At 69.6% G+C, this 113,142-nt stretch carries 100 protein-coding genes (2 of these 100 only partly in view); 65 read left to right on the forward strand and 35 right to left on the reverse strand.

What is annotated here, in order from left to right:
- The 16 genes from U4Y91_RS09860 to U4Y91_RS09935 all read left to right on the forward strand — a co-directional run.
- Positions 1–1,880 carry the final stretch of a cytochrome P450 gene (locus U4Y91_RS09860; RefSeq protein ID WP_321804904.1) on the forward strand. It extends 2,305 nt beyond the left edge of the window, so 1,880 of the gene's 4,185 nt are visible here — the last part of the coding sequence; the start codon falls outside the window, past its left edge; its stop codon occupies positions 1,878–1,880.
- A gap of 20 nt (positions 1,881–1,900) precedes the next feature.
- Positions 1,901–3,286 carry a flavin-containing monooxygenase gene (locus tag U4Y91_RS09865; protein ID WP_321804905.1) on the forward strand — a complete coding sequence of 462 codons (1,386 nt, stop codon included), beginning with the start codon at positions 1,901–1,903 and terminating at the stop codon, positions 3,284–3,286.
- Entirely contained in the window at positions 3,283–3,999 is a 717-nt protein-coding gene (locus U4Y91_RS09870) for an ABC transporter ATP-binding protein (protein ID WP_044844863.1), read from the forward strand. Before U4Y91_RS09865 ends, U4Y91_RS09870 begins: the two co-directional genes overlap by 4 nt.
- Positions 3,996–5,405 (forward strand): ABC transporter permease, encoded by a 1,410-nt coding sequence (locus U4Y91_RS09875; protein WP_321804906.1) that lies wholly within the window; start codon positions 3,996–3,998, stop codon positions 5,403–5,405. Before U4Y91_RS09870 ends, U4Y91_RS09875 begins: the two co-directional genes overlap by 4 nt.
- Before the next feature lie 51 nt (positions 5,406–5,456).
- Positions 5,457–6,236 (forward strand): outer membrane lipoprotein-sorting protein, encoded by a 780-nt coding sequence (locus U4Y91_RS09880; RefSeq protein WP_321804907.1) that lies wholly within the window; start codon positions 5,457–5,459, stop codon positions 6,234–6,236.
- Positions 6,233–7,552, forward strand: coding sequence for a hypothetical protein (locus U4Y91_RS09885; RefSeq protein ID WP_321804908.1), 1,320 nt, complete (start codon positions 6,233–6,235; stop codon positions 7,550–7,552). The genes U4Y91_RS09880 and U4Y91_RS09885 overlap by 4 nt, the downstream gene beginning before the upstream one ends.
- Positions 7,553–7,568: 16 nt before the next feature.
- Positions 7,569–7,985, forward strand: coding sequence for a DUF4345 domain-containing protein (locus U4Y91_RS09890; RefSeq protein WP_321804909.1), 417 nt, complete (start codon positions 7,569–7,571; stop codon positions 7,983–7,985).
- Positions 7,978–9,126: a triacylglycerol lipase gene (locus U4Y91_RS09895; RefSeq protein ID WP_321804910.1), complete on the forward strand. Its 1,149-nt coding sequence runs from the start codon at positions 7,978–7,980 to the stop codon at positions 9,124–9,126. Before U4Y91_RS09890 ends, U4Y91_RS09895 begins: the two co-directional genes overlap by 8 nt.
- Before the next feature lie 3 nt (positions 9,127–9,129).
- Positions 9,130–10,146: a lipase secretion chaperone gene (locus U4Y91_RS09900; RefSeq protein WP_321804911.1), complete on the forward strand. Its 1,017-nt coding sequence runs from the start codon at positions 9,130–9,132 to the stop codon at positions 10,144–10,146.
- A gap of 422 nt (positions 10,147–10,568) precedes the next feature.
- Positions 10,569–11,345: a Crp/Fnr family transcriptional regulator gene (locus U4Y91_RS09905; protein ID WP_321804912.1), complete on the forward strand. Its 777-nt coding sequence runs from the start codon at positions 10,569–10,571 to the stop codon at positions 11,343–11,345.
- Positions 11,346–11,485: 140 nt separating this feature from the next.
- Positions 11,486–13,885, forward strand: a complete 2,400-nt coding sequence (locus U4Y91_RS09910; protein ID WP_321804913.1) for a putative bifunctional diguanylate cyclase/phosphodiesterase — start codon at positions 11,486–11,488, stop codon at positions 13,883–13,885.
- Positions 13,886–13,905: 20 nt separating this feature from the next.
- Positions 13,906–14,643, forward strand: a complete 738-nt coding sequence (locus tag U4Y91_RS09915) for a TenA family transcriptional regulator (protein ID WP_321804914.1) — start codon at positions 13,906–13,908, stop codon at positions 14,641–14,643.
- A 117-nt stretch (positions 14,644–14,760) separates the two neighbouring features.
- On the forward strand, positions 14,761–15,507 hold the full coding sequence (locus tag U4Y91_RS09920; RefSeq protein WP_321804915.1) for a response regulator transcription factor: 747 nt from the start codon (positions 14,761–14,763) through the stop codon (positions 15,505–15,507).
- 340 nt (positions 15,508–15,847) lie between these two features.
- Positions 15,848–17,677 (forward strand): acyl-CoA dehydrogenase, encoded by a 1,830-nt coding sequence (locus tag U4Y91_RS09925; protein ID WP_321804916.1) that lies wholly within the window; start codon positions 15,848–15,850, stop codon positions 17,675–17,677.
- Between the two features lie 126 nt (positions 17,678–17,803).
- On the forward strand, positions 17,804–18,784 hold the full coding sequence (locus U4Y91_RS09930; protein WP_321804917.1) for an NADPH:quinone oxidoreductase family protein: 981 nt from the start codon (positions 17,804–17,806) through the stop codon (positions 18,782–18,784).
- 91 nt (positions 18,785–18,875) lie between these two features.
- On the forward strand, positions 18,876–19,313 hold the full coding sequence (locus tag U4Y91_RS09935; protein ID WP_415750454.1) for a nuclear transport factor 2 family protein: 438 nt from the start codon (positions 18,876–18,878) through the stop codon (positions 19,311–19,313).
- Positions 19,314–19,395: 82 nt separating this feature from the next.
- On the opposite strand, the gene U4Y91_RS09940 is transcribed toward U4Y91_RS09935, so the two are convergent.
- The 11 genes from U4Y91_RS09940 to U4Y91_RS09990 all read right to left on the reverse strand — a co-directional run bounded on the left by U4Y91_RS09940 (position 19,396) and on the right by U4Y91_RS09990 (position 29,652).
- Positions 19,396–19,596, reverse strand: a complete 201-nt coding sequence (locus tag U4Y91_RS09940) for a hypothetical protein (RefSeq protein WP_257775134.1) — start codon at positions 19,594–19,596, stop codon at positions 19,396–19,398.
- Between the two features lie 451 nt (positions 19,597–20,047).
- Positions 20,048–20,677: a DUF3331 domain-containing protein gene (locus U4Y91_RS09945; RefSeq protein ID WP_321804919.1), complete on the reverse strand. Its 630-nt coding sequence runs from the start codon at positions 20,675–20,677 to the stop codon at positions 20,048–20,050.
- A gap of 25 nt (positions 20,678–20,702) precedes the next feature.
- Positions 20,703–21,608, reverse strand: a complete 906-nt coding sequence (locus U4Y91_RS09950; RefSeq protein ID WP_321804920.1) for an HlyD family secretion protein — start codon at positions 21,606–21,608, stop codon at positions 20,703–20,705.
- 29 nt (positions 21,609–21,637) lie between these two features.
- Entirely contained in the window at positions 21,638–21,838 is a 201-nt protein-coding gene (locus U4Y91_RS09955) for a DUF1656 domain-containing protein (protein ID WP_321804921.1), read from the reverse strand.
- Positions 21,828–23,339: an efflux transporter outer membrane subunit gene (locus U4Y91_RS09960; RefSeq protein ID WP_415750455.1), complete on the reverse strand. Its 1,512-nt coding sequence runs from the start codon at positions 23,337–23,339 to the stop codon at positions 21,828–21,830. The genes U4Y91_RS09955 and U4Y91_RS09960 overlap by 11 nt, the downstream gene beginning before the upstream one ends.
- Complete coding sequence (locus tag U4Y91_RS09965) at positions 23,323–25,506, reverse strand: FUSC family protein (RefSeq protein WP_321804922.1); 2,184 nt, start codon at positions 25,504–25,506, stop codon at positions 23,323–23,325. Before U4Y91_RS09965 ends, U4Y91_RS09960 begins: the two co-directional genes overlap by 17 nt.
- Before the next feature lie 57 nt (positions 25,507–25,563).
- Entirely contained in the window at positions 25,564–26,517 is a 954-nt protein-coding gene (locus U4Y91_RS09970) for a LysR family transcriptional regulator (RefSeq protein WP_321805083.1), read from the reverse strand.
- Positions 26,518–26,980: 463 nt separating this feature from the next.
- Entirely contained in the window at positions 26,981–27,274 is a 294-nt protein-coding gene (locus U4Y91_RS09975) for a putative quinol monooxygenase (protein ID WP_321804923.1), read from the reverse strand.
- Between the two features lie 48 nt (positions 27,275–27,322).
- Positions 27,323–27,709, reverse strand: coding sequence for a DoxX family protein (locus U4Y91_RS09980; protein WP_321804924.1), 387 nt, complete (start codon positions 27,707–27,709; stop codon positions 27,323–27,325).
- Between the two features lie 131 nt (positions 27,710–27,840).
- Complete coding sequence (locus tag U4Y91_RS09985; RefSeq protein WP_044848412.1) at positions 27,841–28,479, reverse strand: hydrolase; 639 nt, start codon at positions 28,477–28,479, stop codon at positions 27,841–27,843.
- A gap of 435 nt (positions 28,480–28,914) precedes the next feature.
- The gene (locus tag U4Y91_RS09990) at positions 28,915–29,652 is read right to left on the reverse strand and encodes a GntR family transcriptional regulator (protein WP_321805084.1); all 738 of its coding nucleotides are present in this window, start codon (positions 29,650–29,652) and stop codon (positions 28,915–28,917) included.
- Positions 29,653–29,811: 159 nt separating this feature from the next.
- On the opposite strand from U4Y91_RS09990, the gene U4Y91_RS09995 reads away from it, so the two are divergent.
- The 5 genes from U4Y91_RS09995 to U4Y91_RS10015 all read left to right on the forward strand — a co-directional run bounded on the left by U4Y91_RS09995 (position 29,812) and on the right by U4Y91_RS10015 (position 35,989).
- Positions 29,812–30,663 (forward strand): fumarylacetoacetate hydrolase family protein, encoded by an 852-nt coding sequence (locus U4Y91_RS09995; protein WP_321804925.1) that lies wholly within the window; start codon positions 29,812–29,814, stop codon positions 30,661–30,663.
- Between the two features lie 43 nt (positions 30,664–30,706).
- The gene (locus U4Y91_RS10000) at positions 30,707–32,503 is read left to right on the forward strand and encodes an FAD-dependent monooxygenase (RefSeq protein WP_321804926.1); all 1,797 of its coding nucleotides are present in this window, start codon (positions 30,707–30,709) and stop codon (positions 32,501–32,503) included.
- A gap of 11 nt (positions 32,504–32,514) precedes the next feature.
- On the forward strand, positions 32,515–33,483 hold the full coding sequence (locus U4Y91_RS10005; RefSeq protein ID WP_321804927.1) for a VOC family protein: 969 nt from the start codon (positions 32,515–32,517) through the stop codon (positions 33,481–33,483).
- Positions 33,484–33,606: 123 nt separating this feature from the next.
- Positions 33,607–34,704, forward strand: coding sequence for a porin (locus U4Y91_RS10010; RefSeq protein WP_321805085.1), 1,098 nt, complete (start codon positions 33,607–33,609; stop codon positions 34,702–34,704).
- Positions 34,705–34,738: 34 nt separating this feature from the next.
- The gene (locus tag U4Y91_RS10015; protein WP_321804928.1) at positions 34,739–35,989 is read left to right on the forward strand and encodes an MFS transporter; all 1,251 of its coding nucleotides are present in this window, start codon (positions 34,739–34,741) and stop codon (positions 35,987–35,989) included.
- Between the two features lie 52 nt (positions 35,990–36,041).
- Here U4Y91_RS10015 and U4Y91_RS10020 read toward each other — a convergent pair whose 3' ends face one another.
- Together U4Y91_RS10020 and U4Y91_RS10025 are read right to left on the reverse strand one after the other, a co-directional pair.
- A complete protein-coding gene (locus U4Y91_RS10020; RefSeq protein ID WP_321804929.1) occupies positions 36,042–37,397 on the reverse strand; it encodes an ATP-binding protein in 1,356 nt (451 codons plus the stop codon).
- Complete coding sequence (locus U4Y91_RS10025) at positions 37,398–38,126, reverse strand: response regulator (protein WP_321804930.1); 729 nt, start codon at positions 38,124–38,126, stop codon at positions 37,398–37,400.
- 248 nt (positions 38,127–38,374) lie between these two features.
- Between U4Y91_RS10025 and U4Y91_RS10030 the strand changes: the two genes are divergently transcribed.
- Both U4Y91_RS10030 and U4Y91_RS10035 read left to right on the forward strand, forming a co-directional pair.
- Entirely contained in the window at positions 38,375–39,121 is a 747-nt protein-coding gene (locus U4Y91_RS10030) for a MipA/OmpV family protein (RefSeq protein ID WP_321805086.1), read from the forward strand.
- A gap of 301 nt (positions 39,122–39,422) precedes the next feature.
- Positions 39,423–39,758: a hypothetical protein gene (locus U4Y91_RS10035; RefSeq protein WP_321804931.1), complete on the forward strand. Its 336-nt coding sequence runs from the start codon at positions 39,423–39,425 to the stop codon at positions 39,756–39,758.
- A 15-nt stretch (positions 39,759–39,773) separates the two neighbouring features.
- On the opposite strand, the gene U4Y91_RS10040 is transcribed toward U4Y91_RS10035, so the two are convergent.
- Both U4Y91_RS10040 and U4Y91_RS10045 read right to left on the reverse strand, forming a co-directional pair.
- The gene (locus U4Y91_RS10040; RefSeq protein ID WP_321804932.1) at positions 39,774–41,021 is read right to left on the reverse strand and encodes a transglycosylase SLT domain-containing protein; all 1,248 of its coding nucleotides are present in this window, start codon (positions 41,019–41,021) and stop codon (positions 39,774–39,776) included.
- Positions 41,022–41,431: 410 nt separating this feature from the next.
- Positions 41,432–42,592: a porin gene (locus U4Y91_RS10045; protein ID WP_321804933.1), complete on the reverse strand. Its 1,161-nt coding sequence runs from the start codon at positions 42,590–42,592 to the stop codon at positions 41,432–41,434.
- Positions 42,593–43,053: 461 nt separating this feature from the next.
- Here U4Y91_RS10045 and U4Y91_RS10050 point away from each other — a divergent pair, with 461 nt between their 5' ends.
- Complete coding sequence (locus tag U4Y91_RS10050; protein ID WP_321804934.1) at positions 43,054–43,638, forward strand: flavin reductase family protein; 585 nt, start codon at positions 43,054–43,056, stop codon at positions 43,636–43,638.
- A gap of 39 nt (positions 43,639–43,677) precedes the next feature.
- On the opposite strand, the gene U4Y91_RS10055 is transcribed toward U4Y91_RS10050, so the two are convergent.
- Positions 43,678–44,574 carry a LysR family transcriptional regulator gene (locus U4Y91_RS10055; protein ID WP_321804935.1) on the reverse strand — a complete coding sequence of 299 codons (897 nt, stop codon included), beginning with the start codon at positions 44,572–44,574 and terminating at the stop codon, positions 43,678–43,680.
- A gap of 97 nt (positions 44,575–44,671) precedes the next feature.
- Between U4Y91_RS10055 and U4Y91_RS10060 the strand changes: the two genes are divergently transcribed.
- Genes U4Y91_RS10060 through U4Y91_RS10070 form a run of 3 tightly spaced genes read left to right on the forward strand, consistent with a single transcriptional unit; the run spans position 44,672 to position 47,683 of the window.
- Positions 44,672–45,970 (forward strand): citrate:proton symporter, encoded by a 1,299-nt coding sequence (locus U4Y91_RS10060; RefSeq protein WP_321804936.1) that lies wholly within the window; start codon positions 44,672–44,674, stop codon positions 45,968–45,970.
- Between the two features lie 40 nt (positions 45,971–46,010).
- Positions 46,011–47,372, forward strand: a complete 1,362-nt coding sequence (locus U4Y91_RS10065; RefSeq protein WP_321804937.1) for an acyclic terpene utilization AtuA family protein — start codon at positions 46,011–46,013, stop codon at positions 47,370–47,372.
- Complete coding sequence (locus U4Y91_RS10070; protein ID WP_321804938.1) at positions 47,372–47,683, forward strand: hypothetical protein; 312 nt, start codon at positions 47,372–47,374, stop codon at positions 47,681–47,683. The genes U4Y91_RS10065 and U4Y91_RS10070 overlap by 1 nt, the downstream gene beginning before the upstream one ends.
- Positions 47,684–47,735: 52 nt before the next feature.
- On the opposite strand, the gene U4Y91_RS10075 is transcribed toward U4Y91_RS10070, so the two are convergent.
- From U4Y91_RS10075 to U4Y91_RS10090, 4 genes are all read right to left on the reverse strand, one after another.
- Entirely contained in the window at positions 47,736–48,557 is an 822-nt protein-coding gene (locus U4Y91_RS10075; RefSeq protein ID WP_321804939.1) for a carbon-nitrogen hydrolase family protein, read from the reverse strand.
- Positions 48,558–48,797: 240 nt separating this feature from the next.
- The gene (locus U4Y91_RS10080) at positions 48,798–49,727 is read right to left on the reverse strand and encodes a phosphatidate cytidylyltransferase (protein ID WP_321804940.1); all 930 of its coding nucleotides are present in this window, start codon (positions 49,725–49,727) and stop codon (positions 48,798–48,800) included.
- Positions 49,728–49,763: 36 nt separating this feature from the next.
- Entirely contained in the window at positions 49,764–50,396 is a 633-nt protein-coding gene (locus U4Y91_RS10085) for a lysophospholipid acyltransferase family protein (RefSeq protein WP_321804941.1), read from the reverse strand.
- A 102-nt stretch (positions 50,397–50,498) separates the two neighbouring features.
- Entirely contained in the window at positions 50,499–50,855 is a 357-nt protein-coding gene (locus tag U4Y91_RS10090; RefSeq protein WP_321804942.1) for a hypothetical protein, read from the reverse strand.
- On the opposite strand from U4Y91_RS10090, the gene U4Y91_RS10095 reads away from it, so the two are divergent.
- The 4 genes from U4Y91_RS10095 (at position 50,840) to U4Y91_RS10110 (ending at position 55,145) form a co-directional block, all read left to right on the forward strand.
- The gene (locus U4Y91_RS10095) at positions 50,840–51,445 is read left to right on the forward strand and encodes a CDP-alcohol phosphatidyltransferase family protein (RefSeq protein WP_124489496.1); all 606 of its coding nucleotides are present in this window, start codon (positions 50,840–50,842) and stop codon (positions 51,443–51,445) included. The two genes, U4Y91_RS10090 and U4Y91_RS10095, sit on opposite strands and share 16 nt — an antisense overlap.
- Positions 51,446–51,523: 78 nt before the next feature.
- On the forward strand, positions 51,524–53,293 hold the full coding sequence (locus tag U4Y91_RS10100) for a bifunctional alpha/beta hydrolase/class I SAM-dependent methyltransferase (RefSeq protein WP_321804943.1): 1,770 nt from the start codon (positions 51,524–51,526) through the stop codon (positions 53,291–53,293).
- Positions 53,290–54,693 (forward strand): phosphatase PAP2/dual specificity phosphatase family protein, encoded by a 1,404-nt coding sequence (locus U4Y91_RS10105; RefSeq protein WP_321804944.1) that lies wholly within the window; start codon positions 53,290–53,292, stop codon positions 54,691–54,693. Before U4Y91_RS10100 ends, U4Y91_RS10105 begins: the two co-directional genes overlap by 4 nt.
- A complete protein-coding gene (locus tag U4Y91_RS10110) occupies positions 54,693–55,145 on the forward strand; it encodes a hypothetical protein (protein WP_321805087.1) in 453 nt (150 codons plus the stop codon). The genes U4Y91_RS10105 and U4Y91_RS10110 overlap by 1 nt, the downstream gene beginning before the upstream one ends.
- A 46-nt stretch (positions 55,146–55,191) precedes the next feature.
- Here the strand turns inward: U4Y91_RS10110 and U4Y91_RS10115 are convergent, their stop codons facing one another.
- On the reverse strand, positions 55,192–56,214 hold the full coding sequence (locus U4Y91_RS10115; protein ID WP_321804945.1) for a sensor domain-containing diguanylate cyclase: 1,023 nt from the start codon (positions 56,212–56,214) through the stop codon (positions 55,192–55,194).
- A 511-nt stretch (positions 56,215–56,725) separates the two neighbouring features.
- Here U4Y91_RS10115 and bcsB point away from each other — a divergent pair.
- From bcsB to U4Y91_RS10160, 9 genes are read left to right on the forward strand one after another with little or no spacing between them, the layout of a single operon-like run.
- Positions 56,726–59,074, forward strand: a complete 2,349-nt coding sequence (gene bcsB, locus U4Y91_RS10120; protein ID WP_321804946.1) for a cellulose biosynthesis cyclic di-GMP-binding regulatory protein BcsB — start codon at positions 56,726–56,728, stop codon at positions 59,072–59,074.
- 3 nt (positions 59,075–59,077) lie between these two features.
- On the forward strand, positions 59,078–60,307 hold the full coding sequence (bcsZ, locus tag U4Y91_RS10125) for a cellulose synthase complex periplasmic endoglucanase BcsZ (RefSeq protein ID WP_321804947.1): 1,230 nt from the start codon (positions 59,078–59,080) through the stop codon (positions 60,305–60,307).
- Entirely contained in the window at positions 60,292–64,224 is a 3,933-nt protein-coding gene (locus U4Y91_RS10130; protein WP_321804948.1) for a cellulose synthase subunit BcsC-related outer membrane protein, read from the forward strand. Before bcsZ ends, U4Y91_RS10130 begins: the two co-directional genes overlap by 16 nt.
- Positions 64,225–64,240: 16 nt before the next feature.
- Positions 64,241–66,241: a cellulose biosynthesis protein BcsE gene (bcsE, locus tag U4Y91_RS10135; protein WP_321804949.1), complete on the forward strand. Its 2,001-nt coding sequence runs from the start codon at positions 64,241–64,243 to the stop codon at positions 66,239–66,241.
- A complete protein-coding gene (locus U4Y91_RS10140) occupies positions 66,238–66,447 on the forward strand; it encodes a hypothetical protein (RefSeq protein ID WP_321804950.1) in 210 nt (69 codons plus the stop codon). Before bcsE ends, U4Y91_RS10140 begins: the two co-directional genes overlap by 4 nt.
- Positions 66,444–67,232, forward strand: a complete 789-nt coding sequence (gene bcsQ, locus U4Y91_RS10145) for a cellulose biosynthesis protein BcsQ (RefSeq protein ID WP_321804951.1) — start codon at positions 66,444–66,446, stop codon at positions 67,230–67,232. The genes U4Y91_RS10140 and bcsQ overlap by 4 nt, the downstream gene beginning before the upstream one ends.
- Complete coding sequence (gene bcsA / locus U4Y91_RS10150; RefSeq protein ID WP_321804952.1) at positions 67,229–69,766, forward strand: UDP-forming cellulose synthase catalytic subunit; 2,538 nt, start codon at positions 67,229–67,231, stop codon at positions 69,764–69,766. The genes bcsQ and bcsA overlap by 4 nt, the downstream gene beginning before the upstream one ends.
- 27 nt (positions 69,767–69,793) lie before the next feature.
- A complete protein-coding gene (gene bcsG, locus U4Y91_RS10155; protein ID WP_321804953.1) occupies positions 69,794–71,347 on the forward strand; it encodes a cellulose biosynthesis protein BcsG in 1,554 nt (517 codons plus the stop codon).
- Positions 71,329–71,523 carry a hypothetical protein gene (locus U4Y91_RS10160; protein WP_124489487.1) on the forward strand — a complete coding sequence of 65 codons (195 nt, stop codon included), beginning with the start codon at positions 71,329–71,331 and terminating at the stop codon, positions 71,521–71,523. Before bcsG ends, U4Y91_RS10160 begins: the two co-directional genes overlap by 19 nt.
- Positions 71,524–71,594: 71 nt before the next feature.
- Here U4Y91_RS10160 and U4Y91_RS10165 read toward each other — a convergent pair whose 3' ends face one another.
- From U4Y91_RS10165 to U4Y91_RS10180, 4 genes are all read right to left on the reverse strand, one after another.
- Positions 71,595–72,479, reverse strand: a complete 885-nt coding sequence (locus tag U4Y91_RS10165; protein ID WP_321804954.1) for a pirin family protein — start codon at positions 72,477–72,479, stop codon at positions 71,595–71,597.
- Positions 72,480–72,503: 24 nt separating this feature from the next.
- Entirely contained in the window at positions 72,504–72,896 is a 393-nt protein-coding gene (locus U4Y91_RS10170; protein WP_321804955.1) for an OsmC family protein, read from the reverse strand.
- Positions 72,897–72,957: 61 nt separating this feature from the next.
- On the reverse strand, positions 72,958–74,538 hold the full coding sequence (locus tag U4Y91_RS10175; protein ID WP_321804956.1) for a sodium:proton antiporter: 1,581 nt from the start codon (positions 74,536–74,538) through the stop codon (positions 72,958–72,960).
- 34 nt (positions 74,539–74,572) lie between these two features.
- Entirely contained in the window at positions 74,573–74,833 is a 261-nt protein-coding gene (locus U4Y91_RS10180; protein WP_321804957.1) for a XapX domain-containing protein, read from the reverse strand.
- 274 nt (positions 74,834–75,107) lie between these two features.
- Between U4Y91_RS10180 and U4Y91_RS10185 the strand changes: the two genes are divergently transcribed.
- Complete coding sequence (locus tag U4Y91_RS10185) at positions 75,108–75,794, forward strand: hydrolase (protein ID WP_321804958.1); 687 nt, start codon at positions 75,108–75,110, stop codon at positions 75,792–75,794.
- Positions 75,795–75,871: 77 nt separating this feature from the next.
- Here U4Y91_RS10185 and U4Y91_RS10190 read toward each other — a convergent pair whose 3' ends face one another.
- A complete protein-coding gene (locus U4Y91_RS10190; protein WP_321804959.1) occupies positions 75,872–76,795 on the reverse strand; it encodes a LysR family transcriptional regulator in 924 nt (307 codons plus the stop codon).
- A 100-nt stretch (positions 76,796–76,895) separates the two neighbouring features.
- On the opposite strand from U4Y91_RS10190, the gene U4Y91_RS10195 reads away from it, so the two are divergent.
- From U4Y91_RS10195 to U4Y91_RS10220, 6 genes are read left to right on the forward strand one after another with little or no spacing between them, the layout of a single operon-like run.
- Entirely contained in the window at positions 76,896–77,063 is a 168-nt protein-coding gene (locus tag U4Y91_RS10195; RefSeq protein WP_174925543.1) for a DUF1427 family protein, read from the forward strand.
- Between the two features lie 19 nt (positions 77,064–77,082).
- Positions 77,083–78,972 carry an amidohydrolase gene (locus U4Y91_RS10200; protein WP_321804960.1) on the forward strand — a complete coding sequence of 630 codons (1,890 nt, stop codon included), beginning with the start codon at positions 77,083–77,085 and terminating at the stop codon, positions 78,970–78,972.
- Between the two features lies 1 nt (position 78,973).
- A complete protein-coding gene (locus tag U4Y91_RS10205; protein WP_321804961.1) occupies positions 78,974–79,420 on the forward strand; it encodes a DoxX family protein in 447 nt (148 codons plus the stop codon).
- A gap of 53 nt (positions 79,421–79,473) precedes the next feature.
- Entirely contained in the window at positions 79,474–80,388 is a 915-nt protein-coding gene (locus tag U4Y91_RS10210; RefSeq protein WP_321804962.1) for a glyoxalase, read from the forward strand.
- A complete protein-coding gene (locus U4Y91_RS10215; protein ID WP_321804963.1) occupies positions 80,385–81,083 on the forward strand; it encodes a YoaK family protein in 699 nt (232 codons plus the stop codon). Before U4Y91_RS10210 ends, U4Y91_RS10215 begins: the two co-directional genes overlap by 4 nt.
- Positions 81,080–82,699, forward strand: a complete 1,620-nt coding sequence (locus U4Y91_RS10220; RefSeq protein WP_321804964.1) for an alginate export family protein — start codon at positions 81,080–81,082, stop codon at positions 82,697–82,699. Before U4Y91_RS10215 ends, U4Y91_RS10220 begins: the two co-directional genes overlap by 4 nt.
- A 141-nt stretch (positions 82,700–82,840) precedes the next feature.
- On the opposite strand, the gene U4Y91_RS10225 is transcribed toward U4Y91_RS10220, so the two are convergent.
- Positions 82,841–84,427 carry an acid phosphatase gene (locus U4Y91_RS10225; protein WP_321804965.1) on the reverse strand — a complete coding sequence of 529 codons (1,587 nt, stop codon included), beginning with the start codon at positions 84,425–84,427 and terminating at the stop codon, positions 82,841–82,843.
- A 221-nt stretch (positions 84,428–84,648) separates the two neighbouring features.
- On the opposite strand from U4Y91_RS10225, the gene U4Y91_RS10230 reads away from it, so the two are divergent.
- From U4Y91_RS10230 to U4Y91_RS10240, 3 genes are all read left to right on the forward strand, one after another.
- Positions 84,649–85,998 carry a cytochrome-c peroxidase gene (locus U4Y91_RS10230; RefSeq protein WP_321804966.1) on the forward strand — a complete coding sequence of 450 codons (1,350 nt, stop codon included), beginning with the start codon at positions 84,649–84,651 and terminating at the stop codon, positions 85,996–85,998.
- Positions 85,999–86,125: 127 nt separating this feature from the next.
- Positions 86,126–86,512, forward strand: a complete 387-nt coding sequence (locus U4Y91_RS10235) for a hypothetical protein (RefSeq protein WP_321804967.1) — start codon at positions 86,126–86,128, stop codon at positions 86,510–86,512.
- Between the two features lie 11 nt (positions 86,513–86,523).
- Positions 86,524–86,994, forward strand: coding sequence for an NUDIX hydrolase (locus tag U4Y91_RS10240; protein WP_321805088.1), 471 nt, complete (start codon positions 86,524–86,526; stop codon positions 86,992–86,994).
- Positions 86,995–87,114: 120 nt separating this feature from the next.
- Here the strand turns inward: U4Y91_RS10240 and U4Y91_RS10245 are convergent, their stop codons facing one another.
- Complete coding sequence (locus U4Y91_RS10245; protein WP_321804968.1) at positions 87,115–88,824, reverse strand: glutamine--tRNA ligase/YqeY domain fusion protein; 1,710 nt, start codon at positions 88,822–88,824, stop codon at positions 87,115–87,117.
- A 252-nt stretch (positions 88,825–89,076) separates the two neighbouring features.
- Between U4Y91_RS10245 and U4Y91_RS10250 the strand changes: the two genes are divergently transcribed.
- Together U4Y91_RS10250 and U4Y91_RS10255 are read left to right on the forward strand one after the other, a co-directional pair.
- Positions 89,077–89,286: an ornithine acetyltransferase gene (locus tag U4Y91_RS10250; RefSeq protein ID WP_006497729.1), complete on the forward strand. Its 210-nt coding sequence runs from the start codon at positions 89,077–89,079 to the stop codon at positions 89,284–89,286.
- Between the two features lie 171 nt (positions 89,287–89,457).
- The gene (locus U4Y91_RS10255) at positions 89,458–90,006 is read left to right on the forward strand and encodes an alpha/beta hydrolase (RefSeq protein WP_321804969.1); all 549 of its coding nucleotides are present in this window, start codon (positions 89,458–89,460) and stop codon (positions 90,004–90,006) included.
- A 115-nt stretch (positions 90,007–90,121) separates the two neighbouring features.
- On the opposite strand, the gene U4Y91_RS10260 is transcribed toward U4Y91_RS10255, so the two are convergent.
- A complete protein-coding gene (locus U4Y91_RS10260) occupies positions 90,122–91,342 on the reverse strand; it encodes a CaiB/BaiF CoA-transferase family protein (protein ID WP_321804970.1) in 1,221 nt (406 codons plus the stop codon).
- A gap of 240 nt (positions 91,343–91,582) precedes the next feature.
- On the opposite strand from U4Y91_RS10260, the gene alaS reads away from it, so the two are divergent.
- Complete coding sequence (gene alaS / locus U4Y91_RS10265; protein WP_321804971.1) at positions 91,583–94,207, forward strand: alanine--tRNA ligase; 2,625 nt, start codon at positions 91,583–91,585, stop codon at positions 94,205–94,207.
- A gap of 258 nt (positions 94,208–94,465) precedes the next feature.
- On the opposite strand, the gene U4Y91_RS10270 is transcribed toward alaS, so the two are convergent.
- Positions 94,466–95,386 carry a LysR family transcriptional regulator gene (locus tag U4Y91_RS10270; RefSeq protein ID WP_321804972.1) on the reverse strand — a complete coding sequence of 307 codons (921 nt, stop codon included), beginning with the start codon at positions 95,384–95,386 and terminating at the stop codon, positions 94,466–94,468.
- A gap of 124 nt (positions 95,387–95,510) precedes the next feature.
- On the opposite strand from U4Y91_RS10270, the gene U4Y91_RS10275 reads away from it, so the two are divergent.
- From U4Y91_RS10275 to U4Y91_RS10310, 8 genes are all read left to right on the forward strand, one after another.
- Positions 95,511–96,776 carry a YbfB/YjiJ family MFS transporter gene (locus U4Y91_RS10275; protein WP_321804973.1) on the forward strand — a complete coding sequence of 422 codons (1,266 nt, stop codon included), beginning with the start codon at positions 95,511–95,513 and terminating at the stop codon, positions 96,774–96,776.
- Between the two features lie 122 nt (positions 96,777–96,898).
- The gene (locus U4Y91_RS10280) at positions 96,899–97,435 is read left to right on the forward strand and encodes an NUDIX domain-containing protein (protein WP_257774073.1); all 537 of its coding nucleotides are present in this window, start codon (positions 96,899–96,901) and stop codon (positions 97,433–97,435) included.
- Positions 97,436–97,581: 146 nt separating this feature from the next.
- Positions 97,582–98,019: an acyl-CoA thioesterase gene (locus U4Y91_RS10285; protein ID WP_044846106.1), complete on the forward strand. Its 438-nt coding sequence runs from the start codon at positions 97,582–97,584 to the stop codon at positions 98,017–98,019.
- 13 nt (positions 98,020–98,032) lie between these two features.
- Complete coding sequence (locus U4Y91_RS10290) at positions 98,033–98,968, forward strand: branched-chain amino acid ABC transporter permease (protein ID WP_321804974.1); 936 nt, start codon at positions 98,033–98,035, stop codon at positions 98,966–98,968.
- Positions 98,961–100,187 carry a branched-chain amino acid ABC transporter permease gene (locus U4Y91_RS10295; RefSeq protein ID WP_321804975.1) on the forward strand — a complete coding sequence of 409 codons (1,227 nt, stop codon included), beginning with the start codon at positions 98,961–98,963 and terminating at the stop codon, positions 100,185–100,187. The genes U4Y91_RS10290 and U4Y91_RS10295 overlap by 8 nt, the downstream gene beginning before the upstream one ends.
- Positions 100,184–100,933, forward strand: a complete 750-nt coding sequence (locus tag U4Y91_RS10300) for an ABC transporter ATP-binding protein (RefSeq protein WP_321804976.1) — start codon at positions 100,184–100,186, stop codon at positions 100,931–100,933. The genes U4Y91_RS10295 and U4Y91_RS10300 overlap by 4 nt, the downstream gene beginning before the upstream one ends.
- A complete protein-coding gene (locus tag U4Y91_RS10305) occupies positions 100,930–101,634 on the forward strand; it encodes an ABC transporter ATP-binding protein (RefSeq protein ID WP_321804977.1) in 705 nt (234 codons plus the stop codon). Before U4Y91_RS10300 ends, U4Y91_RS10305 begins: the two co-directional genes overlap by 4 nt.
- 176 nt (positions 101,635–101,810) lie before the next feature.
- Entirely contained in the window at positions 101,811–102,557 is a 747-nt protein-coding gene (locus U4Y91_RS10310; protein ID WP_321804978.1) for a glucose 1-dehydrogenase, read from the forward strand.
- A gap of 22 nt (positions 102,558–102,579) precedes the next feature.
- Here the strand turns inward: U4Y91_RS10310 and U4Y91_RS10315 are convergent, their stop codons facing one another.
- From U4Y91_RS10315 to U4Y91_RS10335, 5 genes are all read right to left on the reverse strand, one after another.
- Complete coding sequence (locus U4Y91_RS10315) at positions 102,580–103,074, reverse strand: heme-degrading domain-containing protein (RefSeq protein WP_321804979.1); 495 nt, start codon at positions 103,072–103,074, stop codon at positions 102,580–102,582.
- A gap of 84 nt (positions 103,075–103,158) precedes the next feature.
- Entirely contained in the window at positions 103,159–103,977 is an 819-nt protein-coding gene (gene iolB / locus U4Y91_RS10320; RefSeq protein ID WP_321804980.1) for a 5-deoxy-glucuronate isomerase, read from the reverse strand.
- A gap of 31 nt (positions 103,978–104,008) precedes the next feature.
- On the reverse strand, positions 104,009–104,938 hold the full coding sequence (gene iolE / locus U4Y91_RS10325; protein WP_321804981.1) for a myo-inosose-2 dehydratase: 930 nt from the start codon (positions 104,936–104,938) through the stop codon (positions 104,009–104,011).
- Between the two features lie 62 nt (positions 104,939–105,000).
- Entirely contained in the window at positions 105,001–106,884 is a 1,884-nt protein-coding gene (gene iolD / locus U4Y91_RS10330; RefSeq protein WP_321804982.1) for a 3D-(3,5/4)-trihydroxycyclohexane-1,2-dione acylhydrolase (decyclizing), read from the reverse strand.
- A gap of 46 nt (positions 106,885–106,930) precedes the next feature.
- The gene (locus tag U4Y91_RS10335; protein ID WP_321804983.1) at positions 106,931–108,889 is read right to left on the reverse strand and encodes a bifunctional 5-dehydro-2-deoxygluconokinase/5-dehydro-2-deoxyphosphogluconate aldolase; all 1,959 of its coding nucleotides are present in this window, start codon (positions 108,887–108,889) and stop codon (positions 106,931–106,933) included.
- Between the two features lie 317 nt (positions 108,890–109,206).
- Between U4Y91_RS10335 and U4Y91_RS10340 the strand changes: the two genes are divergently transcribed.
- From U4Y91_RS10340 to U4Y91_RS10355, 4 genes are all read left to right on the forward strand, one after another.
- Positions 109,207–110,133 carry a sugar ABC transporter substrate-binding protein gene (locus tag U4Y91_RS10340; RefSeq protein WP_044846095.1) on the forward strand — a complete coding sequence of 309 codons (927 nt, stop codon included), beginning with the start codon at positions 109,207–109,209 and terminating at the stop codon, positions 110,131–110,133.
- A gap of 68 nt (positions 110,134–110,201) precedes the next feature.
- Entirely contained in the window at positions 110,202–111,776 is a 1,575-nt protein-coding gene (locus U4Y91_RS10345; RefSeq protein WP_321804984.1) for a sugar ABC transporter ATP-binding protein, read from the forward strand.
- A 27-nt stretch (positions 111,777–111,803) separates the two neighbouring features.
- On the forward strand, positions 111,804–112,829 hold the full coding sequence (locus tag U4Y91_RS10350; protein ID WP_321805089.1) for an ABC transporter permease: 1,026 nt from the start codon (positions 111,804–111,806) through the stop codon (positions 112,827–112,829).
- Positions 112,830–112,865: 36 nt separating this feature from the next.
- On the forward strand, positions 112,866–113,142 hold the beginning of the coding sequence (locus tag U4Y91_RS10355; RefSeq protein WP_321804985.1) for a sugar phosphate isomerase/epimerase. 638 nt of this gene lie beyond the right edge of the window; 277 of the gene's 915 nt are visible here — the first part of the coding sequence; its start codon is at positions 112,866–112,868; its stop codon lies beyond the right edge, outside the window.

Below are 113,142 nucleotides of genomic sequence, written 5' to 3' on the forward strand. Positions count from 1 at the left end.
CGCGCGAACTGTACCGCTGGGGACGCTTCGAGATCGGCCACCGCGGCGGACGCCGCCATACGCTCGTCGCGACCCGCGACGACCTGCCGGCCGACGCGGCGCCCGACTGGGCGCCCGACGACGTCGTGCTGTTCTCGGGCGGCGCGCGCGGCATCGGTTTCCTGGCCGCGTGCGCGCTGGCGAAACGCCATCGCTGCACGGTGATCGTCACCGGGCGCGATGCGTTGCCCGCCGGCGACGAGCCGTGGCTCGCGCTCGACGATGCGGGCTTCAAGCGCTACGGGCTCGAGCAACTGCGCCAGGCGACGCCCGAGCGATCGCCGAAGGCGATCCGGGATGCGCTGCGGCAGCTCGAACGCCGCCGCGACCTGAAGGCGTCGCTCGACGCGGCGGCCGCGCTCGGCCTGCCGGTGCACTACCGCGTATGCGACGTGACCGACGCGGAGGCCGTGCGCACGCTGTGCGACGCATTCGGCGACCGGCTGCGCGCCGTGATCCACAACGCGGGCATCGATCAGCCGGTGCGCTTGCCGCGCAAGCGCGCCGACGAGTTCATCGGCACCGCGCGCGTGAAGGTGCTCGGCTTCCTCAATCTCTACGCGGCGGTGCGCAACCGGCCGCGCGTCGACTGTTTCGTCAACGTCGGCTCGCTGACCGGCCGCTGGGGCGGAATGACGGGCGAGACCGACTATGCGGCCGCGAACGAGGCGCTGGCGCGGCTCGGCTGGGGGGCGCGGCGCGACGCCGGCGAGCGCGTCGTGAAGACGATCGCGTGGCCGACCTGGGACGGTGTCGGGATGATCACGAACCTCGCCGTCACGCGGCGCTACGTGACACCGATGCGGATCGACGACGGCGTGCGTCACTGGCTCGCGGAACTCGCGACGCCGGCGCATCCGGCGAATCCGGCGACATCCGGCAGCGGCGAGCCGATGTACATGGGCGCGGTCGGCCGCGCACTGACGCCGATCCAGCTGCGCGGGTTCGACGCGGTGGAAGGCTTGCCGAACCTCGGCGAACTCGCGACGCGCCGGCATCACGCAGGCGCGCCGCGCCGCTTCCGGCCGTTCACATGTTTTTCGACGCGCTATCGCGCGGCCGGCGCACCGTATACGCATGCCTTCCGCTTCGACGGCCGCGCGGCCGTGCCGGCGTCGCTGCTGCTCGAGCACGCACGCGTCGTGGCCGACTGGGTCGCGCCGCCCGGCGGCGAGCGGGCCTGCCTGCAGGAAGCCGTCGACATCACGATCGCGCTCGACGCGCTCGCCGAGGCGCTCGACGGCCACGGCGATCTCGCGCTCGACACCGACGTGAGCGGCCGCACGGTGGACGACGGCTGGCACGTGACGGTGCGCTGCGCGTCGCTTGCCGGCCGCGTGCTGCTCGATGCGACGTTCGTGTACCGCAGTCATCCACCCGGCGGCACGACCGTCGCGCTGCCGCGCGAGACGGAGGACGGCCCGGCCCGGCGGTCCGCGCGCGCGAGCTGGCGCGACGACCTGTTGCCCGAGGCGCGATGGAGCGGCGGCATCGCCCAGGCGAAGGTCGCCGACCCCGCCGCGCTGTGGGGTGTGCAGGGCGTGCAAGGTGACGTGGGGCGCGTGCCGTGTCCGCAGCTGTGGCTGCCGGTCAATCACCTGGAAAACGTGCTGCGCGTGCTGCTCGGCGCCTGGCCCGCCGACGGCGAGCCGCCGCGCGCATGGCGCATCGGCCGCATCGTGTTCGGCGCCGCGCAGGCGGGTGATGCCGACATGCTGCTGCGCTATCCGGACGGCCGCTTCGCGATCGCCGATCGCGCGGGCGCATCGATCGCCGACCTGTACGACGCACGGCTTGCCGGCGCGACCGACACGCAAGCCGTGACGGCGTCGGCTACTTGAACGGGAAGAGGAGGTTCACCATGACGGAGCGCAACGACGGCGCGCGGTACTGCATCATCGGCGCGGGCGCGGCGGGCATCACCGCCGCGAAGAACCTGCTCGCGGCCGGCATCGGCTTCGACGTGATCGAGCGCGAGGACGACGTCGGCGGCAACTGGTACTACGGCCGCCCGAGCGGCGCGGTGTATCGCTCGATCCACATGATCAGCTCGAAGCGGTTTTCCGAGTACACCGACTTTCCGATTCCCGACGACTATCCGACTTATGCACGCGGCGACCAGGCACTCGCGTATCTGCGCGCGTACGCGCGGCGCTTCGGCGTGTACGACCGGATCGAGTTCGGCCGCTCGGTGCTCGAGATCGCACCGGTGCAGGGCGGCACGCAGTGGCGCGTGGAACTGGATCGCGGCGAGGTGCGGACCTATCGCGGCGTGATCGTCTGCAACGGTCACCTGTCGCATCCGCAACTGCCCGACTATCCGGGGCGGTTCGACGGGCTGCAGCTGCATTCGTCGCAGTACCGCACACCGGAGATCTTCGACGGCAAGCGCGTGCTCGTGGTCGGCGCCGGCAATTCCGGCTGCGACATCGCGGTCGAGGCGTCGCATCGTGCGCGCGCGGTCTTCCACAGCACGCGCCGCGGTTACTACTACTGGCCGAAATTCCTGTTCGGGATGCCGGCGGACGAGTGGGCGGAGTGGCCGCTGCGGCTGCGCATGCCGCTGTGGGCGCGGCGCGTGTTCGGCGAGCGGCTGCTGCGCCTGACGACGGCCGGGCAGCCGGAACACTACGGGCTGCGCAAGCCGGACCACAAGCTGTTCGAATCGCATTTCATCATCAATTCGACGCTGTTCTATCACCTCGGCCATGGCGACCTCGCCGCACGGCCGGACGTGCGCGAACTGAAGGGCGATCGCGTCGTGTTCGTCGACGGCAGCGAGGAGGCGATCGACGTGATCGTGTACGCGACCGGCTACCAGCCGAGCTTTCCGTTCATCGACCAGGCGCACCTGCAATGGCGCAAGCCGCAGCCGTCGCTGTACCTGAACCTGTTCGACGCGCAGCATCGCGACCTGTTCTTCATCGGGCTGTTCCAGACCTCGACCGGCAACTGGCCGTTGATGGACTACCAGGCGCAGCTGCTCGCCCGCTACCTGCATGCGCGCGACGCGGCGCCGCGCAAGGCCGCGCGCATCGACCGGCTGATCCGGCGCGGCCGCTCGGACTGGAGCGGCGGCATCGCGTTCCATCGCACGCCGCGGCACGTGATCGAGGTCGAGCATTTCGCGTACCGGCTGCAGCTGCGGCGGCTGATACGCGGGTTGCCGGCCGTGCCCGGCGGTGCGGGCGCGGACGCATCGAAGGCGGCGCCGGTGCACGCGGTGCGCGCGGGAGGTGCGTCGTGAGCCTCGTGCATGTCGAACACCTGTCGAAGACCTACCTGCTCGACAGCGTGCGCGTGACCGGGCTCGCCGACGTGTCGGCGACGCTCGACGCGGGCCGCTTCACCGTGCTGAGCGGCCCGTCGGGCAGCGGCAAGACGACGCTGCTGAACCTGATCGGCTGCATCGACCGCCCCGACAGCGGGCGCGTGACGATCGCCGGTCACGACACGGCGTCGCTGTCGGACGATGCGCTGTCCGATTTTCGCGCGCGCCATGTCGGCCACGTGTTCCAGACCTTCAACCTGCTGCCGGTGCTGTCCGCGTACGAGAACGTCGAGTATCCGCTGCTGATGGCGGGCTGGGCACCGGCGCGGCGCGCGGCGCGGGTGCGCGACCTGCTCGACGCGGTCGGCCTGGCCGACAAGGCGCGGCACCGGCCGAGCCAGCTGTCGGGCGGCCAGCGCCAGCGCGTCGCGATCGCGCGCGCGCTCGCGGCCGAGCCCGCGATGGTCCTCGCGGACGAACCCACCGCGAACCTCGACAGCGCGACCGGGCACGCGATCATCGCGTTGATGCGCGCGATCCAGCGCGAGCGCGACGTGTCGTTCATCGTGTCGTCGCACGATCCGCAGGTGGTGAAGGTGGCCGACGCCGTGATCCGGATTCTCGACGGCCGCATCGTCGGCCACGAACGGGCCGGCGACGACACGGCGACGCAGGAGGTGTGCCGATGACCCATACGCTGATGCTCGCGCTGCGCAACCTGCAGCGCAACCGCCGGCGCTCGCTCACCACGCTGCTCGCGATGATCGTCGGTGTCAGCGCGATCCTGTTGTTCGGCGGCTTCAGCCGCGACATCACGCTCGGCCTGCAGACCGACTTCGTGCAGCGCAGCGGCCACCTGCAGATCCAGCGGCAGGGCTATTTCCTGTACGGCACGGGCGACCCGGCCGCGTACGGGATTCGCGGCTACCCGGCGCTGATCGAACAATTGCGGCACGACCCGCAGCTCGCGCCGCTGCTGCAGGTCGTCACGCCGACACTGCAGTTCGGCGGGATCGCCGGCAACTTCGCGGCGGGCGTGTCGCGCACCGTGATGGGCTTCGGCGCGATTCCGGACGACCAGTACCGGATGCAGCAATGGAACGCGTACGGGTTCCCGCTGCAGCCGCGCGCGTTCGCGTTGCGCGGCAGCGCCGGCGACGCGGCGATCGTCGGCCTCGGCGTCGCGCGCGTGCTGCACCTGTGCGGCCCGCTGCGCGTGCCGGATTGCCGCGATGCGCCGCCGGGCCCGGCCGAGCCGGCCGCCGACGGCCCGGCCGCGACCGCGCCGCCCGACGTGCTGGCGCTCGCGCAGGACGAGGCCGGCACGCGGCCGGCCGCCGACGGCGCGCCCCATGTCGAAGTGCTGACCGCGAGCGCGGGCGGTGCGCCGAACGTCGGCCGCTTCTCGGTCGTGACGGCGGACCAGCAGGGCGTGAAGGAACTCGACGACGTGTATCTCGCGGTGCACCTGCCGCAGGCGCAGCGGCTCGTCTACGGCGGCGCCGCGCCGCGCGCGACCGCGATCGAGATCCAGCTCGCGCGCACGGCCGACCTGCCGGCGGCGCGCGCGCGCATCGAACAGCTGCTGCACGGCGGCTTCGACGGCCAGGCGCTCGACGTCGTCGATTTCGCGACGCTGAACCCGTTCTACGACCAGACCAACCGGATGTTCTCGGTGATCTTCGGTTTCGTGTTCGTGCTGATCAGCGCGATCGTGCTGTTCGTGATCAGCAACACGATGAGCACCGCGATCATCGAGCGCACCGTCGAGATCGGCACGCTGCGCGCGATGGGCATGCGGCGCGGCGGCATCCAGGCGCTGTTCGTCTGCGAGGGCGCGCTGCTCGGCGTGGCCGGCGCGTCGCTCGGCGTGCTGGTCGCGCTCGCCATTGCCGCGATCGTCAATCACAGCGGGCTGACCTGGACGCCGCCCGCGCGGATCGACGCCGTCGCGCTGACGGTGCGCGTGTGGGGCGAGTGGCGCACCATCGCCGTCACGTTCGCCGGGCTCGCGTGCGTGGCCGGGCTGTCCGCGTGGCTGCCGTCGCGGCATGCGGCGCGGCTGTCGATCGTCGATGCGCTGCGGCATGTGTGAGGTCGCCCGATTGCCGCGTTTTTCGTTCACTTCACTTTCGGGAGAGCGCACGTGCGTCGCCTGTTCGTTTCATGCTGTCTGAGTCTTTCGTTCCTGGCCGGTGTCGCGTCTGCGCAGCCGGCGCCCGATCCGCAGAAGGTGCTCGCCGCGAGCGACGCGATCCGCACGCCGGAGAAATCGTTCGTGCTGACCGCGACGCTCGTCGAGTACCGGTCCGGCAAGCAGGTCGACGGCAATACGCTGTCGATCTATTCGAAGCCCGACGCGCCCGGCGGTGCGTTCCGCACGCTGGTGCGCTTCGTCGCGCCGGCGCGCGACACGGGCAAGCTGATGCTGAAGAACGGCAACGACCTGTGGTTCTACGATCCGGCGAACCAGGCCAGCGTGCGGATCTCGCCGGATCAGCGGCTGCTCGGCCAGGCCGCGAACGGCGACGTCGTGACGGTCAATCTCGCGCACGACTATACGGCCGCGCTGAAGGGCGTCGAGGAGATCGTCGACGGCGACCGGCAGACCCGTCGCGCGTACCGGCTCGCGCTCGCCGGCCACGGCGACGGGCTCACGTACCGCCGCATCGAGATCTGGATCGACGCGGCGAACAACCGGCCGCTGAAGGCGCGCTTCTATTCGGAAAGCGACCGGCTGCTGAAGACCGCGTTCTATCGCCGCTACACGATGCAACTGGGCGTCGAGCGGCCGACCGAGACCGTCATCGTCGACGGGCTCGACAGCAACTGGGTCACGGTCATGCGTTTCTCCGACTACGCATGGCGCGACATTCCCGATGCATGGCTGCAGCGCGACTACCTGTCCCGCTTCCAGGCGCAATGACGGCGCGGCGCCGAGGGCGGATCGCGGCGCTCGCGTTCGTGCTGCTGCCTGCGGTCGTGCGTGCAGCGGATGCGGGTGGGGCGGGTGCGGCGGACGGCAAGGCCGGCGTCGACGCGGCCGATGCCGCGGCGCTCGCGCTGGCCGACCAGCCGGCCGCGACGCCCGCCGACACCGCGAAGCCGTGGAAGCTGAACGTGCAGGACGCGCTGCGCACGAGCCGCTATCGCGACGGCGGCGAGGCCGGCCGCAACCAGCTGTCGATCGAGTTCGAATACGGCCAGTGGCTGACGCCGTCGTTCGCCGCGCATTTCTCGATGCGCTTCGACCGCTTCGATCCGCTCGGCACGTCGCGCACGTCGTCGCGCGACGTGACGCTCGTAAAGGAAGCGTATGCGAGCTGGCGCGCGTCGCCCGCGTTCGTCGTCGACGCGGGGCGCGTGAACGAGCGGCTCGGCGCGGCGATCGGCTACAACCCGACCGACTTCTTCCGGGCCGGGGCGGTGAGTCTCGACGTGCCGCCCGATCCGGACAGCCGGCATACGAACCGGCTCGGCACGGTCGGGCTGCGCGCACAACAGGTGTGGGACTCGGGCTCGCTCGCGGCGCTGCTGTCGCCGCGGCTCGAGCGCCGCAGCCTGCCGGGCGATCCGGCCGCGTCATCCGACCTGCAGCGCACCAACGGCGTCGACCGCTGGATGCTCGTCGCGAGCCAGCGGCTCAGCGCGGCGATCCAGCCGCAATGGATCGTCTACGGCGAAAGCGGGCAGGCGCCGCAGTTCGGCCAGAATCTGAGCGTGCTGCTCGGCAACTCGGTGGTCGCCTACCTCGAATGGACGGGCGGCTACCGGCGCTCGCTGATCGCACGTGCCACCGGCGCGGCCGACGATCGTGCGTTCCGCACCAGTTCATCGGTGGGCGCGACGTGGACGCTGCCGGTCGACCTGTCGCTGACCGCCGAATTCCAGAGCAACGGCGGCGGCGCAAACGCGGCGCAATGGCGGTCGTTGCAGCGCGCGAACCCGCTCGCTTGGGGCCGCGCGGTGCAGACCTCGATCGCCGCGCAGGAACTGCAAACCCGTCACGGCGTGTTCGTGATGGCGGCGTGGCGTAATGTCGGCGTGCGTCGCCTCGACCTGTCGGGCTTCGTGCAGGCCGATCTCGGCGGCGGCCGGCAATACTGGCTCGAGTTGCGGCGGCGATTCGACCGCTTCGACGTCGCGCTGCAATGGCTGCATCAGGGCGGGCCGTCGTGGAGTCGCTTCGGCGCGATGCCGGAGTCGACGAGCGTTCAGGTGCTGGGCATTTTTTATCGATGACGCAAGGAGAGTTCGAATGAGCAAACGCGCGCTTCAGGCGGCGACCGCCGTGCTTGCGCTGGTTCCGACGATCACCGGAGTGCTCGGCATGATGGGCATCCACGATCCGCTGTACGCGTCGCTCGGCATCGCGCTGCCGGCCGACGCGACGCTGGACGGCAACCTGCGTTTCTATGCGGGCGTCTGGCTCGGGCTCGGGCTCGCGGCGTTTTCGGTGATCCCGCGCATCGAGCATCAGGGGCGGCTGTTCGGGACGCTGTGGATGATGATCTTTCTCGGCGGTATCGGGCGGCTGATTTCGCTCGCGGCGCTCGGGCTGCCATGGCCGCCGTTCGTCGGCTTCACGGCGCTCGAAGTCGTCGGCGCGCCGCTGTTCATCGCGTGGCAGCGGCGCGTGGCCGTGCATGCCGCATGGGAGCACGCGAATGCATGACATCGACCAGCATATCGCGCCGCGTCGTCGCGCCGATGCGGCCGTGCGGGACATCGCGGCGGCGTTCCTGCACGCCGTGGCGGCACGACGCGTATCGCTCGGGTACGCACGGCTCATCGCCCGTATCGCGCTGCTCGCGTGGGTCCTGCTGGGCCCGGCGCAGGCCGGCGCGCAGACGGCCGTCGACGACTACGCGGCGACCCGCTATCCGATCATCCTCGTGCACGGGTTGACCGGGACCGACGACTATTTCGGCGTCGTGCCGTACTGGTACGGCATCCAGGCCGATCTTCAGCGGCATGGCGCGACCGTCTACGTCGCCGACCTGTCCGGCTTCCAGGGCGACCTCGGCCCGAACGGGCGCGGCGAGCAGTTGCTGGCCTACGTCAAGCAGGTGCTCGCGGTCACGGGCGCGGCCAAGGTGAACCTGATCGGCCACAGCCAGGGCGGGCTGACGTCGCGCTACGTGGCGTCGGTCGCGCCCGCGCTCGTCGCGTCGGTCACGACGATCGCGACGCCGCACCGCGGCTCGCAGTTCGCCGATTTCGTGCTAGGCGCGCTGAAGCTCGACCCGACCGGTCTGTCGACGCCAATATTCGGTGCGCTGCTGAACCTGTTCGGGATCCTCACCAGCGACACGCACAACACGAACCAGGATGCGATCGCCGCGCTCAACGCGCTGAGCACGCCCCATGCCGCGCAGTTCAACCAGCTGTTCCCGAGCCCGGGGCTCGGCGCCGGCGCTTGCGGCACCGGCGCACCGGTCGAGACGATCGGCGGCAACGTGCATCTGCTGTACTCGTGGAGCGGGGCCGCGTATCAGCCGGTGTCGCTGCTCGGCATCGTGACCGGCGCGGTCGACACCAGCGTGATTCCGGTCATCGATCCGGCGAACGTGCTGGATCCGTCGACGCTCGTGTTCCTGACGGCCGGCAACGTCATGGCGCTGGCCGGTGCCGGCCCGAACGACGGTTTCACGTCGACCTGCAGTGCGCGGTTCGGCACGGTGATCTCGACGCGCTATCGCTGGAATCACTTCGACGCGATCAACCAGCTGCTCGGCATTCGCGGCGCCTATGCGGAAGACCCGGTCGCCGCGCTGCGCGTGCAGGCAAACCGGCTGAAGCAGCAGGGCGTCTGAGCGATGAAGGTCCGGACCATGCTGTCCCGCGCGGTGTTGTACGGCGCGACCGGGGCGATCGCCGCGGCGGCCGTGTGGCACGCGTTCGGTCGTCAGGCTGCGTCGACCGCCGCCGCGGATGCGGCGCCGCCCGGCCACGCCGCACCGATCGGTGCGGCGGTGCCGCGGCCGGTGCTTGCCGTGTCCGATGTCGCGCTGCCGGCGTCGCTCGCGGGCGCGCGTGCGCCGCGCCTGCCGGTCGGGCCCGGCGGGCGCCTCGCGCACGTGCACGCGGTGCGGGAATTCTTCGATTACTTTTTGCTTGCGCAGCATGACCTGACGCCCGCGGCGCTCGATGCGCTGGTCGCGCACGAAATCGCTTCGCAGCCGATCGGCGAGCCGGCCCGCCGCGATGCGCTCGACCTGTGGCCGCGCTATCGCGCGTGCATCGCCGCGTTCGACACGCTGCCGGGCGCGCCGCCGGCAGGCGCCGGTCTCGATCCGGACGGCATCGCGGGCGAGCTCGAGCGGCGCGCGGCGCTCGCGCGCCGCTGGCTCGGCGACTGGGGCGCGCCGTTCTTCGACGCGGAATTCCGGCGGCAGCGCGGCGATCTCGACCGGATCAGGATCGCGCGCGATCCGACGCTCGGCGACGCGCAGAAGCGCGAACGCCTCGCCGCACTCGACCAGGCGTTGCCGCCGGACGAGCGCGACGCACGCGAGCGCGCGGCGCGCCAACGCGATGCGCTCGCAACGCTCGCGCGGCTCGACGGCCGGCGCGCGACGCCCGATGCGCTGCGTGCGCAGCTCGGCGCCGAGGTCGCCGCGCGCGTCGAGCGGATGCAGCAGGGCGACGATGCGTGGCGGGCACGCTATCGCGACTACGCGGCCGAACGCGACCGGCTCGACGCGCAGCCGCTTGCGCCCGACGCGCGCGACGCGCAGCTCGCGCAATTGCGGCAACGCGACTTCCCGGATCCGGCGGACGCATTGCGGGCCGCATCGCTCGACGCGGGCCGGGCCACGGCATCGGCGCACTAGCACCCGTCTCGGACGTGCGCGCCGTCACGGCGCTCACACCTGGCGCCGGAGAAGTGTGAGATAGCCCACACTTTCCGCATTCTTTTCGATTCTGGAATGATTTTAATTTCCGGTTTAAATCGCATTACCGCGCATTGACATTCAGTCGCCGTTTTCAATGATTCATTGCGTAATCCGTTTTATATGGGCGGATTTAAATCGCCAATTTTTGATTGACAATGCAAGTATCTTCAAATGGTGAGCCGAACTGTCAAATTACTTCATGTAACAAACGCGGAGTGTCGCGTACGGTTGGGCTGCGTGATACCTTTTTGCTCAATGTCACCGCGATGAAACGGCGGAGAAACCGTTAAACCGGCGCGGTGAAAACAGCAGGAAGGTCCGGTGGCCGAGGGGCAGGGATACAACGTACGAGGTGCGCCGTGATACATCAGGCCAACAACGTCATCGAGTTGCCGTATGCACTTGGTGCCAATCATTTCCTGGCCGCGCTCGACGGAATTAACCGTTCCGAATTGGCGCCTCATCTGATGCTTTCGAATCTCGAGACCGGCCAGGTGCTGTGCGATGCCGGCGAGAATCTGGAGGCCGTCTATTTTCCGGTGACGGCGGGCATTTCCCTGCAATACACGGCGGGCGGCAAGACGACACTCGGCGTGACGGAAATCGGCCGCGAAGGCATCGTGTGCGACGACGTCATCGGCAGCGCGATGCAGCGCCGCGTCGTCGTCTACCGCGGCGGGTTCGCGTACCGGCTGTATGCGCGCCGCTTCGCGGACGCATGCGACGTGTCGGCGGCGATCCGGCGGCAGGTCTTCGTGCGGATGCAGCTGGTGTTGTCCCAGGCGTCGCAGGTCATGTTCTGCAGCCGCCATCACGTGATGCGGCAGCAACTGGGCCGCTGGCTGCTGATCGCCTACGAGCGCGCGCGCAGCATCGAAATCCCGGTCACGCACGGCATGCTGGGGCAGATGCTGGGCGTGCGCCGCGAGACCGTCACCGATGCCACGCGGCAGCTTCACGAGCTCGGCCTGATCCATCAGCATCGCGGTGCCATCGTGCTGACGGATCTCGCCGGTCTCGAACGGCAGGGCTGCGATTGCCATCGGGTCGTGCGCGACGAAACACGCCGCATTCTCGCGACCGACGCCGGTACGGATGCCGGCGCCGAGTTGTCGCGCCGCGTCCGGACGACTTAGTCGCCGGCACCGCGTCGTGCCGCGATGGCATGCACGGCGGCGCGGCGCGCGAAGGGAACGGGGAGATGCCTGGCGCAGATGGTGCGGCGACGCGTCAGGCAGGCGGCATCGAGAAGAATCAGAAAAACAGTCATTCAGGTATGGAAAACATTTCGAAGCTCCAGAGTCAGCGCAGCTCGTTTCACGTGTGGCCATGGAGTCCGGCGCTCGGCATCCTGCCGATCGTTGTCGTGGTCGTCGCGCTGGCCGGGTTCGTCGCCGTCAGCCTGATCGTGATCATGTCGTTGCGCGTATACGTCGGCGGCGAAAGCAGCTGGTCGAAGGCGCAGAAGGACGAGATCCTCCTGCTGAGCCGCTACGGGCAGACCGGCGACGAAAAGCTGTTCGACGATTACCTGGCGGTCGACCGGACCCTCACCTTCCTCGGCGTCGCGCGCCGCGCGATGACCGGCACGCCGCCGGACCACGGCGTGGCGCGCCAGGCGCTGATCGAGGCGGGCATCAATCCGGTCGATGTGGCGGCGGTGGTGTGGTTCTACCCGATCCTGAGCAGCTTCGCACGCCTGAACGCCGCGTTGCAATACTGGGAGGATGCGGACCGGCAACTGGTCGAGCTGCGCAGGATCGCCAACGCGCTGCACGAGTCGGTGCATGCGGACGACGTCCGGCGCACGAGCAGCCTGAACCGCGCGATCTGGGATCTCAACGCGCACATCGAACCGCTGCCGAAGCGCTTCTCCGACGAGCTGAGCGCCGAATTCCGCTCGGCCGTCATCCAGCTGTTCCTGTCGTACATCGTGGCCTCGCTGCTGATCATCCTGCTGTCGGTGCGGTGGGCGAGCCGCGCGCAACGCCAGCAGGTGTCGATGCAGACCGAGCTGGACCGGAGCCAGGCGTTCGCGGCAGCCGCGCTGCGCTCGGTCGCCGACGCGATCGTCACGATCGGCCTCACGCGCGGCATCGAGACCGTCAATCCGGCGGCCGAGCAACTGCTCGGCACGTCGTCGCGGCAGTGTGTCGGCAAGCCGATCAACGACGTGCTGGACCTGATCGACACGTCGACGGGCATGTCGATCAAGCTGCTCGCGTCGCTCGGCAACCGCAGCGACCCCACGTTCACCCGCGATCTCGACCTGATCCGCGTGTGCGGCTCGGCGGTGTCGGTGCGCGCGTCGCTGTCGAAGATGGACAACGCCGCGGGCCGCTGCGTCGGCTACGTGCTGATCCTGCGCGACATGACGCGCGAACACCAGTTGATCGAGAAGCTGACCTGGCAGGCGTCGCACGATGCGCTGACCGGTCTCATCAATCGCACGGCGTTCGAGCGGCGCCTGGGCGACGCGCTGGCGCAGCGCGGCGACGGGATGTTGCTGGTGCTCGACCTCGACGGCTTCAAGGAAGTCAACGACGTGTGCGGCCACGCGGCCGGCGACGCGCTGCTGCGCGACGCGACCGCGGTGTTCGCGCGCTGTCTCGGCCACGACGACGTGTTCGGCCGGCTGGGCGGCGACGAATTCGGCATCCTGCTGCCGGCCGACCGCGACGGCGCGCCGGACGGTGGCAAGGCGGAGCGCCTGCGCGCGAGTCTCGAGGACTTCACGTTCCTGTGGGAAGGCGAGCCGTTCAAGCTCAGCGTGAGCATCGGCGTGCTGGATCTCGCGTGCCGGCCCGAGAGCGTCGAGAGGGCGATGCAGATGGCCGACGTCGCGTGCTACGTCGCGAAGGATCGCGGCCGCAACCGCGTGCATGTCGCGGATTCGCGCGACATGCATTCGAGCCGCCAGGCGTATCACATGCAGTGGAGCCGCCGCGTGAAGACGGCGCTCGAGACGAATTCCTTCCAGTTGTATGCGCAACCCATCGTGCCGATCCAGCCCGCGCTCGGCGCGCAGGAGCGCGCGGAGATCCTGCTGCGCATCCCGGACGCCGACGGCAAGCTGATCTCGCCGGTGTTCCTGCCGGCCGCCGAGCGCTACGGCCACATGACGATGATCGACCGCTGGGTCGTGCGCACCGTGATCCGGCGCCTCGCGCGGCTCGAACAGCGCCAGTACGTCGAATACAACGTGAACCTGTCGGCGATGTCGATCACCGACGAGCGCTTCGTGGAGTTCGTGATCGCCGAGCTGTCGGCGTCGGGGCTCGACCCGTCGCTGCTGTGTTTCGAGATCACGGAGACGAGCGCGGTCCGCAACCTGGAGGTCGCGTCGCGTTTCATGTACGAGCTGCGCGACCTCGGCTGCCGCTTCGCGCTCGACGACTTCGGCGCCGGTATGTCGTCGTTTTCGTATCTGCGCCAGTTGCCGATCGACTACCTGAAGATCGACGGCGGCCTCGTGTCGACCATGACGTCCGACAGCATCAAGCGCGGCATCGCGTCCGCGATCAACGACATCGCGCACGTGATGCAGTACCGCACCGTCGCCGAGCACGTCGAGGATACGGCGACGGCCGAGATGCTTCGCGCGCTGGGCGTCGACTATTGCCAGGGCTATTACTTCAGCCGCCCCGCGCCCTGGCAGGAAGGGGGATTCCATTGAACCAAGCGAGGAACGAACGCATGAGTGCTCCATTTGAACTGACCGGCGACCTGATGGACCTGGCGAGCTATCCGGCCTGGCTGCGCGACGTGGTCGGCGCGACCGACGAACTGAAGGCGCGCGTCCGTGCGCATCCGGTGTTCGCGGCGATGAGCGGCGGGACGCTGCGCGCGTCGCAACTGCGCGCATTCTTCGTGACCGGCTGGGCGGTGGTCAGCCAGTTTCCGGAATACATGGCGATGAACCTGGTGAAGACCGCGGCCTACAGGTCGCGCGGCGACGAGAAGGCGCGGCGCTATCTGATCCGCAATATCCGCGTCGAGCAGAACCACGTCGATCACTGGGCCAACTGGGCGGCGGAATCGGGCGTGACGGTCGACATGCTGCTGCGCGGCGACGCGCCGCTGGCCGGATTCTCGCTGAGCCACTGGTGCTGGAGAAGCGGCAGTACCGACGCGCTCGCGCCGAGCATCGCCGCGACCAACTATGCGATCGAAGGCGTGACGGGCGAGTGGAGTGCGCTGCTGTGCGCATCGCCGTACGAACGGCAGTTCGATCCGGCCGTGCGGCATCGCGCGATGCGCTGGCTCAAGCTGCACGCCGACTACGACGACCGGCATCCGTGGGAGGCGCTCGACATCGTCGCGACGCTGCTCGGCCGGTCGCCCGCGGCGCACGACGTGCGGGACGTCGAGACGTCGATCCGCAAGAGCCTGAGCTATTTCCTGACGAGTCTCGATTGCTGCATGCATGTGTAGTCGCCGGCGCCGCGTGCTCGCGGGTTCGTGCAGGCCGCGCCCGGCCGTTCCGGTCGGACGGCGGGCCGGCGTGATGTCGCGATGCGCCGTGCGGGCCGTCGTGCTGGACGATTTTCCATGGCCACCCAAGTTCTCGTCGTAGAGCCCGATCCGCGCATGCGCGACAGGATCCGCGCGCTCCTGCGCGGCTGCCAGATCGATACGTCGGCGCTCGACGATGTGTCGATGCTGCTCGCGCACGTGAGCGCGGCACCGCCCACCCTGATCGTGTTGCGGGTCGAGCGGCCGGCCACGACGTTCTACATGGCGCTCGGCGCACTGCGGCGCGCCGGTTACGACATGCCGGTGATCGTGATCAGCCGCGACGCGCAGGTGGTCGACAAGGTCGTCGCGCTCGAGATCGGCGCGGACGACTATGTCGTGGAGCCGTTCGAGCCGATGGAGCTGGTCGCACGCGTGCGCAGCGCGATGCGCCGCTACGCACCGAACCGGTCGGGATCGTCGCGCGGGCCGGGGGATGCCGAAATCTATGCGTTCGGCGACATCGAGGTGAATTTCGTCACGCGGCGCGCGACCCGCGGGGGAGACGACCTCGGGTTGCGTGCCAGCGAATTCGCGCTGCTCGAACTGTTCATCTCGCAGCCGCTGCGCATCCTGTCGCGCGCGGAGATCCTCGCGCTGCTGGGGCTGACCGTGGCCGGGCGCTCCGAGCGCGGGCTCGACGTGCTGATCTTCCGGCTGCGCAACCTGATCGAGCAGGCGGTCGGTGACTATCGCTACATCCGCACCGTGCGCGGGAAGGGCTACCTCTTCGTGCCGCTCGGCACGCTGGCAGACGACGCGGACCCGCCGCCGCCCGCGTGAGCGGGGCGCGGGCACGTCGTGCATCGCGCCCGGCGTGTCGCGCGCCGGCATCGAATCGACCAACTTTCACCTGCGCATGCCGCCATCGCCCCGGTTCGCCATCGGGGCGACCCGCCATTGTCGTTTTAGAACGACCGTGCTAAATTGCCCGCCAGCATTGGCAGTCACCGACCCGATCATCCGGTTCCGGCAACCGGCGCCCACGGGCGCGCCGGCGCGCGGCCCGACAGGAGACAGACGTGATGGAGCATGCATCGATCGAGCGCGCGCGGATCGACCGGACGGCACACGCGCGGCCGCGGCCGGCGCGGGGCGTGCGGACCACGCGGAGGGCGTCGCGATGAGCCTGTTGATGTCGCGACGTGATCTCGCGTTCCTGCTGTACGACTGGCTCGATGCCGATGCGCTCGTCGCGCTGCCGCGCTATGCGGAGCACAGCCGCGAGACGTTCGATGCGGTGCTCGACACCAGCGAGCGGATCGCGGCCGAGCTGTTCGCGCCGCATGCGGCACGCGGCGATCGCGAGGAGCCGCGGTTCGACGGCGAGCGCGTGACGCTGATCCCCGAAGTCGAGCCGGCCGTGCGGGCCTTTGCCGAGGCCGGCCTGATCGCCGCCGGCCAGGACGAAGCGTTCGGCGGGATGCGGCTGCCGAAACTGGTCGAAGCCGCGTCGTTCCTGTTCTTCCAGGCCGCGAACATCGCGACCGCCGCGTACCCGTTCCTCACCGTCGCGAACGCGAACCTGCTGCTCGCGCACGGCAGCCCCGCGCAGATCGATGCGTTCGCGCGTCCCGAACTGGAAGGGCGCTTCTTCGGCACGATGTGCCTGTCCGAGCCGCAGGCCGGTTCGTCACTGTCGGACATCGTCACGCGTGCCGACTTCGAATGCGCGTCGCCGCTCGGCCCGCGCTACCGGATCACCGGCAACAAGATGTGGATTTCGGGCGGCGAACACGAACTGGCGGAGAACATCGTTCACCTCGTGCTCGCGAAGATTCCCGATGAACAGGGGCGGCTGCTGCCCGGCACGCGCGGCATCGCGCTGTTCATCGTCCCCAAATATCTGCCGGCCGACGACGGCGCCGCGCGCGGCGAGCGCAACGACGTGGTGCTTGCCGGCCTGAACCACAAGATGGGCTATCGCGGCACGGCCAACTGCCTGCTGAACTTCGGCGAAGGCACGCGTCATCGCCCGCAGGGGCGCGCCGGTGCGATCGGCTATCTGGTCGGCGAGCCGAATCACGGCCTCGCATATATGTTCCACATGATGAACGAGGCGCGCATCGGCGTCGGCGCGGGCGCGGTGGCGCTCGGCTACACCGGTTACCTGCACGCGCTCGACTATGCGCGCAACCGGCCGCAGGGACGCCCGCTCGGACCGGCCGGCAAGGACGCGGCCGCGCCGCAGGCGCCGATCGTCGCGCACCCGGACGTGCGGCGCATGCTGCTCGCGCAGAAGGCGTACGTCGAAGGCGGGCTCGCGCTGATCCTGTACTGCGCGCGGCTCGTCGACGAAGCGCGCGCGCACGGCGACGCGGCGGTGCGCGCCGAGGCCGCGCAACTGCTCGACATCCTGACGCCGATCGCGAAAAGCTGGCCGTCGCAGTGGTGTCTCGCGGCCAACGATCTCGCGATCCAGGTGCATGGCGGCTACGGCTATACGCGCGACTATCCGGTCGAGCGGCTCTATCGCGACAACCGCCTGAATCCGATTCACGAAGGCACGCATGGCATCCAGGCACTTGACCTGCTGGGCCGCAAGGTGGGCCAGGACGGCGGCGCGCTGCTGCGCACGCTCGACGCGCGCATCGGCGCGACGCTCGAACGCGCGCGGGCCGCGGACGCCGACGCGCGCTCGCATGCCGATGCGCTCGCGCAGCGCTGGGTGTGGCTCGTCGACGTCACGCGCGCGCTGACCGCGCTCGGCGATCCGCAGGTGCGGCTCGCGAATGCGAGCGTCTATCTGGAGGCGTTCGGCCATCTGGTCGTCGCGTGGCTGTGGCTCGACGTGACGCTCGCCGCGCACGGGCGCGATGACGATTTCCACGCTGGCAAGCGGGCCGCCGCGCGTTACTTCTTTCGCTGGGAGCTGCCGAAGGTGGATGCGCAGCTCGACCTGCTGGCGAGTGTCGATACGACGACGCTCGAGATGCGCGACGCGTGGTTCTGAGCGCCGCGCTGCACGGATGACGGTGGCGCGGCGCGGGCTGGTGCGCGTGCGCTGCGCGCCGATCGCGCGGGCGCGTCCCGCTGCCGTATCGATGCGCGACGACCTCGCGCAAGGAGAGAGGAGAGCATGAAAGCCCTGTTGTGTACCGCATTCGGCCCGATCGACCGCTTGCGCATCGAGGACGTCGCGATTCCCGAACCGGCCGCCGGCCAGGTGCGGATTCGCGTGAAGGCGGCGTCGCTCAACTTCCCCGATGCGCTGATCGTCCAGGGGCTCTATCAGGTGAAGCCGGCGCTGCCGTTCTCGCCCGGCGCGGAATTCGCCGGCGTGATCGACGCGGTCGGCGACGGCGTGAGCGCCTGGCGGCCCGGCGACGAGGTGGTCGCATTCACCGGCCATGGCGGCTTCGCCGCGCAGTGTGTGGCCGACGTGCAGCAGATCGCGGCGCTGCCGCCGGGGATGACGTTCGAGCAGGGCGCGGCGCTCGTGCTGGCCTACGGCACGTCGCTGCATGCGCTGCAGCAGCGCGCGCGCCTGCAGCAGGGCGAGACGCTGCTGGTGCTGGGCGCGGCCGGCGGCGTCGGGCTGGCCGCGATCGAGATCGCGAAGGCGCTGGGTGCACGCGTGATCGCGGCCGCGTCGAGCACGGACAAGCTCGCGCTGTGCCGCGCAGCCGGCGCCGACGACACGATCGACTATGCGACCGAGGACCTGCGGCGCCGTGTCGACGAACTGACCGGCGGACGCGGCGCGGACGTCGTCTACGATCCGGTCGGCGGCGCATACAGCGAGGCGGCGCTGCGCGCGACCGCGTGGCGCGGCCGGTTCCTCGTGGTCGGCTTCGCGGCCGGCGAGATTCCGAAGATCGCGCTGAACCTCGCGCTGCTCAAGGAGCGCGACATCCTGGGCGTGTTCTGGGGCGACGCGGTGCGGCGCGACCCCGCGCAGCATGCGGCGAACATGCGCCAGCTCGCGCAATGGTTCGCGGCCGGCAAGGTGCGGCCCGCGATCACCGAGCGTGTGCCGCTCTCGGGTGCGGCCGACGCAATCGCGCGCATGGTGAGCCGGCAGGTGAAGGGCAAGGTCGTGATCCTGCCGGACGCGTGATCACGCCGACGCGGCATCATGCGGCGGCGGCCCGAGCGGGCGCCGCCTTGGAGCGAGTTTCTTTCGTGTGACGTTACCGGAGTCGTTGAGCATGCAACCCCTGTCGAATCTGCAACCCGCCGTCGCGACATCGCTCGCGACGTGGCACGCGATGCTCGCGCGCAAGGATTTCAGCGAACTCGACACGATCGTCCATCCGGACGCCGTGTTCCGCTCGCCGATGGCGTTCAAGCCGTACGGACCGGCGCCCGCGCTGCTGCTGGCGCTGCGCACGGTGCTCACGATCCTCGAGAACTTCGAATACCACCGCGCGTTCGCCGACGACGACGGCACGAGCGTCGTGCTGGAATTCAGTGCGACGCTCGGCGACAAGCGGCTGAAGGGGATCGACATGATCCGCTTCGACGTCGACGGGCGGATCGTCGAATTCGAGGTGATGATTCGGCCGTTCAATGCGCTGCAGGCGCTCGGCGCGGCAATGGGCGCGCGGCTCGGGCAGCAGCTTCCGGCGTTCAAGATCGGCGAGTGAGCGGGGGCCGCCGGCCGGTGCGGCAAATGTCGCCGGCGCAACGCGACGGTCGCGCTCGCGTGCGGCGCCGGCCGGGCGCGCGTCAGTGAGTCTTGATCCTGACGCTGTAGCCGGCATCCTCGAACGCGACGACGAATTCCTCGGGGAACAGCCACGACTCGACCTTCACGTGCGAGGTCGCGCAATCGATCTCGACCTTGGCGTCGGGATCGACGCGCCAGATTTCATGTTCGACCGCGCGGGCGGTATCGTCGTCGAGCGAGTGGTCCAGTACGAATTCCATGATCAATTTCCTGTTTTGACGGCCGCATTCACACGAGCGAGAACGGCCGGTTGGCGAACGAAGCCGATGACGTCGCCGGGATCGGACAACACGGGTCGACGATACGCGCGATCGCGTCGAACGATAAGCCGGCATGCGCGTGACGCACTGTCGCCCGTTGATCAACGAATCCGGTGAAGCGCGTGCGAACGGGCTTCCGGAGTGCGAAAGATGCGTTGCAGCCAACATCGACTTGGCTCACGGCGATGCGCGGCTCGCCTCGCGTCAGCGAATTCCCGATGAAGCAAGTACCGTTCCGCGCGATCGACGTTGCACGACACGGTACGGCACCGCATCACTCGACGCACGACGCACGACGCACGACGCACGACGCACGACGCACGACGCACCGCGCACCGCGCACCGCGCACCGCGCACCACGCACCACGCAACGCGCACCACGCTCCGCGCATCACGCATCGAGCGACGCCACCGCATCGGCCGCGATCATCGCGAGGTGATTCGCGGGCCGCGGCCGGCCGGTCGGACGAAACACGGCCTCGCCCTGCACGATGGCGCGGCCCGAATACGCGCACCGTCCGTCGCGCCGTGCGACCGCGCGGCGCCATTTCTGTTCGCCGTAGTGCAGGCGGCCGCTTTCGACCCAGCGGACCAACAGCGATTCGTGCGACCACTCCAGCAGCGTGACGTGAATCTGGCTGCGACCGGGTGACGATGCGCGCGGCGCGATGCCGACGGAAGAGACGGTCAGCATGATCGATTGCTTTCGGCGCAGCCGCCGCGGCGCCGATCCGCATCGCGCGGTGACGGACGGCACTGCGTCGGCTGCCCGGCGCGGCGCCGGAGTTCGTGAGTTACGCTGAATGCCATTGCCAGTCTCCTGCCGGCCGGCGAGGCCGGCGCGGGGTCGATCGAGGCCGCGCGCGCTCGACGCGGCCGGTTCGGGATGCGTCGACGGAGCGGGTGCGCAGGTGACATACCGCTCGCATCGCCGACGAACGCCCAGTGTAAAAGCGCATGCCGGGCCACCGGAAGGCGCGCGAACAAGAACACGGTGTTGCCCGATATCGAACACGGGCATGCGTGTATGCGGCCGCACCACGGCATCAAGGGCGCGTATCCGGCGCCGCGCCGCGCGCCGTCGCGTGCGGCGTCGGGCGCAGCGTGACCGTGCAGGTCGTGCCCGCCGCGAGGAAGCCGTCGCGCGGCATACCGTCCAGCCGGATCCGGACCGGCACCCGCTGCGCGAGCCGCACCCACGTGAAGATCGGGTTGACGTCGGCGAGCAGCGTCGCGCCGGCCGGATTGTCGCGATCGCTGATGCCGCGCGAGACGCTTTCGACGTGTCCGGTCAGCGACGGCCCGCCGGACAGCAGCCGGATCTCGGCCGGATCGCCGACGTGCACCTGCGGCAGCTTGGTTTCCTCGAAATAGCCGTAGACCCAGTACGAATGCGCGTCGATCAGCGCGAGGCGCGCGACGCCCGCGCTCGCATAGTCGCCGGGATACAGGTTCAGGTTCGTGATGTAACCGTCGACCGGCGCGCGGACCTCGCTGCGCGCGAGATTCAGGCGCGCGACGTCGCGCGCGGCGAGCGCGGCCTGATAGCTCGCCTGCGCCTGCCGCGCGGCCGAGCCGGCATCCTCGCGCACCTCGGCCGAGATCACCGCGCTGTCGAGCTGCGCGCGGCGCGACGCCTGCTGGCGGCGCATGTCGAGCTCGGCCTTGCGCAGGTCGACCTGCGCGTCGGCCTGCGCGAGCGCGTAGCGGAAGCGGTCGGCGTCGATGCGGAACAGCACGTCGCCGCGGCGCACCGGCTGGTTGTCGGCGACGCGCACGTCGGTCACGATGCCGGACACGTCGGGCGCGATATTGACGACCTTGGCACGCACGCGGCCGTCGCGCGTCCACGGCGCATACATGTAGCGGTTCCACAGCGCGTGGGCGAGCAGGACGGCGACGGCGAACAGCAGCAGGGTGGCCACGACGCGGAAAATGGTTTGGGCACGCATGTTGACTCGATACGAAACAGGATGATCCGTCAGCCGGCCAGCAGCAGGCCGGCGCCGCAGAACAGGCACACGAACACGGACACGCGGAACAGCGCCGGATGCCACACGTGCCGGTACAGCCCCGCGCGGGCGAGCACGCGATCGACGATCCAGAAGGCGACGCCGCAGCCGACGAACGCGGGCAGCACGCCCGGCACGAGCAGCGACGCGATCGGAAATTCAGCGAACATCGGGCGCTCCCGGTGGTGGCCGGGCGGCTGCGTCGCCCGTCGTTTCGACGCCGCCGCCGAGCGCCGTCATCAGTTGCGCCCACGTGTCGAGACGCGCGGCGCGCACGTTGGCGAGTGCCTGTTGCGCCTGCAGCAGTTCGGTCTGGGTCGACAGCACGTTCAGGTAGTCCGTGAGGCCCGCGCGATAACCCTGCGCCGCATAGTCGAACGCGCGTTGCGCGGAGCCGTTCGCGGCCTCGATGTCGACCTGCTGCCGCGCGAGCGACTGCAGCGACACGACCTGGTCGGCGACGTCGCGAAACGCCGCGAGGACGGCCTCGTTGTAGGTCTCGACCGCGAGATCGTAGTCGGCGACCGCGACGCCGTAGCGGCCCTGGCGAACGCCGCCGTCGAAGATCGGCAGCGAAATGGCCGCGCCGAACCCGTGCGTCATCGCATCGTTGTTGATGAACGTGAAGAAGCCGCCGAACGCGGCCGACGCGAGCCCGGCGCTCGCGATCAGGTCGATGTTCGGATAGAAGTCGGCGTGCGCGGCGTGCATCCCTTTTGCCATCGCTTCGACGCGCCAGCGCGCGGCGCGGATGTCCGGCCGGTGGCCGACGAGTTCGGCCGGCAGGTTCGCCGGCAGCGCCACCGGCACGTCGAGCCGCAGCGCGGGCCGCGTGAGCGCCGCACCGGCGCCCGGCCCGCGCCCGGTAAGCACCGCCAGTTCGTTGCGCAGCACCGCGAGCTGCCGGTCGAGTTCCTCGATCTGCGCGCGGGTCGTCGCGACCGGCGTGCTCGCCTGCGTGATCTCGAAGCGGCTCGCGAGCCCGGCCCGGTAGCGGCGCGCGATGATGTCGACGACATCCTGCTGGCGCTTGCGGGTCGCCAATGCGACGTCGCGCTGGTCGAAGGTCTTCGCGAATGTGACGTAGGTGCGCACGACCGCGGTTTCGAGCGTCAGGCGCGCGACGCGCGCGTCGGCTTCGGCCGCGAGCGTGCTGTCGAGCGCGCCTTCGCGTTCCGCGCGATGCTTGCCCCACAGGTCGAGCGGGTAGCCGAGGTTCGCGCCGGCCGAATTGTTCCAGACGGTATTGCCGCCCGGCGGGCTCGGGCTCGCGAAGCGTGCGAAGCGCGTGCGGCCGAAATCGCCGCTCGCGGACACGCTCGGGTAGCGCGACGCACCGGCGACGCGCGCGAGCTCGGCGTAGCGGTCGATGCGCGCCTGCGCGACGCGCAGTGCCGGGCTGCCGGCCACGGCATCGGCGACCAGCGCGTCGAGTTGCGGATCGCGCCACGCGCGCCACCAGTCGTCGCGCGGCCACGCTGCCTGCGATGCGGCGGCGGGCATGTTCTGCGCGAGCGTGCCGGCATCGACGAGCGTCGCACGCGGCGCGCGGCCGCCGGTGTTCGCGCACGCGCCGAGCCACAGCACGGCGAGCGTCGCGATGACGCGCGCGGCGAGGGAACGGGGCGAGCTTGCCGCGCTGCGGCGCTCGGGATTACGCACGGGCATCATCGGGCGCGGCGGAAGGGGTGGGCGGGGTGGACGGGCGTTGCAGCGGAACGAGATTGCATTGCAGCGACACGAGGATGAAGTGGACGCAGTCGGCGACGCGTGGCGTCGTGCCGGTCGTAAGCGGCGGCGCAGCGTTCAGCGTGGCGAGCGCATCGGCGGCCGCGCGCTCGGCGTCGTGCAGCGTCGCGGGCGACGGCTTTTCGAACAGGCGCGCGACCGCCGTGCACAGCGCGCGTTCGTGCGCATGCCACGCACTGGCGGCCGGTTCGGCGGCGCCGGCAGTGCGCAGATCGACGATGCTGCGACCGATCTCCAGCGACGCGAAGCTCCACGCGAACAGTTCCTGCTGGCCGAGGCGGCCGGTTGCCGGGCGCGCGGCGATCTGCAGCGTGAAATCGCGCACGCCGGCGTCGAAGCGCGGCATCAGGCCGTCGAGTTCGCCGAAGCACGCATCGACCGACACCAGTCGTCGCAGCGCATCGAGATAGCGGCCGGTCGCCCAGTCGCCCGCATACGGCGCGACGACGGAATAGGCGAGCGATGCGGCCACGATGCCGAGGATCGACGAGAAGCCGGCGTCGAGCGTCACTGTCGGCGCATAGACGCCGGGGTTGGTGATGTTGGTCAGGAAGCAGAAATAGATGTTGAAGCCGAGACCGAACGCGGCCGTCTTCGGAAACGTGTTGAGGTACGCGCCGACCGCGACGAACAACGCGACCGCCGCGGCGAGCGGCGCGAAGCCGTCCATGCCGGGCAGCAGCACGAAATTGAACGCGACGCTCGTGAGCCACGCGACCGTGCAGCCGAGCGCGACCTGGCGCGTCGCCGCGGCCGGTGCCGGCATGATCGAGTACAGCGCGCTGGCGATCGTGGCGGACACCACGGCGCCGGCCGCGCCGGTCCAGCCCGACGCGATCCAGAACAGCGACACGGCCGACACCGCGACGATCGCGCGCAGTCCTGCCGCGGCTGACACCATGCGGTTCGCGCTGGTGACGATCCGCGCCGGTGCGCGGGCCGGACCGGATGCGGCCGCGGCCGGTGCCGGCTGCCGGCGGATCGCGACGAAGTCCGCCAGATATGCGCGCAGGCTGTCGAGCGCGTGCCGCAGCAGCGACAAGCCGGTCAGCGCATCGCGCGCATCGGGCACGGGTGTCGGCGCAGCGTTTTCCGGTAGCCGCGCAATGGCCTGGTCGAGCGCGTCGACGAGTTGCTCGACGGCGTGCAGGTCGAACGCGCGCGCGGGGTCGTCCGGCGGCAGCATGCGCGCGACGTCGTCGCAGGCGGCCGACAGCACGTCGGCCGCACGATGGCCGGCGGCGCGGTCGAGCCGGGCGCGATACTGATGCAGCGCGTGAAAGCGCGCGCCGGCATCGAGAAACTGCCCGGCCATGCGCGTCATGATGTCGTTGCGCGCGCGCAGGTCGGGATCCTCGAACACCGCCGCGCTGCGCAGGTTCTCGAGTTGCGCGCGCGCGGCGAGGAGCCGCAGGTAGCGGCGGCTCCGCTCGTCGGCCGGCAGGGTCTGCGTGAGCGCGGCGCGCACGAAGCCGATGAAGTCCGCATAGTGGTCTTCGCCGGTCTTCATCAGCATCGCGCGGACATGACGCGGCAGGATCAGCGCACTGACGACGCCGGCCGACAGGATGCCGATCGACACCTCGCCGAGCCCGGTGACGACGTTCGCGATGATGTCGTAGGGCCGCTCGATCGACGGGATCGCGGCGATGCACGTCGCATAGCCGGCGAGCACGAAACCGTACGACTGATAGTTGCGGAAGTACGCGGCGCCCCACGTGCAGCAACCGATCCACAGTACGAGCGCGGCGAGGAACAGCACGCGCGCCTGCGGGAACGCGCCGATCAGCACGATCGCGGCCAGGTTGCCGATCAGCATGCCGACGCCGCGATAGAAGCCGCGCGCCATCACCATCCCGCTGTGCTGATGCATCATCAGGATCACGACCGTCACCATCGCCGTGCGCGGCGCTGCCAGCTCCAGCCGCATCGACACGCCCATCGCCAGCACGACTGCGACGACGGTCTTCGCGACGTGGATCAGGCGCGCGCCGTCGGTCCGGCCGTATTCGCGGCTCATGCCGAGCAGCACGCGCGCGAACGCCGCTGCGTTGACAGGCCTGGCTAGCGCGGGCTTGGTCGGCGGCATGGCGTGACGGCAGGACGGATCCGGCGGGACGGGGGCGACAGGGTGGCGCGCATCGCGTCAGACGGAATCCGTCGACAGCATTTCGACATGCAACTCGTTGTCCGTGCTGGCGGACGACGGCGGATCGAGCAGCGCGATGCGCACGTGTTCGATGAACAGCTTCAGCTTGTTGCTCGCGTACGGATTGCGCGGATAGACCGCGTAGATCACTTCGTCCTGCGGTGATTCATCGGCGAGCACGCGCACCAGTCGGCCGTCGCGCAGGCAGTCGTCCGCGATGTAGCGCGGCAGCATCGCGATGCCGATGCCTTGCACCGCGGCGTCGCACAGCGTTTCGCTGTTGTTGGACAGGAACACGCTGCCCGGGCTGATCGCGCGCGGCTTGCCGAGGCTGCCGGGCGTCGTGAACGTCCAGGTGGCCGACGGCGCCGTATGGCTGTAGTTCAGGCAGCGGTGCTCGAGCAGCGCGTCGATCGAGTCCGGTTCGCCGTGAGCGGCGAGGTAGTCGGGACTGCAGACGACGACGCGCTCGCATGCGGCGACGCGGCGTGCGATCAGCGCGCTGTCGGGCAGTCGCGCGGAGCGGATCGCGACGTCGAAGCGCTCGACTTCGAGGTTCATCGTGCGATCGTCGGTTTCGAGCGTGACGCGCAGCTGCGGATGCGCGGCGGCGAAGGCCGCGACCGCCGGCCCGAGCCGGCGGCGAGTGAGACTCACCGGCGACGTGATGCGCAGCTCGCCGCACAGTCCGTGCGAGCGTTCCGCGATTTCCTCGGCGACGTCGACGAGCCGGCGCATCGATTCCGACGCGGCGCGATAGAAGATCATGCCGTCTTCGGTCGGCGTCACGTTGCGGGTCGAGCGCATCAGCAGCTGCACGCCGAGCGTGCGCTCGAGGTCGCTGATGCGCTTGCTGACGACGGACTTCGACAGGCCGAGCCGGCGTGCGGATTCGGTGATGCTTTGCCGCTCGACGGCGAACAGGAAGGCCTGGATATCGTCTATGTTCAGGGATTTCATGATGCTGTCCGAGGGGCGTCGGGCATGAGTGAAGGGCGGCCGTTTGCTGCGCTGCCACGCATGCCGAGGCGATCGACGGGCGACGCGACGGTCGGCGGCGGCGCGAATCGTGTGACGAAAGCGCGGCGCGCGGCGGCATGCGCCGAAACGGCTGCAACACGCGGGAAATGCGATGCGCAGCCGGCACGTCGCGGCCGCTCGAACGGCTTCGCGCGACTGCGCTGCAACGCGGCGCGAACGGGCGGTTCGGGGGCGCGGCGGGTTACGCGAGCTTGATGCGAGCCCGACGCCGTTGGCAATCCGTATGAGTTCAAGCGTAGTGGAACGTGTCGCGTGTCGATAGCCGGGCCGGATGGTCCTCAGTGTTCCGTGCATGGAACAATCGATCACGCTGCCGCCAGGGGCGGCGCGATCTGCGAATCGCTGCCGGCGCTTGCCGGCGCGGCGGCGGGCGTCAGGCGATCTGGTTGAGGCGATAGACCTCCACCGTGTCGACGGCATCCCAGTCGCGGGCCTGGAACGCCGCGATGTGCGGGCTTTCGTTGTGATGGCTGGCCTGGGCCTGCGCGTTCTCCCACAGCTCGACGAACACGAAGCGGCGCGCGTCGGCTTCGTCGACCAGCAGTTCGTAGCGCAGGTTGCCGTGCTCCTGCCGGGACGGCTCGACGAGCTCGGCGAGCCGGGTGCGCAGGCGTGCCTCGTGGCCGGCCTTCGCGTACAGCACTGCGACGATGTGCAGTTGCGTCATCTTCGTTCTCCGATCAGGTGCGCGAGCAGGGTGGCGGGCGGACCCGCTTCACCCGTGGGTGACCAGGCGGCCGGGACCGGCGGCGATCAGGATCATGAAGCCGCCGATGATGCTGATGTGTTCGAGAAAGCCGGTCAGCATCAGCGTGCGCTGGTTGCCTTGCTGGTTCCAGAAGTCGTAGAACACGATCGCGGTCGCGAGCGTGAACACCGCGAGCAGCACCGATGCGAGCAGGGTCTGGAAGCCGACCATGATCGCGATCCCGCAGACGAGCTGGACGACGATCGTGCTCGCGAGCGCGAGATGCGGGAGCGGCAGGTTCTTCGCGCGCACTTCCTCGAGGCCGTGCCGGAAGAACAGGAATTTGTTGATGCCGCTCAGCACGAACATCAGCGCGATGAAAAAGCGGCCCGCGAACAGGAGATAGTCGGCCATGGCGCGTGCGTATCCGGTATCGGTCGGAGGGAAGGCGTCGACGCCGGGCGTCGACGCGGTGTGGCGTTGCAGTTGCGCCCGCCGGCATCCGGACGGGCGCAACCGCGCGTGACGGCGTTCGCCGTCGCGGCTCAGCTCTTGTCGTACGAGAACTGGATGCCCGCGGTGCCGCCGGTTTCGATGAACAGGTTGATGAACGCGGGGACGGTTGCGCTGCGCGCCCAGTCGCGCTGCAGTTCGCAGAACAGCTGCGCGACGCTGATCATCTGGCCGCCGGCCTGCTCGATGCGGCGCAGCGCGGCTTCGTGCGCGGCGACCGACGTGCCGCCGACCGCATCGACGACCACATAGACTTCGTAGCCGGCCTTCAGCGCGTCGAGCGCGGGGAAGGTCAGGCACGCTTCGGTCCACAGCGCGGTCATGATCAGTTTCTTGCGGCCGGTGGCCTCGACGGCCTTGCGGAACTCGACGTCTTCCCACGAGTTGATGCTGGTGCGGTCGTAGGTCGGATAGCCTTCGAGCGCGGCACGCAACTGCGGGATCGGCGGCTTGTTCAGGCCGGTCTTCACGTTGACGGTCGAGTGGACGATGGGCAGGTCGTATGCGACCGCGGCCTTCGATGCGCCGACGATGTTGTTGATCAGCAACTGGCGATCCATCGATGCAATCGAGTTCACCTGGACCGGCTGGTAGTCGATGACGATGAACGCCGCGTTCTGCGGGGTGAGCAGGTGGTCGTTCGCGGGATCGCGAATCGGTTCGCTTGCCATGGTTCTCTCCAGATCAGGGTGGTGGGAGGCTGGGGATCACGATCGCGCCGCCCCGTCGTGCGGGCGCGATGCGATTCTGTTGCGGTGCGGTGCCGCGACGATCGAAGCGCGACGGTGAGGCGCGACTTCGACGCGGCGCGCGCCCGGCGATTCGCCGGATTCGGGTGCCGGCGAGTGTCGTCAGCTTATGCGATTCACGCGGCGGTGCGTAGCGCGCACGGACAGAACATAGTGTTCTCGTTCATCGAACGGCATGCGTGCGCGACCGGGCGCGGCGTGCCGCTATCATGAGCGGCATGATCAGGAGAACTGACAGGTATGACGGCGACGGTTGCCGCGCATGCGGCGATCGAGCGGCGTGGCGCCGGCCCGATCCGGCGGTGCGGATCGGGGAGTCGAAGCGGGCGGGAGCGGGTAACGAACGAAACGCGCGGCCTAGCGCCGCGCGCGTGCCTTGCCGGCGCTACGCATGGCCGGCGCCGCGCCGCCGGCGGGTGCGGTGTCTTCCAGCACGAGCCGTGCGGTGGCGGCGAAGTGCGCGCGCAGCAGCTCGCACGCGCGATCGGCGTCGCGCGCGATCACGGCCTTCATGATGTCCTCGTGCTCGCGACCGACATCGCGCGCGTCCGCATGCTGGCTGCGCAGCGACTGATGCCGGTAGCGCGCGGTCTGCGTGCGCAGCGTCGCCGCGAAATGCTTGAGCCATTTCGAACGACAGCCGGCCAGCAGCGTCGCGTGGAAGTGGTCGTGCGCGCGTTCCCAGTCGGGGTTCATCCGCGGCGGCTCGTCGATGACGGTCGGCAGGCTGTTCACCAGATGGAACGCGGCGAGCACCGACGCTTCCCATTCGAGGTTGCCGCTCTCGATCGCGTCGCGCAGCGCCTCGGATTCGATGCACTGCCGCACCGACGTGATGTCCTCGAGATCCGCGCGGGATACCGGGGTCACGCGAAAGCCGCGCTGGTCCTCCGCCTCGACGAAGCCGCTCATCGCGAGTCGCGACACGGCCTCGCGCAGCGGGATCACGCCGGCCTGGTAGCGGTCGGCCAGCTCCCGGATCTTCAGCTTGGAGCCGGGGGCGAGCGCACCCGACACGATGTCCCGAAGAATGGTGTCGGCCAGCACCGACGCCATGGTTCGCGAGCCGCCGGTTACTGCGTCGTCAAACGTCATGTCCACGAATATTTCCCTCCAGATGGCCAAATTATATGCAGAACCGGGGAACGTATGCGAAGGCTAGGGTAAACATGCAAAGACGAAAATATATATATTTTCTAAATTTGTATCTAAATCGCGGCCGGCCCGGCGGCGACCCCTTGATCTGGAGATGTCATGCGTTACGTGAATTTTTCGCCCGATGGCCGCAAACGGATGCTCGGCGTGCTGCGCGATTCGACCATCGTGTCGCTCGGCGATGCGACGCTCGAGCAGTTGCTCGCGAGCGGTATCGACCTGGCCAGCTTCGCCGACCGGCAGGCATCGGCCGGCCCGACCTTCCACGTCGACGAGGTGACGTGGCTGCCGCCGCTCACGCGCCCCGGCAAGATCATCTGCGTCGGGTTGAACTATGCCGACCACACGAAGGAAAGCCCGTACGAACAGCCTTCCTATCCGACCCTGTTCCCGCGCTTCACGACGAGCCTGATCGGGCACGGTGCGCCGATGATCCGGCCGCGCGTGTCCGATTCGCTCGACTTCGAGGGCGAGTTGGCGGTCGTGCTGAAGAGCGGCGGCCGTCACGTGCCGAAAGCGCGCGCGCTCGATTGCGTGGCCGGCTACTCGGTGTTCAACGATGGGTCGGTGCGCGAGTACCAGTTCAAGGCGCCGCAATGGACCGTCGGCAAGAACTTCGACGGCACCGGCGCGTTCGGCCCCGCGCTCGTCACCGCCGACGAACTGCCGGCGGGCGGCGCCGGGCTGCGGCTGGAAACGCGGCTGAACGGCAAGGTCGTGCAGTCGGCGAACACGAGCGACATGCTGTTCGACGTCGCGACGCTGATCGCGATCGTCAGCGAGGCGATCACGCTGGAAGCGGGCGACGTGATCGTCAGCGGCACGCCGGCCGGCATCGGCTGGGCGCGCGACCCGAAGCTGATCATGCGCGACGGCGACGTGTGCGAGGTCGAGATCGAAGGGCTCGGCATCCTGCGCAATCCGGTGCGCGACGAAGACGCGGCGCAATGAACGCCGGCCGTTGAACGGACCCAATCAAGAGACTGAGGAAGACATGAGACAGATTCGAGTTCCGGTGTTGGTGGTCGGCGCAGGGCCGGCCGGGCTGACGACCGCGGCATTGCTCGCGAAATACGGCGTCGAGGTGCTGGCGATCACGCGTTATCCGGGCACCGCCCATTCGCCGCGCGCGCACATCACGAACCAGCGCACCGTCGAGGTGTTCCGCGATCTCGGCATCGAGGCAAGCGTGCGCGCGCTCGCGACGCCGAACGAGCTGATGACCAACAACGTGTGGGCGACCAGCTTCGCGGATCGCGAGATTGCGCGGTTGCAGACCTGGGGCACGGGCACGAAGCGCAAGGCCGACTACGAGGCAGCCAGCCCGTCGCAGATGTGCAATGCGCCGCAGCATCTGCTCGAGCCGGTGATCCTCGGCGCGGCGCGCGAGTCCGGCGCGCATATCCTGTTCAACACCGAACTCGTGTCGATTCGTCAGACGGACGACGCGGTGATCGCGCAGCTCGTCGACGTCGTGACGCGCGAGGAGATCGAGGTGATCGCCGATTACGCGGTCGGCGCGGACGGCGCGCAAAGCATCGTGGTCAAGCAGCTCGGCTTCGAACTCGACGGCGAAATGGGGCTCGGCTGCGCGGTGAACTGCTGGCTCGAGGTCGACCTGGAGAAATACACCGCGCGCCGCCCGGGCGTGCTGTACTGGATGAGCCAGCCGGGCAGCGACTACTGGGTCGGCAGCGGCACCTACATCTGCGTGCGGCCGTGGAACGAATGGGTGCTGCTGTTCATGTACAACCCGAAGGACGGCGAGCCCGACCTGAGCCACGACGCGGTGATCGCGCGGGCGCGCGCGACGATCGGCGACCCCGAGATCCCGATCCGCGTGAAGGCGGTGTCGAAGTGGACGATCAACCGGATGGTCGCGCGCACGATGGTGAAGGGCCGCGTCGCGATCGCCGGCGACGCCGCGCACCGCCATCCGCCGGCGAACGGGCTCGGCTCGAACACGTCGGTGCAGGACGCGTTCAACCTCGCGTGGAAGCTCGCGATGATCGTGAAGGGGCAGGCATCGCCCGCGCTCTTGCAGACCTATTCGGACGAGCGCCAGCCGGTTGCCGAGACGGTCGTGAATCGTGCGATCAAATCGGTCGGCGAGATGCTGCCGATCGCGAAGGCGCTCGGCTTCACGGAAGGGCAGAGCGTGGAGGAAGGCTGGGCGTCGCTCGACGGGCTGTTCGCCGAGGACGCCGCCGGCCGGAAGCGCCGCAAGGCGCTCGCCGATGCGGTCGAACTGCAGAACTACCAGTTCAACTGCCATGGCGTCGAACTCGGACAGCATTACACGTCGTCCGCTATCGTACGCGACGGCGCGACGTTCCCGATTCCGTCGCGTGACCCGGAGCTTTACTATCATCCGACGACGACGCCTGGCGCATCGATTCCGCACGCGTGGATCCAGCACGACGGCGAACAGGTGTCGACGCTCGACCTCGTCGGCCGCGGCGCGTTCACGGTGCTCACGGGCGCCGGCGGCCAGGCGTGGCTCGATGCGGCGCAGCGGGTCGGCGACGAATTCGGCATCGAGATCCGTGCGGTGTCGATCGCGCCCGGCACGCGGACGTTCGACGTGTACGGCGATTGGGCGCGGCAGCGCGAGATCGAGGATCACGGCTGCGTGCTGGTGCGGCCCGACCGCTTCGTCGCATGGCGTTCGGAAGCGCTGGCCGACGATCCGGCCGGCGCGCTGCGCCGTGTGCTGTCGCGGATTCTCGGCGGCACGGGGCAGGCACGCGCGCGGGCCGACGCGGTCGCGCTCGCGCTCGCCGAAGCGTAATGGAGGCCGGCATGACGACTGCAACGACGACGACGGCTGCGGCGATAGCGACACGCAAGCGTGCCGCATTCGGCATCCACAGCATCGACCATTTCGCGCTCGACGTGCCGGGCCTCGCGAACGCCCGTCGCTTCGTGACGGCGTTCGGCTTCGACGTCGAGGACGCCGGGCGAGAACTGCGACTGCGCACGGCGCCCGGCGCTCACGTGTGGGCGACCTTGCGCGATGGGCCGCGCAAGCGGCTCGCGTATCTGTCGCTGAACTGCTTCGCCGACGACTTCGCGCCGCTGCGCGCGCAGATTCTCGCCGCGGGCGGTCGCGCGGCGGCGGCGCCGGAAGGGCAGGCGCCGGACGACGGCTTCTGGTTCGAGGATCCGGACGCCAACCTGCTGCAGTTGAAGGCGGGGGCGAAGACGACACCCGCATGCAAGCCGGCGCCGCCGCGCGCGACCGGCATCCGGCCGCAGCGCGGCGCGCTGTTTCGCGGTGACGCCCCGATCGTGCGTCCGGCGCGGCTGTCGCACGTGCTGATGTTCACGCCGGACATCGGCCGGGCGATCGCGTTCTACGAGCAGGCGCTCGGCCTCGGCCTGTCGGACGGCGCAGCCGGCATCGTCGCGTTCCTCCACGCGCGCCACGGCAGCGACCATCACCTGATCGCGTTCGCGCAGGGCACCGCGAAGGGCTGGCATCACAGCGCGTGGGATGTGCCGGTCGTTGACGACGTCGGGCTCGGCAAGATGCAGATGCAGCGGGCCGGTTACGTGGAAGGCTGGGGCGTCGGGCGCCACGTGCTGGGCTCGAACTACTTCCAGTACGTGCGCGATCCGTGGGGCTCGTTCTGGGAGTATTCGGCCGACATCGACTATGTCGGCGCGGGCGTCGAGTGGCCGGTCGGCGATCACCCGCCGGAGGACTCGCTGTACCTGTGGGGGCCGGACGTGCCGGGCTATTTCTTCGAGAACACCGAAGCCGGCTGAATCGTCGCACCGCATGCCGCCGGCTTGCGCCGGCGCGCGCGCGTCGGGCCGTCCGGCCCGGCGCTTCAGGCATTTCATTCTCGCCATATCAATCAGTATAACGAATCATATTTGGAGATCACGATGGTCGGCAAGAAGACCTGTGCAATCGGCGTGCTGGCGCTCGGGCATGCGTGCGCGGCATCCGCGCAGAGCAGCGTCACGCTGTTCGGCCTGCTCGATGCAGGCGTGAGTTACGTGAGCAACGAAGGCGGTCACGGCGTCGCGAAATTCGACGACGGCATTTTCACACCGAGCCTGGTCGGGCTGCGCGGCAGCGAGGATCTCGGGGGCGGCATGCACGCGATCTTCCAGCTCGTCAGCCAGATCGCGATCGGCTCGGGCGCGACGATCGGCGACGGGCTGTTCGCGCGCACCGCATTCGTCGGCTTGCAGCACGACCGCTACGGCACTGTTACGCTCGGCAACCAGTACGAGTTCATGGCCGACACGCTGTTCTTCGGCGGCGTCGATGCGGCGCGCGACGTGGGCGGCCTGTACAACCTGCGCAACGGCCCGTTCCAGAAGCTCGCGCTACCGGGCAATCCGACCGGCGCGTTCGACTGGGACCGGATGGCCGGCAGCCAGCGCGTCGCGAACGCGGTCAAGTACGTGAGCCCCGTGATCGGCGGGCTGAAATTCGGCGCGCTGTACGGCTTCGGCGGCGTGCCCGGCAGCATCGGCGCGAACAACACCGTGAGCGTCGGCGCCGACTATTCGATCGGCACGTTCGGCGCGGCCGCCGCCTATACGAACGAGAAATACGGCGCGCAGGCCGGCTCGCCCGCGACCAGCGTGCGCAACTGGGGCGCCGGGCTGCGCTACGGCTTCGGCGCGGCCAACCTGAGCGCGCTGTTCACGACCGTGCGCAATGGGGCGTCGGGCGGCGCCGCGTGGATGAGCGAGCTGGGCGGCACGTGGAAGCTGACCGGCGCGACGACGCTCGGTGTCGACTACATGTACATGAAGGGCAACGCGACGCTCGACGACAACCACGCGCACCAGCTGACCGCCACGATCCAGTACCGCTTGTCGAAGCGGACGATGGTCTACGCGAGCGGTGCGTGGCAGCGGGCGAGTAGTGGCGCCCATGCGCAGATCAACGGCGTGCTCGATCCGGACGGTGCATCGTCCGGCGCGAACCAGGCGATCGCACGCATCGGCATGCATACCGTGTTCTGACCGCGCGGCACGCGCACCCCATTGGAGAAACCAGATGAACAACGCACGCGTGTCCGGTCGGGACACCTCGTACGAATGGAAGATCGTCGCGCTGCTCGCGCTCGGATTCGGGCTCGTCGGCGTCGACCGCTTCATGATCATGCCGCTCTTTCCCGTGATGATGCGGGACCTGAAACTCGACTACCAGGATCTCGGCCACATCACGGCGGCGCTGTCGGTCGCGTGGGGTGTGTCCGCGCTGCTGACCGGCAACCTGTCCGACCGCTTCGGTCACCGCAAGGTCATCATTCCGGCGATGCTCGCGTTCTCGCTGCTGGCCTGCGCGAGCGGGCTCGCGTGGGGCGTCGGCAGCCTGATGGCGATCCGCGCGGTGATGGGCTTCGCGGAAGGGGCGTACACACCGTCGAGCATCACCGCGACGCTCGACGCGTCGGATCCGGCGCGCCACGGCCGCAACGTCGGCATTCAGCAGGCGGCGCTGCCGCTGCTCGGCCTGGGCATCGCGCCGGTCGTCGTCACGCAGCTGATGCGCGTCGTGCCGTGGCACTGGATCTTCGCGATGGTCGCGGTGCCGGGGCTCGTCGTCTGCGCGCTGACGTGGAAGGTGCTGCGCGATACCAGCGCCGAGCGCGCGGCCGCGCATACCGGCACGGCCGATGCCGGCCGTCATCGCTGGCGCGACGTGCTGCGCTACCGCAACGTGCCGCTGTGCTTCGTCGGGATGCTGTGCTGGCTGACCTGCCTGATCGTGCTGAGCGCGCTGCTGCCGAACTACCTGACCGACTACCTGCATCTGGGCCTGCAGCAGATGGGTTTCGTGCTGTCCGCGACGGGCATCGGCGGCACGCTCGGCGGGATCGCGATGCCGGCGCTGTCCGACCGGATCGGCCGCCGGCCCGTGATGGTGCTGTCGGTCATCGGCGCGTTCGTGTCGCTGTGGGTGTTCTCGCGCACCGGCGCCGAGCCGGCCGCGCTGTTCGCGGGGCTGCTGGCGACGATCTTCTTCGTCTTCGCGATGATCACGCTGACGGTCGGGCCGATCAGCGCGGAAGCCGTTCCGGCGCAACTGATGACCACGGCGTCCGGGCTCGTGATCGGCGTCGGCGAAATCTTCGGCGGCGGCATCGCGCCGTCGGTCGCGGGCTACGTCGCGAAGCACTTCGGCATCCAGTACATCATGCAGCTCGGCATGGGCGCGTTGGTGCTCGGCCTGTTTGTCGCGCTGGCGCTGAAGGAAACCGCGCCGGCGCGGGTCACGAGGACGGTTTCGCTTGCGGAGTCGTGATGGCGTGACGGCGTGACGGACCGGCCGGCCGTCGCTGCGCTTGTGCGTGTCGTTACGGCGTCGCCGTGCTGGCGCGCACGTGCACCGTGCGGGGTGGCATGTCGCCGAGGAAATCCGGCAATGCCCGCGCCGGCAACGAAATCACGAAGCGTGCGCCGCCGAGCGGCGAATCCTCGAGCCGCACGTCGCCGCCGTGCACGAGCGCGACACGGCGCACGATCGCGAGCCCGAGGCCGAACCCACCGGTCTGCCGGTCGCGGCTCGAGTCGAGCCGCTGGAACGGTTCGAACACGCGCGCGCGTTCGGCGACCGGAATGCCGGGACCGTCGTCGTCCACGCTCAACACCAGCGCGCCGGACGCGTCGTGCGTCGCGGACAGCAGGACGGTGCGCGACGCATAACGTGCGGCGTTGCGGATCAGGTTCAGCAGCGCCCGTGCGACGAGTTTTGGATCGCACACGTGGGTGGCGGGCGCGCCGGTCGTCGACACGCCGAGCGTGAGGCCGCGGTCGGCGACGTCGTTCGCGACGTTGCCGGCCACGCTGTCGATCAGCGCATCGACGGCGACGTCCATCGGCGCGAGTTCGCTTGCGCCTTGTTCGAGCCGCCCGATCGTCAGCAGCTCGGTCACCAGCTCATCGAGTTCGCGCACGTCGCGCCGCAGTTCGTCGCGGCGTTCGCGCATGCGGCCGCTTTCGTCGGATTCGGCGAGCAGCGCGAGCCCGAATTCGAGGCGCGCGAGCGGCGTCTTCAGCTCGTGCGAGATGCCGTGCATCATCTCGCGCTGCTGCTTGATCGACGCCTCGATCCGCTCGGCCATGTCGTTGAACTGCTGCGACAGCGCGTAGATGTTCGAGCGCCCGGACAGCTTCACGCGTGTCGACAGGTTGCCCGCGCCGAACGCGTGCGCGGCGGCCTGTAGCTTGCGCAGGTCGCGCCAGTGATACGAGATCCACAGCGCGACGGCGAACAGTGCCGCGAGTGCGGTCATCCCGTATGCGTAGATCTGGATGTCGAGGTCGGCCGGTGCGATCGGGCGGGCGTGCAGGACCGAGCCGTCCGCGAGCGGCATGTAGTAGTTCCGGCGGTCGAAACTGATCGCGATCCGGCCGGCGTCCAGATCGCGCAGCGGCGCGCCGCGCAGTTGCGCACGGGCGTCGGCCATCGTCACGAAACCGAATCGCTCGTTGCCGTGCTGCGCGAGTTCACGCAGCGCGAGGCTGCGCTTGCCGCCCGGATGGCGTTCGAGATAGTCGTTCAGCACGAACGCGTAAGTGGTCAGCGCGTTGCGCTGAGCCTGCGCCACGCGCTCGTAGAAAATCCTGTCGAACGACCATTGAATGAATACGATCGCTGCGGCACAGCACAGGATCACGATGAGGTACAGCTTGATCAACGGGCGCAGCATTTAGTCGTCCCAGGCAGAAGGGCTGAACAGGTAGCCGCGGCCCCAGATCGTCTTGATCCGTTGCGGCTCCGACGAAGCGTCCTCGAAGCGCCGGCGCAGCTTCGAGATGCCGGAGTCGACCGAGCGGTCGAGCCCGTCGAATTCGATGCCGCGCAACTGCTTCAGGATGTCGTCGCGGCTCAGCACGGTGCCTGCCGCTCGCGCGAGGATCAGCAACAGGTTGAACTCGGTGGTCTTCAGGTCGACGAGTTCCCCGCGCCACGTGACCGTGCGGTTCGGCGGCGAGATCGTCAGCTCGCCGAACACGAGGGCGGGCGGCTGCGTGTCGGCCGCCGGTTCGGACGCGGCAGGCTGCGCGCGGCGCAGCAGCGCACGGGCGCGCGCGACGAGCACGCGCGGCTCGATCGGCTTGGTCACGTAATCGTCGGCACCGGTCTCGAGGCCCGCGACCTGGTCGTACACGTCGGCGCGCGCGGTGAGGATCAGCACGGGCACGTTGGTGAACGCGCGAATGCGCCGGCAGACTTCCATCCCGTCGAGATTCGGCAGCATCAGGTCGAGTATCACGAGCGCGGGCTGATGCTCGCGCACCGCGGCGACTGCGAGATCGCCGCGCCGTACGACCGTCACCGCGAATTCATAGCTGTCGAGATATTCGCGCACGAGCTGCGCGAGGCGGTCGTCGTCCTCGATCAGCAGCACACGGTATTTGAGCGGATTGTCGTTCATGGTCTCCTCGGATGCGCGCGTTCAGCGTCTCCATGCCGATGAATGCGCGGCCCGCGAATTCTATCCGGCGTGGCGGCGGCCGGGGCCGCGATACGACAATCGGGAACAAACGATCACAATTGAGCACACATTTGCCGCAGATTCAGGACAGTGCTGCCGCATCGTCGTACCTAGACTTCGGGCTCCGTCACTCTTGTCTCGACATCGTGAGTCCATCCTTCCGCTCGCTACGCTCGCTGCGCTATTGCATGCCGCTTGCCGGCCTGACCCTTGCCGCCGTTGCCCACGCCGAAAACCAGTACGCGATATCGCTCGGCGGCGGGTTTGCTCCGCGCTACCAGGGCAGCAACCAGTATCGCGCCGTCGTCGCGCCGTCGTTCTCCGCGATGTTCGGCAACGGGTTCTTCATCGACACGGCAGCCGGCGCCGGCTACCGGTTGAACCTGCCGAACGGGGCGTTCGTGTCGGCAGCGCTCGGCTATGCCGCTGGCCGTTCCGACGAAAACCGTTTCGACCTGGCGGGTTCGGATCACCTGAAGGGGATGGGCCGGATCCCCGGCTCGGTGCTCGTCGGCATGCGTGCGGGCGTGCAGTTGCTCGATGGCGGCGAACTGAGCGTCGCCATCGATGCGCCGGTCACGCATACGTCGCGCGGCTTGTCCGGCCACGTCGATCTCGCGGTGCCGGTATTCAAGGCCGGCCGCCACGATATTGTCGTGACCGGCAGCGTGCATGCCGGCACAGGGCGCTACATGCAGACGTTCTACGGCGTGACCGACGCGCAGTCGGCGGCGAGCGGCTTCAGGCCGTATTCGACGAGCGGCGGGGTCGACAGCGCAACGCTGTCGCTCGCATGGAACTGGGGCGTGTCGCGGCACTGGTCGGTGCATGCGACCAGCGGCTTCACGCGGCTGCTCGGACGCTACGGCGACAGCCCGATCGTCCAGACGCGCAGCAACTACTACGGCATGGCCGGCGTGACGTACAAGTTCTGACGCGGCCGGCATGATTCGCCAGTTCCTCGTACGGGGAGCACGACTTCGCCGCGGATCGGTGCGGTAACATGAAGGCGGCTTCGGCTTCGGCTTCGGCTTCGGCTTCGGCTTCGGCTTCGGCTTCGGCTTCGGCTTCGGCGTCAGGCTGTCGAGGCGACTGTGCGGAGCCGATTCGACTCGAACGGATCGCGCAATGCGGTGCTTTACCGGCCGGTGGCGCGCAGAACCCATCATGGATCCAACGCCCGGTGCGTGCGCACGTCCCGCACTTGCTGCGCCGGGCCGCGACAGGGAGAAACCGATGAAGAACACGATCGCGATGCTCGTAGCACTCGTTGCGAGCGCAACCTTTGCGGGATGTGCGGACATGAACACGAAGCACCCCAATGCCACGGCCGGCGGCGCGGTGACGAACCTCGCGCCGTCGGGCGCCGTGAACGCGTGCAAGGCGGACGCCACGCCGGACGACGCGCTGATCGGCAAGACCGAGGCCGATGCGGCCGCACTGCTCGATGGCTGCCTGTGGCGCGTGCTCGAGCGCGACGGCCAGTCGTTGCCGGGCACGATGGACTATCGCCAGGAGCGCCGCGACCTCGGCATTCGCGACGGCAAGGTGATCTGGGTGCGGCGCGGGTGAGGGATCGCCCGAGCGTTACTTCGAGATATACCAGAGCGCGTCGGTGCTGACGCGTGCGCCCGGCTTCGTCGCGGCGGGCGCCTGAGGTGTCGCAACGGGCGGCGGCGTGTTCGACGTCACTGCGGTGGGCCATGTCGCGGGCGTGTTCGACGCGGTCGATGCCGTCGCCGTATTGGCCGGACTCGAGGTTGCCGCCGAACCCGACGTGGACGCCGTGTCGATATACCAAAGCGCATCGGCCGATGCGGTGCGCTTGGCCGCTGCATTGGCGGTGTGTTTGGATGCGGGCGCCGTCGCCGCTGTCGCTGCCGTGGAGACCGTCGCCCCCGAACGCTGCGTGCCCGCTGCGGCTCCCGCGCCCGCCTGCGCGGTCGTCCCCGTCGTGCCGCGCTGCGCGCGCGCCTCGAACGGCCCGAGCTGGAAGATTAACGTTTGCGCGGGACGTGTCAGAACGGCATACGGGAACTGCAGCTCCCACGACATCAGCACGCGGCCCGACGACGTCTCGGTGAAGATCGCCGGCACGTGCTTCATGTCGCTGAACTGCACGTAGATCCGCGCGCCGTCGTCGAACACCTGGGTCGGCTTGGCCTGGTCGGCACCCGTGACGGTCCAGCCGAAGTTGTACGTGCCGGCCGGGCCGGCTGGCCCGCCTTGCGGTTGCGGCGGCGGCGCGGCCGGCGCGAGCGTGCGGGGCCGCGCGACCGGCGGTGCAGACACGCTCAGGCTCGCGAACGGGTTGTACGCCTGCACCTGTTGCGGCGGCGTGAAGGAGGGCGGAAGGATGGGCATGGGAGTATCCGGCGAATCCGGCATGGTCCGGATTGCATCATAGACCTTGCGCGCATACGCGAGGCGCTTGTCGGGCGACGCGGCGTTGTACGCGCCGATCGCGTTCCAGTTGGCGCCGAGCTGGCGGATGTTCTGCGACAGGATCCACGCGCCGACGTACGCGTTGGTGCACGCATCGAACAGGCTTTCCCGCGTGATGCCTTCGCGCGCGAGCGTCGGCAGCCAGGTGCTGTTGATCTGCATCAGGCCGATGTCGACGGTGCCGTTCGTGTTCGTGTTGACGGCGTTCGGATTCATCCCCGATTCGACCTGTGCGATGCCGCGCAACAGGCTCACGCTCACTTTCTGGAACGTGGCCGCGTCGTCGAGGCAGTCGGCCCGCGCGAACCCGTGCAGCGCGCACGACAACATGATCGTCGTGGCGATCTTCGGCGTGGCGTGGCTGATCGAACGGGCAGTCTGACGCGGCATGGCAGGATGGGGCGGAATCCGGCCGCCCGGTGCAAGGAAATTACGCAGACGCGAAGTGTGCCATAGCGCGCAGGCAAATGGCTCGCGTCAAACTTTCCTTTGCATTTGCCGCGGATTTTCGCCGCCACCGGTATCCACGCGTGACAGGATGGAATCGGTAAAAAGGGCCGATTATCGTGCGCATGCCGGCGTGCGGCCGCTATCGGAATACTGACGCCACGCGTCAATTGCGCGGCGAATGCGGCAATGAATGGTGCAATGAAACGCGCGATGAAAGGCGCGGCCGCCGGTGCGCGGGGCGTGGAAACGGCGACGGCGGCCGTAGCCGCCGTGTCGGTGCATCCTCGATTCCCGAAATCCGGTAACGACCGGCCGGCCGCGCGATGCCTCACGCAGCCGGCCGTCGTCGATCAGAAGCGGTGACGCAGGCCGAGGTTGACCATCGTCTGCGAGCTCGTGCCCGCATAGCCGTACGAACCGATCGACGCCTGCGCGGCCATCGACCCGCCGTTGCCGTCGCCCGTCTGGCCGCTCGCGTGCTGGTACGCGGCGGTGAGGTACACGTCGGTGCGCTTCGACAGCGTATAGTCCGCGCCGGCCGACACCTGGTGATAGGTCGCCGACGTATCGCCGCCCGAGCGCGTGTAGCTGTAGCCGAGCCCGACGAGCAGCGCATTGGTCGCCTGGTAGTTCACGAAGCCTTGCCCGGTGTTGTAGTGCTCGTTCGAGTTGAACACCGAGCTCGCGTCGCGGCGGTACTGCGCGTTGCTGTAGCCGAGGCCGAACGTGAACGGGCCGGCCACATACTGGCCCGCGATGCGGGCGATGCCGATCGAATGCGCGCTCGCATAGCCGGTGTTGATCGGGCCGTCGAAGGTGCCGTCCGACGAGCTGGTCCAGCCGTTGCGCAGCCCGTTCGACGCGGGGCTGTTGGTCGCGTGGAAGTACCCGCCCGCGACGCTGAACGGCCCGTTGTTGTACGACACGGCGGCCGAATACGACTGCGCGGCGCCGGTGCTGCCGGCGATGCCGCCGAACGAGTACATCGCCGAGAACTGCAGGCCCGAATACACGGCCGACGTGTACTTCACCGCGTTGTCGACGCGGAAGCTGTTGTCGTAGTTGTCGACGTCGCCCGGCGTCGCGAACGCGCTGCCGAGATAGTTGTCGGCGGTGATGCCCTGCACGAGGTCGATGAGCGGATCGTACTGGCGGCCGAACGTGAGCGTGCCGTAGCGGTCGCTCGACAGCCCGACGAACGCCTGCCGGCCGAACAGGCGGCCGCCCTGGCCCTGCCGGCCGCTGCTCGGGTCGAAGCCGTTCTCGAGCTGGAACAGCGCCTTCAGCCCGCCGCCGAGATCCTCGCTGCCTTTCACGCCCCAGCGGCTGCCGGAGAGATTGCCTGCGCTGCTGTTGCCGAGCATCCACGCGTTGTCCTTGCCCTGCGCGTGATTCACGTACGTGATCGACGTGTCGATCACGCCATACAGCGTGACGCTCGACTGCGCATGCGCGGCGGGCATCGCCGCGAACGACGCGAGCGAAATCAGCGAGAGGGTCGTGCGTTTCATTTCATCTCCTTGCGATTGGCCTGTTTTCTTGAACCGGAATGGCAGGAGACTACCGAGCCGCCAACGAACGGCAAAAATGAAATTCTCCGATGTGACCTAAAGCAGACATATGCATGCTGCGGCAATGTCCATTGAGAGATTCACATTATTGATAATTATGTATCAATCGATTTGAATTTTGAGATGGCGCGACCGGCGTATTGCCGGAATCGTGATAATTCCGCACGATTTCCAGTCGGATTTCGACGACGATGCATGGGTCGTCGATTCATCAATTGATTATTTAACGAATCGAATCGTGTGATGCGGGCCGAGTGTGTTATCGCGCGCACTGCGCGAGTGATGCGAGTGATTTGAGCGTGATGCAGCGCGCCCGCGCGCACCGTCAGCGGCGATCGGAACGGAGTGCGAGAATGCTGGCCTCGGCCGGCACGCGTCGTGCCGCTCACCAGGGAACCCGCATGGACAGTCACATCGCTCCGGTGGAGCTGAAGAAAGCCTACCGTCTTCTCAACCACGGCCCGACCGTGCTCGTGTCGGCCCGCCACGACGGCGTCGACAACGTGATGGCCGCCGCGTGGGCCTGCGCACTCGATTTCCTGCCGCCGAAGCTGACGGTCGTGCTCGACAAGTCCGCGAAGACGCGCGAGCTGGTCGAGCGCAGCGGCACCTTCGTGATCCAGGTGCCGACGGCCGCGCAGCTGCAGCTCACGCATGCGGTCGGCAGCCACAGTCTCGCCGAGCGGCCGGACAAGTTGCGCGAGGCCGGCGTCACGTTGTTCGACGTCGCCGGCCACGACCTGCCGTTCGTCGCCGGCTGCTCGGGCTGGCTCGCGTGCAAGCTGATTCCCGAGCCGCACAACCAGCAGACCTACGACCTGTTCATCGGCGAGGTGGTCGGCGCATGGTCCGACACGCGCGTGTTCCGCGACGGTCACTGGTATTTCGAATCGGCCGATCCGGCGCTGCGCAGCCTGCACTACATCGCGGGCGGCAATTTCTATGCGATCGGCGAATCGCTGCACGTCGATCCTGACGCGCAGTAGGCAGAAAGCGGGCTTTCGTTCGCGATCCGGGCGCGCGGTTCACGCGCGCTTTTTCAATTCCGCCAGCATCACGTCGGCGAACGCCTGCGCGACGCGCGACAGCGTGCGCCCGCGCTTCGCGACGAGCGCGATCGGCCGCACGAACGCCGGGTCGTCGATCGGCTTCGCAACGAGATCCGGCTCCGCGCGCACCTCGCGCGCGGCGGCCGGCAGGATCGTCACGCCGAGGCCGCCGCGCACCATCGCGACGGCCGTCATCATGTAGGTCGGTTCGCACGCGATGTCGGGCGTGCAGCCGGCCGCTTCCAGCGCGGCATCGACGACGCTGCGCACGCTCGTGCCCTGTGCGGTCAGCACGAGCGGCACGGCGGCGACGTCGGCGGTGCGCACGCGCCGCTTGCGCGCGAGCGGATGATCCTTCGGGCACACGGCGACGAGCCGGTCGGCGCCCGCGTACAGCACATCCAGCGACGCATCGAACGCGTCGCCGCCGGTCAGCCCGAGATCGGCTTCCTCGTTGCGCACCAGCGCGGTGACGAGGCTCGCGACGCCGTCGCGAATGTCGAAGCCCGCGCGCGGCACGTCGCGCCGGAACGACTGGATCAACTCCGGCAGCAGGCTGGACGCAAACGTCGGCAGGCACGCGAGCCGCACCGTGCCGCTCGCGCCTTCGCCGAGCGCCCGCGCATCGCGCAGCACGCGCTCCATGTCGTCGAGCGAGCGCTGCAGCAGCGGCAGCAGTTCGCGCCCCGTCTGCGTGAGCGCGACGCTGCGGCTGTTGCGGTCGAACAGCCGCGCGCCGACGATGTCCTCGAGCCGGCGGATCTGCACGGTCAGCGCCGGCTGCGACAGGTGCAGCCGCGCGGCGGCGCGCGTGAAGTTGCCGGCATGCGCGACGGTGACGAACGCGCGAATGTCGCGAAGGTTCAGATCCATAACGGTTCGTGATTGCTGCGATCAAATCATTTCAATTGTGCTATCGCTGCGCCGACCTTACGCTCGTCTCCAACAAAAGACAAGGTAGGAGACACCGATGCTGCCGTTACTCGGGCTGGGCACGATCGTCGTGCTGCTGGCCGCGATTCTGTCCAAGCGCATGTCGCCGCTCGTGGCACTGATCATCGTGCCGATCGCGGCGTCGCTGATCGGCGGCTTCGGGCTGCATACCAGCAAGTTCGTGATCGACGGGCTGAAGGGCCTCGCGCCCGTGGTCGGGATGTTCGTGTTCGCGATCCTCTATTTCGGAACGATCACCGACGCCGGCACGCTCGACCCGATCATCGACCGCATCCTGCGCGCGGTCGGCACGCGGCCCACGCGCATCGTGATGGGCACGACGCTGCTCGCGTTGCTGATCCACCTCGACGGCTCGGGCGCCGTCTGCTTTCTCGTGACGATTCCCGCGGTGCTGCCGCTGTACGACCGCCTGAAGATGGACCGGCGCGTGCTGGCCGCGGCGGTGTCGATGGCCGCGGGGATCAACTTCCTGCCGTGGACGGGGCCGATGATCCGTGCGTCGGCCTCGCTGCACCTGCCGGTGTCGGCGCTGTTCAATCCGCTGATTCCGGTGCAGGCGATCGGGCTCGTGTTCGTGTTCGGCGTCGCGTACTGGCTCGGGCGGCGCGAGGAGAAGCGGCTCGGCCTGTCGCGCGACGATGCGTCGATTCCGCTGCCGACCCGCGAGCTGACGCCCGACGAGCAGGCGCTGCGCCGGCCGCACCTGTTCTGGTTCAACCTGCTGCTGACGTTCGTCGTGCTCGGCACGATGGTCGTGATGGGCGAGAAGATCCCGCCGGCGATCATGTTCATGGTCGGGCTGTGCGTCGCGCTGCTGGTGAACTACCCGGACGTCGACATGCAGAGGAAGCGCATCGACGCGCATGCGCGCGCGGCGCTGATGATGGCCGGCATCCTGCTCGCGGCCGGCGTGTTCACCGGGATCATGCAGGGCAGCGGGATGCTGAAGGCGATGGCGCAGGCGGCGGTCGGCTTCGTGCCGCCGTCGATGGCCGGCCACATTCCGGTCGCGCTCGGCCTGGCGTCGATGCCGCTCAGCATGCTGTTCGATCCCGATTCGTTCTACTTCGGCGTGCTGCCGGTGATCGCTGAAGTGGCCGGCCAGCTCGGCGTGCCGGCCGTGCAGGTGGGGCAGGCCGCGCTGCTCGGCCAGATGACGACCGGGTTTCCGGTCAGCCCGCTGACGCCCGCGACGTTCCTCGTCGTCGGCCTGTGCGGCATCGAGCTGGCCGAGCACCAGAAGTTCACGTTCCCGCTGCTGTTCGGCGCCTCGATCGTGATGACGATCGCGTGCGTCGTGCTGGGCGTCTTTTGATTTTTTTCCCGGCGCGCGAGCGCCGGATCTCGGTACCGACATGACAGCAAAGCCATCACACGAACGGCGCGTGCGCATCGGCGCGGGCGCCGGCTACTCGGGCGACCGGATCGAGCCCGCGGTCGAACTGGCCGAACACGGGCAGCTCGACTATCTCGTCTTCGAATGCCTGGCCGAGCGCACGATCGCGCTCGCGCAGCAGGCGCGGCGCAAGGATCCGGCGCTCGGCTACGATCCGCTGCTCGACGCGCGCATGCATGCCGTGCTGCCGGTGGCGGCGGACAAGCGCGTGCGGATCGTGTCGAACATGGGCGCGGCGAACCCGCGCGCGGCCGCGCGGCGCACCGCGCGGATCGCGCAGTCGCTCGGCCTCGCGGGGCTGAAGGTCGCGGCGGTCGAAGGCGACGACGTGCTCGACGTCGTGCTGCGCGGCGCGTTCCGCTTCGAGGAGTCGGGCGACGAAGTCGCCGCGTATCGCGACCGCATCGTGTCCGCGAACGCGTATCTCGGCGCCGCGCCGATCGTCGATGCGCTCGCGGCCGGCGCGGACGTCGTGCTGACCGGGCGCGTCGCCGATCCGTCGCTGTTCGCCGCGCCGCTGATCCACGCGTTCGGCTGGCGGATGGACGACTGGGACACGCTCGGGGCCGCGACGGTCGTCGGCCATCTGCTCGAATGCGCGGGGCAGGTGACGGGCGGCTATTTCGCCGACCCCGGCTACAAGGACGTGCCGAATCTCGCGCGGCTCGGATTCCCGATCGGCGAGGTCGCGGCCGACGGCTCGGTCGTGATCACCAAGGTGCCGCATGCGGGCGGCCGCGTGAGCGCGGCGACCTGCAAGGAACAGCTGCTGTACGAGATTCACGATCCGGCGCGCTACCTGCAGCCCGACGTCGTCGCGGATTTCACGCGCGTGGCGGTTGCGGAGGCGGCGCCGGACCGCGTGCGCGTGACGGGCGGGCGCGGCAGCGCACGCACCGCGACGCTGAAGGTGTCGGTCGCGTACGTCGACGGCCATATCGGCGAAGGACAGATCTCGTACGGCGGGCCGGGCGCGCTGGAGCGCGCGCGGCTCGCGCTCGACATCGTCCGCGAGCGGATCGCGCTGACGGGCGTGGCCGCGACCGAACTGCGTTTCGATTTGATCGGCGTGGATGCGCTGTACGGCGACGCGACGCCCGCCGTGCGCGGCGAGCCGGCCGAAGTCCGCGTGCGGGTGGCCGGCCGTGCGGCGAGCGCCGCCGAGGCCGCGCGGATCGGCAACGAAGTCGAGACGCTGTATACGAACGGGCCGGCCGGCGGTGGCGGTGCGTTCAAGTCGACGCGCGAGGTGATCGCGGTGCAGTCTGTGCTGCTGCCGCGCACGGCCGTGACGCCGTCGTTTTCTTTCGTGGAGGCCTGATGCAACTACGTGAACTGGCGCATGCGCGCACCGGCGACAAGGGCAATACGCTGAACGTATCGGTCATCTGCCGCGATCCGCGTCACTACGAACACCTGCGCGCGCATCTCGATGCACAGGCGGTGAAGGCGTGGCTCGCGGGCATCGTGCATGGCGACGTCGTGCGCTACGAGCTGCCGGCGCTTGCCGCGTTCAACTTCGTGCTGCGCGATGCGCTCGGCGGCGGCGTCACGCGTTCGCTCGCGCTCGATGCGCACGGCAAGTCGGTCAGTTCGGTGTTGCTGGCGATCGATGTGCCGGAGCCTGAGTGACGACGTGGCGGTGTGCGTCGCCAGCGGGCCGCGTTCGCCGTCAGGTTCATGCTCACGGAATCAACCATTCGCGACGCCCGTCCGCGTGCTCGATGCGTTCGCCCGCGATGTTCAGGCGCTGATCCGCGCGATAGTCGTAGACCGCGCGCGACGCGGCGACCTGGTCGAGATCGAGTTCGACCGTATGGCGCGATTCGCCGTTGCCGGCCTCGAAGATCAGGTTGCCGAACGGATCGGCCGCGAGGCTGCCGCCCGCGAACACGACGTCGTGCGTGCCGGCGCCGACGCGGTTCGCGACGACCGCGAACACCTGGTTTTCCATCGCGCGGGCCGAGACCGACGTGCGGTGCACCTGACGGTACGGCTCCATGTTGCCGTCGGTCACGAGGATCAGCTGCGCGCCGAGCGCCGCGAGCGCGCGGCCGCTTTCCGGGAATTCGCTGTCGTAGCAGATCAAGAGGCCGATCCGCACGCCGCGCCATTCGACGCTCGCGTAGCGGTCGCCCGGCAGCACGATGCCGCGCTCGGACATCCACAGGTGGGTCTTCCGATAGTGCAGCGCGATGCCGTCCGGCGTGACGAACACGGTCGTGTTGTAGAAGCGCCCGCCGTCGTTCTCGATCAGCCCGGCCACTACCGCGACGTTGCGCGCCCGCGCGGCCGCGATCACCGCGCCGATGCTCGGGCCGTCGAGCGGCTCGGCCGCGCGCGCGAGATCGGACGGATCGAGAAAGCCGGTGAGCTGCGCTTCCGGAAACATCACGATGTCGGTGCCGGGCGCGCAGCTCGCGATCGCGTCGAGCGTGCGCCGCAGGTTGTACGGTGTGTCGCCGTCGCGACCGGCGAGCTGGACGATGTCGAGCTTCAGTTTCATGGGTGGGTTGGGCGGCAGTGCCCGCTGCGCGAGGCGGCGGACGAATGGGGATGAGCATGAGTATGCACCGAACGCACCGGATTCCCGTCCCGCCGACGTGTGCCCCGTATTGATCCGCCGGAGTGCATCCCGGTTTTTTTGAAGCGGTCTGACCAGTCCAACTTCAAGTGCGGTCGCGGCGACCTGACCAAGCGGTTGCGGACGGGCGGCATGGCGCCGCCCGCGTGGTGCAGGTCCGGACTACACGTACAGGTAGCGCACGAGGTGGAAGAACACCGGCGCCGCGAAGCAGATCGAGTCGACGCGATCGAGCATCCCGCCGTGGCCCGCGATCATCGAGCCCCAGTCCTTGGTGCCGAGCGAGCGCTTCACGGCCGACAGCACGAGGCCGCCGACGAAGCCCGCGATCACGATCGCGAGCGAGATCCCGAACGCCGCGCCGAAGCTGAACGGCGTCACGCGATACAGCGACGCGCCGCACAGCGTCGCGAGCAGGCCGCCGCCGACGAAGCCTTCGACCGTCTTCGACGGCGACAGCTGCGGCGCGATCTTGCGGCGCCCGCACAGCTTGCCGACCACGTATTGCAGCACGTCGCTGATCTGCACGACGAACAGGAAGAAGAACAGCAGCAGCGCGTTCTGCCCGGCGTAGCGCGGAATGTCGAGGATCAGCACGGCCGGCGCGTGGCTCAGCCCGTAGACGCACACCATCAGCGCCCAGTTGATCTTCGCGTTGCGGCTCAGGAATTCGCGCGTGTCCTGCGTGAGCGCCGACACCAGCGACATCGCGAAGAACAGGTGCACCGGCACGAAGATCGAATACATCCCGTACCAGTTGATCCCGAGCAGCAGGTACTGCACCGGAATCGCGACGAAGAACGCGATGAAGAGCGTCGTGTGGTCGCTCGCGGTCGTCGGCGTGAGCGTGATGAACTCGCGCAGCGTCAGGTACGACAGCAGCGCGAACACCAGATACGTGACGTTGTTGCCGAGGCTGATCGCGATGACCATGATCGCGATCATCGCCCACCACGCGCGGATGCGCTGGTTCAGGTTGACGATGGTCGCGCTGGTGCCGCCGCTGCGCGCGCCGAGGATCGCGCCGATCACGGTTGCGAGCACCAGCACGCCGGTGACGCCCGCGACCAGTTCCCAGAAGAGAGTTCGCATGAAGAGGTCCGGAAAAGGGGGAGGAGGGCGCCGCGTTCAGCCGGCCGGCCGCTGCGGCGGCGCGAGCGCGACGATCGCGGCGCGCATGCGGGCGAGGAAGGTCGGCTTGTCTTCGCCGGCGCCGAGCGCATCGTTCGCGCCGAAGTGCACCTTGCAGATCAGCGGCACGGGCCAGATCGCGCCCTTCGGCATGATGCGCTGCAGGTTCTCCAGATAGACCGGCGCGAGCGCGACGTTCGGAAACTCGGTCGCGAGATGGAACAGCCCGCTCTTGAACGGCTGCGGCAACACGTCGGCGCCGCGCGTGCCTTCCGGGAAGATGATGATCGAGTGGCCTTGCCGCAATGCATCGCGCACCGGGTCCAACGGGTCGCCGCCGCTCTCGCGGTGACGGTCGATCAGCACGACGTTCAGCAGCTTCTGCGCGATGTGGCGCTTCAGGTCGCCGCTGTCCCAGTAGTCGCGCGCGGCGACGGGCCGCACGACCGCGCGCACGTCGCGCGGCAGCGCGGCAAGGATCGCGAGCGTGTCGATGTGGCTCGTGTGGTTCGAGAAATAGATCTTCTGCGTCGGGGAAGGCGGCGCCTGATGCCAGACCGGATACGCGCCGGCGACGAGCCGCACGATCGACAGCAGGAAATCGCGCTGCCAGATGTTCAGGATGTTCATCGGCGCCGCGCCTCCTGCGTGCATGCCCGCGCGGCCGCGCAGGCGCGGCGGGCGGAATCCCGGAATGCCGGCGCGGCAGGATGCGCGCCGGACGGCCATTGTTCAAGTTTTTTCAAATTCGTGGCTGCCTGTCGCAGGGCCGCGATCATCGGACGATGCGCCGGCAGATGTTGCGTTGCGGCGAATGCGCCGTTCGACGGCGTGATAATCGGCTGTTGCACGAGCGCCCGGCGACAGTTCGAGTGAATTGCTGCGCTCACGGGCCAGCGGATTATCGCGAGTTTCCGTCGAAAACGCCAGATTGCCCGGCGCGGGGCGCGGCTTGACGCGTCGGGGCCGCTCGGCGACGATTACGACCACCTGTCGAAAGCCGCCGCCGGCGGTTGCGCCGCCCGGGGCATGGCGGCGACGAACATATCCGAACGTGCCGAAACCATAAAACGATGAGCCTCTACGCACTCAAACCGAAATTCCAGAACCGTCTGCGCCCGTTCGCGGATTCGCTTGCCGAACGCGGCGTCACGGCCAACCAGGTCACGCTGTTCGCGGCAGGCGGCTCGATCGTCGTCGGCGCGCTCGCGGGGCTCGGCGTGTTCGCCCGCGTGCTGTTCCTGCTGATCCCGATCTGGCTGTTCGTGCGGATGGCGCTCAACGCGATCGACGGCATGCTCGCCCGCGAGCACGGGCAGAAGAGCACGCTCGGCGCGTACCTGAACGAACTCGGCGACATCGTGTCCGATGTCGCGCTCGTGCTGCCGTTCCTCGCGATTCCCGCGTTCGCGCCGGCAGACGTCTGGCTGTTCGCGCTGACGGCGATCATCGTCGAATGCGCGGGGCTGATCGGCCCGCTCGCCGGCGCGACGCGCCGCTACGACGGCCCGTTCGGCAAGAGCGACCGCGCGCTCGCGCTCGGCGCGTTCGCGCTGTGGATCGGCTTCGGCCTGCCGGTCGGCGGCGTCGCCGCGTGGCTGTGGCGCGTGCTGATCGTGCTGTCGATCGTGACGGCGGTGCGGCGCGTGCAGGCGGGCGTTGCCGAAGCGGGCGGCTGACGGCGGCTGGCGGCCGTGGCGGGACCGGCGCCGGAGGGCGGCGCCGCATGATTCGAATAACGAAACGAGAGAGATCGCATGAGCGCACGCACGGCCCGCGAGGCCGACTTCATCACGCACGACGGCGACACGCTGTTCTATCGTCACTGGCCCGCGACGGGCCCGCGCTGCCGCGGCGCGATCGTGCTGCTGCATCGCGGCCACGAACATTCGGCGCGCGTCGCGCACCTCGTCGACGAACTCGACCTGCCGGACTTCGCGTTCTTCGCCTGGGATGCGCGCGGCCACGGCCGCTCGCCCGGCGCGCGCGGCTACAGCCCGAGCGCGGCCGCATCGGTGCGCGACCTGCAGACCTTCGTCGAGCATATCCGCGACACGCACGGCATCGCGATCACGGACATGGCCGTGGTCGGGCAGAGCGTCGGCGCGGTGCTCGCGGCCACCTGGGTACACGATTACGCGCCGCCGATCCGCTGCCTCGTGGTCGCGTCGCCGGCGTTCCACATCAAGCTCTACGTGCCGTTCGCGCGGCCGGGGCTGCGGCTGATGTACAAGCTGCGCGGGCTGTTCTACGTGAACAGCTACGTGAAACCGAAGTTCCTCACGCACGATCCCGAACGGATCGCGAGCTATGCGGCCGATCCGCTGATCACGCGGCCGATCGCCGTGAACATGCTGCTCGACCTGCACGACACCGCGCAGCGGATCGTCGCCGATGCGGCCGCGATCACCGTGCCGACGCAGCTGCTGATCTCGGGCGCCGACTGGGTCGTGCATCGCGGCCCGCAGGACCGCTTCTTCGAGCGGCTCGGCGCCGCACGCAAGGAGCGCATCGTGCTGCCCGGCTTCTATCACGACACGCTCGGCGAGCGCGACCGCGCGCAGGCGCTCGTGCCGCTGCGTGCGTTCGTGCTGCGCGAGTTCGACACGCCGAGCCCGCGCGTGTCGCTCGCCGACGCCGACCGGCGCGGCGCGTTCCACGATGAATACGCGGCGCTCGGCCGGCCGCCCGCGAACCCGTTCGCACGGGCGTACTGGGCGATCACGCGGGCGGGGCTGAAGGCCGGCGGCATGCTGTCGGACGGCATCGCGCTCGGGCTGCGGCTCGGCTTCGATTCGGGCTCGACGCTCGACTACGTGTACCGCAACCGCGCGCAGGGCCGGCTCGGCGTCGGCGCGCTGATCGACCGCACCTATCTCGATTCGCCGGGCTGGGTCGGCATCCGTCAGCGCAAGGTGCATCTGCAGGAGCTGATCGGCGCGGCGATCGGCCGGCTGCGCGGCCACGGCGAACCGGTGCGGATCGTCGACATCGCGGCCGGGCACGGCCGCTACGTGCTCGACGCGATCGCGACGGCCGCCGAACGCGACGGCGCGGCGCCTGACGGCATCACGCTGCGCGACTACAGCCCGCCGAACGTCGAGGCCGGGCGCGTGCTGATCGCGCAGCGCGGCCTCGAGCCGATCGCGCGCTTCGAGCGCGGCGATGCGTTCGACGAGGCGTCGCTCGCGACGCTCGAGCCGCGCCCGACGCTGGCGATCGTGTCGGGGCTGTATGAGCTGTTCGGCGAGAACGCGCTGATCGAACGCTCGCTGCGCGGGCTCGCGCAGGCGGTGCCGCCCGGCGGCTATCTCGTCTATACCGGACAGCCGTGGCATCCGCAGCTGGAATTCATCGCGCGTGCGCTGAACAATCACCGCGGCGACGCGACCTGGGTGATGCGCCGCCGCTCGCAGGCCGAGATGGACGAGCTCGTCGCGCGCGCGGGCTTTCGCAAGCTCGACCAGCGGATCGACGAGATGGGCATCTTCACGGTCAGCCTCGCGCAGCGGGTCGACGCGTCATGAGCGCGCTCGGCGGCGGCGCGGGCGGCAGTCTGGCCGAGCCGGCGGCCGGCGCGCGCGCCGCGTCGTTCGCGCTGCGCGTCGGCTGGCTCGCGGTGATGGGTGCGGTGTTCTTCTCCACCTACGGCTTCGCGAACTGGCTCGCCGCGCGCCGCGCCGCGGTGCCGACCTTCGCGTTCGGCTGGGAACACGCGATTCCGTTCGTGCCGTGGACCATCGTGCCGTACTGGTCGATCGACCTGCTGTACGCGCTGTCGTTCCTCTTCTGGACCCGGCGCGACGATCTGCTCGATCACGTGAAGCGGCTGTTGACCGTGCAACTGGTGTCGGTCGCGTGCTTCATCGCGTGGCCGCTGCGCTTCGGCTTCGAGCGGCCCGATGCGGGCGGCGTGGCCGGCGCGTTGTTCACGCTGCTGATGGGGTTCGACAAGCCGTTCAACCAGGCGCCGTCGCTGCACATCGGCCTGCTCGTCGTGCTGTGGGCCGTCTATGCGAAGCAGTTGCGCGGCACGGCGGCGCGCATCGTGCTGCATCCATGGTTCGCGGCGATCGGCGTGTCGGTGCTGACGACCTACCAGCATCATGCGATCGACGTGCCGACCGGTGCGGCCGTCGGCTGTCTGGCGCTGTTCCTGTTTCCGCTGCGTGACGCCGCGGGGCGGCTGCCGGGTGCGACCGGCTCGCCGTCCGCCGCCGGCCGCGCGCTCGCGCGTCGCTATGCGCTCGGTGCGGCACTGGTCGCGCTCGTCGCGCTTGGCTGCGTGTCGCGTGCGCCGGGCCTGGCATTGGCGGCCGGGTGGGGCGTGCTGGCGCTGGCGTGCGTCGCGTGGATCTACCGGCGCGGCGCGCCCGGTGCGTTCCAGAAGGACGACGCGGGCCGTTTCCCGGTGTTCATCCGCTGGCTGCTCGCGCCGACGATCGCCGGTGCCTTCATCAATTCACGGTTGTGGACGTTCCGGCAGCCCGCGCCGGTGCGGATCGACGAACGCGTGTCGGTCGGCCGCACGCCGACCACGCGCGAGATGCGACGCCACGGCTTCACGGCGCTCGTCGACCTGACGGCCGAGATGCCGCGCTGGGCCGCGGCCGACCCGTCGGTCGTGTATGCGACGGTGCCGCAGCTCGACCTCGTCGCGCCCAGCGCCGCGCAGCTCGCGGCGGCCGTCGCGGCGCTCGAACGCCTGCACGCCGAAGGGCGCGACGTGCTGGTCTGCTGCGCGCTCGGCTATGGGCGCAGTGTGTTGTGCGCAGCTGCATGGCTCGCCGCGCGGCGCGGGCTGGCCGACGCGCGCGACGCGCTCGCGGTAGTCCGGACGGTGCGGCCGCGCGCGGTCTGGTCGGACGCCGGCGTGGTCGTGCTGCAGGACTGGATCGACCGCCGCCGCATGACGGGCGAGGCATGATGCGCGACGCGTCCGCACCGTTCCGGATCGCCGCCGCGCGCGGTGCGCTCGACGCGGGCGCATGGGCGATCGCGGCCGCGCTGGCCGCGGCCGGCACGGGCTGGTGGATCGCGGCGGGCTGGGCGCCGGCAACGTTCGCGCGCGTGCTGCTGGCCGCGATCAGCACCGGGTCGGGGATTGCCGCGCTGTGGTACGCGGTGCGCATCGAGATCGACCGGCGGTTGTTCGCCGCGTTGGCGCGCACGGCGTCGGGCGACGCGTCGGTCGACGACAGGCTGGCCGCGCTCGATCGCGCGCTCGCCGAGCTCGGCTGGATCGATGCGGGGAAGGCCGGACGCGCGCTCGACGCGCGCGTGCGCGGCGCGGTCGGGTTGTGCCGGGCCGGTGTGCTGGTCGCGATCGTGCAGTGGATCGTGGTCGGGGTGGCGATCGCGGTGCCGCAGTCCGGTTAGCCGGGCGTGAGCGGCCCGGCTGGCCGAATGGGCCGGGCGTCGCACGTCACGCGTGGCACGCCCGCTGCGGCCGCGTGCGCTTCACTTCGTACATCGCCTGGTCCGCATGCTCGATCAGCGCGTTCATGTCGGTGCCGTCTTCGGGCAGCATCGCGACGCCGACACTGACGCCGAGCCGCAGCGGCTGACCCTCGAACTCGAACGGTTCGGCGACCTGCCGGGCGAGCCGTGCGCGTTGTGCGTCGATGTCGTCGCGGCTGCCGACGTTCGGCAGGATCACCGCGAACTCGTCGCCGCCCACCCGTGCGACCGTATCCGAGCGCCGCACGGCGCCCAGCATCCGCGTGGCGGCCTCGCGCAGCGCGGCGTCGCCCGCGCGGTGGCCGTAGCCGTCGTTGATCGGCTTGAGCCCGTCCATGTCGATGTTGAGGATGCCGAGCCGGCCGTTCGCGCGCAGCGCCGTGTGCATCGACTGGCGCAGGCGGTCGTAGAACAGCGCGCGGTTCGGCAGGCCGGTGAGCGCGTCGTGCGTCGCGCGCAGGTACAGCTCGTTCGCCTCGTTGCGCGCCGCGTGGAACATCGCGGCGGCGATCAGGTCGGCCGTGAGCCGCAGCGTGCCGGCGTCGGCGGCCGAGAAGCCGTCGACCTCCGGCGACATCACCTTCAGCACGCCGACCGTCGTGTCCGCGTGGGTGAGCGGCATCACCAGCATCGAGCGCAGCCCGACGCGGCGGCAGGCATCGCGATCGACGCGCGGGTCGGTTTCCGAGTCCATGCAGCGCAGCAATTCGCCGCGCGTCACGCACAGGCCCGACAGGCTGCCCGAGCGGCGCAGCCGCAGCCCGAGCATCCCGGCGGCGGAGCCCGACGCGGCGCGGTACACCATGTCGTCGCCTTCGGCGAATTCGACCGCCGCACCGCTCGCGCCCGTGAGTTGCGGCACCTGCTCGGTCACATAAGCCATCACGCTGCCGAGGTCGAGGCCGAGTTTCGCGATCTCGGTCTGCGTGGCGATGATGCGCAGCAGCGTGTCGGGGGACGGGGTGGCGGTGTCGACGATTTGATCCAAGTCAGTTTTCCATGAAGAAAGCCCGGCACGCGGCGCCGGCTTGCGGTAGCATACGCGCCGCCCACGCGGCAGCGCGTTCCGGGCGGCCCGCAAGGGGTCGCATCCGGCATCCGGTATCCGGACGGTTCGCAAGTGCGACGGTTCGCCGATCCGGCGGCGTCGGCAGTATGCCGATCGGTCCGGCCGGCAGCAACGGCGTAATTCTTGCCATTCAATCGCCGCACGCAGTATTTCCGACCGTATTGAGTTGTTTTTCGCTTCGTCAGCGCGAATCAGGGTGAGTTTTGTCCTTATTTTGAGATAGTGTGACGAATGTGCGAGCGCCGGTGCCAGGCGCACACCGTCCGACGGACCGGCAGCGGAAGAATTCGCCGCGTCGTTTCGATAAATGCATTCAGGCCAGACTTTGAGGGGAAGCAGTGGGGATGTGCACTCACGGGCATAGCTGCTTTGGGCGCGTCGATTGCGGCGCGCTTGATCACCGGACGACCACGACGATGCGGAGCCGCGCATGAAGCCGGCCGTGTCGCTGTTCGTCCTGTCGCTCGCCACATTCGGCGCGTTTCATGCGGCCGCGCTGTCGGCCGCGCCGATGCCGGCCGCGTCGGCATCCGTTTCGGGGACTGTTTCGGCGACCGCTTCGGCGTCCGCCGGCAGCCCGGCCACGCCTGCGCTTGCCGGCGGCGTGGCCGCATCGGCCGCGTCGACCGCCGCCAGCACGGCGCCCGCCGGCCTGCCGGCGACGACCGTGCGCCTGCCGTTCGCGTCGCTCGGCGCGTTCGATCCGGTGCACCTGCGCGGCGCCGACGATGCGCGCACGATCCATGCGGGCGTGCGGCTCGACCGCGTGGTCACCGGCGCGCGGCTGCGCCTGACCTATGCGTATTCCCCGTCGCTCGTGTTCCCGATGTCGCACCTGAAGGTCTCGGTGAACGACGAGGTGGTCGCGACCGTCCCGTTCGACGCGACGCGCGCGGGCCGCACGGTCACGCAGGACATCCCGATCGATCCGCGCTACTTCTCCGATTTCAACCAGATCGGCCTGCGCCTGATCGCGCACTACTCGCTCGATCACTGCGAGGACCCGTCGAGCTCGGCGCTGTGGGCCGACGTGAGCCCGACGAGCGAGCTGATCCTCGACGAGTCGCCGGTGCGCCTGCCGAACGATCTCGCGCTGCTGCCCGCGCCGTTCTTCGACCGGCGCGACAACGGGCTCTTGCGGCTGCCGTTCGTGCTGCCGGCGTCGCCCGACTCGGCGACGCTGCGCAGCGCCGGCGTGCTCGCGTCGTGGTTCGGCGCGCAGGCCGACTACCGGCAGGCGCGCTTCCCGGTCGCGGCGACGCTGCCGGCCGACGACCAGGCGGTGGTGGTCGGCACGGCCGCGACCTTGCCGGCCGGCCTCGCGCTGCCGTCGGTCAACGGCCCGCTGCTCGCCGTCGCCGACAACCCGGCCGCGCCGGGCCGCAAGCTGCTGGTCGTGACGGGCCGCACGGCGGCCGAGGTCGACGATGCGGTCGCGGCGCTCGTGCTCGGCCGCGCGGCGCTGTCGGGCCCGGCGGCGACGGTCGCGCACGTCGATCTCGGCGCGCCGCGCAAGCCGTACGACGCCCCGCGCTGGCTGCCGGTGAACCGGCCGATCGCGTTCCGCGAACTGGTGTCGGATCCGCGCGAACTCGAAGTGCGCGGCACGTCGCCGGACGCGATCCGGCTGAACCTGCGGGTGCCGGCCGACCTGCATTCGTGGAACGGCTCGGGCGTGCCGATCACGCTGCGCTACCGCTACACGGCGCCGACCGTGCAGGACAACTCGACGCTCGCCGTCGAGATCAACGAACAGCTCGTGAAGTCGTACCGCCTCGGGCCGGCCCATGCCGAAGACGCGCGCGGGCGCATGCAGCTGCCGCTGCTGGCAGTGCCGGAAGGGCGCGTGACGAGCGATGTCGACATCCCGGCGTTCCGCGTCGGCAGCGGCAACCAGCTGCAGTTCCGCTTCACGCTCGACTCGCAGAAGACGGGGCTCTGCGCGAGCACCGCGACCGAGCCGCAGCGCGCGGCGATCGATCCCGATTCGACGATCGACTTCTCGCACTTCGTCCACTACGCGCAGTTGCCGAACCTCGCATTCTTCGCGAACAGCGGCTTCCCGTTCACGCGCTTCGCCGACTTGTCGCAGACGGCGGTCGTGATCCCGGACCGGCCGTCGCCGCAGGAGCTGGAAGCCTACCTGACGATGCTCGGCCACATGGGGCAGTGGACCGGCTTCCCGGCGCTGCGCGTGCAGGTCGCGCGGCCCGGCGACGTCGCCGCGCTGGCGGGCCGCAAGGACCTGCTCGTGATCGACGGCTCGCCCGCGTCGCCGCTGCTGTCGCGCTGGCGCGCGGCGCTGCCGCTGGCGATCGACCAGCAGGCCGGCACGGGCGCGACGCGTGTCGCGTTCTCGGTGAAGGAGCGCTGGCGCAACGGCGTCGGCATGGCCGACGGCGGCGCGCATATCGAACAGACGGGCGCGCTCGCCGCGCTCGCCGGGTTCGAACTGCCGGGCAGCCATGGCCGCAGCGTCGTCGCGCTGACCGCGACCGACCAGACGCGCCTGGCCGACCTGCTGGACGTCTTCGAGAAGCCGGGCCTCGTGTCGCAACTGCAGGGCGACCTCGCGCTGGTGCGGCCGGGACAGGTCGACAGCCTGCGCGTCGGCGATCCGTACGTGGTCGGCTTCGTGCCGTGGTATGCGCGCGTCTGGACGCAAGCGGCGCGGCACCCGGTGGCGCTCGGCGTGGTCGGCGTCGTCGCGGGACTGTTGCTCGCGCTCGGCGTGTTCAGCGTGCTGCAGAAAATCGCCGCGCGCCGCCGGGGGATGTAACGGATGGCGTGGGCATTCGCAAGGCGACGGGCCGCGCGGCCGGCGCGGCGGGGCGGCACGACGCTCGTGCTGGCCGTCGCGGCGGCGTGCGCAGCGGCCGGGGCGGCCGGAACGGCCGGGCGCGCGCAGGCGGCGCAAGGCGGTGCGGCCGACGTGCGGTGCGGCGCGGCGTGGCCGCGCTGGGACGCGTTCAAGCGCGATTTCGTGTCGGCCGACGGCCGCGTGATCGACGTCGGCTCGGCCGATTCGCGCACGGTATCGGAGGGGCAGGCGTATGGACTGTTCTTCGCGCTCGTCGCGAACGACCGGCGCACGTTCGACACGATCCTCGCATGGACCGAGAACAACCTCGCGCAGGGCGACCTGAGCGCCCGGCTGCCGGCGTGGCTGTGGGGCCGCGCGCCGGACGGCACGTGGCGCGTGCTCGACGCGAACGCGGCGTCGGATGCCGATCTCTGGATCGCCTACACGCTCGTCGAAGCCGGACGGCTGTGGCACGAGCGCAGCTACACCGCGCGCGGCGCGCTGCTCGCGAAGCGCGTGCTCGACGACGAGACGGCCAGCGTGCCGGGCCTCGGCCTCACGCTGCTGCCCGGCCCGACCGGGTTCAAGCTGGCCGATGGCCAATGGCGCGTGAACCCGAGCTATTCGCCGCCGCAGGTGATCCGCGGGCTCGCCGCGCGCCTGCCCGACGAGCGCCGCTGGGCCGCGCTCGCGGCCAGCACCGGCCGCGTGCTGCTCGACACCGCGCCGAAGGGCTTCTCGCCGGACTGGGCGCTGTATCGCGCGGGCGCGGGCTTCGGCCCCGATCCCCAGACCCATGCGGAAAGCGCGTACAACGCGATCCGCGTGTACCTGTGGGCCGGCATGCTCGATCGCGCCGATCCGCTCGCCGCGCCGCTGCTCGCGCGCTTCGCGCCGTTCGCCGACCATATCGCCGCGCATGGCGCGCCGCCGGAGAAGGTCGACACGACGACCGGCGTCGCGGGGCCGAACGACGGCAACGGCGGTTTCTCGGCGGCGGCCGTGCCGTTCCTCGACGCGCGCGGCCAGCGTGCGCTCGCCGATGCGCAGGCGGCCCGTGTCGACGCGCTCGCGCGCCAGGCGGCGCCCGGCTACTACACGAGCGTGCTGACGCTGTTCGGCCTCGGCTGGCGCGACGGCCGCTACCGGTTCGGCGCGGACGGGTCGCTCGATGCGCGCTGGGAGGACCGTTCATGCGCGGCCCGATGAAGCGCACCGCACCGCGCGTCGCAGGGTTCGCGTGGCTCGCGTCGTCGGTCACGGCGGCGGCGCCGGCCGCCGTCGCCGCGCCCGCGCTGCCGAACACCGTCGCGCCGAAGGCCATCTCGGCGTCGGCGCCGGCCACGACCGACCTGCCCGACGCGCAGCGTCAGCTCGCGACCGCCCGCATGTGGGGCGCGAAGCATCGCGACGACCTCGCGCGCGACGCGCTGCGCAAGGGGCTCCTGATCGCGCCGGACGATCCCGAATTGCTCGCGGAACAGATGCGGGTGCTGCTGCGGCTCGGCGACGCGCAAGGCGCGCAGGCTGCGCTGGCACGCCTGCAGGCACGCGCGCCCGCGGCGCCCGGCACGCGGCGCGCGGCCGACGAATACCGCGTCGCGACGAGCGGGCGCGGCGAGATGGCGCAGATCCGCCTGCTCGCGCGCAGCGGTCGCGCCGACGAAGCGGCCCGGCGAATCGTCGCGCTGTTCCCGAATGGCGCGCCGTCCGGCGCGCTCGGCGCCGAGTACTACCAGATCGTCGCGAATGCGCCGGGTGGCCGCGAATCGGCGATCGCCGCGCTGCGCCGTGCGGTCGCGGCCGACCCGCAGGACGCGAGCGCGGCGCTCGCGCTCGCGCGGCTGCTGAACCAGCGCGCCGACACGCGCGCGGAAGCGAACCGCATCGCATGGTCGCTCGCGAAGCGCGCCGACGCCGATCACACGGAAGCGATGGCCGTGTGGCGGCGCGTGCTGCAGTCCGCCGGCAGCGATCCCGCGTATCTCGATGCGCTGCATGCGTATCTCGCGCTGGTGCCGGACGACACCGAATTCCGCGAGCGCAGCGCCGAACTCGACCGGCAGCGCGACGCGCAGCGCCGGCTCGAACGCGACCCGGACTACATCGCGCAGCAGCGCGGCTTGCAGGCGCTCGCGCGCGGCGACCTGGCCGGCGCCGATCCGCTGCTCGCGCGCGCCGCGCAGGCACGCGCCGGCGACGCCGATGCGCTCGGCGGGCTCGGCCTGCTGCGCCTGCGCGAAGGCCGGCACGACGAAGCGCGCGCGCTGTTCACGCGCGCCGCGTCGCTGTCGACCGAGCAGCGCGGCAAGTGGCAGAGCCTCGCGCGTACCGCGCAGTTCTGGGGACTGCTCGCGCAAGGCCGCGCGGCGGCGTCGGCCGGACGGCCGCAGGATGCCGAGCGCGCGGCGCGCGCCGCACTCGCGATGCAGCCCGACAGCCCGGACGCGAAGCTGCAGCTCGCCGATGCGCTGCTCGCGCAGCGCGACTGGGCGCGCGCGGAGCCGTTGCTGCGCGAACTGCTGGCCGCAGGTTCGCCGAATTTGTCGGCGGTGCGCGGCACGGCGACGCTGTACGAGAACACCGGCCGCGCGGACCGCGTCGGCCCGCTGCTCGACGCGCTGCAAAGCCGCGTGACGGGCCGCGACGATCGCCGCGCGCTCGACGGGCTGCGCGCCGACCTGCTCGCGAGCCAGGCGCGCGCGCTCGCGGACAAGGGCGAACGCGGGCCGGCCGTGCAACGCTACGAAGCGGCCGTGCGCGCGGCGCCCGACGCACCGTGGACGCGTTTCGCGCTCGCGCGGCTGTATCGCGACATGGGGCTGCCGCAGCTCGGCCGCACGGTGATGGATGATGGGCTCGCGCAAAGCGCTACGCCCGAGATGCGCTATGCGACCGCGCTGTATCGCAACTCGCTCGACGACGTTACCGGCGCGCAGGCCGCGCTCGCGGGTGTCGACGATGCGCAGCGCTCGGACGGCATGCGCGCGCTCGCCCGCAAGCTCGATGCGGAAAGCGCGCTGGCCGACGCGCGCGGCGCGCTCGGCCGCGGCGATCGCGCGGCGTTCGCCGCGTCGCTCGCGCATGCGCAGGCGAGCGCGCCGGACGACCCCGACATGCTGGCCGCGATCGGCGCGCAGTGGATCGACGCGGGCGAATCCGAGCGCGGCCTCGCGCCGTTGCGCGACTGGATCGCCGCGCATCCGCGCGAGGCCGATCCCGACGTGCGGCTGCGCTACGGCGACCTGCTCGGCAGCGCGGGGCGCGACGACGCGCTCGCCGCGTGGCTCGACACGCTGCGCCGCGAACCGGCGCTGACGCCGGCACAGACCGCGCGGATCGAGGATCAGTCGCTGCGGCTCGTGCTGCGCCGGACGGACGACGCGATCGCGCAGCAGGACTATGCGCGCGCCCGCACGCTGCTCGATCGCGCGAGCCCGGCCGGCCGCGCGGACCAGCGCTACGCACTCGAGCTGGCCGATCTCGAACGCGCGCAAGGGCACTACGACGCCGCACGCGACGCGCTCGCGCCGGTTATCGCGCGCACGCCGGACGATGCCGACACGCAGCTCGCGCTCGCGCGCATCGACGAGGACAGCGGCCAGCGCGCGGCCGCGCTCGCGCGCGTGCAGGCCGTGCTGGCGCGCACGCCGGACGACGACGTCGATACGCGACTGTCGGTCGCGCGCCGGCTGAACGCGCTGCGCCGCCCGGACGAAGCCGCGCAGGTGATCGACCCGCTGCAGGTCGCGTATCCGGCGCGCGCCGACGTGACGGTTGCCGCCGGGCGCGTGGCCGAGGCGCAGGGCCGCTACGACGCTGCAGCGTCGCTGTACCGGCTGTCGCTGTCGCAGGAACGCACGAGCGGCGTGAGCCCGGGCCGCGACGGCCGCACGCCCGCGCAGGCCGCGTTCGCGGATCTCGAACAGCGGCGCGATCCGGAGCTCGAGACCGGCTGGCTGCCTGCGTACAAGTCGGGCGACGAAGGGATTTCCGCGTACCGCGCGCAGCAGGTGCCGATCTACCTGCAGATGCCGGTGCGCTACGACGGGCACGCGTTCCTGCAGCTCGACACCGTGCATCTGGACGCCGGCACGCTCGATACGAGCGACCCGAACGCGTATTCGCTGAAGACCTTCGGCACCTACGGGGCGCTCAACGCGCTGGCTGCGTCGCCCGTCCAGTTGCCGTTGAATCAGCAGGCCGCCGCGTTGATCGCGCATCCGCAGGGCGACCTGCACCAGCCGATGACGGGCGTCGCGCTCGGCGCCGGCTATCGCACGGATGCGTGGCGCGTCGATCTCGGCACGTCGCCGCTCGGCTTCCCGGTGCATTACCTGGTCGGCGGCGTGCGCTACCGCTTCGACGCGGGCCCGGCGAGCTTCACCGTGAACGCGTCGCGCCGGCCGGAAACGAGCAGCGTGCTGTCGTATGCGGGGATGCGCGACCCGTGGACTGGGGCGGTATGGGGCGGCGTGCGCCGCGACGGCGTGAACCTGCGCGCGGCGCTCGACGTCGGCCGCGTGAACCTGTTCGCCGAACTCGGAGCGGGCGTGCTGTCCGGTCGCAACGTCGAGCGCAACGCGGAACTCACGCTGCGCTCGGGCTTCACGGTGCCCGTGTACGAACGCGCGACGATGAAGGTGAGCACGGGGCTCGTCGGCAATGCGTGGCACTACGCGCAGAACCTGCGTTACTACACGTACGGGCAGGGTGGCTACTACAGCCCGCAGCGCTACCTGTCGCTCGGCGTGCCGCTCGAGTGGGCGGGGCGGCGCGACGCGCTGTCGTGGGACCTGACCGTCACGGGCGGGATCTCGAACAGCTACGAAAAGGATTCGCTGTTCTACCCGACCTTCGCGGACCAGCGCGCCGCGCAGGAAGCGGCGGGGCTCGTCTACGCGGGCAGTTCGACGCGCGGCGTGTCGTTCTCGTACGGCGTGAACGGCATCGTCGAGTATCGCGTGAACCCGCACCTGAGCGTCGGCGCGCAACTGCACGTCGACCGGTCGCACGACTACGCGCCGAGTTCGGCGCTCGTGTACCTGCGCTATGCGTTCGACGCACGCGCGGCGCGCAGCTGGCTCGTCACGCCGACGCCGGTGCGGCTTTATTCGGATTACTAGGGGACTGGGAGAACGCGTGAATACGGAACTCGATGCAACCCGTCCCGCGCTCGGCGCCGCCGGCCTGCTGGGCCGCCTGCGTGCGCTGCTGCGCACCGGGCCGGCCGGCGGCCGCGCCGGCCCGCTGAGCCGGCTCGCGATCGACGGGCTGCCCGACACGTGGACGCAGCTGGAAGCAGGCGGCCTGTACGCGATCTATGCCGCCGCCGGCACGCCGGCGTGCGACGCGCTGGTGTGGGAAAGCGCGCGGCAGTCGCGCACGCGCGACGTGACGGTCGTGCTGTCGCGCGCCGCGGCGCGCGTTGCCGCGCAGTTGCAGGTGCGCGGTTTCTCGGGCGGCGCGCAGCCGGCCGGCTGGCCGCGCAACCTCAACGTGCTGGCGATGCCGCCCGCGCCCGCGGCGGCCGACGGCGATGCCGCGCGCGAACCCGGTGCGCCGCGCCGTGCCGCGCCGGGTCCGTTCGCGCGGCTCACGGGCGGCTTGCGCGCGATGAAGCGCTACGGCTTTCGCGCGCGCTCGCTGTATTTCATCGAAGGCGCGCAACGCTGGTTCAGCTGGGACGATCCGACGGCGCTCGCGGAAGAAGCGCACGCGCTCGCCGACTGGTGCCGCACGCACCGGATCGCACTGGTGCTGCTGGTCGATCCCGAGATCGTGCGCACCGGCGCCGATCCGGACACCGATGATCCGCCGCTCGTGCGCGATGCGAATCGCGCGCCGCGCAGCGGCTTTCACGGCGTGTGCGCGGGCGTCGCGCAGCTGCAGCGCACGCACGGCGAGCTGCTGTGGGTCGTCGATTTCTGGCGCGCGGGCGAGACGCTCGCGGCCGGCGAAGTGCGGCCGCTGCGCTTCGCGCCGGGCGGCCGGCTCGCGGCGATCGTCGACGGCGCCGCCGCCGAACCCCTGCGCCGGATGAAGCTCGCGACCGACGAGGATCGCGTCGTCGTCAGCCGCGCGGTGCTCGACGAAGGCGGCCGCGTGCCCGCCGGCTGGGAAATCGTCGACGACAACGCGGCGGTCGTCGCCGCCTGTGCGCGCGCGCAGGCCGCGACCGCGGTGCTGGCGTTCCGCTCGCATGCCCAGCTCGAGGCGCTGTGCGCGGCCGTTCACGCGCTGCGCCGGCAATGCGGCGGCGCGTTGAAGATCGCCGTGGTCGAGCGCGGCGAGGTGCTGCGCCAGCAGTTCGAGATGCTGGTGCTGAGCGTTGGCGCGAACCGCGTCGTCGCGCGCGACCTGCCGGTGTCGCGGATGCACGCGGCCGTGCACGCGCTGCGCGGGCAGCTCTATGCGCGGCCCGTCGCGCCCGACTATCGCGCGGCGCTCGCGGCCGCGCTCGGCGATTCGGTGCTCGGCTACCTGCCGGTCGGCGCGTTCTGCCTGCGGATTCGCGCGGTGCTCGATCGCGGCGCCGTGCTCGCGCTGCCGCATACGCTCGCGAAGATCGCGCTGCTGCCCGGCGTGTCGCACGTCGATGCGCTGCGGCACTGCCGGCCGCGCCGCGCGGGCGACGTCGTGACGGCCGATGCCGGGCACCTGTACGTGTTCCTGTTCGCGTGCGAGCCGGCCGATGCCGAGGAGGCGCTCGCGCGTATCTTCGACGTGCCGGTCGATACGCTGTCCGATCGCGTCGTGTGTCTCGGGCAGGGCAGCATCGACACCGAGCTCGATGCGCTGAAGGCCGAAAACCGGCGTGCGCCGATCGCCGACTACAGCGACCTGTTCGCGACGGCGCAGCCGGCGGATGCGGCACGCGGGCCGGGCGAACGCGCGGCGGATGCCGCGGCGCTTGCCGAACCGGGCGCCGACGGCGCCGCGGCCGGCGTCGCCGCCGCGGCCGCCGGGAGCGGTGTGGCCGACGGGCATGTCGATGCGCCGCCGCACGCGATTCACGCCGACGATGCGACGCCGGCCGCCGACATGCCGGGCGATGCGCCGGCATTTCCCGCATTTCCCGTCGCGCACACGCGCGGCGCCATCCGCAGCGCGATGCCGCTGCGCAAGCCGGAGGGCGCATGATCGCCGAACTCGTCATCGGATTCATCGTCGGCATCGCGATCGCGGTGCCGGTGTGGCTCGTCGCGCAGCACCTGGGCCTCGGCCGCGGCTTTCATGCGCCGCGCGGGCTGCAGCGGCGCGACGCGGTGCCGTGCGAACTCGTGCCGGTCGCGCTGCGCGGGCGCCTGCTGCCCGATGCCGACCCCGCCGGCGAGGCCGCGCCATGAAGACGATCGCCGTCACGTCGACGACCGGCGGCGCGGGCCGCACGACGCTCGCCGGCGCGCTCGCGGTGCTGCTCGCCCGTCGCGGCCGGCCGGTCGTCGCGGTCGAGTTCGACGCGCAGAACCTGATGGGCGCGACGCTCGGTCTCGACACGCTGGCCGAGCACGGGCTCGCGCACAGCCTGCTCGGTGACCCGGGCGCCGCCGCGCCGTGGCACGCGCATACGTGGCGCAATGCCGACGGCGTGCTGTTCGTCCCGTACGGGCAGGTCGATGCGGCGGGCGCCGCCGCCTGCGATGCGCGGCTCGCGGCCGATCCGGCCTGGCTGTCGCGCGCGCTCGACGAGATCGCGCTGCCGCCTGACGGCGTCGTGCTGGTCGACACCGCGCGCTATCCGTCGCCGCAGGCCGAGCAGGCGATTCGCCGCGCGGACCTGACGCTCGTCGTCGTGCCGCCCGAACCGGCCGCGTGCGCGACCGTTGCCGCGCGCCTCGACGCGCTGCGGGCCAGCGGCGGCGACCTGCAGATCGTCGTGAACCGGCTGAACCCGGCGCGCGACATGCAGCGCGATGCGCTCGCGATGCTGCGCGCGGTTGCGGGACCGGCGTCGATGCTCGAGCAGCGGATTCACGTCGATGCGGCCGTGCCCGAAACGCTCGCGCGCGGCAGCTGGATCTTCGACGACGCGCCGTATTCGCAGGCGTCGCACGACCTGAACGGCGTCGCGAACTGGGTCGACGCGTGGCTCGCGGCGGCCGCGGCCGGCCGCACGGGAGCGCGGCGATGAAGGCCGGGTTCGCGTCGCGCTGGCGTGCCGCGGCCCGGCGCGCGACCGACTGGTGCGCGCGCGGGATCGGGCTGCCGGCCCAGCGCACGCTGCTCGACTGGCTCGTGCGGCTGTTCTTCCACGCGCCGCCGCCCGGCCGGCCCGATCCCGTGCGCCGCCGGGCGCGCATCGCCTTCCTGTGGCTCGCGCAGGAGTGGGGCGTGCTGCAGCCGCTGAGCCCGCGCGAATGGCTGTGGCGCGCGATCGTGCGCGCGCCGCGCGCAGCCGAGCGGCAGCCCGCGCGCGATCCGCTCGCATGGTTCGACACGTTGGTCGTGCCGGTCTACGTCGCGGCGCGCGCGCTCGGCGCCCGTATCGACGCGTTGCTCGCGCGTCTGCCGTGGGCGCGCTGGGGCGGCTGGCTCGACGCGCGCGCGCACGGCGTCGGCCGGCACCGCTGGCTCGCGCCGCTGCTGCTGATCGCCGGCGCGCTGATGTGGGCCGCGGCCGGGATGTCGCCGCTGATGCCCGGCGCGCAGTTCGCGTTCTTCGCGATCGTCGCGGTGCTGGCGCTCGCGCTGCGCCGCCTGCCGGGCCATCTGCCGACGCTTGCGCTCGCGTCGCTCGCGCTGCTCGCCACCGTCCGCTACGTATGGTGGCGCACGACCCAGACACTCGATTTCCGCAGCCCCGTCGAGGCGTTCGCCGGCTACCTGCTGTACGGCGCCGAAGCCTATACGTGGATGATCCTGCTGCTCGGCTTCGTCCAGACCGCGTGGCCGCTCGACCGGCCGATCGTGCCGCTGCCGGACGACCCGGACACCTGGCCGAGCGTCGACGTCTACATCCCGACCTACAACGAACCGCTGTCGGTCGTGAAGCCGACCGTATTCGCATCGCAGAGCATGGACTGGCCGGCGGCCAAGCTGCGCGTGTACCTGCTCGACGACGGCCGGCGCCCCGAGTTCGAGGCGTTCGCGCGGGAGGCGGGGATCGGCTACCTGACCCGCGACGACAACCGCCACGCGAAGGCCGGCAACATCAACCGCGCGCTGCCGAAGACGCACGGCGAATACATCGCGATCTTCGACTGCGATCACGTGCCGACGCGCTCGTTCCTGCAGACCTCGATGGGCGTGTTCCTGCGCGACCCGAAATGCGCGCTGGTGCAGACGCCGCACCATTTCTTCTCGCCCGATCCGTTCGAGCGCAACCTCGGCACGTTCCGCGAGATCCCGAACGAGGGCAACCTGTTCTACGGGCTCGTGCAGTCGGGCAACGACCTGTGGAACGCGACGTTCTTCTGCGGGTCGTGCGCGGTGCTCAAGCGCACCGCGCTGGAGGAGGTGGGCGGCGTCGCGGTCGAGACCGTGACCGAGGACGCGCACACCGCGCTCAAGCTGCACCGGCGCGGCTACACGTCGGCGTACCTGCCGACCGTGCAGGCGGCCGGCCTCGCGACCGAGAGCCTCGCGGGCCACGTGAAGCAGCGCACGCGCTGGGCGCGCGGGATGGCGCAGATCTTCCGCATCGACAATCCGTTCCTCGGGCGCGGGCTCGGCTTCATCCAGCGGATCTGCTACGGCAACGCGATGCTGCACTTCTTCTACGGGATCCCGCGGCTCGTGTTCCTGACGATCCCGCTCGCGTACCTGTTCTTCCACCTGTACTTCATCAATGCGTCGTCGGTCGCGCTCGCGAGCTACGTGATCCCGTACCTGGTGCTCGCGAACGTCGCGAACTCGCGGATGCAGGGGCGCTATCGCCACTCGTTCTGGGCCGAGGTCTACGAATCGGTGCTCGCGTGGTACATCGCGCTGCCGACCACCGTCGCGTTCTTCAGCCCGAAGCACGGCAAGTTCAACGTGACCGACAAGGGCGGCAAGATCGACGAAGGCTACGTCGACTGGTCGACGTCGAAGCCGTACCTCGTGCTGTTCGCGCTGAACGTGCTCGCGATCGCGGCCGGCCTGTGGCGGCTCGTGGCCGACCAGGGCGACGAGGCGTCGACGATCCTGATCACGCTCGGCTGGACCATCTACAACCTCGCGATGCTCGGCGCGGCCATGGCCGTCGCGCGCGAGACCAAACAGGTGCGCGTCACGCACCGGATCGCGATGCGCGTGCCCGCGACGCTGCTGCTCGCCGACGGCTCGACGGCCGCGTGCTTCACGAGCGACTACTCGACCGGCGGCCTCGGCCTCGAAGCGGTGCCGGGGCTGCCGCTCGCGGTCGGCGACACGCTGACGGTGTGCGTGTCGCGCGGCGACCGGCCGTTCCCGTTCCCGGTGCGCGTGAGCCGCGTGACGCCGACCCACGTCGGCGTGAGCTTCGAGGCGCTGACGCTCGAGCAGGAGCGCCAGCTCGTGCAGTGCACGTTCGGCCGCGCGGACGCGTGGCTCGACTGGCACGCGAGCGCGCGCGCGGACACGCCGCTGCGTGGGCTGAAGGAAGTGCTGCGCGTGGGCCTGGACGGTTACGTACGGATGTGGAAAGGTGCGGCGCGCGGCCTGCAGTCGATGCTGGCACCGAAGCTCGATCGGGCGCGCGACTGACGCGGTGCCCATCACGGAGTAGTTTAGATGACGTTCTGGAATCTGTATTTCATCCTGAAGTTCGCGCTGTTCGCGACCGGCCACCTGCAGCCGCTGTGGCTCGCGAACCTCGCGTTCGCGCTTGCGCTCGCGGCGAGCGCGCCGATCCGGCCGCGCGTGTGGCGCGTCGTGCGGCAGCTCGCCGCGCTCGCGATCGCAGTGCCGCTCTTTGCGCGCGAGATGCATGCGCCGCCGCTCGCGCGCCTTCTCGATGCCGCGCGCGAGGTCAGCACGTTCCGCCTCGACTACTGGATGGAGCTGCTGCCGCGCCTGTTGCCGCCGCTGCTGGTGCTGACCGTGGCGGGTGTGCTGATCGTCTATTTCGTCGTCAACCGCTGGGTGCGCGTCGCGACCTTCGTGCTCGCCGCGCTGGTCGTGATGCCGCTGTGGCAGGCCGGCAACGGGCTGATGGCGCGCGTCGTCGCGCCGCTCCCGCAGCAGGCCGACGCGACGGGCGGGCGGGCCGGCCAGCCCGAGGACCACAACGCGGCGCTCGCGACGTTCCGCGCGCAGGAGTCGCAGCGGCAGGTCGCGTTCGGCCATCTCGGCAACGATCCGGCCGCGCAGTTCGACGTGATCGTGCTGCACGTGTGCTCGCTGTCGTGGGACGACCTCGATGCCGCGAAGGTGCGCAATCCCCCGATGCTGAGTCACTTCGACTACCTGTTCAACAACTTCAGCACGGCGGCGAGCTACAGCGGCCCGGCCGCGATCCGCGTGCTGCGCGCGAGCTGCGGGCAGGAAGCGCACGCGGACCTGTACAAGCCCGCGCCGCAGCAGTGCCACCTGTTTTCGCAACTCGCATCCGCCGGCTACACGGTGCAGTCGCTGCTGAACCACGACGGGCACTTCGACAACTTCCTGCAGGTCGTTCACGACAACATCGGCGTGCCCGACGCGCCGATGATCTCGAACGCCGCCGCCCCGGTCGCGATGCATGCGTTCGACGGCTCCGCGATCAAGGACGACTACGGCACGCTCGCGAACTGGTACGCGCAGCGCGCGTCGGTGCCGGGCCCGGTCGCGCTGTACTACAACACGATCAGCCTGCACGACGGCAACCGCGTGGTGGGCAGCTCGCTGACCAGCATCGATTCGTATCCGCAGCGCGTGACCCGGATGATGAACGACTTCGACCGGCTCGCCGACCTGATCGCGCAGTCGGGACGGCGCGCGGTGATCGTGTTCGTGCCCGAGCACGGCGCCGCGCTGCGCGGCGACAAGAACCAGGTGGCCGGCCTGCGCGAGATCCCGACGCCGCGCGTCGTCCACGGGCCGGTCGGCGTGCGGCTCGTCGGCTTCGCCGGCAATCACGGCACGACGACCGTGATCGACCAGCCGACGAGCTTCCTCGCGCTCGCGCAGCTGCTGTCGAACCTCGTGTCGAACAGCCCGTTCAAGCCGGGCGCGACGCTCGCGCAATATGCCGCCGACCTGCCGCGTACGCGGATGGTCGGCGAGAACGAAGGCACGGTGACGCTGCAGACGAGCACCGGCTATGCGGTCAAGACTCCGGACGGCGTATGGATCGACGAACAGTAAACATCGGCGAAGGCGACGACGATCGCCTGTCGCAACCGAACGACGTGCTCGGCCTCGCGCGGCACCTGCCCGCGCTGGATCCGGCCCGCTACGTCGACGAGCAGGCGCGGCGCGCATTCGTCGAATCGCTCGAGCGCTGGCCCGTGCTCGCGAAGCTGATGGGATTGAAGCGGTAAACGCAAGGCGGCCGGCGTGAATGCCGGCCGCGCTGCATCGATGCGCCGACCGCTATCGGCTCACTGCGGGCTCACTGCGCGCGGCGCTCCGGCTGGCGCGTCCATTCGTTTTCCTCGCCCGGCACCTTGCCGAAGGTCTGCGCGGCCCATGCGTGGCGGGCCGCCTCGATCTTCGCGCGCTCGCTCGACACGAAATTCCATTCGATGAACCGCTCGCCCGGCAGGTGCGCACCGCCGAGCAGCATCACGCGCGCGCCGTTCGCGCTGGCGAGCGCGACGTTCGTGCCGGGTTCGAGCACGGCCATCGTCGCGGGGGCGAGCGGCGCGCCGTCGATCGTGAGGTCGCCGTCGACGAGATACACGCCGCGCTCGTCGTGTTCCGCATCGAGCGCGAGCTGCCCGCCCGCGGCGAATTCCGCGTACGCATAGAGCGTCGGCGAGAACACGGCGACCGGCGACGTGAGCCCGAACGCGGTGCCCGCGATCACGCGCACGTGCGCGCCGTCGCGCGTGAACGACGGCAGCGTGTCGGCCGCGTGATGCACGAACGCGGGCGCGGTGTCCTCGTGCTCGACCGGCAGCGCGACCCAGGTCTGGATCCCGTGCACCGGCTGTTCATGCGGGCGGTCCTCGTCGGGCGAACGCTCCGAGTGGACGATGCCGCGCCCGGCCGTCATCCAGTTCACGTCGCCGGGCACGATCTTCTGCCGGAAGCCGAGGCTGTCGTGGTGCATCAGCGTGCCGTCGAACAGGTAGGTGACGGTCGCGAGGCCGATGTGCGGATGCGGCAGCACGTCGATTCCGCTGCCGGCCGGCAGCACGGCCGGCCCCATCTCGTCGAAGAAGATGAACGGCCCGACGAGGCGGGCGGCGCGCGCGGGCAGCACGCGGCGCACGACGAGGTTGCCGATGTCGCTCTCGCGCGGCGTGAGCAGGGTCTTGATCGATGCGGACATGGTGGGTCTCTCGTATCCGGTGGGTCAGGCGATGGCCGTATCGATCGTGATCGGGTGCGTGAGGATCTTGTGCACCGGGCACGCATTCGCGATCTGCAGCAGGCGCTCGCGCTGCTCGTCGGTCAGGTCGCCGTCGAGCGTGATGCGGCGCATGATCGTGCTGCCCGCGCTGCCCGATTCGTGCGCGAGCTTCACGTGCACTTCGGCGAGCGGCCAGCCCTTGCGTTGCGCGTACATCTTCAGCGTGATCGCGGTGCACGCGCCGAGGCTCGACAGCAGCAGCGCGACGGGCGTCGGTGCGGTATCGCCGCCGCCGAGCGACGCCGGTTCGTCGGCGCGCCACTGATGGACGCCGTCGGTGAAATGGACCAGGTAATCGAGCGAGCCGATGCTCGCTTCGACGGACAGTTCGCTCATTGCAATTCCATGTGGGGAAAGGGGAGACGGGCCGGCCGGGGAGGGCCGGGCAGGCCGGACGTTACGGTTCGAGCAGGCGCTGCAGCCGCAGTTCCTCGAAATCCAGCTCGGATTCTATGCGGTGCAGCACCGCGTCGTCGACCCGGCCGTCGCGATGCAGATCGAGCAGCGCATCGCGCGACACGCCGACCAGCTCGAGCTCGACGCGCAGCATCCGCGCGCGCACGTCCGCCGGTTCCGCGCCGTCGCGGTGCGCGCGTTCGTTGAACGCGACGCGGCTGCGGTATTCGGTCAGCAGCCGGTCGAGCGATGCGCGTTCGAGGCGCGTGCCGCGCTGCTCGCGCGCATCGAGTTCGGCGAGCGCCGCGCCGAACGTATGGGCGCGCACGGCATGCTCGGACATCGTGTGCCGCGCGGCCGGGCGCAGCTTCAGCACGCGGATCAGCGGCGCGAGCGTGCCGCCTTGCACGACCAGCGTCGCGATGATCAGCAGGAACGTGCTGAACAGGATCAGGTCGCGCCCCGGGAAGTTGCCCGGCAGCGCGATCGCGGCCGCGAGGCTCACGACGCCGCGCATGCCGGACCAGCCGAGCACGACGGCCTCGCGCCACGACCACGGCGCATGGCCCGCGCGCGGCGCGCGCAGGCGGCCCGGCAGCCACATCGCGACGAACACCCACACGACGCGCGCGGCGATCGCGGCGGCGGTGGCCGGCAGCGCAACGCGCAGGCCGGCCATCAGCACCGCGCCTTCGTGGTTCACGCCGGCGAGGATCGCGTGCAGCGCGAGGCCGATCAGGATGAACACGAGCGCGTCGAGCACGAACACGATCGCTTCCCAGGTCGCCTTCGCCTTGATCCGCATGTCGGCGCCGAACACGCGATGCTGGCGCACGCCGAGCACGAGGCCGCAGGTCACGACCGACAGCACGCCCGAACCGTGCACGGCTTCGGCGATCCCGTAGCTGCCCCACGCCATCGCGAAGGTCACGACGATACCGAGCATCGGCTCGCGCAGGCGCTGCAGCACCCAGCACATCGCATGGCCGCACGCGAGGCCGACCGCGATGCCGATCAGCGTGAGCGAGAAGAACAGGCCGGTGGCGCTCGCGGTCGTGATCGTGACGGCGAGCGCGGCCGAGACGGCCATCTGATACAGCAGCAGGCCCGATGCATCGTTGACGAGGCTTTCGCCTTCGAGCACCGCGACGAGCCGCGCGGGCAGCGGATGGCGCTGCAGGATCGCCTTCGCGGCGACCGCGTCGGGCGGCGACACGATCGCGCCGAGCGTGAAGCACGCGGCCCACGGCAGCGCCGGATTGGCCGCATGCACGGCGAGCGCGACCGCAACCGTCGTGAACACCACCGCGCCGAGCGCGAGCGACGCGATCGACGCGAGCTCGTGCCGGAATTCCTTCCACGCCGTATAGAAGCCGCTCGACATCAGCAGCGGCGGCAGCACGGCCACGAGCAGCAGCGCCGGATCCATGTCGGGCGTGCGCTTGCCTGCGATGGCCACCACGCAGCCGCCGAGCAGCAGCACGACGGCCGGCGGGATCGAGACGCGCTCCGCGAGCCAGGTGAGCGCACCCGCGCCGCAGATCAACAGCAGCAGGTAATGGAACAGCTCGACGTTGCTCATGCGCGGCGCGTGCGGCGAGTGCGGAGCGTGCGCGTCACGACGGCTTGCGTTCGTTCGCGCTGCCGCCCGGCAGCGCGCCGAACATGTGCTGGCTGCATTTCGCGTCGCGCCATGCGGTGTTCAGCCCGTGGCCCGCGAGCATGCGCCGCGCGACGGGCAGGATCTGTTCGCCGGCCAGCATGCCGAGCAGGCCGACGAGCGCGATGACCGGCGGCGCGGGCGAGTTCACGCCGAGCGCGCCGTAGATGACGCCGGCGAGGATGCCGGCGAGCAGCGAGAAGACATACGGTTTCATGGTGGAGCGTCCGGTGATGGTCGAGCGGCACCGAAACGGCACCGTCAAAGTTTTGAAAGGGTAGCGGGTTTGCGTGAAGAAAAAAAGAGCGGGCCGCCCCGATCGGGCGCCGTTTCCGGAATCGCATCGATTCCGTTTCTTGGGTGGTCGCGTCGGGCGTTTGCGGCTTAAATATCGCGAGCCGGATGACGATCCGGCGCGATACGCCGCCGGCTCCTCCCGTTTTCACGGTCGAGGCGGGCCCTCTTTTTTCGTTTACAGGACGCCATGCGCCATGAGCAATCCGAAGCTTGAAGTACTCACTCCGCACAACAGCCAGCTGATCTTCATCGACCAGCAGCCGCAGATGGCGTTCGGCGTCCAGTCGATCGATCGCCAGACGCTGAAGAACAACGTCGTCGGCCTCGCGAAGGCCGCGAAGGTATTCAACATCCCGACCACGATCACGACCGTCGAAAGCGACAGCTTTTCGGGCCACACGTATCCCGAGCTGCTCGACGTGTTCCCGAACCAGAAGACGCTCGAACGCACGTCGATGAACTCGTGGGACGACCAGAAGGTGCGCGACGCGCTCGCCGCGAACGGCCGCAAGAAGGTGGTCGTCTCCGGCCTGTGGACCGAAGTCTGCAACACGACGTTCGCGCTCTGCGCGATGCTCGAAGGCGACTACGAGATCTACATGGTCGCCGACGCATCGGGCGGCACGTCGCAGGCCGCGCACGACTTCGCGATGCAGCGGATGGTGCAGGCCGGCGTGGTGCCGGTCACGTGGCAGCAGGTGCTGCTCGAATGGCAGCGCGACTGGGCGCACCGCGAGACGTACGACGCCGTGATGGCGATCGCGAAGGAGCACTCGGGCGCGTACGGCATGGGCGTCGACTACGCGTACACGATGGTCCACAAGGCCGCGCCGCGCACCGCGACGCCGCACGAGTCGATCCCGGCCGTGCCGGCGAAGTAACGGGCAGCCGGGCGGAATCGCCGCGGCCGGCGTGCGCGATGCACGCGCGCGGCCGCGGTGTTCGCCGGCCGCCGCGCTCAGGTCTCGGGCAGCGCCCACGGCGCGTGCGAGAAGTGTTCGGCGAGAAAATCGAGCAGCACCGTCACGCGCGCGGCGCGCAGCATGCCGGGCGGCGTGACGAGGTTGACGTTGATGTCGGCGATCTTCCAGTCGTGCATCACTTCCTCGAGCTCGCCGCGCTGCAGCTGATCCCATACCAGGAACTCGGGCTGCAGCGCGAGGCCGTGACCGGCGACGAGCGCGGGGACGATCACGTCGGCGTTGTTGGTGCGGATGCGGCCTTGCACGTTCACGCCGATTTCCTCGCCCGATGCCGGGTGGCGAAAGCGCCAGTGCTCGGGGGTCGGCAGGTTCGTGTAGGTGAGGCACACGTGCTGTTCGATGTCGCGCGGATGCGTGGGCCGGCCATGCCGGTCGAGATACGCGGACGATGCGACGAGCGGGCGGCGCACCGCGCACAGCTTGCGCGAGCGCAGCGACGAGTCGCTCAGTTCGGCGATGCGGATCGCGACGTCGAAACCGCCGGACACGATGTCGACGATGTGGTCGGTCAGCACGAGGTCGATGTCGACGCGCGGATAGCGATCGAGAAACGCGGGCAGCAGCGGCGACAGATGGTGCATCCCGAACGACATCGGCGCGTTCACGCGCACGAGGCCATGCGGTTCGAGCGCTTGCGCGGTGGCCTCGCTCTCGATCAGCTCCGCATCGGCGAGCAGGCGGATCGCCCGGTCGCGCAGCAGTTCGCCGGTCGGCGTGAGCGACAGCTTGCGCGACGTGCGGTACAGCAGCATCGCGCCGAGGCGCTTTTCGAGGCGCGCGATGGCCTTCGACACGGTCGGCTGCGTGACGCCGAGCAAGTCCGCGGCTTTCGCGAACGAACCGGTCTCCGCGACGCGCGCAAAGATGGCCCAGGCTTCGAGATCAGGAAGATGTTGCATGGTCGGACGGGGTGACGGGAAGCGAAGTGGAAGCGAAGGCGGCGAAGCATGCGGCCGGCGCGATGCGGGTCATTCTAATCCGGTCGGGAGAAAAATCGTTATGGAATCTTATCTATTGTCGTTGGCAGCCGGCGTGCTGATCGGCGTCGTGTACAGCGTGATCAAGGTGCGCTCGCCCGCACCGCCGCTGATCGCGCTGATCGGTCTCGCCGGCATGCTGATCGGCGTGCAGGCCATCGGGCCCGTGCGTCACTGGCTCGGCTTCTGACCGCATCGAGGACCTATCAATGAGCGCAACCGATACTCAACCGGATCTGATCCTGCACAACGGGCGCATCACGACGCTCGATCGTGCGAACCCCGTTGCCTCCGCGGTGGCGATCAAGGACGGCCGCTTCGTCGCGGTCGGCAGCAACGCGGACGTGATGCCGCTCGCGGGCCGCGCGACGAAGATCGTCGACCTCGACGGCCGCACGGTGCTGCCGGGCCTGATCGACAACCACACGCACGTGATTCGCGGTGGCCTGAACTACAACATGGAGCTGCGCTGGGACGGCGTGCGTTCGCTCGCCGTCGCGATGGAGATGCTCCGGCAGCAGGTCGCGATCACGCCCGCGCCGCAGTGGGTGCGCGTGGTCGGCGGCTTCACCGAGCACCAGTTCGCCGAGAAGCGCCTGCCGACGATCGACGAACTGAACGCGGCCGCGCCCGATACGCCGGTGTTCATCCTGCACCTGTACGACCGCGCGCTGCTGAACGCGGCCGCGCTGCGCGTGGTCGGCTATACGAAGGACACGCCCGAGCCGCCGGGCGGCACGATCCTGCGCGATGCGGCCGGCAATCCGACCGGCCTGCTGCTCGCGAACCCGAACGCGACGATCCTCTACGCGACGCTCGCGAAGGGGCCGAAGCTGCCGTTCGAGTACCAGTACAACTCGACGCGCCACTTCATGCGCGAGCTGAACAGGCTCGGCGTGACCGGCGTGATCGACGCGGGCGGCGGCTCGCAGAATTATCCCGACGATTACGAAGTGATCCGCAAGCTGCACGACGCGGGCGAGATGACGATCCGGATCGCGTACAACCTGTTCACGCAGAAGCCGAATGCGGAGAAGGAAGACTTCGTGAACTGGACGAAGAGCACGAAGTATCACGACGGCACGGATTATTTCCGCAATAACGGCGCGGGCGAAATGCTGGTGTTCTCGGCCGCCGATTTCGAGGATTTCCGCGTCGCGCGTCCCGATCTGCCGGCGCAGATGGAAGACGATCTCGAAGGCGTCGTGCGCGTGCTCGCGCAGAACCGCTGGCCGTGGCGCATGCACGCGACCTACGACGAAACCATCAGCCGCGCGCTCGACGTGTTCGAGAAGGTCAACAAGGACATCCCGCTCGAAGGCCTGAACTGGTTCTTCGATCATGCGGAAACGATCTCCGAGAAGTCGATGGACCGGATCGCCGCGCTCGGCGGCGGTGTGGCGGTCCAGCACCGGATGGCGTACCAGGGCGAGTACTTCGTCGAGCGCTACGGCGCGCAGGCGGCCGAGGCGACGCCGCCGGTCGCGAAGATGCTCGCGAAGGGCCTCAAGGTGTCGGCCGGCACCGACGCGACGCGCGTGGCGTCGTACAACCCGTGGGTATCGCTCGCGTGGCTCGTGACGGGCAAGACGGTCGGCGGGTTGCGCATGTATCCTCAGCGAAACCTGCTCGATCGCGAAACCGCGCTGCGGATGTGGACCGAGTACGTGACGTGGTTCTCGAACGAGGAGGGCAGGAAAGGGCGCATCGCGGTGGGGCAACTCGCCGATGTGGTGGTCCCGGATCGCGATTTCTTCACCTGCGCGGAGGATGATATCGTCGACACGACCGCGTTGCTGACGGTGGTCGGCGGCAGGATCGTCTGGGGCGCGGGGCCGTTCGCATCGCACGACGCGCCGATCCCGCCCGCGATGCCCGACTGGTCGCCGGTACGTGCGTACGGCGGCTATGGCGGCTGGGGTGCGACGCAGCGAGAGGGCGCACCGCTGCAACGGGCTGCCGCCGCCGCGATGTGCGGCTGCGCGAACGCATGCAACGTGCACCAGCATGCGCATGCGAGCGCATGGGGGCGCGCGCTGCCGACGTCGGACGCGAAGGGCTTCTGGGGCGCGTTCGGCTGTTCGTGCTGGGCGGTCTGACATGACGACGCGTACCATCTACGGCAGCCCGGCGTGGATCCGCGCGCTGCTGTCGCAGCCGTGGGTCCTGCCGCTCGCGCGTCTCGCGCTGGTGTCCGCCTATCTGCTCGGCGGCGTCGCGAAGGCGCTCGACTTCGACGGCGCGGTCGCGGAGCAGGCGCATTTCGGCCTGCATCCGGCCGCGCTGTGGGCGGCGCTCGCGATCGCGGTCGAGATCGCCGGCTCGCTGTGCGTGGTGTTTCGCCGCTTCACGTGGCTCGGCGCCGGCAGCCTCGGTATGCTGACGCTCGTCGCGATGGTCGTGGCGAACGATTTCTGGAACCGCTCGGGCACCGAACATTTCATGGCGCTCAACAGCTTTTTCGAGCATCTTGGGCTGATCGCGGCACTCGTGCTCGCGACCGTGCTCGACGATGCGCGGCAACCGGCCGGCGACGGCCGCGGGTGACCGGGATTCCCCGGACCGGTGCATCATTTGAGGAAACAACAAGGACATCCGTTATGAGAACCCTTCGTTCCGCGTTGCTGACGCTTGCGATTGCCAGCGGCCTCGTCGCCGCGCCTGCCGCGTTCGCGAAACCGCCGGTGCCGCCCGCGGTCGCGCCGACGGTGGCCGTCGGTCCGCAGTACGACACCACGCACGTGTGCGTCGCGCCGGAAGACTTCGACCGCTTCACCGACAGTTTCGTCGCGACGTTCGGCGGCAAGAAATCGAAGCAGGGCGTGTTCCAGGTCACGCCGACGCCGAGCCAGACGATGTCGCAGCTCGTGCTGACGCCGGTCGGCACGATCTCGGTGTTCGGCTTCAAGACGCCGATCCCGTATCCGTTCTGCGCGGAGCGCACCGGCTATCTCGTCACCGACATGGATGTTGCGGTGAAGTCGGCGCGCGAGCACGGCGCCGACGTGATCGTCGACACGTTCCCCGATCCGATCGGCCGCGATGCGGTCATTACGTGGACGGGCGGCGTGAACATGCAGCTCTACTGGCACACCCAGGCGCCGAACTACGACGCGTTGCAGACCATCCCCGAGAATCGGGTCTACGTGTCGCCGCAAAGCGTACGCAAGTTCGTGCACGATTTCGTCAAGTTCTCGAAAGGCAAGGTGGTGTCCGACAACCTGAAGGCGCCGGGCATCGAGATCGGCCGGCCGAACGACACGTATCGCCGGATTCGCATCGAATCGGGCTTCGGCAAGATGACCGTGCTCGTGACGGACGGTCGCCTGCCTTACCCGTACGGGCGCGAGATGACGGGCTACGAAGTGTCCGACCTGGCCGCGACGCTGGAGAAGGCCAAGGCGGCAGGTGTGAGCGTGCTCGTGCCGCCGTACGCCGCAGACGGCCGCGACGCGGCACTCGTGCAGTTCCCGGGCGGCTACGTCGCCGAAATCCACGCGAGCGCCGCGCGATGAAGCACGAAGACACGATCCTTGCCGCGGTGGCCGGCTTCGTCGACACGCTGAGCTTCGTCGCGCTGTTCGGGCTGTTCACCGCACACGTGACGGGCAACTTCGTGCTGATCGGCGCGGGCATCGCGGGCTTCGGCCAGGGTGTCGTGCTGAAGCTCAGCGTGTTTCCCGCGTTCGTGTGCGGCGTGATCGCGGCGAGCCTGATCGCGCGGTCGATGTCCGGGCGGCCCGCCTGGCAGGGCACGCGCGCGCTGCATGCGGTGCAGGCCGTGCTGCTGCTCGGCTTCTGCGCGGCCGGCGTGTGGGCGACGCCCGTCACGCAGCCCGACAGCCTGTCGGCGCTCGTGGCCGGCATCGTCGGCACGTTCGCGATGGGGGTGCAGAACGCGCATCCGCGCGTGATTTCGCGCGCCGGCGGCGTGCCGAACACGGTGATGACGGGCAACGTGACGCAGGCGATCCTCGACGCCGTCGACCTGCTGTCGGCCGGCACGGCCGACGCCGCGCGCGCGGCGGCGCGGGCGCGCTTCGGCAAGATGCTGCCGGCGATCGTCGCGTTCGCGCTCGGCGCGGCGTGCGGTGCGCTCGGGTTCCGCTACATCGGATTCCTGGCGCTGCTCGCGCCGGTCGGCGCGCTCGCGACGCTTGCACTGTGTGCGGCGCAAGCGGCCGGACCCGCCGCGCAGGAGCGCGCATGATCGCGACGGGGCAGCGCAGACGCGACGCCCGCGGCTTCGAACGGGCCGCGCGCCTGTCGGTCGTTGCGGCGCTGCTGTGCGCGGGCGCCGACGCGGCGGTCGCGGAAACGGCGGCTGTAACGACTTCGACATCGGAATCGGCATCGGCATCGGCATCGGCATCGACATCGACATCGACATCGACATCGACATCGACATCGACATCGACACCGACGCAAGGACCGGCGCAGCCTGCGACTGCGTCATCGGTTTCGACCTCGACGTCGGCAGCGACCCAGACGGCCACCGCCGCATCGACGTGCACGGCCAAACGCCCGACGGTGCTGTTCAACCGCTGGCAGGAGGACTGGTCGGTGCTCGCGAATCCGTGCGTGCCGCGCGCGCCGCTCGACGGACTGAAATATATTCCGCTCGGCAACGATCCGGCGTCCTATCTATCGCTCGGCGTGAACCTGCGCGAGCGGCTGGAGACCAACGACGCGCCGCTGTTCGGGATCGGCTCCGCGCAATCGGACACGTACCTGATCCAGCGCGTCGAAGTGCATGCCGATGCGCATCTCGGCCAGCACTGGCAGTTCTTCGCGCAGTTGCAGGACGCGCGCGCGTTCGGCAAGAACACGGTGTCGCCCGTCGACAAGAACCCGCTCGATCTCGAACAGGCGTTCGCGACCTACACGGGCGCGCTCGGCGGCGGCACGTTCAAGTTCCGCGTCGGCCGGCAGGAGATGGCGTTCGACCTGCAGCGCTTCATCGCCGCGCGCGACGGCCCGAACGTGCGGCAGGCGTTCGATGCGGTCTGGGCCGATTACGAATACGGGAAATGGCGCTTCATCGGCTACGCGACGCAACCGGTGCAGAACCGCAACGCGTCCGATTTCGACGACGTGTCCAATCGCGGTCTCACCTTCAGCGGCGTGCGCTTCGAGCGGCAGTCGGTCGGGCCGGGCGACCTGTCCGGCTACTGGTCGCGCTACAACCGCCGCAACGCGCGTTTCCTCGATGCGAGCGGCCCCGAGCATCGCGACGTGTGGGACGTTCGCTACACGGGCACGCAGGGCCGTTTCGACTGGGATCTCGAGACGATGCTGCAGACCGGGACGGTCGGCAACAACACGATCGGTGCGTGGGCCGTCGGCTCGATCGCCGGCTACCGGCTCGATGCGCCGTGGTCGCCGCGCATCGCGTTGCAGGTCGATGCGGCCTCGGGCGACCGGCATCCGCACGACGGCCGCGTCGGCACCTTCAACCCGCTGTTTCCGAACGGCTATTACTTCACGCTGGCCGGCTACACGAGCTATGCGAACCTGATCCACGTGAAGCCGTCCGTGACGCTGAAGCCGTCGGCGAACCTGTCGCTGCTCGGCGCGCTGGGTTTCCAGTGGCGCGAGACGACCGGCGACGCCGTCTATCAGCAGCCGAACATTGCGGTGCCCGGCACGGCAGGCAAGGGCGGCCGCTGGACGGGGATGTACGTGCAGCTGCGCGCGGACTGGACGATCGCCGCGAACCTGATCGGCGCGGTCGAGGCCGTGCACTTCCAGGTCGGCGACGCGATCCGGCAGGCGGGCGGACACAACGCGGACTACGTCGGCGTCGAGCTGAAGTACGGCTGGTGACGCGTCCGCGCGGCAACGCGCGCGCATGAAAAACACCCCAAAGGCTGGATTCGCATCCAGCTTTTGGGGTGCAGTTCACCGCGGGGTCACCCTTCGTTCGTCCGGGCCGGCTGCGCGGCCGGCCCGTTCGCGGTGATGCCGTTACAGGTTCGGCGACAGCGTGAGCGCGTTGGTCAGGTCGCCCATCGGCTGCGCGCCGTTCGCCTTCAGCGCGTCGTCGCGCTGCTGCAGGCCCGGCAGGCGCGGCAGCGAGAAGCGGCGCGTGATGAGGCGCAGGATCGAACCCGTGTCGTACTGCGTGTGATCCACGAAACCCTTCTTCGCGTACGGCGACACGATCAGCGCCGGAATACGCGTGCCCGGACCCCAGCGATCGGCGGTCGGCGGCGCGGCGTGATCCCAGAAGCCGCCGTTCTCGTCGTACGTGACGACGACGACCATGTTCTTCCACTGCGGGCTGGCCTGCAGGTGCGCGATCACGTCGGCGATGTGCTGGTCGCCGGAGGTGACGTCCGTGTAGCCCGGGTGCTCGTTCAGGTTGCCTTGCGGCTTGTAGAACGCGACCTGCGGCAGCGTGCCCGCGTCGATCGCCTTGATGAACTCGGCGCCGTTCGCGCCGCCGTCGAGCAGGTGCTGTGCACGGCTCGCGGTGCCCGGTGCCTGGTTCGCGAAGTAGTTGAACGGCTGGTGGTGCGGCTGGAAGTTCGGCGTCGAGAGGTCGGCGCCGTAGATCACGTTCGACGTGCCGTTCTGGCTTGCCTGCAGCGCCTGGCCCCACGCGCCGCCGTACCATGCCCACGACACGTTCGCATTCGTCAGCAGGTCGCCGATGTTGGTTGCCGTCTGCGCCGGCATCGTCGAGGCGTTGGCCGGGTCGGCGAGCAGCGGGTCGCCGCCCGTGGCTGCCTTGTTGCCGCTCGGCTGATACGGCGGCTGCATCGTGTTGACCGCGAAGAAGTCGGGCGTGATCGCGCCGTCGTTGACGAACTTCGGCGGGCCGCTGAGCGCGGATGCGGGCGAGTTCGTCGCAACCTTCAGCGACTTGCCGTCCGGGTTCAACACGGCAATCTTGCCGGCCGCGGGGCTCGTGTTCGCGTTCGCGTAGAACGGCGCGCACGCGCAGATCAGGTACTGGTGGTTCAGGAACGAGCCGCCGAACGCACCCATGAAGAAGTTGTCGGCGAGCACGTACTGCTGCGCGATCTTCCACAGCGGCAGCTTCGACGGGTCCGGCGTGTAGTGGCCCATCGTCAGGCCGCCCGCATCGGTCCATGCGGCGTACATGTCGTTCTTGCCGCCGTCGATCTGCATCTGGTCCTGGTAGAAGCGGTGCACGATGTCGCGCGTCGCGATGCTCATCGACTGGTTGAAGCCCTTCGGGTCGTCGATCGCGAACGGCGCGTTCGGCAGGTTCGCCGTCATCGCCTCGGTGACCGCCGGCGTGATGCCGGTCGCGGTCAGGCCACCCCAGATCTTCGGCAGCGTCGCCATCGTCGAGCCGTCGCGATCCTTCTGCACCGAGTTCGCCGCCGTCGCGTTCTGCAGGCCGTTCGCGCCCGGGAAGTTGCCGTACAGGTTGTCGAAGCTGCGGTTTTCCGCGTAGATCACGACGACGTTCTTGACGGCCGACAGGCCTTGCTGCGTGACATCGTCGCCGCCGCAGGCGGTCAGGCTGAGCGCGGCCGCGAGGGCGATCGGCGTGTAACGAATCCAGGCGTGCTTCTTCATGCGATGTTCTCTCTTTCGTCGTGTGTCGCGTGTGGGAATCGCGGTGGTGTCGGGCCGGCGCGGGAACCTTCGGACACCTGCCGGCTGCGCGCATTATCTGGAACCGATTTGACAGCCGGGTGTAGGGGCGCTTTCAAATGACTGTCGGTCGAACGTCATGCGGCGGTCACGGAACTGACATAAGCTCCGGCCGATTGCCCACCGCTACAAGAAGAACGACGATGCACAGCCTTCTGAAATCCTTCGCGTCCGCGCGATCGTTGATCCCTGCCGCGGCGGCGCTGGCGCTGGTTGGCGGGCTCGCGGCGCTCGCCGGGTGCGATGCGCGCCCCGGTGCCGATGCATCGGCCGCCTCTATCGTGCCGGCGGCACAGGCCGCACCGGCCGCTCCGGCGGTCGCGCCGGCCAGCCAGCCGCAGACGCGCGCGCAGGTATTCGAGGGCGTGAAGCAGATGACGGCGCTCGGCAAGCAGTTGTTCTTCGATCCGTCGCTGTCGGGGTCCGGCAAGCTCGCCTGCGCGTCGTGCCATAGCGCCGAGCATGCGTTCGGGCCGCCGAACGCGCTGTCGGCGCAACTCGGCGGCGACGACATGCACAGCACGGGCTTTCGTGCGGTGCCGTCGCTGAAGTACCTGCGCGGCATTCCGCCGTTCAGCGAGCACTTCCACGATTCACCGGACGAAGGCGACGAAAGCATCGATGCGGGCCCGACCGGCGGGCTGACCTGGGATGGCCGCGTCGATACGCGCGATGCGCAGGCGCGCATTCCCCTCACGTCGCCCTTCGAGATGAGCAGTTCGCCGGCGCGGGTTGCGAAGGCGGTTCGCGCCGCGCCGTATGCCGACGCGTTCCGCAAGGCGTTCGGCGATCAGGTCCTCGGCGACGACCAGGCGACGTTCGGTGCGGTGCTGCGCGCGCTCGACGCATTCCAGCAGCAGCCGGCGCTGTTCGATCCGTACACGAGCAAGTACGACGCCTATCTGGCCGGCCACGCGCAGCTCACGCCCGCGGAGCTGCGCGGGCTGCAGCTGTTCAACGACGAGAAGAAGGGCAACTGCGCGAGCTGCCACGTGAGCCAGCGCACGCTCGAAGGCGGCCCGCCGCAGTTCAGCGATTTCGGCCTGATCGCGATCGCGGTGCCGCGCAATCGCGCGCTGCCGGTCAATCGCGATCCGCGCTTTTACGACCTCGGCGCGTGCGGCCCCGAGCGCACCGACCTGAAGGGCCGCGAAGAATTCTGCGGCTTGTTCCGCACGCCGTCGCTGCGCAACGTCGCGCTGCGCAAGACGTTCTTCCACAACGGCGTGTACCACTCGCTCGAGGACGTGATGCGCTTCTACGTCGAGCGTGACATCCATCCGGAGAAGTTCTATCCGGTCGTGCACGGCAAGGTGCAGGTCTACGACGACCTGCCGAAGCGCTACTGGCCGAACATCAACCGCGAGCCGCCGTTCGACCGCAAGCGCGGCGACGCGCCCGCGCTGAACGCGGCCGAGATCAAGGACGTGATCGCGTTCCTGAACACGCTGACCGACGGATATCAACCGGCAGCCGCGTCGGCGGCCCGCTAGACGACGTTCCCGGCGGCACGCATGCTATGCTCGCTGGCTGACGGGCATGGCGCGCGCCGGAGTACCGGCCGCCGGTTCGCCGGCCGCGCGCCATGCCGTTCGATCGAACATCCAAGGAGAACAACACATGTCGATGCGTGCATCCCTTTCCGTCGTCACGCGCGTGCTGGCCGGCGCCGCGTGCGCAGCCGCGATGCTGCCTGCCTACGCACAGAGCAACCTGGGCTTCCTGAACGACACGCCGCTCGCCTACTTCAGCAAGACCGACCGTGCGTCGCTGGCCAAGGCCGTGGCGCAGGTGCGCGACGAAGGCAAGGACGGCGAGACCACGACCTGGCAGAGCAGCGGCCGCGGCACGCAGATCGATGCGAAGCTCACGCCGTCGACGTCCGAGAACGACGGCAAGACCTGCCGCGAGATCGCCACCGACATTTCCGCGAAGGGCCAGGCGCTGACGCTCAAGCCCGTCTATTGCAAGACCGCCACGGGCAAGTGGCAGTTGCAGAAGCGCTGAGCGCGCGTGAAATGACGCGCAGCGGTGCGTCGCGCACGGTGTCGTGCGGCGTCGTGATTCTCGACGGGGCCGGCCGCGTATTCCTCGCGCACGCGACGGATACCACGCACTGGGACATCCCGAAGGGGCAGGGCGAGCCCGGCGAATCGCCGGCCGACGCGGCGCTGCGGGAACTGCGCGAGGAAACCGGCATCGAGTTCGCACCGGCGCGGCTGCTCGATCTCGGCCGCTTCGCCTACCGTCACGACAAGGACCTGCACCTGTTCGCGGTGCAGGTCGCGGACGACGAGATCGATCCCGCGCACTGCACGTGCACGTCGCTGTTCCCGAGCCGTCGCGACGGCTCGCTGATTCCCGAGATGGACGCGTATCGCTGGACCGCGCCCGGCGACGTCGACGCGTATGCCAGCCGCAGTCTCGCGCGGCTGTTTCGCACGACGCTGTCGCTCGCGGATCTGCACCGGCGGTTGGCGAGCGCGTGAGCGCGGCGGCCGGCGCTGCCGCGCGATTTCCGCGCACGCAATAAAAACGGCCCGAAGGCCGTTTTTTTTCATCCTGCGGCGGGCGGTGCGAGGCCGCCGCGCCGCGCGCGGAGCAGGCCGTCAGGCCGGCTTGCCCCAGCTGTCGCGCAGCCCGACGATCCGGTTGAACACGGGCTTGCCCGGCTTCGAATCGACGCGGTCGGCGACGAAATAGCCGTGACGCTCGAACTGCAGGCGCGTTTCCGGCGCGACGTCGCCGGCGCCCGGCTCGACGTAGGCCTGCGTGATCTTCTTCGAGTCCGGGTTCAGCGCCTCGAGGAAGTTCGCGCCGCCCGCGTCCGGGTGCGGCTCCTTGAACAGCCGGTCGTAGATCCGCACTTCGGCCGCCTGCGCGTGCTTCGCGCTGACCCAGTGGATGTTGCCCTTGACCTTGTAGTTGTTCGCGCCTTCGGTGCCCGACTTGCTGTCCGGGAAGTAGTTGCAGTGCACGGCCGTCACGTTGCCGTCGGCGTCCTTGTCGAAGCCCGTGCATTCGATCACGTAGCCGTAGCGCAGGCGCACCTTGTTGCCCGGGAACAGGCGGAAATAGCCCTTCGGCGGGTTCTCGACGAAGTCCTCGCGCTCGATCCACAGCTCGCGCGAGATCGGGAAGGTGCGCACGCCGCGGTCCGGGTGATGCGGATGCACGGGGGCCGTGCACGCTTCCTCGAGGTCTTCCGGATAGTTGTCGATCACGAGCTTCAGAGGATCGAGCACGGCGACCGAGCGCGGCGCCTTGTCGTCGAGGTCGTCGCGCAGCGCGCCTTCGAACACGCTCATGTCGATCCACGAATCGACCTTCGTCACGCCGATCCGCTCGCAGAACAGGTGAATGCTCTCCGGCGTGAAGCCGCGGCGGCGGATGCCGACGATCGTCGGCATGCGCGGGTCGTCCCAGCCTTCGACGTGACCTTCGGTGACGAGCTGCAGCAGCTTGCGCTTGCTGGTGATCGCGTACGTGAGGTTCAGGCGCGAGAATTCGATCTGTTGCGGCAGCGGACGCGTGAACACGCCGGCTTCCGCGAGTTCGTTCAGCACCCAGTCGTACAGCGGGCGGTGATCCTCGAATTCGAGCGTGCACAGCGAATGCGTGATGCCTTCGAGCGCATCCGAGATGCAGTGCGTGTAGTCGTACATCGGATACACGCACCATGCGTCGCCGGTGCGGTAGTGATGCGCGTAGCGGATCCGGTAGATCACCGGGTCGCGCATGTTCATGTTCGGCGAAGCCATGTCGATCTTCGCGCGCAGCACGTGCTCGCCTTCCTTGAACTCGCCGGCCTTCATCCGGCGGAACAGGTCGAGGTTTTCCTCGGGCGAGCGGTCGCGGAACGGCGACGGCTTGCCGCCTTCGGTCAGCGAGCCGCGGTTCGCGCGCATTTCCTCGGCGCTCTGGCTGTCGACGTACGCTTTGCCGCGCTGGATCAGCAGCTCGGCGAATTCGTACAGCTTGTCGTAGTAGTCGCTCGCGAAATACTGGTGATCGACCGCATCCTTGCGCCAGTCGAAGCCGAGCCAGCGCACCGCGTCGACGATCGAGTCGACGTATTCGACGCTTTCCTTTTCCGGGTTCGTGTCGTCGAAGCGCAGGTGGCACACGCCGCCGTAGTCGCGCGCGACGCTGAAGTTCAGGCAGATGCTCTTGGCATGGCCGATGTGCAGATAGCCGTTCGGCTCGGGCGGAAAGCGCGTCTCGACGCGGCCGCTCCATTTGCCGGTGCGGTTGTCGTCGTCGATGATGTTGCGGATGAAATTGGAAGCCGCGGGGGCGTCGTTGCGTTCGGTGCTCATGCGGTTGGCGTCAGGTTGTGTCGGCGCGTCGCGCCGGTTTAATCCTGTAATTCTACCTGACCGGGGTCCGTCCCGCGCGGGTTGCGGCGTCGGCAGGGCGGTTCGCGCTGCCGATCGCAATATATCGATAGTGTGTCGGCTGTAACACGACGTAAATCGGATTGCCCCCCGCATTCGGCTTTTCCTATGATGGCTTCACCGAATCAATGCCGCCATTCGTACTTTTTGCGGGGCGGGAGGAAGCCAACAATCATGATGAAGAAGACCACTTTTCTCGTTCGTACCGCGGTGATCGTCGCGGCCCTGTCGCAACTCGGCGCATGCGCGATGACGCATACGCAGCGTAACGCCGGGATCGGCGCGGCCGCAGGCGGCGCGCTCGGCTACCTGATCACGGGCGGCCCGGTCGGCACGGTCGCCGGCGCCGCCGCAGGCGGCCTGGTCGGCGCCGGCGTGCGCTGATCGAAGCCGGCGCGCGTGAGCGCTGGCCGGTCGTGACGGCGTAACCGACGCGTCACGACCATTCAAGCTCCGCACATCCATTCCGCGATTCGACAGGCAGCATCAGGGAGGAGCGGGTGTGCGACACTTCGTCGACGTCACATAACGACTTCATGCGTCGACGAATCCTTCATGAGCGACTCTCTCGTTTTCGTGCTGCCGGGCTACGGCAACTCCGGCCCATTCCACTGGCAAAGCCGCTGGGAGCGCACCGACGCGCGTTTCGTGCGCATCGCGATGCCCGACTGGGACCGCGCGTTCCGCAATGGCTGGTGTCTCGCGCTCGATCGTGCGGTCGAAGCCGCACCGGGCCCCGTGACGATCGCCGCGCACAGCCTCGGCACGCTGACCACCGCGTGGTGGGCGACCCGCTACGCGCGGCCGGCCGCGCTCGCGAAGGTCCGCGGCGCGCTGCTCGTCGCGTTGCCCGATCCGGCCGGGCCGGCGTTTCCGGCCGACGCGCACGGTTTCGGGCCGGTGCCGCACGAGCGGCTGCCGTTTCCGACCCGCGTGGTCGCGAGCAGCGACGATCCGTATGGCTCGATTGCCTTCGCACGCGGCTGCGCGCACGCGTGGGGCAGCGCGTTTCATGATCTCGGCCCGCGCGGCCACATCAACGCGGACAGCGGGCTCGGCGACTGGCCCGATGCACGCGGCTGGCTCGACGCGCTGGCGCGCTAGCGTCGGGTCGATCGATTCGCCGCCGGCCGTCCGGCTGGCGCCCGGGCCGCGCCTGCCGTCGACCCGCGCTCGCAGCGGTGCGCGAGCGCGCCAGGGCGCGCCCACGCGCCCCCGCTCAGATCGCCTGTTTCGCCTTCAACGCCGCGATGCGCGCGTCGTCGTAGCCGAGCATGTCGCGCAGCACGTCTTCCGTCTGCGCGCCCAGCAGCGGCGGGGCCGTGCGCGCATCGGGCGGCGTCGCGCTCATCCGGATCGGATTGCGCACGAGCTTCACGTCCGCGCCGCACGGGTGCGGCAGCGACACCTGCATCCCGCGCGCGACCACCTGTTCGTTGTCGAACACCTCGTCGAGTTCGTTGATCGGCCCGCACGGCACGCCGGCCGCTTCCAGCGCGCCGATCCAGTCGGCCTTGCCGCGCGCCTTCACCATCTCCGCGAGGATCGGCACCAGCGTGTCGCGATGCCGCACGCGCGACGGGTTGGTCGCGAACCGTTCGTCGTCGGCCAGCTCGGGCCGGCCGCCGGCCTCGACGAACTTGCGGAACTGCCCGTCGTTGCCGACCGCGACGATGATCCAGCCGTCGCTCGTCTGGAACGTCTGGTACGGCACGATGTTCGGGTGCGCGTTGCCCCAGCGCACCGGCGGCTTGCCGCTCGCGAGGAAGTTGGTGTTCATGTTCGCGAGCAGCGCGACCTGCACGTCGAGCAGCGCCATGTCGATGTACTGGCCAACGCCGGTGCGATCGCGGTGCGCGAGCGCGGCGAGCACCGCGATCGTCGAATAGAGGCCCGTCGCGAGATCGGCAATCGCCACGCCGGCCTTCTGCGGGCCGCCGCCCGGCTCGCTGTCGCGCTCGCCGGTGATGCTCATGAAGCCGCCGATCCCCTGGACGATGAAGTCGTAGCCCGCGCGGTGCGCGTACGGGCCCGTCTGGCCGAACCCGGTGACCGAGCAGTAGACGAGATCGGGCTTCACCGCGCGCAGCGATTCGTAATCGAGCCCGTATTTCTTCAGCTGGCCGACCTTGTAGTTCTCGAGCACGACGTCGCTCTGCGCGGCGAGCTCGCGCACGATCTGCTGGCCTTCCGGCGTCGCGATGTCGACCGTCACCGAGCGCTTGTTGCGGTTCGCCGCGAGGTAGTACGCGGCCTCGGCCGTATCGGCGCCGGTCGCGTCCTTCAGGTACGGCGGCCCCCAGTGGCGCGTGTCGTCGCCGGCGCCGGGGCGCTCGACCTTGATCACGTCCGCGCCGAAGTCGGCAAGCGTCTGCGCGCACCACGGGCCCGCGAGCACGCGGGTGAGGTCTAGCACGCGGATATGGCTCAGGGCACCCATCGTCGAATCGTCTCCTTTCATGGCTCGCCCGGCCCGAGGCAAGGCGGATTGGCATGCCGAGCATCTTAAGGCGAATCGGCCGCGCCGGTGGCCCAGGCCGGTCGTCCGGCGCGCCGGGCCGCTGGCGTTGGAGCGGCCGATCTGTATCGTATAATCGCTCGTTTACGATATCTGCCCGCCGTGCGTCCGCGAGGACGGCCGGCGTTTGAAGCCGTCTCAGCCAGACATTCCCCGCACGCCATGAAAGCTGCCGAAATCCGCGAGAAATTCCTTAAATTCTTCGAATCGAAGGGCCACACGATCGTCCGCTCGTCGAGCCTCGTGCCCGGAAACGACCCCACGCTGATGTTCACGAACTCGGGCATGGTCCAGTTCAAGGACGTGTTCCTCGGCACGGACCCGCGTCCGTACACGCGCGCCACGACCGCGCAGCGCAGCGTGCGCGCGGGCGGCAAGCACAACGACCTCGAGAACGTCGGCTACACGGCGCGCCACCACACGTTCTTCGAGATGCTCGGCAACTTCTCGTTCGGCGACTACTTCAAGCACGACGCGATCCGCTTCGCGTGGGAACTGCTGACCACGGTCTACCAGCTGCCGAAGGAAAAGCTGTGGGTCACCGTCTACCAGGAAGACGACGAAGCGTACGACATCTGGGCGAAGGAAGTCGGCGTGCCGACCGAGCGGATCATCCGCATCGGCGACAACAAGGGCGCGCGCTACGCGTCGGACAACTTCTGGACGATGGGCGACACCGGCCCGTGCGGCCCGTGCACCGAAATCTTCTACGACCACGGCCCGGACGTGTGGGGCGGCCCGCCGGGATCGCCCGAGGAAGACGGCGACCGCTACATCGAGATCTGGAACCTCGTGTTCATGCAGTTCAACCGCGACGCGCAGGGCAACATGACTCGCCTGCCGAAGCAGTCGGTCGACACCGGCATGGGCCTCGAGCGCCTCGCCGCGGTGCTGCAGCACGTGCACAGCAACTACGAGATCGACCTGTTCCAGAACCTGATCAAGGCCGCCGCGCGCGTGACCGAGATCAGCGACCTCACGAACAACTCGCTGAAGGTCATCGCCGATCACATCCGCGCGTGCTCGTTCCTGATCGTCGACGGCGTGATTCCCGGCAACGAAGGCCGCGGCTACGTGCTGCGCCGGATCGTGCGCCGCGCGATCCGCCACGGCTACAAGCTCGGCCGCAAGGGCTCGTTCTTCCACAAGCTGGTGGCCGACCTCGTCGCCGAGATGGGTGCCGCGTATCCGGAACTGAAGGAAGCCGAACAGCGCGTGACCGACGTGCTGCGCCAGGAAGAAGAGCGTTTCTTCGAGACGATCGAGCACGGGATGTCGATCCTCGAAGCGGCGCTGGCGGATGTCGAAGCGAAGGGCGGCAAGGTGCTCGACGGCGAACTCGCGTTCAAGCTGCACGACACGTACGGCTTCCCGCTCGACCTCACGGCCGACGTGTGCCGCGAGCGCGGGATGACGGTCGACGAGCCGGCGTTCGACGACGCGATGGCGCGTCAGCGCGAGCAGGCGCGCGCGGCCGGCAAGTTCAAGGCCACGCAGGGCCTCGAATACTCGGGCGCGAAGACCACGTTCCACGGTTATGAAGAGATCGCGTTCGACGACGCGAAGGTCGTCGCGCTGTACGTCGACGGTTCGGCCGTCAACGAAGTGAAGCACGGCCAGGATGCGGTCGTCGTGCTCGACCACACGCCGTTCTACGCGGAATCGGGCGGCCAGGTCGGCGACCAGGGCGTGCTCGCGAATGCGTCGACGCGCTTCTCGGTGGCCGACACGCTGAAGGTGCAGGCCGACGTGATCGGCCATCACGGCACGCTCGAGCAGGGCACGCTGAAGGTCGGCGACGTGCTGCGCGCGGAAATCGACGCGCATCGTCGCGCACGCACGCAGCGCAACCACTCGGCGACCCACCTGATGCACAAGGCGCTGCGTGAAGTGCTCGGCGCACACGTGCAGCAGAAGGGCTCGCTGGTCGACGCGGAGAAAACCCGTTTCGACTTCGCGCACAACGCGCCGCTGACCGACGACGAAATCCGTCGCGTCGAGCAGATCGTCAACAATGAAATCCTCGCGAACGCGCCGGGCATCGTGCGCGTGATGCCGTACGACGAAGCGGTGAAGGGCGGCGCGATGGCGCTGTTCGGCGAGAAGTACGGCGACGAAGTGCGCGTGCTCGACCTCGGCTTCTCGCGCGAACTGTGCGGCGGCACGCACGTGCACCGCACCGGCGACATCGGCCTGTTCAAGATCGTCGTCGAAGGCGGCGTCGCGGCCGGCATCCGCCGGGTCGAGGCGATCACCGGCGACAACGCGGTGCGCTACGTGCAGGAGCTCGACGCGCGCGTGAACGAAGCGGCCGCCGCGCTGAAGGCGCAGCCGTCGGAACTCACGCAACGCATCGCGCAGGTGCAGGACCAGGTGAAGTCGCTCGAGAAGGAACTGGGCGCGCTGAAGTCGAAGCTCGCGTCGAGCCAGGGCGACGAGCTCGCGCAGCAGGCGATCGAAGTCGGCGGCGTGTTCGTGCTGGCCGCGACGCTCGACGGCGCGGACGCGAAGACGTTGCGCGAGACGGTCGACAAGCTGAAGGACAAGCTGAAGAGCGCAGCGATCGTGCTGGCGGCCGTCGAAGGCGGCAAGGTCAGCCTGATCGCGGGCGTCACGCCGGATGCGAGCAAGAAGGTCAAGGCCGGCGAGCTCGTGAACTTCGTCGCGCAGCAGGTCGGCGGCAAGGGTGGTGGCCGTCCGGACATGGCGCAGGCAGGCGGCACGGAACCGGCGAACCTGCCGGGCGCGCTGGCGGGCGTCAAGGGCTGGGTCGAAGAGCGCCTTTGATCGGCATGCCTGATGATGCGGTGTGGTCGGGCTGACCGCGTCGCGTCACATCGCTTCGCATCAAAAAAACGACCCGATCGGCACGTGTGCCGGTCGGGTCGTTTTGTTTTTGTCGGTATGAAGAATTAGCGCGCTCGCCGGCGCTCGCCTGCGTTCCCGGCTCGGGCAGACGCCGATGCGGCCACCACCGCCTGGCCGCATCGCCCTTGTCGGAATGAGGATTGAGCGCGCGCACCAGCGGCCGCCTGCGATCCCGACTCAGGCCGACACCGATGCGGCCACCGCCGCCTTGGTCGCATCACCCGGCTCCCGCGCAGCCGCGCCCAGCGCATCACGCAACGCGGCGAGCGCCGCCGATGCGTAACCGTGCCGCCACGCGAGCAGCGTGTCGATTCCTTCGAGTTCGGGGATCGTGTGGGCGGCGACGTTGCCGGTCTCGGGCTGCAGCTCGAGCACCGAGCGCGGCGCGACCGCGATGCCCGCGCCGGCCGCGACGCACGCGACGATCGCGTGATACGAACCGAGTTCGAGCACACGCGCGGGCTTCATCCCGTGCGCCGCATACCATTGCTCGACATATTTCCGGTACGTGCAGCCGCGCTCGAACGCGATCAGCGTCGGCAGGATCACGTCGCGCGGCGTACGCACCGGCGGATGGCCGCGCGGCGTCAGCAGCACGAGATCCTCGCGGAAGATCGGCACGGTCTCGAACGTGTCGGGCAGCGTGTCCGGCTCGGGCGGCCGCGCAAACAGCGCCGCGTCGATCTCGAAATCGCGCACCTTGTCGATCAGCCAGCCGGTCGTGCCGGTCACGAGCTCCAGCGACACGTCGGGCCACGCATGGTGATAGCGCGCGAGCACGGTCGGCAGCCGGCTCGCGGCCGTGCTTTCCATCGTGCCGAGCCGCAGCCGCCCGCGCGGCGTGTCCTCGCGCACCGCGTCGCGCGCCTCGTCGGCAAGCGCGAGCAGCCGCTCCGCGTACGGCAGCAGCGTGTGCCCGGCCGGCGTCAGCACGAGCCGGCGGCCGTCGCGCACGAACAGCGCCGCGCCGAGTTCCTCCTCGAGCTGCTTGATGCGCGTCGTCACGTTCGATTGCACGCGATTGAGCTTCGCCGCCGCGCGCGTCACGCCGTTCTCGCGCACGACAGCCCGGAAAATCGCCAGCGCCGCCAGGTCCATGATTCTCTCCTGGAGATATGTGGATTCTTGATTATTCATTTATCGAGAACGTTTGGTCAAGCTACGATACAAGCATTCCGATTTTCGTTCCGGCCGGCGCGCGCCGCGCGCGGCCCATGCCGCCATGCCCCGTTCCGATGCTCCGAGCGCCGTTGCCGGCGTACACCTGCCCGATGACGCCGACCGCCGCGCCCGCGCGGCCGCGCTCGCCTGCATGATCGGGCTGGCGGTCGCGCTCGGCGTCGGCCGCTTCGCGTTCACGCCGCTGCTGCCGCTGATGCTCGCCGACGGCTCGATCGGCCTGAAGGCCGGCAGCTGGCTCGCGTCGGCGAACTACGCGGGTTATTTCGTCGGCGCGGTCAGCTGCGCGGCGGTGCGGGTCGCGCCCGCGCGGATGGTGCGCTTCGGGCTGGCCGCCACCGTGCTGTTGACCGCGGCGATGGGCGTCGGCCATCTGCTGTCCGCATGGCTCGTGGTGCGCTTCGTCGCGGGCGTCGTCAGCGCATGGACGTTCGTGTTCGTGTCGCAATGGGGGCTGCGGCGGCTCACCGAGCTGCATGCGCCCGAGTGGAGCGGGGTGATCTACGCGGGGCCGGGCGTCGGGATCGTGCTGACCGGGCTGATCGGCAGCGCGCTCGCCGGCCATCGCGCGGCGCCCGGCTGGCTCGGCTTCGCGGCGTTGTCGGCGCTGCTGTCGGTCGCGATCTGGCGCACGTTCGGCAGCGCGCCGGGGCCGGCCGCCTTGACAACCGCCGCGCCGGCCGCCGCGGCGCCGGCCATGCGCGAGCGACAGGCGGCACCGCACGACGCACGGCGCCATCGCGCCGACGCCGCGTGGCTCGTCGTGCTGTACGGGATGCCGGGCTTCGGCTACATCATCACCGCGACGTTCCTGCCGGTGATCGCGCGTGCCGCGCTGCCGGCCGGCTCGCCGTGGCCCGACCTGTTCTGGCCGATGTTCGGCGCGGCGCTGATCGTCGGCGCGATCGCCGCGTCGCGGCTGCCCGGCCACTGGGACAACCGGCTGCTGCTTGCCGCCGGCTGCGCGACGCAGGCGCTCGGGATCGCGGCGGGGATCGTCTGGCCGAACGCGGCCGGCTTCTCGGCCGGCAGCGCGCTGCTCGGCCTGCCGTTCACCGCGATCACGCTGTTCGCGATGCGCGAGGCGCGGCGGCTGCATGGCGAGCGAGCGGCCGGGCTGATGGGCTATGCGACCGCGTCGTACGGGGTCGGGCAGATTCTCGGTCCGCTCGTCGCCGCGCCGCTGACCGCGCGCTTCGGGTCATTCTCGCCGGCGCTGTGGGTCGCGGCAGGCGCGTTGCTCGCCGGTGCCGCCGGCTTCGCGGCGACGGCCGCACGCGGGCGCGCGCAACCCCGCACGCAACCCTGACATCATCGGGGCCGGATCGTCTGCGGCGCGGGCAAACTCGCTAGAATGAGGCCTTTCCCGCGCCGAGCGGGCGCGCGACGCGGCCTGCAGGCCGCCGCCGGGCGCTCGCCAGATCCCCATCGATGACCACCGCCGACTACCGTTTTTGCCCGCGCTGCGCGCGTCCGCTGACCGAGCGCGCCGATCCCGACCACGAAGGCGGCCGCGTCCGCCAGGCCTGCCCGGACGACGTGTGCGGCTACGTGCACTGGAACAACCCGCTGCCGGTGGTGGCCGCGATCGTCGAGCTCGACGGCAAGATCCTGCTCGCGCGCAACGCGGCCTGGCCGGAAGGGATGTTCGCGCTGATCACCGGCTTCCTCGAGAACGGCGAGACGCCCGAGGACGGCATCGCGCGCGAGGTGTTCGAGGAAACCGCGCTGAAGGCCGAGCAGGTCACGCTCGTCGGCGTCTATGAATTCATCCGCAAGAACGAACTGATCATCGCGTACCACGTGCGCGCGTCGGGCACCGTCGCACTGTCGCCGGAACTGCTCGAATACCGCCTCGTCGATCCGCCGCTGCTGCGCCCGTGGCGTGCCGGCACCGGCTACGCGCTGGCCGACTGGATGCGCGCGCGCGGCCTCGATTTCGAATTCGTCGACCGAGCGGGGCAGTGACGGGCCGCGCCGCCGCCATGTCGCCCGTCGCGCCGCGCACGATCGCGGCGCGGCACCTCGCCATTCGCCGGCGTGCCGTTCCGCACGGTCGCCGTGCGACGTGCGCTTCATCTTCCTCGTCCTGACCTGCCCTGACCGCCACCGCCATGTCCGACAAGCCGCAGCCGCGTCCGCGCGACGCCTATCGCCACTTCCTGCCGATCACGACCCGCTGGATGGACAACGACGTCTACGGTCACGTGAACAACGTCGTCTACTACAGCTATTTCGACACCGTCGTAAACGAGTACCTGATCCGCGCCGGCGTGCTCGATGTCGAGCACGGGCAGACGATCGGGCTCGTGGTCGAGACGCAGTGCAATTACTTCGCGCCGCTCGTGTTCCCGCAGTCGGTCGACGCGGGGCTGCGCGTCGCCAAACTCGGCACGTCGAGCGTGCGCTACGAGATCGGGCTGTTCGCGGCGGGCGAAGCCGCGCCGGCCGCGCAGGGACACTTCGTGCACGTGTACGTCGATCGCGGCACGCGCCGCCCGGTGCCGCTGCCGGACGCGCTGCGCGCGGCGCTCGAACCGCTCGCCGGCTGACGGGCCTGCGGCGGTGCACGCATTCGCGCTCCAGGCGTTCAACGGCCTCAGCTACGGGTTGCTGCTGTTCATGCTGTCGGCCGGCCTCACGCTGATCTTCAGCGTGCAGGGCGTGCTCAACTTCGCGCATGCGAGCTTCTACATGCTCGGCGCGTACGTCGGCTACAGCATCGCGGCCCGCGCGGGTTTCTGGCCCGCGCTCGGGCTCGCGCCGCTCGCGGTCGGGCTGCTCGGCGCCGGCTGCGAGCGCGCTCTGCTGCGCCGCGTGCAGGCGCACGGGCACACGAGCGAACTGCTGCTGACCTTCGGGCTCGCGTACCTGATCGGCGAGGGCGCGAAACTCCTGTGGGGCCTCGCACCGCTGCAGGCCCCGGTGCCGCCGCTGTTCGACGGCGCGCCCGTGACCGTGTTCGGCCTCGCGCTGCCGCGCTACCGGCTCTTCATGATGGCGATGTCCGCGGCGATGCTGGTCGCGCTCGGCGCGCTGCTGCGCGCGTCGCGCCTCGGGCTCGTCGTGCGCGCCGCGCTCACGCACCGCGCGGCCGTCGAGGCGCTCGGCTACGACGTGCCGCGCGTGATGACGGGGCTGTTCGGCGCGGGCACCGCGCTCGCGGCGCTGGCCGGCGTGATCGGCGCGCCGCTCGCGGTGATCGAGCCGGCGCTGGCCGAGACCGTCGGGTCGGTGGTGTTCGCGATCGTCGTGATCGGCGGGCTCGGTTCGCTCGGCGGCGCGTTCGCCGCGTCGCTCGCGGTCGGCTTCGCGCAGACCTTCGCGGCGTCCAGCGACACGTCGCTGCGTGACCTCGCGCAATGGGCGGGCATCGCGCTGCCCGACAGCGTCGCGGCCGTGTCGATCGCGCAGCTCGCCCCGCTGGTCCCGTACCTGCTGCTCGTCGCGGTGCTGGTCGCCCGGCCGCGCGGGCTGTTCGGCGAGCGCGTCGATGGCTAGCCGCGCGCGGGCCGGCGCGCTGCGCTGGGTGCTGTTCGCCGCGTGCGTGGCCGTGCCCGCGTGGCTGTGGCCGCATGGCGCGGTGCTCGGCTATCTCGCGCAGACGGCCGCGCTCGTCGTGCTCGCGCTGTCGTACAACCTGCAGCTCGGCACGACCGGGCTGCTGTCGTTCGGCCATGCCGCCGTCGCGGGGCTCGGCGCGTTCGCCGCCGCGCACTGGTTCAATCATGTCGGCGCGCCGCTGCCGCTGTTGCCGCTCGTCGGCGGCGTGGCCGGCGCGGGCTTCGGGTTCCTGGCCGGCCTGCTCGCGACACGCCGCGCGGGCACCGTGTTCGCGATGATCACGCTCGGCCTCGGCGAATGCGTCGCGGCCGCCGCGTGGAGCGTGCCTGCGTGGTTCGGCGGCGTCGGCGGCGTGCCGATCGACCGCGCGAGCGGCGCGCCCTGGGGCGGCTGGCATTTCGGTGCGCAAACGCAGGCCTACGCGGTGATCGCCGCATGGTGCATCGTATCGGCGCTGGCGATGCACGCGCTGACGCGCACGCCGCTCGCCCGGCTCGCGAACGCGGTGCGCGACAACCCCGCGCGCGTCGCCGCGCTCGGCACCGAGCCGCGCCGTGTGCGGCTCGCGATGGTCACCTGCGCGTCGTTCTTCGCGGGCATCGCCGGCACGCTGACGCTGATCGACGTCGAGATCGCGACGCCCGACAGCGTGTCGATGGCGCGTTCGGCGACCGTGCTGATCGCCGCGGTGATCGGCGGCACCGGCACGTTCTTCGGGCCGGCGGCCGGCGCGGTGGTGCTGACCGCGCTGAGCGTCGTCGTCGCGGGCGTGTCGCGCGCATGGGCGCTGTATCTCGGCGTGCTGTTCGTCGCGGTCGTCGTCGCCGCGCCGCGCGGGATCGCGGGCATCGCGCAAGCGTTCGCGCATGCATTGCGGCGCGGCGCGCCGGCGGCCGAGCGGTGGCGCCTGTTGTGCGGGGTCGGCGCGTGCGTGTTCTGGGGCGTCGCGATCGTCTGCGCGGCCGAGCTCGGCTATGCGTGGCGCTTCGCGCAGGACGACGGCGCCGGCATCGCGTTCGGCGCGTGGGGCATCGACGCCGATGCGCCGGCGGGCTGGGCCGTCGCGGCCTCGGCGGCCGGCATCGGCACGCTGCTGTGGGGCTGGCGCGCGCGGTTGCTGAACCACGGGCACGGCACGCGGGAGGACGGGCTATGAACGGCAACGCGATCGCGCTCCACGGGATCGTGCAGCGTTTCGGTGTGCAGACCGTGCTCGACAGTGTCGAATTGAGCATCGCGGCCGGCGAGCGTCATGCGCTGATCGGGCCGAACGGCGCGGGCAAATCGACGCTGTTCGGCGTGATCGCCGGCGCGACGCGGCCGACGCGCGGGCGCGTCGTGCTGCACGGTGTCGAGTTGCGCGGGCGCGGGCCGGTCGTCGCGAGCCGGCTCGGCATCGGCCGCAGTTTCCAGCAGACGAGCGCGTTCGCGCGGCTGAGCGTGTTCGACAACCTGCGCTGCGCGGCGCTGCATGCGCCGGCCGAGCGGGGGCGCTGGTGGAACCGGCTGCGCGAATCGGCATCGGTCGATCGCGCGGCCGTGCGCGTGCTGCACGACATCGGCCTCGATGCGCGGCGCGACGCGCCGGCCGGCGCACTCGGCTATGCGGAACAGCGCGCGCTCGATCTGGGCATCGCGCTCGCGAGCGGCGCGCGCACGCTGCTGCTCGACGAGCCGACCGCCGGCATGAACCGCGACCAGGCGGCGCGGATGATCGCGCTGATCCGCGCGACGACGCAGGGCCGCACGGTGCTGATGATCGAGCACGACATGGATGCGGTGTTCGGCTTCGCCGAGCGCATCACGGTGCTCGTGCGCGGCACGGTGGTCGCGACCGGTGCGCCCGACGCGATCCGCGCGGATCCGGCCGTGCGCGCTGCCTATCTCGGCGAGGGCGCATGAGCGCGCTGCTCGACATCCGCGGCCTGCGCGCGTGGTACGGGCGGCAGCCCGTGCTCGACGGCGTCGATCTCGCGCTCGCGCCGGGCGAGACGCTCGCGCTGCTCGGCCGCAACGGCTCGGGCCGCTCGACGCTCGCGAAGGCCGTGATGGGGCTGGTGCGCACCGCGGGCTCGGTGCGCATCGCCGGCGCCGAATGCGCGGGCGCGCGCACGTTCGAGATCGCGCGGCGCGGCGTCGCCTACATCGCCGAAAGCCGCGACGTATTTCCGCTGCTGAGCGTGCGCGACAACTTGCGGCTCGGGCTGCGCGGCCTGCGCGGCGCGGCCGAACGTGCCGCCCTCGACCGGCTGCTCGCGCGCTTTGCGCTGCTGGCCGCGCGGGCCGACGTGAAGGCCGGGCGGCTGTCGGGCGGCGAGCAGCAGGTGCTCGCGCTGGTGCGCGCGCTCGCCGCCCGCCCGCGCGTGCTGATCGTCGACGAACCGGCCGAAGGGCTTGCGCCGCGCGCGGTCGACGCAGTCGGCGCCTGCCTTGCCGCGCTGCAGGCCGACGGCGTCGCGATCCTGCTGATCGAGCAACGGCTGCAGCTCGCGCCGCGGCTCGCGCAGCGCGTCGCGGTAATGGGGCGCGGGCGGATCGTCTACGACGGTGCGCTCGACGGGCTCGGCGGCGACGTCGTCGGTGCGTGGCTGAGCGCCGGCTGACCGTCTATCCGCCGACCGTCCATCCGCCGATTGTTCGGCAAACCCCGCCAGTCAATTCGTGTCGAGCCGCTTTATCGCGGCCGCCGGAACCGCGAAGATTGCCAGCAAGGCCGGTGCGCGGCGACAGGCGCGACCGGCACCCATCCATCGAAGTCTTCCGACTGAGGAATGAAATCATGAGCAAGCTGGCAGGCAAGGTCGCGATCGTCACGGGCGGTTCCAAGGGGATCGGCGCCGCCATTGCGAAGGCGCTGGGCGCCGAAGGCGCGTCGGTCGTCGTCAACTACGCGAGCAGCAAGGCCGGCGCCGACGCGGTCGTGAGCGCGATCGTCGAAGCGGGCGGCCGCGCGGTCGCGGTCGGCGGTGACGTGTCGAAGGCAGCGGACGCGCAGCGCATCGTCGATACCGCGATCGATACGTACGGCCGCCTCGACGTGCTGGTCAACAATTCCGGCGTGTACGAATTCGCGCCGATCGAGGCGATCACCGAAGAGCACTACCGCCGGCAGTTCGACACGAACGTGTTCGGCGTGCTGCTGACGACGCAGGCCGCCGTCAAGCATCTCGGCGAAGGCGCGAGCATCATCAACATCAGTTCCGTGGTGACGAGCATCACGCCGCCCGCGAGCGCCGTGTACAGCGGCACCAAGGGCGCCGTCGACGCGATCACCGGCGTGCTCGCGCTCGAACTCGGCCCGCGCAAGATTCGCGTGAACGCGATCAACCCGGGCATGATCGTGACCGAAGGCACGCACAGCGCGGGCATCATCGGTTCGGACCTCGACAGGCAGGTGCAAAGCCAGACGCCGCTCGGCCGCCTCGGCGAGCCGGACGACATCGCGTCGGTCGCGGTGTTCCTCGCATCGGACGATGCGCGCTGGCTGACCGGCGAGCGCCTCGTCGCGAGCGGCGGGCTGCACTGAACGCGCGCGCCGGCGCGCGCCGCTACGCGATCATCGCGAGCGCATTCGCGCCGACATGCCAGCGCAGGCTCTCGACGACGAGCGCATGATCGCGTTCGTCGTCGAGCCCGGCGATCGTCATCGCGCCGACGATGCCGCCGTCGGCCAGCCGCAGCGGCACGCCGCCGCCGTCGAGCGCATAGTCGGCATCCGACAATCCCTGCGACTGCAACGACCAGCCGGCGCGGCGAAAGCGCGCGCCGACCTCGAGCGAACTGACGCCGAAGCGCAACACCGTGTTCTGCCGGCGGCGGATCGCGTCGCTGTCATGGGCGCGGCTGCCGTCGAGCGCGCAATAGAACAGCGGTGCGGCTTCGCCGACGATGCCGACCGCGATCGGCAGCCCGCGGCGCGATGCGAGATTGACCGCGATGTCGCCGAGCCGGCGCGCGACGTCGGCATCGAAGTGCGCCAGCATCGGCGCCGAGGCCGTGGCGCCGAAGGGCGTGGGCGCGAAGCGCGGGAAGGGGATCGCCATGGCAGCTCCGTGTCGTCGCAAGTCCGGCTCGTGCGCGCGTCCTGCGTCGCGCGCCGGCCGTCGATCGTTCAGCGCGTCAATGCATCAACGCCTGGGCGCCGCGTCGAGCATCCACTCGTGCGCGGGGTCGTTCTTGAACGCCCACGCGCGGCTCGGCCCGGCCATCACGTTCAGGTAGTACAGGTTGTAGCCGTGCGGCGCGACCACCGGGTGATAGCCGCGCGGCACCATCACGACGTCGTGGTTCTCGACCGCGCATGCCTCGTCGAGGCTGCGGTCGTCCGTGTACACGCGCTGGAACGCGAAACCCTGCGGCGGATCGATCCGGTGGTAATAGGTTTCCTCGAGCGACGTTTCGTCGGGTGCCGCGTCGCGATCGTGCTTGTGCGGCGGATAGCTGCTCGAGTGGCTCGCGGGCGTGATCACTTCGACGACCAGCAGCCGGTCCGCGGCCGGGTTGTCGCCCATCAGGATGTCGCATACGTAGCGCGTGTTGGTGCCTTGCCCGCGCACCGCACGCCGCATCCGTTCGCCGTCGAGGCGCTGCACGCGCTTGTCGCCGCTCGCGTAAGGCGCGGTGCACAGCGCGACTTCCGCGTCGCGCGTCGCGGCGAGCGTGACGGTCTTGCCGCCCGGCACATACAGTGCGTCCGGCGACACTTCCTCGAACACGCTGTCGCGCTTGCCGAGTGCGTCGTAGGTCTCGCCGTCGACTTGCGCGCGAAGCGTGCCCGTGAGCACGACGACGCACAGTTCGCGCGGGCCCGTGTCGAGCGTTTCGGTGTCGCCGGCCTTCAGGCGCAGCGCGCGAAAGCCGACGTGTTTCCAGCCGGCCGACTCGGGCGTCACGTTGCAGATTTCGCGGTCGGCGGATGCCTTGACCAGCAGGGGAGAAATCGTCATGGCGTGAGGTTCCTCGATGAGGTGACAGGGCTTACGCGCTCAACCGGTCGACGATCGCGCGCAGCGATTCGTAGCCCTTCTTCGCATACTGATAGCTCGGCGCGACGGCCGGGTCCTGTTCGGCCTCGACCACGAGCCAGCCTTCGTAGCCGGCGTCCTTCAGCGTGCGCAGCGTCGCTTCGTAATCGAGCGCGCCGTCGCCCGGCACCGTGAAGGTGCCGTTGATCACGCCGTTCAGGAAGCTCCAGCCGCCGTTGCGCGCCTGCGTGACGACCTGCGGCCGCACGTCCTTGCAGTGCACGTGCACGACGCGCGCCACGTGCTTCTTCAGCAGCGCGACCGGATCGGCCGCGCCGCCGAAATACGCGTGGCCCGTGTCGAACAGCAGGAACACCTTCGCCGGATCGGTCAGCGCCATCAGCCGGTCGACGTCGTCCGGCGACTCGACGTACGCGCCCATGTGGTGATGGTAGGCGAGCTTGATCCCGTAGGTCTCGAGCAGGTGCGCGCCGAATGCGTCGAGGCGCGCCGCGTAGCGCCGCCAGGTTTTATCGTCGACGAAGCGCGGCCGCTTCGCGACCGGCGTGTCGATGCTGCCCTGGATCGTGCCCGCGCATTCGCCGTACACCACGACCTTCACGTCGTTGAACTGCAGCTTCGTCATGTGCGCGCGGCAGCGCTCGATTTCGGCGGCGAGCGCATCGGCGTCGCTCATGCCCGGCTCGACTTCCGCCAGAAAGCCGGAATACCAGCCCGACACGCACACGAGCCCGAACTCGGCGAGCTTCGCCTTCAGCTCGGGGCCCGTCTTCGGAAACTTGTTGCCGAGCTCGAAGCCCGCGTAGCCGATTTCGGCGCCTTCCTTCAGTGCCGTCTCGAGCGGCGTCTCGCCGCCGAGCGACGGCAGGTCGTCGTTCATCCACGACAGGGGATTGATACCGATGCGAACGTTCCAGCTCATGACGTGCTTCCTTGGTTCGAATGTTGTTTTTCGCGGTACGGCGGATGGAAAGGGTGGCCGGATCAGCGCCGCTGCCGGGTTTTCTCGTCGAGATACGTCCGGTGCGCGCGTTCGACACCGGCGCGCGCGGATACCTGCGGCACCGCGACTTCCCACCACGCGCCGCCGTCCGCGGTCGTGCGCTCGTGCGTCGTGTCGATCACGATGACCTGGCTCGTCTTCGCCGCGCGCGCACGCTTCATTTCGCTGCGCAGCTCGCCGACGTCGCGCACGTGCACGGCTTCGGCGCCCATCGCGCGCGCATGCATCGCGAAATCGATCGTCGAGCGTTCGCCGCCTTCCGGCACGCAGTCGTCGAGCATGTTGTTGAAGCTCGCGCCGCCGCAATTGAGCTGCAGCCGCTCGATGCAGCCGTAGCCGCGGTTGTCGAGGATCACGACGATGAGCTTGCGGCCGAGCATCACGGACGTCGCGAGTTCGGCGTTGAGCATCATGTACGAGCCGTCGCCGACGATCACGATCACTTCGTGCTCGGGCCGCGCGAGCTTCGCGCCGAGGCCGCCCGCGACCTCGTAGCCCATGCACGAGTACGCATAGTCCATGTGGTAGTTGCCCGGCACGCCGCTGCGCCACAGCTTGTGCAGTTCGGCCGGCAGCGTGCCGGCCGCGCACACGACGAGATCGTCGCGCGCGCTGTCGCGTCCCGCGTCGGCCGCCGAATCGCGCACCGCGCCGATCACTTCCGCGTCGTACGGCAGCGTGTCCGTCGGCACGCGCGAGGTCAGTTCGGTCACGCGCGCGTTCCACGCGGCGGCCTGATCCTGGTTCGAGGCCGTCCACGCCGCATCCGCGCGCCAGCCCGCGAGCGCGGCCGACAGCTGGCCGAGGCCCGTGCGCGCATCGGCGATCAATTGCCGGCCGCGCTTCTTGCCCGCGTCGAACGGCTGCACGTTCAGGCTCAGCAGCGTCGCATTGCCGAACAGCGCGTGCGAGCCGGTCGTGAAGTCCTGCAGGCGCGTGCCGACCGCGAATACCACGTCGGCCTGCGCGGCCGCGCGGTTCGCGGCGGGCGAGCCCGTCACGCCGATCGCGCCGAGGTTCAGCGGGTGGTCCCACGCGAGGCTGCCCTTGCCGGCCTGCGATTCGGCGACCGGCACGCCGTGCGTGTCGGCGAACGTGCGCAGCGCGTCCCATGCCTGGCTGTACAGCACGCCGCCGCCGGCGACGATCAGCGGTTTCTTCGCCGCTTTCAACACGTCGATCGCATCCGCGAGTTCGAGCGCGTCGGCGGGCGGGCGGCGCATCCGGATCACCGGCGGCGCGAAGAAATCCTCCGGCCAGTCGTACGCGAAGGTCTGCACGTCCTGCGGCAGCGCGAGGCACACGGGGCCGCACTGCGCGGGGTCGCTCATCACCTGGATCGCGCGCGGCAGTGCGACCAGCAGCTGCTCGGGCGACGTGATCCGGTCGAAGTAGCGCGTCACCGGCCGGAAGCAGTCGTTCGCGCTGACGTCGCCCTGTTCGAAGTCCTCGACCTGCTGCAGCACCGGGTCGGGCAGCCGCGACACGAACACGTCGCCGGGCAGCAGCAACAGCGGCAGCCGGCCGACGTGCGCGAGCGCCGCGGAGGTCAGCATGTTGGTCGCGCCGGGGCCGATGCTGGATGTCGCAGCCATCATCCGCTGGCGGAAGTTCGCTTTCGCGAATGCGACGGCCGCATTCGCCATTCCTTGCTCGTTGTGGGCGCGGAACGTCGGCAGCCGTTCTTTTTCGGCATGCAGCGCTTCGCCGAGCCCGGCCACGTTGCCGTGGCCGAAGATCGCGAACACGCCGCCGCAATACGGCAGGATCTCGGTGCGGCCGTCCGGCTGGACGACTTCGGCGCGCAGGGCGGCCAGGTAGCGCACGAGCGCCTGGCTGACGGTCAGTCTCACGGTGGTGGTCATCGTCTGTCGATCAGGAGGAATCGGGTGGTCATCACGGACATCTGCATCAGGCTGCTGCCGCGGCGCGCGCGGCGGCACGGCGGCCGAGCCACGCGTCGACCAGCTGCGCGAAATTGCCGGCCACTTCGTCGATCAGCGCCTGGTCGTCGATCCGGCCGGCGAGCCAGTGCAGCGACGCGTCGGCCCACAGCGTGCGGCCGACCATGAAGCCCTTGACGATCGGGTTGGTCGCCGAGCGGAAGCTGTCGACCAGATATTGCAACGGCTGGTTCAGCCCGAGGATCACCGCGCCGCGGCAGTGCGGGTCGCGCTCGGCCACCAGCGTCTCGAGCCGCGCCCAGCCGTCGGCGCTCATCGGCGCGAGCTTCCACCACTCCGGCATCACGCCGAGGTTGTAGAAGCGCGCGACCGTGCGCAGCACCGCGTCGTCCTCGGTGCCGGGCGGCGTGACCGCGCGCGGCGGAATGATTTCGAGCAGCAGCTCGTTGCCGCTCGCGCGCGTGGCTTCCCACAGCTCCAGCACGCGCTGCTCCTGTGCGACGCGCAGGTCGACGTCGTCGTCGGGGTGGTAGTGGACGAGGCACTTCACGACCTGTTCGGTCGGCCAGTGCGTGAGCGACGAGCCGACCGAGCGCGTGTCGTCGAAGCACAGCGGCCGCGAGCCGGGCAGCTCGACCGGGCGGCCGACCCACCAGCCGCGGCCGGTGGCCGACGCGAGCGCGTCGCGGCCGTACGCGCCGCCGTCGATCAGCACGCCGACATGGCCTTCGATCCGGCGATCGCGCTCGACCTGTTCGGCCGCGCGCACGAGCAGGCGCTTGAGCGTCTTGATCCGCGCTTCGTCCGCGCCGGCCTGCACCGCGAGTTCGTAGAACTGGCTGCGATGGTCGAACGCCATCACGCACAGGTCGTCCCATGCGCGGCGCGGCACCGTCACGCGATGCAGGTGCGCGAGCGCGCGATCGGCATCCACCTGCGGATTGCGGCTGCCGCCGAACCAGTGTTCGAGCTCGGCCGGCGTCGGCATCGCGGCCGAACACGCGTGGCGCGACACGACGATCGCGCCGCACGCATTCGCGATGCGCGTCGCTTGCGCCCAGCCGTGCCCGCGCAGCAGCCCGGACAGCAGGCCCGACAGGAACGCGTCACCCGCGCCGAGCACGTTCAGGACTTCGACGCGTTCGCCGTGGAAGGTCGGCGCATCGTCGATGCGCGCGGGGATGTCGCCCTCGATCACGCAGCAGCCGAGCGCGCCGCGCTTGACCACCAGCGCCGCGCCGCTCGCGCGGCGCACGGCCTGCAGCGACGCGATCAGGTCGTGCGGCACGCCGCCCGCGATCAGGAATTCCTCCTCGGTGCCGACCAGCAGGTCGAACTCGCCGAGCACCTGCTGCAGCTGCCGCGTGACCTGCGCGTCGGGCACGTAGCGGTTCTCGCCCGCGCCGCGCGCGGTCAGCCCCCACAGCACAGGCCGGTAGTCGATGTCGAGGATCCGCACGACGCCGTGGCGGCGCGCGTAGCCGAGCGCGGTCAGCGACGCCTCGCGGGTGCCCGGCGTCGAAAGATGGGTGCCGGTGATCGCGAGCGCGCGGCAGCCGGCGATGAAGTCCTCGCGGATCTCGTCGGCGCGCACGGCCATGTCCGCGCAGTTCTCGCGCACGAACAGCAGCGGGAACGTGTCGCGATCCTTCAGCCCGAGCAGCACGAGCGCGGTCAGGCGTTCCGGATCGGTCTGCAGCTGGCTCGTGTCGCAGCCTTCGCGCTCGAGCGTCTCGCGCACGAAGCGGCCCATCTGCTCGTCGCCGACGCGCGAGATCATCGCGGTCTTCAGCCCGAGCCGGGCGACGCCGAACGCGACGTTGCCCGACGAGCCGCCGAGATACATCTGGAAGCTGCGCGCATCCTCCAGGCGGCTGCCGTACTGTTGCGCGTAAAGGTCCACGGCGACGCGGCCGAGGCAGGCGAGATCGATGGGGCGGTCAGTCGGAAAGTTCAACGGGCTCATATCACGTATCACGCTCGCGGCCGGCGTTCGACCCTGCCGGCAGATTGAGGGACCGATCCTGCGACGGTGGTCCGTCACGTGCGCGGCACGACACGGGAACGCCTGCCGCAAGGAATCGGGCTACGGAACGGAGTCTAGACTTTTTGGAAATCCAGTTCCCTAGGTGAAATCACGTAGAAATAAATTTCCAAATTTTCGAAGAAGTGATCTACAGTTTCATCCGGATGCTTCAGTCCGAATCGGATCCGATCGGACTCGGCCCGGCGGCGCGCAACGCGCCGTTTTTCCGCCCCCGGAGATGAGGAGACAGAGTGATCATGAAGACCAAGCTGATGGCCGCCGCGGCCGCCGCAATCCTGGCCATGCCGCTCGCGCATGCCGAGAAGATCGGCGTGACGATGGCATCGTTCGACGACACGTTCCTGACGATCCTGCGCAACAGCATCGGCGATGCGGCGAAGAAGGACGGTGCGACCGTGCAGATCGAGGACGGCGGCAACGACGTCGGCAAGCAGTTGAGCCAGGTCCAGAACATGATCGCGCAGAAGGTCGACGCGATCATCGTGAATGCGGTCGACACCGACGCGACGCCGAAGATCACCAAGATGGTGACCGCCGCGAAGATCCCGCTCGTCTACGTGAACCGCAAGCCGGTCGATTTCGACAAGCTGCCGGCCGGCGTCGCGGTGGTCGCATCCGACGAGAAACAGTCGGGCACGCTGCAGGCGCGCCAGGTGTGCAAGCTGCTCGGCGGCAAGGGCGACATCCTGGTGCTGATGGGCGAGCTGTCCAACGAGTCGGCGCGTGCGCGCACCAAGGACATCGAGGACGTGATCGCGACCAAGGACTGTGCCGGCATGAAGATCGTCGACAAGCGCGAAGGCAAGTGGAGCCGCACGCAGGGCCAGGACATCACGATGAACTGGCTGAGCTCCGGGACGAAGTTCGACGCGATCGTGTCGAACAACGACGAAATGGCGATCGGCGCGATCAACGCGCTGAAGGCCGCGCGCAAGCTGACGCCGAAGACGGTCGTCGCGGGCATCGACGCGACGCCGGACGGGCTCGCGGCGATGAAGAGCGGCGAGCTGAAGGTGTCGGTGTACCAGAACGCGGCCGGGCAGGGTGCGCAGGCCGTCGCGGCCGCGCTCAAGCTGGCGAAGAAGCAGCCCGTCGAGCGCTTCGTGAACGTGCCGTTCGAACTCGTCACGCCGGAGAACATGAACCAGTACGCGAAGCACTGACCGGTTTTTCCGCTGAACTGCGCGGGCCCGGCGTGTCCGGGTTCGCGTGTGACTTTCGAGGAACGTCCATGTTTACAGCCAGGATGGCGCGCTCGATGGCGAGCGAAAGCGCGCCGGCCGCCTCGTCCGCCGCACCGGGTTCGTCCGGTGCGCCCGCAGCCGACTGCGTGCTCGAGGTGCGCGGCGTCGGCAAGTCGTTTCCCGGCGTCGTCGCGCTCGACGGCGTGCAGTTCCGCGTGCGCCGCGGCACCGTGCATGCGCTGATGGGCGAGAACGGCGCCGGCAAGTCGACGCTGATGAAGATCATCGCCGGCGTCTACACGCCCGACCAGGGCGAGATCCTGATCAACGGCGAGCCCGTCGTGCTGAACGGCCCGCTCGACGCGCTCGATCGCGGCATCGCGATGATCCACCAGGAACTCAACCTGATGCCGTACATGACGGTCGCGGAGAACATCTGGATTCGCCGCGAACCGAAGAACCGCTTCGGCCTGATCGATCACGCCGAGCTGCGCCGCCGCACCGCCGCGCTGTTCGAGCGGCTGTCGATCGACATCGACCCGGAAGCCGACGTGCGCACGCTGACGGTCGCGAGCCGCCAGATGGTCGAGATCGCGAAGGCCGTGTCGTTCGACTCCGACGTGCTGATCATGGACGAGCCGACTTCCGCGCTGACCGACAAGGAGGTCACGCACCTGTTCCGCATCATTCGCCAGCTGCGCGAGCAGGGCAAGGGCATCGTCTACATCACGCACAAGATGAACGAGCTGTTCGAGATCGCCGACGAGTTCTCGGTGTTCCGCGACGGCAAGTACATCGGCACGCACGCGTCGACCGACGTCACGCGCGACGACATCATCCGCATGATGGTCGGCCGCGAGATCACGCAGATGTTCCCGAAGGAGGACGTGCCGATCGGCGACGTCGTGCTGGCCGTGAAGAACCTCGGCGTCGACGGCGTGTTCCGCGACGTCAGCTTCGAGCTGCGCGCGGGCGAGATCCTCGGCGTCGCGGGCCTTGTCGGCTCGGGGCGATCGAACGTCGCGGAGGCGCTGTTCGGCGTCGTGCCGGCCACCTCCGGCGAGATCCTGATCGACGGCAAGCCGGTGCGCATCGCCACGCCCGCGCAGGCGATGAAGCACGGGATGGCGTTCCTCACCGAGGACCGCAAGGACACCGGCTGCTTCCTGAATCTCGACCTGCTCGCGAACATGGAAGCGGCGGTGCTCAGCCATCGCTACGTGAAGTTCAATTTCGTGCGGCAGGCTCAGTTGAAGCGCGACTGCGAGGAAATGAGCCGGATGCTGCGCGTGAAGACGCCCGGGCTGCACGAGGAAATCCAGAACCTGTCGGGCGGCAACCAGCAGAAGGTGCTGATCGGCCGATGGTTGCTCACGCAACCGCGCATCCTGATCCTCGACGAGCCGACCCGCGGGATCGACGTCGGCGCGAAGGCCGAGATTCACCGGCTCGTCAGCGCGCTCGCCGGCAAGGGCGTCGCGGTGCTGATGATCTCGTCGGAGATGCCGGAAGTGCTCGGCATGAGCGATCGCGTGATGGTGATGCACGAAGGCCGGATGACCGGCATCGTCGAACGCAAGGACGCCGACCAGGTCCGCATCATGGACCTGGCCTCGCGCTGAGCCGCAACAAGCATGGAGACAACTGAAATGGGCAACCTGAATCCGGTCGCGGACGCGCAGTCCATGACGATCAAGACGCGGCACGCGAAGTGGCCGCCCGAACTGAGCATCTTCCTGGTGCTGGTGGGCATCAGCCTGTTCTTCGAGGTGATCGGCTGGCTCGTCGTCGGGCAGAGCTTCCTGTTCAACGCGGAGCGGCTCGAGATCATCGTGCTGCAGATGGCCGTGATCGGCATCATCGCGGTCGGCGTGAACCTCGTGATCATCACCAGCGGGATCGACCTGTCGTCGGGGTCGGTCGTCGCCGCGGCGGCGGTCGTGTCGGCCAGCCTCGCGCAGGTGTCCGATTTTCCGCGCGCGGTGTTCCCGCACCTGACCGACCTGCCGATCATCTGGCCGGTGCTGGCCGGCGTGTGCGTCGGGCTGCTGGTCGGCCTGCTGAACGGCTCGCTGATCGCGCTGACGGGCATCCCGCCGTTCATCGCGACGCTCGGCACGATGGTCGCCGCGCGCGGCTTCGCGAAGTGGTTCACCAACGGGATGCCGGTGTCGATGCTGACCGATCAGTTCGCGGCGATCGGCGCGGGCGCGAACCCGGTGCTCATCTTCGTCGTGGTGGCCGCGATCTTCCACGTCGTGCTGCGCTACACGCGCTTCGGCAAGTACACGTATGCGATCGGCGCGAACCGCCACGCGGCCGTCGTGTCGGGCATCAACGTGACGCGCCACCTGGTGTTCGTCTATGCGATCGCGGGCCTCCTGAGCGGGATCGCCGGCACCGTGACGGCCGCGCGCGCGATCTCCGGCCAGTCGGGCATGGGCGTGATGTACGAGCTCGACGCGATCGCGGCCGTCGTGATCGGCGGCACGTCGCTGTCGGGCGGCCTCGGGCGCGTGACGGGCACCGTGATCGGCGTGCTGATCCTCGGCGTGATGACGTCGGGCTTCACGTTCATCCGGATCGACGCGTACTACCAGGAGATGGTCAAGGGCGCGATCATCGTCGCGGCCGTGATCGCCGACCAGTATCGCAACAAGAAGTCGCGCCGCTGACCGGCCGCGGCCGAACACACAACAATCGGGAAGAAGATGAAGATCGCTCTGGATCCCTACATGATTCGCCACCTGCCGCTCGACCGGCTGCCGCATGCGGTGGCCGAGCTCGGCTACGACCAGATCGAGCTGTCGCCGCGCAGCGACTTTCTCGACTGGTGGGTGATGCCGCGCGCGACGCGCGAGCGCATGGCCGCGTTCCGGCATGCGTTGCGCGCAAGCGGCGTCGGCCTTGCGTCGCTGCAGCCGATGTACCGCTGGGCCAGCCCGTTCGACGACGAGCGGCAGTGGGCAGTGCGCTGCTGGAAGAAGG

Origin of the sequence: Burkholderia sp. BCC1993, assembly GCF_905339865.1 — a bacterium.
In the GTDB taxonomy this organism is placed as follows: Bacteria; Pseudomonadota; Gammaproteobacteria; order Burkholderiales; family Burkholderiaceae; genus Burkholderia.

Excerpts from the sequence above, each read along its gene's own strand:
- U4Y91_RS09865 (WP_321804905.1), top strand. The coding sequence starts at position 1,901 with ATGACGGAGCGCAACGACGGCGCGCGGTACTGCATCATCGGCGCGGGC.
- U4Y91_RS09875 (WP_321804906.1), top strand. The coding sequence starts at position 3,996 with ATGACCCATACGCTGATGCTCGCGCTGCGCAACCTGCAGCGCAACCGC.
- U4Y91_RS09885 (WP_321804908.1), top strand. The coding sequence starts at position 6,233 with ATGACGGCGCGGCGCCGAGGGCGGATCGCGGCGCTCGCGTTCGTGCTG.
- U4Y91_RS09890 (WP_321804909.1), top strand. The coding sequence starts at position 7,569 with ATGAGCAAACGCGCGCTTCAGGCGGCGACCGCCGTGCTTGCGCTGGTT.
- U4Y91_RS09895 (WP_321804910.1), top strand. The coding sequence starts at position 7,978 with ATGCATGACATCGACCAGCATATCGCGCCGCGTCGTCGCGCCGATGCG.
- U4Y91_RS09900 (WP_321804911.1), top strand. The coding sequence starts at position 9,130 with ATGAAGGTCCGGACCATGCTGTCCCGCGCGGTGTTGTACGGCGCGACC.
- U4Y91_RS09910 (WP_321804913.1), top strand. The coding sequence starts at position 11,486 with ATGGAAAACATTTCGAAGCTCCAGAGTCAGCGCAGCTCGTTTCACGTG.
- U4Y91_RS09915 (WP_321804914.1), top strand. The coding sequence starts at position 13,906 with ATGAGTGCTCCATTTGAACTGACCGGCGACCTGATGGACCTGGCGAGC.
- U4Y91_RS09920 (WP_321804915.1), top strand. The coding sequence starts at position 14,761 with ATGGCCACCCAAGTTCTCGTCGTAGAGCCCGATCCGCGCATGCGCGAC.
- U4Y91_RS09925 (WP_321804916.1), top strand. The coding sequence starts at position 15,848 with ATGAGCCTGTTGATGTCGCGACGTGATCTCGCGTTCCTGCTGTACGAC.
- U4Y91_RS09930 (WP_321804917.1), top strand. The coding sequence starts at position 17,804 with ATGAAAGCCCTGTTGTGTACCGCATTCGGCCCGATCGACCGCTTGCGC.
- U4Y91_RS09935 (WP_415750454.1), top strand. The coding sequence starts at position 18,876 with ATGCAACCCCTGTCGAATCTGCAACCCGCCGTCGCGACATCGCTCGCG.
- U4Y91_RS09940 (WP_257775134.1), bottom strand. The coding sequence starts at position 19,596 with ATGGAATTCGTACTGGACCACTCGCTCGACGACGATACCGCCCGCGCG.
- U4Y91_RS09945 (WP_321804919.1), bottom strand. The coding sequence starts at position 20,677 with ATGCCCGTGTTCGATATCGGGCAACACCGTGTTCTTGTTCGCGCGCCT.
- U4Y91_RS09950 (WP_321804920.1), bottom strand. The coding sequence starts at position 21,608 with ATGCGTGCCCAAACCATTTTCCGCGTCGTGGCCACCCTGCTGCTGTTC.
- U4Y91_RS09955 (WP_321804921.1), bottom strand. The coding sequence starts at position 21,838 with ATGTTCGCTGAATTTCCGATCGCGTCGCTGCTCGTGCCGGGCGTGCTG.
- U4Y91_RS09960 (WP_415750455.1), bottom strand. The coding sequence starts at position 23,339 with ATGATGCCCGTGCGTAATCCCGAGCGCCGCAGCGCGGCAAGCTCGCCC.
- U4Y91_RS09965 (WP_321804922.1), bottom strand. The coding sequence starts at position 25,506 with ATGCCGCCGACCAAGCCCGCGCTAGCCAGGCCTGTCAACGCAGCGGCG.
- U4Y91_RS09975 (WP_321804923.1), bottom strand. The coding sequence starts at position 27,274 with ATGACGCAACTGCACATCGTCGCAGTGCTGTACGCGAAGGCCGGCCAC.
- U4Y91_RS09980 (WP_321804924.1), bottom strand. The coding sequence starts at position 27,709 with ATGGCCGACTATCTCCTGTTCGCGGGCCGCTTTTTCATCGCGCTGATG.
- U4Y91_RS09985 (WP_044848412.1), bottom strand. The coding sequence starts at position 28,479 with ATGGCAAGCGAACCGATTCGCGATCCCGCGAACGACCACCTGCTCACC.
- U4Y91_RS09990 (WP_321805084.1), bottom strand. The coding sequence starts at position 29,652 with ATGACGTTTGACGACGCAGTAACCGGCGGCTCGCGAACCATGGCGTCG.
- U4Y91_RS09995 (WP_321804925.1), top strand. The coding sequence starts at position 29,812 with ATGCGTTACGTGAATTTTTCGCCCGATGGCCGCAAACGGATGCTCGGC.
- U4Y91_RS10000 (WP_321804926.1), top strand. The coding sequence starts at position 30,707 with ATGAGACAGATTCGAGTTCCGGTGTTGGTGGTCGGCGCAGGGCCGGCC.
- U4Y91_RS10005 (WP_321804927.1), top strand. The coding sequence starts at position 32,515 with ATGACGACTGCAACGACGACGACGGCTGCGGCGATAGCGACACGCAAG.
- U4Y91_RS10010 (WP_321805085.1), top strand. The coding sequence starts at position 33,607 with ATGGTCGGCAAGAAGACCTGTGCAATCGGCGTGCTGGCGCTCGGGCAT.
- U4Y91_RS10015 (WP_321804928.1), top strand. The coding sequence starts at position 34,739 with ATGAACAACGCACGCGTGTCCGGTCGGGACACCTCGTACGAATGGAAG.
- U4Y91_RS10020 (WP_321804929.1), bottom strand. The coding sequence starts at position 37,397 with ATGCTGCGCCCGTTGATCAAGCTGTACCTCATCGTGATCCTGTGCTGT.
- U4Y91_RS10025 (WP_321804930.1), bottom strand. The coding sequence starts at position 38,126 with ATGAACGACAATCCGCTCAAATACCGTGTGCTGCTGATCGAGGACGAC.
- U4Y91_RS10030 (WP_321805086.1), top strand. The coding sequence starts at position 38,375 with ATGCCGCTTGCCGGCCTGACCCTTGCCGCCGTTGCCCACGCCGAAAAC.
- U4Y91_RS10035 (WP_321804931.1), top strand. The coding sequence starts at position 39,423 with ATGAAGAACACGATCGCGATGCTCGTAGCACTCGTTGCGAGCGCAACC.
- U4Y91_RS10040 (WP_321804932.1), bottom strand. The coding sequence starts at position 41,021 with ATGCCGCGTCAGACTGCCCGTTCGATCAGCCACGCCACGCCGAAGATC.
- U4Y91_RS10045 (WP_321804933.1), bottom strand. The coding sequence starts at position 42,592 with ATGAAACGCACGACCCTCTCGCTGATTTCGCTCGCGTCGTTCGCGGCG.
- U4Y91_RS10050 (WP_321804934.1), top strand. The coding sequence starts at position 43,054 with ATGGACAGTCACATCGCTCCGGTGGAGCTGAAGAAAGCCTACCGTCTT.
- U4Y91_RS10055 (WP_321804935.1), bottom strand. The coding sequence starts at position 44,574 with ATGGATCTGAACCTTCGCGACATTCGCGCGTTCGTCACCGTCGCGCAT.
- U4Y91_RS10060 (WP_321804936.1), top strand. The coding sequence starts at position 44,672 with ATGCTGCCGTTACTCGGGCTGGGCACGATCGTCGTGCTGCTGGCCGCG.
- U4Y91_RS10065 (WP_321804937.1), top strand. The coding sequence starts at position 46,011 with ATGACAGCAAAGCCATCACACGAACGGCGCGTGCGCATCGGCGCGGGC.
- U4Y91_RS10070 (WP_321804938.1), top strand. The coding sequence starts at position 47,372 with ATGCAACTACGTGAACTGGCGCATGCGCGCACCGGCGACAAGGGCAAT.
- U4Y91_RS10075 (WP_321804939.1), bottom strand. The coding sequence starts at position 48,557 with ATGAAACTGAAGCTCGACATCGTCCAGCTCGCCGGTCGCGACGGCGAC.
- U4Y91_RS10080 (WP_321804940.1), bottom strand. The coding sequence starts at position 49,727 with ATGCGAACTCTCTTCTGGGAACTGGTCGCGGGCGTCACCGGCGTGCTG.
- U4Y91_RS10085 (WP_321804941.1), bottom strand. The coding sequence starts at position 50,396 with ATGAACATCCTGAACATCTGGCAGCGCGATTTCCTGCTGTCGATCGTG.
- U4Y91_RS10095 (WP_124489496.1), top strand. The coding sequence starts at position 50,840 with ATGAGCCTCTACGCACTCAAACCGAAATTCCAGAACCGTCTGCGCCCG.
- U4Y91_RS10100 (WP_321804943.1), top strand. The coding sequence starts at position 51,524 with ATGAGCGCACGCACGGCCCGCGAGGCCGACTTCATCACGCACGACGGC.
- U4Y91_RS10105 (WP_321804944.1), top strand. The coding sequence starts at position 53,290 with ATGAGCGCGCTCGGCGGCGGCGCGGGCGGCAGTCTGGCCGAGCCGGCG.
- U4Y91_RS10110 (WP_321805087.1), top strand. The coding sequence starts at position 54,693 with ATGCGCGACGCGTCCGCACCGTTCCGGATCGCCGCCGCGCGCGGTGCG.
- bcsB (WP_321804946.1), top strand. The coding sequence starts at position 56,726 with ATGAAGCCGGCCGTGTCGCTGTTCGTCCTGTCGCTCGCCACATTCGGC.
- bcsZ (WP_321804947.1), top strand. The coding sequence starts at position 59,078 with ATGGCGTGGGCATTCGCAAGGCGACGGGCCGCGCGGCCGGCGCGGCGG.
- U4Y91_RS10130 (WP_321804948.1), top strand. The coding sequence starts at position 60,292 with ATGCGCGGCCCGATGAAGCGCACCGCACCGCGCGTCGCAGGGTTCGCG.
- U4Y91_RS10140 (WP_321804950.1), top strand. The coding sequence starts at position 66,238 with ATGATCGCCGAACTCGTCATCGGATTCATCGTCGGCATCGCGATCGCG.
- bcsQ (WP_321804951.1), top strand. The coding sequence starts at position 66,444 with ATGAAGACGATCGCCGTCACGTCGACGACCGGCGGCGCGGGCCGCACG.
- bcsA (WP_321804952.1), top strand. The coding sequence starts at position 67,229 with ATGAAGGCCGGGTTCGCGTCGCGCTGGCGTGCCGCGGCCCGGCGCGCG.
- bcsG (WP_321804953.1), top strand. The coding sequence starts at position 69,794 with ATGACGTTCTGGAATCTGTATTTCATCCTGAAGTTCGCGCTGTTCGCG.
- U4Y91_RS10160 (WP_124489487.1), top strand. The coding sequence starts at position 71,329 with ATGGATCGACGAACAGTAAACATCGGCGAAGGCGACGACGATCGCCTG.
- U4Y91_RS10165 (WP_321804954.1), bottom strand. The coding sequence starts at position 72,479 with ATGTCCGCATCGATCAAGACCCTGCTCACGCCGCGCGAGAGCGACATC.
- U4Y91_RS10170 (WP_321804955.1), bottom strand. The coding sequence starts at position 72,896 with ATGAGCGAACTGTCCGTCGAAGCGAGCATCGGCTCGCTCGATTACCTG.
- U4Y91_RS10175 (WP_321804956.1), bottom strand. The coding sequence starts at position 74,538 with ATGAGCAACGTCGAGCTGTTCCATTACCTGCTGCTGTTGATCTGCGGC.
- U4Y91_RS10180 (WP_321804957.1), bottom strand. The coding sequence starts at position 74,833 with ATGAAACCGTATGTCTTCTCGCTGCTCGCCGGCATCCTCGCCGGCGTC.
- U4Y91_RS10185 (WP_321804958.1), top strand. The coding sequence starts at position 75,108 with ATGAGCAATCCGAAGCTTGAAGTACTCACTCCGCACAACAGCCAGCTG.
- U4Y91_RS10190 (WP_321804959.1), bottom strand. The coding sequence starts at position 76,795 with ATGCAACATCTTCCTGATCTCGAAGCCTGGGCCATCTTTGCGCGCGTC.
- U4Y91_RS10195 (WP_174925543.1), top strand. The coding sequence starts at position 76,896 with ATGGAATCTTATCTATTGTCGTTGGCAGCCGGCGTGCTGATCGGCGTC.
- U4Y91_RS10200 (WP_321804960.1), top strand. The coding sequence starts at position 77,083 with ATGAGCGCAACCGATACTCAACCGGATCTGATCCTGCACAACGGGCGC.
- U4Y91_RS10205 (WP_321804961.1), top strand. The coding sequence starts at position 78,974 with ATGACGACGCGTACCATCTACGGCAGCCCGGCGTGGATCCGCGCGCTG.
- U4Y91_RS10210 (WP_321804962.1), top strand. The coding sequence starts at position 79,474 with ATGAGAACCCTTCGTTCCGCGTTGCTGACGCTTGCGATTGCCAGCGGC.
- U4Y91_RS10215 (WP_321804963.1), top strand. The coding sequence starts at position 80,385 with ATGAAGCACGAAGACACGATCCTTGCCGCGGTGGCCGGCTTCGTCGAC.
- U4Y91_RS10220 (WP_321804964.1), top strand. The coding sequence starts at position 81,080 with ATGATCGCGACGGGGCAGCGCAGACGCGACGCCCGCGGCTTCGAACGG.
- U4Y91_RS10225 (WP_321804965.1), bottom strand. The coding sequence starts at position 84,427 with ATGAAGAAGCACGCCTGGATTCGTTACACGCCGATCGCCCTCGCGGCC.
- U4Y91_RS10230 (WP_321804966.1), top strand. The coding sequence starts at position 84,649 with ATGCACAGCCTTCTGAAATCCTTCGCGTCCGCGCGATCGTTGATCCCT.
- U4Y91_RS10235 (WP_321804967.1), top strand. The coding sequence starts at position 86,126 with ATGTCGATGCGTGCATCCCTTTCCGTCGTCACGCGCGTGCTGGCCGGC.
- U4Y91_RS10240 (WP_321805088.1), top strand. The coding sequence starts at position 86,524 with ATGACGCGCAGCGGTGCGTCGCGCACGGTGTCGTGCGGCGTCGTGATT.
- U4Y91_RS10245 (WP_321804968.1), bottom strand. The coding sequence starts at position 88,824 with ATGAGCACCGAACGCAACGACGCCCCCGCGGCTTCCAATTTCATCCGC.
- U4Y91_RS10250 (WP_006497729.1), top strand. The coding sequence starts at position 89,077 with ATGATGAAGAAGACCACTTTTCTCGTTCGTACCGCGGTGATCGTCGCG.
- U4Y91_RS10255 (WP_321804969.1), top strand. The coding sequence starts at position 89,458 with ATGAGCGACTCTCTCGTTTTCGTGCTGCCGGGCTACGGCAACTCCGGC.
- U4Y91_RS10260 (WP_321804970.1), bottom strand. The coding sequence starts at position 91,342 with ATGGGTGCCCTGAGCCATATCCGCGTGCTAGACCTCACCCGCGTGCTC.
- alaS (WP_321804971.1), top strand. The coding sequence starts at position 91,583 with ATGAAAGCTGCCGAAATCCGCGAGAAATTCCTTAAATTCTTCGAATCG.
- U4Y91_RS10270 (WP_321804972.1), bottom strand. The coding sequence starts at position 95,386 with ATGGACCTGGCGGCGCTGGCGATTTTCCGGGCTGTCGTGCGCGAGAAC.
- U4Y91_RS10275 (WP_321804973.1), top strand. The coding sequence starts at position 95,511 with ATGCCCCGTTCCGATGCTCCGAGCGCCGTTGCCGGCGTACACCTGCCC.
- U4Y91_RS10280 (WP_257774073.1), top strand. The coding sequence starts at position 96,899 with ATGACCACCGCCGACTACCGTTTTTGCCCGCGCTGCGCGCGTCCGCTG.
- U4Y91_RS10285 (WP_044846106.1), top strand. The coding sequence starts at position 97,582 with ATGTCCGACAAGCCGCAGCCGCGTCCGCGCGACGCCTATCGCCACTTC.
- U4Y91_RS10295 (WP_321804975.1), top strand. The coding sequence starts at position 98,961 with ATGGCTAGCCGCGCGCGGGCCGGCGCGCTGCGCTGGGTGCTGTTCGCC.
- U4Y91_RS10300 (WP_321804976.1), top strand. The coding sequence starts at position 100,184 with ATGAACGGCAACGCGATCGCGCTCCACGGGATCGTGCAGCGTTTCGGT.
- U4Y91_RS10305 (WP_321804977.1), top strand. The coding sequence starts at position 100,930 with ATGAGCGCGCTGCTCGACATCCGCGGCCTGCGCGCGTGGTACGGGCGG.
- U4Y91_RS10310 (WP_321804978.1), top strand. The coding sequence starts at position 101,811 with ATGAGCAAGCTGGCAGGCAAGGTCGCGATCGTCACGGGCGGTTCCAAG.
- U4Y91_RS10315 (WP_321804979.1), bottom strand. The coding sequence starts at position 103,074 with ATGGCGATCCCCTTCCCGCGCTTCGCGCCCACGCCCTTCGGCGCCACG.
- iolB (WP_321804980.1), bottom strand. The coding sequence starts at position 103,977 with ATGACGATTTCTCCCCTGCTGGTCAAGGCATCCGCCGACCGCGAAATC.
- iolE (WP_321804981.1), bottom strand. The coding sequence starts at position 104,938 with ATGAGCTGGAACGTTCGCATCGGTATCAATCCCCTGTCGTGGATGAAC.
- iolD (WP_321804982.1), bottom strand. The coding sequence starts at position 106,884 with ATGACCACCACCGTGAGACTGACCGTCAGCCAGGCGCTCGTGCGCTAC.
- U4Y91_RS10335 (WP_321804983.1), bottom strand. The coding sequence starts at position 108,889 with ATGAGCCCGTTGAACTTTCCGACTGACCGCCCCATCGATCTCGCCTGC.
- U4Y91_RS10340 (WP_044846095.1), top strand. The coding sequence starts at position 109,207 with ATGAAGACCAAGCTGATGGCCGCCGCGGCCGCCGCAATCCTGGCCATG.
- U4Y91_RS10345 (WP_321804984.1), top strand. The coding sequence starts at position 110,202 with ATGTTTACAGCCAGGATGGCGCGCTCGATGGCGAGCGAAAGCGCGCCG.
- U4Y91_RS10350 (WP_321805089.1), top strand. The coding sequence starts at position 111,804 with ATGGGCAACCTGAATCCGGTCGCGGACGCGCAGTCCATGACGATCAAG.